Origin of the sequence: Pseudacidovorax sp. 1753, from assembly GCF_040544975.1 — a bacterium.
Classification (GTDB): Bacteria; Pseudomonadota; Gammaproteobacteria; order Burkholderiales; family Burkholderiaceae_C; genus Xenophilus.
The window spans coordinates 1-112,261 of the sequence record NZ_JBEPKY010000021.1 but is presented as its reverse complement, the minus strand read 5'-3'; the positions used below and the strand labels follow the sequence as shown (position 1 = coordinate 112,261).

99 protein-coding genes, 1 pseudogene and 1 riboswitch (1 of these 101 cut by a window edge) are annotated in these 112,261 nt (G+C 68.5%); of the genes and pseudogenes, 68 read left to right on the top strand and 32 right to left on the bottom strand.

Annotated features, from left to right (window positions below; all coding sequences use genetic code 11):
* Positions 1-876: the 3' portion of a gamma-glutamyl-gamma-aminobutyrate hydrolase family protein gene (locus ABIC63_RS23620; protein WP_294378877.1), read on the top strand. Its footprint begins 51 nt before the window's first position; only the last 876 of its 927 coding nucleotides appear in the window; its start codon lies off the left edge, out of view; the stop codon is at positions 874-876.
* A gap of 938 nt (positions 877-1,814) precedes the next feature.
* Here ABIC63_RS23620 and ABIC63_RS23615 read toward each other — a convergent pair.
* Positions 1,815-4,781 (bottom strand): DNA topoisomerase III, encoded by a 2,967-nt coding sequence (locus ABIC63_RS23615; protein ID WP_354321580.1) that lies wholly within the window; start codon positions 4,779-4,781, stop codon positions 1,815-1,817.
* 188 nt (positions 4,782-4,969) lie between these two features.
* Here ABIC63_RS23615 and ABIC63_RS23610 point away from each other — a divergent pair, with 188 nt between their 5' ends.
* The 3 genes from ABIC63_RS23610 to ABIC63_RS23600 are packed head-to-tail and all read left to right on the top strand — an operon-like array spanning position 4,970 to position 6,682.
* Positions 4,970-5,635 (top strand): SET domain-containing protein, encoded by a 666-nt coding sequence (locus tag ABIC63_RS23610; RefSeq protein ID WP_354321579.1) that lies wholly within the window; start codon positions 4,970-4,972, stop codon positions 5,633-5,635.
* Positions 5,635-6,444: a biotin--[acetyl-CoA-carboxylase] ligase gene (locus ABIC63_RS23605; RefSeq protein WP_354321578.1), complete on the top strand. Its 810-nt coding sequence runs from the start codon at positions 5,635-5,637 to the stop codon at positions 6,442-6,444. Before ABIC63_RS23610 ends, ABIC63_RS23605 begins: the two co-directional genes overlap by 1 nt.
* A 7-nt stretch (positions 6,445-6,451) precedes the next feature.
* On the top strand, positions 6,452-6,682 hold the full coding sequence (locus ABIC63_RS23600; RefSeq protein WP_354321577.1) for a sporulation protein: 231 nt from the start codon (positions 6,452-6,454) through the stop codon (positions 6,680-6,682).
* Between the two features lie 11 nt (positions 6,683-6,693).
* Here ABIC63_RS23600 and ABIC63_RS23595 read toward each other — a convergent pair whose 3' ends face one another.
* The 3 genes from ABIC63_RS23595 to ABIC63_RS23585 form a co-directional block, all read right to left on the bottom strand.
* Positions 6,694-8,229, bottom strand: a complete 1,536-nt coding sequence (locus tag ABIC63_RS23595; protein ID WP_354321576.1) for a sensor histidine kinase — start codon at positions 8,227-8,229, stop codon at positions 6,694-6,696.
* Between the two features lie 103 nt (positions 8,230-8,332).
* Positions 8,333-9,007, bottom strand: a complete 675-nt coding sequence (locus ABIC63_RS23590) for a response regulator transcription factor (RefSeq protein ID WP_076507056.1) — start codon at positions 9,005-9,007, stop codon at positions 8,333-8,335.
* 26 nt (positions 9,008-9,033) lie between these two features.
* A complete protein-coding gene (locus ABIC63_RS23585) occupies positions 9,034-9,513 on the bottom strand; it encodes a MarR family winged helix-turn-helix transcriptional regulator (RefSeq protein WP_294378850.1) in 480 nt (159 codons plus the stop codon).
* Positions 9,514-9,640: 127 nt separating this feature from the next.
* Between ABIC63_RS23585 and recA the strand changes: the two genes are divergently transcribed.
* Both recA and recX read left to right on the top strand, forming a co-directional pair.
* A complete protein-coding gene (recA, locus tag ABIC63_RS23580) occupies positions 9,641-10,696 on the top strand; it encodes a recombinase RecA (protein WP_294378852.1) in 1,056 nt (351 codons plus the stop codon).
* Between the two features lie 147 nt (positions 10,697-10,843).
* Positions 10,844-11,299, top strand: a complete 456-nt coding sequence (gene recX / locus ABIC63_RS23575; protein WP_354321584.1) for a recombination regulator RecX — start codon at positions 10,844-10,846, stop codon at positions 11,297-11,299.
* Between the two features lie 96 nt (positions 11,300-11,395).
* Here the strand turns inward: recX and ABIC63_RS23570 are convergent, their stop codons facing one another.
* Positions 11,396-13,507 carry a carboxypeptidase regulatory-like domain-containing protein gene (locus ABIC63_RS23570; RefSeq protein ID WP_354321575.1) on the bottom strand — a complete coding sequence of 704 codons (2,112 nt, stop codon included), beginning with the start codon at positions 13,505-13,507 and terminating at the stop codon, positions 11,396-11,398.
* Between the two features lie 356 nt (positions 13,508-13,863).
* Between ABIC63_RS23570 and ABIC63_RS23565 the strand changes: the two genes are divergently transcribed.
* From ABIC63_RS23565 to ABIC63_RS23530, 8 genes are all read left to right on the top strand, one after another.
* Entirely contained in the window at positions 13,864-14,802 is a 939-nt protein-coding gene (locus ABIC63_RS23565) for a MurR/RpiR family transcriptional regulator (protein ID WP_294378856.1), read from the top strand.
* Positions 14,799-15,773 carry an isoaspartyl peptidase/L-asparaginase family protein gene (locus ABIC63_RS23560; protein WP_354321574.1) on the top strand — a complete coding sequence of 325 codons (975 nt, stop codon included), beginning with the start codon at positions 14,799-14,801 and terminating at the stop codon, positions 15,771-15,773. The genes ABIC63_RS23565 and ABIC63_RS23560 overlap by 4 nt, the downstream gene beginning before the upstream one ends.
* 6 nt (positions 15,774-15,779) lie before the next feature.
* Complete coding sequence (locus tag ABIC63_RS23555; RefSeq protein ID WP_354321573.1) at positions 15,780-17,669, top strand: dipeptide ABC transporter ATP-binding protein; 1,890 nt, start codon at positions 15,780-15,782, stop codon at positions 17,667-17,669.
* 54 nt (positions 17,670-17,723) lie between these two features.
* Positions 17,724-19,271 (top strand): glutathione ABC transporter substrate-binding protein GsiB, encoded by a 1,548-nt coding sequence (gene gsiB / locus ABIC63_RS23550; protein WP_354321572.1) that lies wholly within the window; start codon positions 17,724-17,726, stop codon positions 19,269-19,271.
* Positions 19,272-19,517: 246 nt separating this feature from the next.
* A complete protein-coding gene (gsiC, locus tag ABIC63_RS23545; RefSeq protein WP_354321571.1) occupies positions 19,518-20,441 on the top strand; it encodes a glutathione ABC transporter permease GsiC in 924 nt (307 codons plus the stop codon).
* Positions 20,442-20,479: 38 nt separating this feature from the next.
* Positions 20,480-21,403, top strand: coding sequence for a glutathione ABC transporter permease GsiD (gene gsiD / locus ABIC63_RS23540; RefSeq protein ID WP_295526604.1), 924 nt, complete (start codon positions 20,480-20,482; stop codon positions 21,401-21,403).
* A gap of 62 nt (positions 21,404-21,465) precedes the next feature.
* On the top strand, positions 21,466-22,599 hold the full coding sequence (locus ABIC63_RS23535) for a DmpA family aminopeptidase (protein WP_354321583.1): 1,134 nt from the start codon (positions 21,466-21,468) through the stop codon (positions 22,597-22,599).
* A 76-nt stretch (positions 22,600-22,675) separates the two neighbouring features.
* The gene (locus ABIC63_RS23530; protein ID WP_354321570.1) at positions 22,676-23,509 is read left to right on the top strand and encodes a M55 family metallopeptidase; all 834 of its coding nucleotides are present in this window, start codon (positions 22,676-22,678) and stop codon (positions 23,507-23,509) included.
* A gap of 5 nt (positions 23,510-23,514) precedes the next feature.
* Here the strand turns inward: ABIC63_RS23530 and argC are convergent, their stop codons facing one another.
* Positions 23,515-24,438 (bottom strand): N-acetyl-gamma-glutamyl-phosphate reductase, encoded by a 924-nt coding sequence (argC, locus tag ABIC63_RS23525; RefSeq protein ID WP_354321569.1) that lies wholly within the window; start codon positions 24,436-24,438, stop codon positions 23,515-23,517.
* Positions 24,439-24,629: 191 nt separating this feature from the next.
* Between argC and sucC the strand changes: the two genes are divergently transcribed.
* The 13 genes from sucC (at position 24,630) to ABIC63_RS23460 (ending at position 40,502) form a co-directional block, all read left to right on the top strand.
* A complete protein-coding gene (sucC, locus tag ABIC63_RS23520; protein ID WP_114801612.1) occupies positions 24,630-25,790 on the top strand; it encodes an ADP-forming succinate--CoA ligase subunit beta in 1,161 nt (386 codons plus the stop codon).
* A gap of 13 nt (positions 25,791-25,803) precedes the next feature.
* A complete protein-coding gene (gene sucD / locus ABIC63_RS23515; RefSeq protein WP_076507033.1) occupies positions 25,804-26,697 on the top strand; it encodes a succinate--CoA ligase subunit alpha in 894 nt (297 codons plus the stop codon).
* Positions 26,698-26,881: 184 nt separating this feature from the next.
* Complete coding sequence (locus tag ABIC63_RS23510; RefSeq protein ID WP_294376495.1) at positions 26,882-27,574, top strand: TerC family protein; 693 nt, start codon at positions 26,882-26,884, stop codon at positions 27,572-27,574.
* 5 nt (positions 27,575-27,579) lie between these two features.
* The gene (locus ABIC63_RS23505) at positions 27,580-28,365 is read left to right on the top strand and encodes a Stp1/IreP family PP2C-type Ser/Thr phosphatase (RefSeq protein ID WP_294376497.1); all 786 of its coding nucleotides are present in this window, start codon (positions 27,580-27,582) and stop codon (positions 28,363-28,365) included.
* Positions 28,366-28,462: 97 nt separating this feature from the next.
* Complete coding sequence (locus tag ABIC63_RS23500) at positions 28,463-29,122, top strand: FHA domain-containing protein (RefSeq protein WP_017761549.1); 660 nt, start codon at positions 28,463-28,465, stop codon at positions 29,120-29,122.
* Between the two features lie 31 nt (positions 29,123-29,153).
* Positions 29,154-31,307, top strand: coding sequence for a CHASE2 domain-containing protein (locus ABIC63_RS23495; RefSeq protein WP_354321568.1), 2,154 nt, complete (start codon positions 29,154-29,156; stop codon positions 31,305-31,307).
* A gap of 181 nt (positions 31,308-31,488) precedes the next feature.
* Entirely contained in the window at positions 31,489-32,313 is an 825-nt protein-coding gene (locus ABIC63_RS23490) for an MBL fold metallo-hydrolase (protein ID WP_294376779.1), read from the top strand.
* Positions 32,314-32,549: 236 nt separating this feature from the next.
* Positions 32,550-33,014, top strand: a complete 465-nt coding sequence (locus ABIC63_RS23485; RefSeq protein WP_354321567.1) for a pilin — start codon at positions 32,550-32,552, stop codon at positions 33,012-33,014.
* Positions 33,015-33,066: 52 nt separating this feature from the next.
* Positions 33,067-34,959: a hypothetical protein gene (locus ABIC63_RS23480; protein WP_354321565.1), complete on the top strand. Its 1,893-nt coding sequence runs from the start codon at positions 33,067-33,069 to the stop codon at positions 34,957-34,959.
* A gap of 23 nt (positions 34,960-34,982) precedes the next feature.
* The gene (locus tag ABIC63_RS23475) at positions 34,983-36,632 is read left to right on the top strand and encodes an NAD(P)/FAD-dependent oxidoreductase (RefSeq protein WP_354321564.1); all 1,650 of its coding nucleotides are present in this window, start codon (positions 34,983-34,985) and stop codon (positions 36,630-36,632) included.
* A gap of 510 nt (positions 36,633-37,142) precedes the next feature.
* A complete protein-coding gene (locus ABIC63_RS23470) occupies positions 37,143-38,471 on the top strand; it encodes a PglL family O-oligosaccharyltransferase (RefSeq protein WP_354321563.1) in 1,329 nt (442 codons plus the stop codon).
* A gap of 145 nt (positions 38,472-38,616) precedes the next feature.
* Positions 38,617-39,777 (top strand): tRNA 2-thiouridine(34) synthase MnmA, encoded by a 1,161-nt coding sequence (gene mnmA, locus ABIC63_RS23465; RefSeq protein WP_354321562.1) that lies wholly within the window; start codon positions 38,617-38,619, stop codon positions 39,775-39,777.
* The gene (locus ABIC63_RS23460) at positions 39,777-40,502 is read left to right on the top strand and encodes a 16S rRNA (uracil(1498)-N(3))-methyltransferase (protein WP_354321560.1); all 726 of its coding nucleotides are present in this window, start codon (positions 39,777-39,779) and stop codon (positions 40,500-40,502) included. The genes mnmA and ABIC63_RS23460 overlap by 1 nt, the downstream gene beginning before the upstream one ends.
* A gap of 7 nt (positions 40,503-40,509) precedes the next feature.
* Here the strand turns inward: ABIC63_RS23460 and ABIC63_RS23455 are convergent, their stop codons facing one another.
* A complete protein-coding gene (locus ABIC63_RS23455; protein ID WP_354321559.1) occupies positions 40,510-41,397 on the bottom strand; it encodes a LysR family transcriptional regulator in 888 nt (295 codons plus the stop codon).
* A gap of 209 nt (positions 41,398-41,606) precedes the next feature.
* Here ABIC63_RS23455 and ABIC63_RS23450 point away from each other — a divergent pair, with 209 nt between their 5' ends.
* Positions 41,607-42,962: a M20/M25/M40 family metallo-hydrolase gene (locus ABIC63_RS23450; protein WP_294376521.1), complete on the top strand. Its 1,356-nt coding sequence runs from the start codon at positions 41,607-41,609 to the stop codon at positions 42,960-42,962.
* A gap of 5 nt (positions 42,963-42,967) precedes the next feature.
* On the opposite strand, the gene ABIC63_RS23445 is transcribed toward ABIC63_RS23450, so the two are convergent.
* Positions 42,968-43,093 carry a hypothetical protein gene (locus ABIC63_RS23445; protein ID WP_294376523.1) on the bottom strand — a complete coding sequence of 42 codons (126 nt, stop codon included), beginning with the start codon at positions 43,091-43,093 and terminating at the stop codon, positions 42,968-42,970.
* Here ABIC63_RS23445 and ABIC63_RS23440 point away from each other — a divergent pair.
* Positions 43,092-43,529, top strand: coding sequence for a YidB family protein (locus ABIC63_RS23440; protein ID WP_354321558.1), 438 nt, complete (start codon positions 43,092-43,094; stop codon positions 43,527-43,529). The two genes, ABIC63_RS23445 and ABIC63_RS23440, sit on opposite strands and share 2 nt — an antisense overlap.
* An 81-nt stretch (positions 43,530-43,610) precedes the next feature.
* Here ABIC63_RS23440 and ABIC63_RS23435 read toward each other — a convergent pair whose 3' ends face one another.
* Positions 43,611-45,110 (bottom strand): M20 family metallopeptidase, encoded by a 1,500-nt coding sequence (locus ABIC63_RS23435; protein WP_354321557.1) that lies wholly within the window; start codon positions 45,108-45,110, stop codon positions 43,611-43,613.
* Positions 45,111-45,212: 102 nt separating this feature from the next.
* On the opposite strand from ABIC63_RS23435, the gene ABIC63_RS23430 reads away from it, so the two are divergent.
* Positions 45,213-46,022: a DUF72 domain-containing protein gene (locus ABIC63_RS23430; RefSeq protein ID WP_354321556.1), complete on the top strand. Its 810-nt coding sequence runs from the start codon at positions 45,213-45,215 to the stop codon at positions 46,020-46,022.
* 20 nt (positions 46,023-46,042) lie between these two features.
* On the opposite strand, the gene ABIC63_RS23425 is transcribed toward ABIC63_RS23430, so the two are convergent.
* Entirely contained in the window at positions 46,043-46,573 is a 531-nt protein-coding gene (locus tag ABIC63_RS23425; RefSeq protein ID WP_354321555.1) for a bactofilin family protein, read from the bottom strand.
* A gap of 167 nt (positions 46,574-46,740) precedes the next feature.
* On the opposite strand from ABIC63_RS23425, the gene ABIC63_RS23420 reads away from it, so the two are divergent.
* Positions 46,741-47,688 (top strand): ion transporter, encoded by a 948-nt coding sequence (locus ABIC63_RS23420; RefSeq protein WP_476349473.1) that lies wholly within the window; start codon positions 46,741-46,743, stop codon positions 47,686-47,688.
* Here the strand turns inward: ABIC63_RS23420 and metW are convergent.
* The 3 genes from metW to ABIC63_RS23405 all read right to left on the bottom strand — a co-directional run bounded on the left by metW (position 47,669) and on the right by ABIC63_RS23405 (position 50,171).
* Positions 47,669-48,319 (bottom strand): methionine biosynthesis protein MetW, encoded by a 651-nt coding sequence (gene metW / locus ABIC63_RS23415; protein ID WP_354321554.1) that lies wholly within the window; start codon positions 48,317-48,319, stop codon positions 47,669-47,671. The two genes, ABIC63_RS23420 and metW, sit on opposite strands and share 20 nt — an antisense overlap.
* A complete protein-coding gene (metX, locus tag ABIC63_RS23410) occupies positions 48,316-49,443 on the bottom strand; it encodes a homoserine O-succinyltransferase MetX (RefSeq protein ID WP_234193396.1) in 1,128 nt (375 codons plus the stop codon). The genes metW and metX overlap by 4 nt, the downstream gene beginning before the upstream one ends.
* A 155-nt stretch (positions 49,444-49,598) precedes the next feature.
* Entirely contained in the window at positions 49,599-50,171 is a 573-nt protein-coding gene (locus ABIC63_RS23405) for a TMEM165/GDT1 family protein (protein ID WP_294376543.1), read from the bottom strand.
* A gap of 16 nt (positions 50,172-50,187) precedes the next feature.
* Positions 50,188-50,365, bottom strand: a riboswitch (yybP-ykoY riboswitch).
* Between the two features lie 388 nt (positions 50,366-50,753).
* On the opposite strand from ABIC63_RS23405, the gene rbp reads away from it, so the two are divergent.
* A complete protein-coding gene (gene rbp / locus ABIC63_RS23400) occupies positions 50,754-51,287 on the top strand; it encodes an RNA-binding regulator (RefSeq protein ID WP_354321553.1) in 534 nt (177 codons plus the stop codon).
* A 146-nt stretch (positions 51,288-51,433) separates the two neighbouring features.
* On the opposite strand, the gene ABIC63_RS23395 is transcribed toward rbp, so the two are convergent.
* Genes ABIC63_RS23395 through ABIC63_RS23380 form a run of 4 tightly spaced genes read right to left on the bottom strand, consistent with a single transcriptional unit; the run spans position 51,434 to position 54,455 of the window.
* Positions 51,434-52,237: an SDR family oxidoreductase gene (locus tag ABIC63_RS23395; RefSeq protein WP_294376551.1), complete on the bottom strand. Its 804-nt coding sequence runs from the start codon at positions 52,235-52,237 to the stop codon at positions 51,434-51,436.
* A gap of 21 nt (positions 52,238-52,258) precedes the next feature.
* Entirely contained in the window at positions 52,259-52,894 is a 636-nt protein-coding gene (lptC, locus tag ABIC63_RS23390; RefSeq protein ID WP_354321552.1) for an LPS export ABC transporter periplasmic protein LptC, read from the bottom strand.
* A complete protein-coding gene (locus ABIC63_RS23385; protein ID WP_354321551.1) occupies positions 52,891-53,469 on the bottom strand; it encodes a KdsC family phosphatase in 579 nt (192 codons plus the stop codon). Before ABIC63_RS23385 ends, lptC begins: the two co-directional genes overlap by 4 nt.
* Complete coding sequence (locus ABIC63_RS23380) at positions 53,469-54,455, bottom strand: KpsF/GutQ family sugar-phosphate isomerase (protein WP_294376562.1); 987 nt, start codon at positions 54,453-54,455, stop codon at positions 53,469-53,471. Before ABIC63_RS23380 ends, ABIC63_RS23385 begins: the two co-directional genes overlap by 1 nt.
* A 69-nt stretch (positions 54,456-54,524) precedes the next feature.
* On the opposite strand from ABIC63_RS23380, the gene ABIC63_RS23375 reads away from it, so the two are divergent.
* Complete coding sequence (locus ABIC63_RS23375) at positions 54,525-56,513, top strand: monovalent cation:proton antiporter family protein (RefSeq protein WP_294376785.1); 1,989 nt, start codon at positions 54,525-54,527, stop codon at positions 56,511-56,513.
* Between the two features lie 59 nt (positions 56,514-56,572).
* On the opposite strand, the gene mnmE is transcribed toward ABIC63_RS23375, so the two are convergent.
* The 5 genes from mnmE to rpmH form a co-directional block, all read right to left on the bottom strand.
* The gene (gene mnmE / locus ABIC63_RS23370; RefSeq protein ID WP_354321550.1) at positions 56,573-57,991 is read right to left on the bottom strand and encodes a tRNA uridine-5-carboxymethylaminomethyl(34) synthesis GTPase MnmE; all 1,419 of its coding nucleotides are present in this window, start codon (positions 57,989-57,991) and stop codon (positions 56,573-56,575) included.
* 110 nt (positions 57,992-58,101) lie between these two features.
* Positions 58,102-59,862: a membrane protein insertase YidC gene (gene yidC, locus ABIC63_RS23365; RefSeq protein WP_294376566.1), complete on the bottom strand. Its 1,761-nt coding sequence runs from the start codon at positions 59,860-59,862 to the stop codon at positions 58,102-58,104.
* On the bottom strand, positions 59,859-60,119 hold the full coding sequence (gene yidD / locus ABIC63_RS23360; protein WP_017760450.1) for a membrane protein insertion efficiency factor YidD: 261 nt from the start codon (positions 60,117-60,119) through the stop codon (positions 59,859-59,861). Before yidD ends, yidC begins: the two co-directional genes overlap by 4 nt.
* A 16-nt stretch (positions 60,120-60,135) precedes the next feature.
* A complete protein-coding gene (locus ABIC63_RS23355) occupies positions 60,136-60,543 on the bottom strand; it encodes a ribonuclease P protein component (RefSeq protein ID WP_354321582.1) in 408 nt (135 codons plus the stop codon).
* Positions 60,544-60,758: 215 nt separating this feature from the next.
* Positions 60,759-60,893: a 50S ribosomal protein L34 gene (rpmH, locus tag ABIC63_RS23350; protein ID WP_006299042.1), complete on the bottom strand. Its 135-nt coding sequence runs from the start codon at positions 60,891-60,893 to the stop codon at positions 60,759-60,761.
* 362 nt (positions 60,894-61,255) lie between these two features.
* Between rpmH and dnaA the strand changes: the two genes are divergently transcribed.
* The 10 genes from dnaA to ABIC63_RS23300 all read left to right on the top strand — a co-directional run bounded on the left by dnaA (position 61,256) and on the right by ABIC63_RS23300 (position 71,978).
* On the top strand, positions 61,256-62,677 hold the full coding sequence (gene dnaA, locus ABIC63_RS23345) for a chromosomal replication initiator protein DnaA (protein WP_234193405.1): 1,422 nt from the start codon (positions 61,256-61,258) through the stop codon (positions 62,675-62,677).
* Positions 62,678-62,765: 88 nt separating this feature from the next.
* Positions 62,766-63,884 carry a DNA polymerase III subunit beta gene (dnaN, locus tag ABIC63_RS23340; protein ID WP_234193406.1) on the top strand — a complete coding sequence of 373 codons (1,119 nt, stop codon included), beginning with the start codon at positions 62,766-62,768 and terminating at the stop codon, positions 63,882-63,884.
* A gap of 115 nt (positions 63,885-63,999) precedes the next feature.
* Positions 64,000-66,621, top strand: a complete 2,622-nt coding sequence (gyrB, locus tag ABIC63_RS23335; protein ID WP_354321549.1) for a DNA topoisomerase (ATP-hydrolyzing) subunit B — start codon at positions 64,000-64,002, stop codon at positions 66,619-66,621.
* Positions 66,622-66,951: 330 nt separating this feature from the next.
* On the top strand, positions 66,952-67,380 hold the full coding sequence (locus tag ABIC63_RS23330) for a hypothetical protein (protein WP_354321548.1): 429 nt from the start codon (positions 66,952-66,954) through the stop codon (positions 67,378-67,380).
* A gap of 87 nt (positions 67,381-67,467) precedes the next feature.
* Entirely contained in the window at positions 67,468-68,958 is a 1,491-nt protein-coding gene (locus tag ABIC63_RS23325) for a GNAT family N-acetyltransferase (RefSeq protein ID WP_354321547.1), read from the top strand.
* Positions 68,918-69,385 (top strand): ASCH domain-containing protein, encoded by a 468-nt coding sequence (locus ABIC63_RS23320; protein ID WP_354321546.1) that lies wholly within the window; start codon positions 68,918-68,920, stop codon positions 69,383-69,385. Before ABIC63_RS23325 ends, ABIC63_RS23320 begins: the two co-directional genes overlap by 41 nt.
* The gene (locus tag ABIC63_RS23315; RefSeq protein WP_354321545.1) at positions 69,382-69,906 is read left to right on the top strand and encodes an ATP-binding protein; all 525 of its coding nucleotides are present in this window, start codon (positions 69,382-69,384) and stop codon (positions 69,904-69,906) included. The genes ABIC63_RS23320 and ABIC63_RS23315 overlap by 4 nt, the downstream gene beginning before the upstream one ends.
* A gap of 167 nt (positions 69,907-70,073) precedes the next feature.
* Positions 70,074-70,550 carry a peptidase associated/transthyretin-like domain-containing protein gene (locus ABIC63_RS23310; protein ID WP_354321544.1) on the top strand — a complete coding sequence of 159 codons (477 nt, stop codon included), beginning with the start codon at positions 70,074-70,076 and terminating at the stop codon, positions 70,548-70,550.
* A gap of 201 nt (positions 70,551-70,751) precedes the next feature.
* Positions 70,752-71,258: a hypothetical protein gene (locus tag ABIC63_RS23305; protein WP_354321543.1), complete on the top strand. Its 507-nt coding sequence runs from the start codon at positions 70,752-70,754 to the stop codon at positions 71,256-71,258.
* A 261-nt stretch (positions 71,259-71,519) separates the two neighbouring features.
* On the top strand, positions 71,520-71,978 hold the full coding sequence (locus tag ABIC63_RS23300; RefSeq protein ID WP_354321542.1) for a RidA family protein: 459 nt from the start codon (positions 71,520-71,522) through the stop codon (positions 71,976-71,978).
* Between the two features lie 9 nt (positions 71,979-71,987).
* On the opposite strand, the gene ABIC63_RS23295 is transcribed toward ABIC63_RS23300, so the two are convergent.
* Positions 71,988-73,625 (bottom strand): MFS transporter, encoded by a 1,638-nt coding sequence (locus ABIC63_RS23295; protein ID WP_354321541.1) that lies wholly within the window; start codon positions 73,623-73,625, stop codon positions 71,988-71,990.
* 69 nt (positions 73,626-73,694) lie between these two features.
* Here ABIC63_RS23295 and ABIC63_RS23290 point away from each other — a divergent pair, with 69 nt between their 5' ends.
* On the top strand, positions 73,695-74,531 hold the full coding sequence (locus ABIC63_RS23290) for an alpha/beta hydrolase (protein ID WP_354321540.1): 837 nt from the start codon (positions 73,695-73,697) through the stop codon (positions 74,529-74,531).
* Between the two features lie 81 nt (positions 74,532-74,612).
* Positions 74,613-74,912 (top strand): antibiotic biosynthesis monooxygenase family protein, encoded by a 300-nt coding sequence (locus ABIC63_RS23285; protein WP_294376602.1) that lies wholly within the window; start codon positions 74,613-74,615, stop codon positions 74,910-74,912.
* Positions 74,913-75,012: 100 nt separating this feature from the next.
* Here ABIC63_RS23285 and ABIC63_RS23280 read toward each other — a convergent pair whose 3' ends face one another.
* Positions 75,013-75,489, bottom strand: a complete 477-nt coding sequence (locus ABIC63_RS23280) for an Lrp/AsnC family transcriptional regulator (RefSeq protein ID WP_294376605.1) — start codon at positions 75,487-75,489, stop codon at positions 75,013-75,015.
* A 178-nt stretch (positions 75,490-75,667) separates the two neighbouring features.
* On the opposite strand from ABIC63_RS23280, the gene ABIC63_RS23275 reads away from it, so the two are divergent.
* From ABIC63_RS23275 to ABIC63_RS23255, 5 genes are all read left to right on the top strand, one after another.
* Entirely contained in the window at positions 75,668-79,276 is a 3,609-nt protein-coding gene (locus tag ABIC63_RS23275; RefSeq protein WP_354321539.1) for an indolepyruvate ferredoxin oxidoreductase family protein, read from the top strand.
* 287 nt (positions 79,277-79,563) lie between these two features.
* On the top strand, positions 79,564-79,893 hold the full coding sequence (gene yajC, locus ABIC63_RS23270; protein ID WP_234193418.1) for a preprotein translocase subunit YajC: 330 nt from the start codon (positions 79,564-79,566) through the stop codon (positions 79,891-79,893).
* Between the two features lie 76 nt (positions 79,894-79,969).
* Complete coding sequence (secD, locus tag ABIC63_RS23265) at positions 79,970-81,856, top strand: protein translocase subunit SecD (protein ID WP_354321538.1); 1,887 nt, start codon at positions 79,970-79,972, stop codon at positions 81,854-81,856.
* 24 nt (positions 81,857-81,880) lie between these two features.
* The gene (gene secF / locus ABIC63_RS23260; RefSeq protein ID WP_294376616.1) at positions 81,881-82,837 is read left to right on the top strand and encodes a protein translocase subunit SecF; all 957 of its coding nucleotides are present in this window, start codon (positions 81,881-81,883) and stop codon (positions 82,835-82,837) included.
* A 289-nt stretch (positions 82,838-83,126) separates the two neighbouring features.
* A complete protein-coding gene (locus tag ABIC63_RS23255) occupies positions 83,127-85,559 on the top strand; it encodes a DUF1631 family protein (protein WP_354321537.1) in 2,433 nt (810 codons plus the stop codon).
* 272 nt (positions 85,560-85,831) lie between these two features.
* Here the strand turns inward: ABIC63_RS23255 and dprA are convergent.
* Positions 85,832-87,017 (bottom strand): annotated as a pseudogene (dprA, locus tag ABIC63_RS23250) (DNA-processing protein DprA).
* Positions 87,018-87,033: 16 nt separating this feature from the next.
* Positions 87,034-88,215, bottom strand: coding sequence for a LysM peptidoglycan-binding domain-containing protein (locus tag ABIC63_RS23245; protein ID WP_354321536.1), 1,182 nt, complete (start codon positions 88,213-88,215; stop codon positions 87,034-87,036).
* 161 nt (positions 88,216-88,376) lie between these two features.
* Here ABIC63_RS23245 and def point away from each other — a divergent pair, with 161 nt between their 5' ends.
* The 6 genes from def (at position 88,377) to ABIC63_RS23215 (ending at position 92,770) form a co-directional block, all read left to right on the top strand.
* Complete coding sequence (def, locus tag ABIC63_RS23240; RefSeq protein ID WP_294376627.1) at positions 88,377-88,907, top strand: peptide deformylase; 531 nt, start codon at positions 88,377-88,379, stop codon at positions 88,905-88,907.
* Positions 88,904-89,401, top strand: a complete 498-nt coding sequence (locus tag ABIC63_RS23235) for a hypothetical protein (protein ID WP_354321535.1) — start codon at positions 88,904-88,906, stop codon at positions 89,399-89,401. Before def ends, ABIC63_RS23235 begins: the two co-directional genes overlap by 4 nt.
* A 16-nt stretch (positions 89,402-89,417) precedes the next feature.
* Complete coding sequence (gene fmt, locus ABIC63_RS23230) at positions 89,418-90,416, top strand: methionyl-tRNA formyltransferase (protein ID WP_354321534.1); 999 nt, start codon at positions 89,418-89,420, stop codon at positions 90,414-90,416.
* A complete protein-coding gene (locus tag ABIC63_RS23225; protein ID WP_354321533.1) occupies positions 90,416-91,162 on the top strand; it encodes an AzlC family ABC transporter permease in 747 nt (248 codons plus the stop codon). The genes fmt and ABIC63_RS23225 overlap by 1 nt, the downstream gene beginning before the upstream one ends.
* Positions 91,159-91,494: an AzlD domain-containing protein gene (locus ABIC63_RS23220; RefSeq protein WP_354321581.1), complete on the top strand. Its 336-nt coding sequence runs from the start codon at positions 91,159-91,161 to the stop codon at positions 91,492-91,494. The genes ABIC63_RS23225 and ABIC63_RS23220 overlap by 4 nt, the downstream gene beginning before the upstream one ends.
* Positions 91,495-91,576: 82 nt before the next feature.
* On the top strand, positions 91,577-92,770 hold the full coding sequence (locus ABIC63_RS23215; protein WP_354321532.1) for a phosphoglycerate kinase: 1,194 nt from the start codon (positions 91,577-91,579) through the stop codon (positions 92,768-92,770).
* A gap of 163 nt (positions 92,771-92,933) precedes the next feature.
* Here the strand turns inward: ABIC63_RS23215 and ABIC63_RS23210 are convergent, their stop codons facing one another.
* Positions 92,934-94,070 carry a fatty acid desaturase gene (locus tag ABIC63_RS23210; RefSeq protein WP_294376644.1) on the bottom strand — a complete coding sequence of 379 codons (1,137 nt, stop codon included), beginning with the start codon at positions 94,068-94,070 and terminating at the stop codon, positions 92,934-92,936.
* A gap of 213 nt (positions 94,071-94,283) precedes the next feature.
* Here ABIC63_RS23210 and pyk point away from each other — a divergent pair, with 213 nt between their 5' ends.
* The 4 genes from pyk to ABIC63_RS23190 all read left to right on the top strand — a co-directional run bounded on the left by pyk (position 94,284) and on the right by ABIC63_RS23190 (position 98,923).
* A complete protein-coding gene (gene pyk, locus ABIC63_RS23205) occupies positions 94,284-95,729 on the top strand; it encodes a pyruvate kinase (protein WP_294376647.1) in 1,446 nt (481 codons plus the stop codon).
* Between the two features lie 88 nt (positions 95,730-95,817).
* Positions 95,818-96,738, top strand: coding sequence for an alpha/beta hydrolase (locus tag ABIC63_RS23200; RefSeq protein WP_354321531.1), 921 nt, complete (start codon positions 95,818-95,820; stop codon positions 96,736-96,738).
* Positions 96,739-96,791: 53 nt separating this feature from the next.
* On the top strand, positions 96,792-97,856 hold the full coding sequence (fba, locus tag ABIC63_RS23195) for a class II fructose-bisphosphate aldolase (RefSeq protein WP_043114233.1): 1,065 nt from the start codon (positions 96,792-96,794) through the stop codon (positions 97,854-97,856).
* A gap of 158 nt (positions 97,857-98,014) precedes the next feature.
* Positions 98,015-98,923: a phosphoribosylaminoimidazolesuccinocarboxamide synthase gene (locus tag ABIC63_RS23190; RefSeq protein ID WP_294376655.1), complete on the top strand. Its 909-nt coding sequence runs from the start codon at positions 98,015-98,017 to the stop codon at positions 98,921-98,923.
* 39 nt (positions 98,924-98,962) lie between these two features.
* Here ABIC63_RS23190 and ABIC63_RS23185 read toward each other — a convergent pair whose 3' ends face one another.
* The 3 genes from ABIC63_RS23185 to ABIC63_RS23175 form a co-directional block, all read right to left on the bottom strand.
* Complete coding sequence (locus ABIC63_RS23185; protein WP_294376657.1) at positions 98,963-99,406, bottom strand: META domain-containing protein; 444 nt, start codon at positions 99,404-99,406, stop codon at positions 98,963-98,965.
* Between the two features lie 128 nt (positions 99,407-99,534).
* The gene (gene trhA / locus ABIC63_RS23180; RefSeq protein WP_294376660.1) at positions 99,535-100,206 is read right to left on the bottom strand and encodes a PAQR family membrane homeostasis protein TrhA; all 672 of its coding nucleotides are present in this window, start codon (positions 100,204-100,206) and stop codon (positions 99,535-99,537) included.
* A gap of 38 nt (positions 100,207-100,244) precedes the next feature.
* On the bottom strand, positions 100,245-101,126 hold the full coding sequence (locus tag ABIC63_RS23175; RefSeq protein ID WP_294376665.1) for a M48 family metallopeptidase: 882 nt from the start codon (positions 101,124-101,126) through the stop codon (positions 100,245-100,247).
* A gap of 37 nt (positions 101,127-101,163) precedes the next feature.
* Between ABIC63_RS23175 and ABIC63_RS23170 the strand changes: the two genes are divergently transcribed.
* The 7 genes from ABIC63_RS23170 to ABIC63_RS23140 all read left to right on the top strand — a co-directional run bounded on the left by ABIC63_RS23170 (position 101,164) and on the right by ABIC63_RS23140 (position 109,713).
* Positions 101,164-102,498: an AmpG family muropeptide MFS transporter gene (locus ABIC63_RS23170; protein WP_294376667.1), complete on the top strand. Its 1,335-nt coding sequence runs from the start codon at positions 101,164-101,166 to the stop codon at positions 102,496-102,498.
* A 74-nt stretch (positions 102,499-102,572) separates the two neighbouring features.
* Entirely contained in the window at positions 102,573-103,772 is a 1,200-nt protein-coding gene (locus ABIC63_RS23165) for a beta-ketoacyl-[acyl-carrier-protein] synthase family protein (protein WP_354321530.1), read from the top strand.
* Positions 103,769-104,575 carry a beta-ketoacyl synthase chain length factor gene (locus ABIC63_RS23160; RefSeq protein WP_294376673.1) on the top strand — a complete coding sequence of 269 codons (807 nt, stop codon included), beginning with the start codon at positions 103,769-103,771 and terminating at the stop codon, positions 104,573-104,575. Before ABIC63_RS23165 ends, ABIC63_RS23160 begins: the two co-directional genes overlap by 4 nt.
* A gap of 21 nt (positions 104,576-104,596) precedes the next feature.
* Entirely contained in the window at positions 104,597-106,252 is a 1,656-nt protein-coding gene (locus ABIC63_RS23155) for an NAD(P)/FAD-dependent oxidoreductase (protein ID WP_354321529.1), read from the top strand.
* Positions 106,253-106,404: 152 nt separating this feature from the next.
* Positions 106,405-107,124, top strand: a complete 720-nt coding sequence (locus ABIC63_RS23150; protein WP_354321528.1) for a response regulator — start codon at positions 106,405-106,407, stop codon at positions 107,122-107,124.
* A gap of 9 nt (positions 107,125-107,133) precedes the next feature.
* Entirely contained in the window at positions 107,134-108,318 is a 1,185-nt protein-coding gene (locus tag ABIC63_RS23145; RefSeq protein WP_294376679.1) for an ATP-binding protein, read from the top strand.
* A 144-nt stretch (positions 108,319-108,462) separates the two neighbouring features.
* The gene (locus ABIC63_RS23140) at positions 108,463-109,713 is read left to right on the top strand and encodes an O-antigen ligase family protein (RefSeq protein ID WP_354321527.1); all 1,251 of its coding nucleotides are present in this window, start codon (positions 108,463-108,465) and stop codon (positions 109,711-109,713) included.
* A gap of 100 nt (positions 109,714-109,813) precedes the next feature.
* On the opposite strand, the gene ABIC63_RS23135 is transcribed toward ABIC63_RS23140, so the two are convergent.
* On the bottom strand, positions 109,814-110,023 hold the full coding sequence (locus ABIC63_RS23135) for a zinc-finger domain-containing protein (RefSeq protein WP_017758891.1): 210 nt from the start codon (positions 110,021-110,023) through the stop codon (positions 109,814-109,816).
* A 5-nt stretch (positions 110,024-110,028) separates the two neighbouring features.
* The gene (locus ABIC63_RS23130; RefSeq protein WP_354321526.1) at positions 110,029-110,964 is read right to left on the bottom strand and encodes a branched-chain amino acid transaminase; all 936 of its coding nucleotides are present in this window, start codon (positions 110,962-110,964) and stop codon (positions 110,029-110,031) included.
* Between the two features lie 156 nt (positions 110,965-111,120).
* Here ABIC63_RS23130 and ABIC63_RS23125 point away from each other — a divergent pair, with 156 nt between their 5' ends.
* Positions 111,121-112,146 (top strand): recombination-associated protein RdgC, encoded by a 1,026-nt coding sequence (locus ABIC63_RS23125; RefSeq protein ID WP_354321525.1) that lies wholly within the window; start codon positions 111,121-111,123, stop codon positions 112,144-112,146.
* Positions 112,147-112,261: the final 115 nt, after the last annotated feature.

Sequence of the window (112,261 nt, the reverse complement as noted above, 5' to 3'; positions counted from 1 at the left end):
TCCCGCCTCAAGATCGGTCTGTCGGCCTGCTTTTCGCATGCCGACCCCAAGCGTTCGCTGTTCACCAACAAGACGCTGCAGTATGTGGAGCAGTCGATCTGCCACTGGCTGATGTCGGCCGGCGCGATGGTGGTGATGGTGCCCTGCCCCACCGGCGACACGGCCCGCGGCGACACCAGCCTGGCGCACTATGCCGAATGGCTGGACGGCGTGGTGATGCATGGCGGCGCCGACGTGTGGCCCGGCAGCTACGGCGAGGAGCCCCTGAAGGAAGCCTGGATCGGCGACCGAATCCGCGACCTGTACGACCTGGCGCTGGTGGAGGCCTTCGAGCAGGCGGGCAAGCCGATCTTCGGCGTCTGCCGAGGGCTGCAGCTGATCAACGTGGCCTTCGGCGGTTCGCTCTACCAGGACATCGAGGAGCAGCACGGCCATCCGCAGACGCTGCGTCACCGTGACCCGGTGACCTACGACCAGAACTTCCACGGCATCGAGATCGTGCCGGGCACGCGCCTGGCGCAGATGTACCCGGGCGTGGCGCAGGCGCGGGTCAACAGCATCCACCACCAGGGCATCAAGAACCTGGCCCCGGGCTTCGAGGTGGAGGCCTGGAGCCTGCCCGACCAGGTGCCCGAGGCGATCCGCCGCCGGCCGGACCAGGGCAGCCACAGCTACATCGCAGCGACGCAGTGGCATCCGGAGTTCCACAAGTACGGCGGCACGGACACGATCAACGACACGCCGATCCTGCACGACTTCCTGTGGGCCTGCGCCACCGCGCGGGTACACCCGCACCGGCCGCTGCGGCAGATGCCGGGGCGCATCCGCGACCGCGCTTCGCGGCTGCTGCGGCAGGCGTTGTTGCGGCGGGACTGAGGGGCTGGGCATCGGCCGCATGTACGGTGCGGTGCGGTGCGGTGCGGTGCGGTTGATGCGGGTGGATGCGGGTTGGTGCGAGTGGTGCGAGTGGCGCGGGCGCTAACCCGGCAGAGGACGCCGGCATGCGCGCTCCCGGTGCACGCTCGCGCTGACCGACTTGCTGCACAGGACGGGTGCTCGCTCTCCACCGACGCGCCTTCCGCACTGCACGGCGCCGCGAATGGCACCTCCGCACGCACACCGGCATCCTCCGCCTCGACGCTGCGCTCGAGCCCTCCCCTTTTCAGGCCGCACGACCGTGGGACCGTGGGACCGTGGGACCGTGGGACCGTGGGACCGTGGGACCGTGGGACCGTGCGACCGTGCGACCGTGCGACCGTAAGGCCGCGGAGTCCTCGCGGGTCGTAATGGAGGGCCAGTCGACCCCAGACCGTTCGGGCTGAGCCTGTCGAAGCCTCGAGCGTCAGGGTTGTGATGACGCTGGCCAGGACGACTCGGCCTTTGCATCGCGCGCCGCTTTGCCCTTCGACAGGCTCAGGACGAACGGATTCGGGGCGGGGCGCAATCGCGGCCGTTCAGGCGCAGCGTCGAGGCGGAGTATGCCGGTGTGCGTGCGGAGGTGCCATTCGCGGCGCCGTGCAGTGCCCCAAGCACGTCGGTGGAGAGCGAGCACCCGTCCCGTGCAGCAAGTCGGTCAGCGCGAGCGTGCACCGGGAGCGCGCATGCCGGCGTCCTCTGCCGGGTTAGCGCCCCTCCCACTCGCGCCTCCCGCCCGGCCACGCAACGCAGGACACGCACGCCCACGCACGCAACGCACGCCGCGCCGCACTGCGCTACGCGAACCACGAACTGCGAACCCCGATCCAAAGCTCAAGACTTGCGCCGTCGAGAACCCGCCCCGGGCAGACCGGGATGCGAGCCCCGCAACACGAACCTCAGCCTTCCAGGTTCTTGCCCACGATCCCCGCCAGGTCGAACATCGACACCTGGTCGCGACCGAACAGCGGACGCAGCTTGTCGTCGGCGTTGATGGCGCGCTTGTCCTTGGCGTCCTGCAGGCCGTTGGCCTTGATGTAGTCCCACAGCTTCTTGATGACCTCGGGCCGGGCCACCGGCTCCGGACCGATCACCGCCGCGAGCGCCGCACTGGGCTGACGGCCCGCGGCGGCGCTGGTCTTGCGCGGGGCCTTGGGGGCAGCCGCCTTCTTGGCGGCCGGCGCCTTGGCCGCGGTCTTTGTCGCACTCTTTGCAGCCGCCTTTTTGGTAGCCGGCGCGCGGGCCGGCGCGGCCGAAGCCGTCTTGCGCGGCGGGAACTTGGAGGTGCGCGGCTCGAACTCGAAAGTGACCTTGCCCTCTTCCGCATTCCAGGCCAGGAAGGCCTTGAACGACCGGCGCGTGCGCATGCTCACGAACTTGTCGAGCAGGTCCGTCTTGCCGGTGGCCAGCAGCTTGCGCATCTGCTCCTCTTCCACCGGCTGCTGCAGGATCACCTTGCCGGTCTTGAAGTCGCAGCTGGGCGTGGGATGGTCGGCCGTGGGCACCGAGCGCTCGCACACATAGTTGGCGCCCAGCTCGTGCACACCCGCACCGCACTTGGGGCAAGGGCCCAGCGAAGGCGCGGCGCCGAAGTCGATGATCTCGCCGGTCTCGGCCGGGTCCTTGCCGTCGTCGCCGAAGTCGAACTCCAGCTTCCAGTTGTTGTCCTCGTCGCTGTGCTTGAGCACGATCTCGGCCACGAAAGGCCAGCCGGCCTTGGAGCGGAAGCCTTCCAGCGGGCCGATGTGCTTGTTGGCCACCAACTGCTCGGCCTCGGCCAGTTCGAAGGTGCGGCCGGCGGGCGATTTGGTGAAGGAGAAGCCGCAGGCGTCCTGCCCGCTGCCCGACTTGCCGGTGCAGGCGAAGCGCCGGTAGTTCTCGCGCACGATGCCACCGCAGTTGGGGCAGGGTGCCGACAGCGTGGCGTAGTCGCCGGGCACAGTGTCGCGGTCGTATTCCTTGGCCTTGCGCACGATGTGCTCGGTCATGCGGGCGATCTCGCGCATGAACTCGTCGCGGCTCAGGTGGCCCTGCTCCATCTGCGCGAGCTTGTATTCCCACTCGCCGGTGAGCTCCGGCTTGGAAAGCTCTTCGACGCCCAGGCCGCGCAGCAGCGTCGTCAGCTGGAAGGCCTTGGCGGTGGGGATCAGCTCGCGGCCCTCGCGCAGCATGTACTTTTCGTTGAGCAGGCCTTCGATGATGGCGGCGCGGGTGGCCGGCGTGCCCAGGCCCTTCTCCTGCATGGCCTCGCGCAGCTCGTCGTCGTCCACCAGCTTGCCGGCGCCTTCCATGGCGCCCAGCAGCGTGGCTTCGCTGTAGCGCGCGGGCGGACGGGTCTTGAGGGCCTTGACGTCGGCGCTCTCGGTGTTCACCTGCTCGCCGGGCTTGACCGGCACCAGCGTCTTGCCGTCCTTGTCGTCGTCGTCCGTGGCGGCTTCCTTGCCGTAGATGGCCAGCCAGCCCGGCTTGACCAGCACCTTGCCGTCGGAGCGGAAGCTGTGCTTCCTGCCCGCGGCCTCCACCGTGCTGATGCGGGTCGTGACCTGGAATTCGGCGCTGGGGAAGAACACCGACAGAAAGCGCCGCACCACGAAGTCGTAGAGCTTCTGCTCAGCCTCCGACAGCCCGCTGGGCGCCTGCAGCGTGGGGATGATGGCGAAGTGGTCCGACACCTTGGCGTTGTCGAACACGCGCTTGGTGGGCTTGACGTAGTTCTGGTCGATGGCCTGCTGCGCGAAGGGCGCCAGGTGACGCATGCCGCTGTTGGCGAGCATGCCCATGGTGTCCTTCACCACGGGCAGGTAGTCCTCGGGCAGGGCGCGCGAGTCGGTCCGCGGATAGGTCAGCGCCTTGTGCCGCTCGTACAGCGACTGGGCCAGCGCCAGCGTGGTCTTGGCCGAGAAGCCGAAGCGGCTGTTGGCCTCCCGCTGCAGCGAGGTCAGGTCGAACAGCAGCGGGCTGGCCTGGGTGGTGGGCTTGCTCTCTTCGGTGACGGTGGCAGGCCGGCCGCGCACGGCCTCGGCGATGGCGCGGGCCTCGGCCGCGGTCCACAGGCGGTCGGCGCGCTGCTCGGGGTCGGGCTCACCATTGGGAAGCAGCGGCGCGTTGGCCTTCTTCCAGGCCGGGTCGAAGTACTTGCCCGGGTACTGGCCGGCCTGCGCCTGGAAGACGGCATGGATCTCCCAGTAGTCGCGGCTGACGAACTTGCGGATCTGTTCCTCGCGCTCGACCACGATGGACAGCGTGGGCGTCTGCACCCGGCCCACGGTGGTCAGGAAGAAGCCGCCGTCGCGCGAGTTGAAGGCCGTCATGGCCCGCGTGCCGTTGATGCCCACCAGCCAGTCGGCCTCGGAGCGCGAGCGGGCGGCGTCCGCCAGACCCTGCATCTCGCGCTCGGAGCGCAGGCGGTCGAAGCCGTCGCGGATGGCCTGCGGCGTCATCGACTGCAGCCAGAGCCGTCGGATCGGCTTGCCCAGCGGCTTGGCGCCGCCGGCGTACTGCTCGATCAGGCGGAAGATCAGCTCGCCCTCGCGGCCCGCGTCGCAGGCGTTGACCAGCTGCGTCACGTCCTTGCGGCGCGCGAGGCGCACCACGGCATTGAGACGGCCCTTGGTCTTGTCCACGGGCTTGAGGTCGAAGTGCGGCGGGATCACCGGCAGGTGGGCGAAGCTCCACTTGCCGCGCTTGACGTCGTACTGCTCGGGGGCCTGGATTTCCACCAGGTGGCCCACGGCGCTGGTCACGACGTAGTTGTCGTTCTCGAAATGCTCGTCGTGCTTGTCGAACTTGCCGGACACGGGCGTGAGCGCGCGCACGATGTCCTGCGCCACCGACGGCTTTTCCGCTATCACCAAGGTCTTCGTCATCTGGAAATCTCTCATGGGCAAGAGCCGCCAGGGGCCCGGACGGACCGGCACCTTCGGGGACAAAACACCGGCGCCCACGATGGGCGGCGGCGGCCGGCGACGCGCCGGACGGCTCTCTATACTCTGCGCCTCTCGCGCACGTGCGCATGCGCGCACATGTGCACATCTCAAGCTATCAGAACTCGGCGATGCCCTCCAAAACCCCTTCTTCGCCCGCACCCACTGCCGGCCGCCGCATTCAGACCCGGCGCTCCGGCGTGCATGGCAAGGGGGTGTTCGCGACGCAGGACATCGCCGCCGGCGAGCTGGTGATCGAGTACACCGGCGAGGTCATCAGCTGGAAGGAGGCGCTGCGGCGCCATCCGCACGATCCGGCCCAGCCCAACCACACCTTCTACTTCCACATCGATGACAAGCATGTGATCGATGGCAAGGTGCACGGCAACTCGGCCAAGTGGATCAACCACTCCTGCGGGCCCAACTGCGAGACCGAGGTCGAGGACGGCCGCGTGTTCATCCGTGCCCTGCGCGACATCGCCGCGGGCGAGGAACTCAACTACGACTACGGCCTGGTGATCGACTCGCCGTACACGCCCGAGCTGCTGGCCGACTTCCCCTGCTGGTGCGGCTCGCCCGACTGCCGCGGCACGCTGCTTGCACCGCCGGAGGACGCCGAGGCCGTGCCCGGCAAGGGCGCCAGGAAGAAGGACAAGAAGGCGAAGAAGGCCAAGTCCGGCAAAAAGGCCGTCAAGGCCGAAAAGTCCGCAAAGACGGCGAAGTCGAGCAAGAAGGCCACCAAGAAGGCGGATGCCGACGGCAAGGCCCGCAAGAAGAAGGCGAAGGACAAGGCCTGATGGCCGCCACGGCATCGGTCTGGCCCGTCGACGCGCTGCAGCAGGCCCTGGCCGCGCAGCTACCCAGCCTGAGCGTCGAGGTGGTGGACGAGATAGCCTCCACCAACACCGAGCTCATGCGCCGCGCCCGTGCCGGCGACACCCGCGCCGTGCTGCTGGTGGCCGAGCGCCAGACGGCTGGCCGCGGGCGCCTGGGCCGGCAATGGGAAAGCGGTGAGCCGCAGGCGCCTGCCGCCTCGCTCACCTTCTCGCTGTCCCTGCCGCTGACGCCGCGCAGCTGGTCGGGCCTGTCGCTGGCCGTGGGCGTGAGCGCCGCCGAGTCGCTCGATCCGCTCGGCACGGCCGGCGTACAGATCAAGTGGCCCAACGACCTGTGGGTGCAGGACCGCAAGCTGGCCGGCATCCTGATCGAGACCGCCTCCACCGGCCATGCCGCGGCGGGACCGCGGCAGGTGGTGATCGGCATCGGCATCAACATCGGCCCGCGGCCCGCCGACGCCATGCGCACGCCGCCGGCCTGGGTGCGCCAGTGGGCGCCGCAGGCCGAACCGGCCAGCGTGCTGCTGGCTCTGGCTCCGGCGCTGCTCGCCGAGGTGCTGCGCTTCGCCGACGAGGGGTTTGCGCCCGTCGCGCCGCGCTTTGCGGCGCGCGACGCCCTGCTGGGCCGCGACGTGCACCTGAGCGACGGCACCGCCGGCCATTGCGAAGGCGTGGCGCCGGGCGGCGAGCTGCGCATCGCCACCACTGCCGGCCTGCGGCTGGTCGATAGCGCCGAGGTCAGCGTGCGGCCCTTGGGCCAGGCCTTCTGAGCGGCCCATGGCCCTGCGCCTGATCGTCCTTGTCCTGCTGCTGGCCAACGCCGGCTACTTCCTGTGGGCCCGCGGCGACCTGGCAGGCTTTGGCCTGGTGCCCGCCAGCCTTCACGAGCGCGAACCGCAGCGCCTCAACACGCAGATCCGGCCCGAGCTGCTGGAGGTGCGACCCGCGCCGGCCGACGCGCCGGCGGCCCCGGCACCCGAACCCGCCAGCTCCTCACCGGCCCGCTGAGCGGCCCTGTGTCAGCCCTCCGGGGGCTCTGTGTCGAAGCGCACGGTGAAGCGCGTGCCCGGCGGATGCTGCCCCGGATGCGCCTCCTGCAGCAGCACCTGCGCCCGGTGCTGCCCGGCGATCTCGCGCACGATCGGCAGGCCCAGGCCCGAGCCGTCGGCCTCGTTGCCCAGCACGCGGTAGAAGGGCTCGAACACCAGCTCGCGCTCGGCCTCGGGGATGCCGGGGCCGTTGTCCTCCACCTGCAGCAGCAGCACATGGCCGAAAGGGTCGGCCAGCACGCGCGCCGTGATCACGCCGGGGCGCGCCGGCGTGGAGCTCGTGTAGTTGATGGCGTTGTCCAGCAGGTTGCGGATCAGCTCGCGCAGCAGGGTGGGATTGCCCGGCAGCGTCACGCCGGCCGCGCCCGGCTGCGCGCCGTCGTAGCCCAGGTCCAACGACTTGTCCATGGCGCGCGGCAGCAGCTCGCGCACGGCGTCGATGGTCAGTCGTGCCAGGTCGCAGGGTTGGCGCGCCAGCACGCCGGCACCGCCCTCGGCCCGCGCCAGCGCCAGCAGCTGGTTGACGGTGTGTGTGGCGCGCATGCTGGCGCGGCCGATCTGCTTGAGCGACTGCTTCAGCTCGTCGGCGTTGGCGCCCTCACGCTGGGCCAGGTCGGCCTGCATGCGCAGGCCGGCCAGCGGCGTCTTGAGCTGATGGGCCGCGTCGGCCAGGAAGCGCTTCTGCGTGCCGATGGAGTCGTGCAGCTTGGTCAGCAGCTCGTTGAGCGAGGACACCAACGGGGCCACCTCCAGCGGGATGGAAGTGGCGTCGATGGGCCGCAGGTCGTCGGGCTCGCGCTCACGGATGCGGTCTTCCACCACCGACAGCGGCTTGATGCCGCGGGCCAGCGCGATCCACAGCAGCATCACGCCCAGCGGCACCAGCGCGAACTGCGGCAGCAGCACGCCGGTGATGATCTCGCGCGCATGCGCGGCCTGGCGCGCGCGCGTCTCGGCCAGTTGCACCAGCAGCAGGCCGGCGCCGTCCGCGTCCTCGGGTTCGGTGATGGTCTCCGGCAAGTCCGACGCCCCTTCGGTGGCCAGCGCGATGCGGCCGGAGGGGGCCAGGCCCGCATTGCCCGGACGCACCCACAGGTGGGCGATGCGCACCTCGCGCCCCTGCATCTGGCCGTCGTCGATGTAGACCACGCCGGGCACGGGCGTCTGGGCCAGGTGCGGCCCGGGCAGCCCCCCGGTGCCGGCCAGCCGCCGGCCCTGGGCATCCAGCACCTGGAACCAGACGCGATCGTCCTCGCTGCCGCGCAGCACCTCGGTGACCAGGGGCGGCACGTCGGGCGCGCGGCCCTGGGCGGCGGCGCGCGCGGCTTCGGCGGCGATCAGCCGCACGCCGTGGGCCAGGGCCCGGTCGTAGGGCGCGTTGGCGATGCCCTGCGCCACCAGCCAGGTCAGGCCGATGCTCAGCAGGATGAGCACGATGGCCGGCGCCAGCAGCGAATCGAGGATCTCGCCGAAGAGGGAGTTCTGGGCGCGCTGGAAGAGCTTCATGCCGGGGTGTCGAAGGATGGCGCTCCCGCCGGTCGGGCCGCGGGCGGCGCGGTGGTCGACGGCATGCGACGCAGGCGGCAGACGCCTGTCGGTGCAGCCCGCATCAGCCGTCGATCTTTTCCAGGCAATAGCCCAGGCCGCGCACGGTGGCGATGCGGATCGGACCCTTCTCGATCTTCTTGCGCAGCCGGTGCACGTAGACCTCGATGGCGTTGAAGCTCACCTCCTCGCCCCATTCGCACAGGTGCTCCACCAGCTGGTCCTTGCTGACCAGGCGGCCGGCGCGCTGCAGCAGCACCTCCAGCAGGCCGAGTTCGCGCGCAGACAGCTCGACCATCTTGCCGTCGATGGTGGCCACGCGGCCGGCCTGGTCGTAGACCAGCGGCCCGTGCCTGATGGCGTTGCTGGTGGCGCCCATGCCGCGGCGCGTGAGGGCGCGCACCCGCGCCTCCAGCTCCTGCAGCGAGAAGGGCTTGGCCATGTAGTCGTCGGCGCCATGGTCCAGGCCCTTGACGCGTTCCTCCACCGAATCGGCGGCGGTGAGCACCAGCACCGGCACCTGCGAACCGCGCGCCCGCAGGCGCTTGAGCACCTCCAGCCCGTGCAGCTTGGGCAGGCCGAGGTCGAGGATCAGCAGGTCGAACTCGTTGTTGGTCATGAGCGCCGCATCGGCCTGCGGCCCGGTGGCCACATGGTCGACGGCCGCGCCCGAGGTGCGCAGGCTGCGCAGCAGGGCATCGGCAAGCACCTGGTCGTCTTCGGCGATGAGGATGCGCATGGGGGCTCTCTGGAGGGTGGCGGATTCTAGGAGCCGCAATACGCTTCGAGCCCCAGGGCAACCACGGTCGCGACCTCCTCGCCCACGCTGGCGCGGAACTCGGCTTCTGCCCGCGCCACGCAGCGGCGGAAGGCCTCCAGCCAGGCCAGGCCGTCGGCGGTGAAGACGATGCGGCGGGCCCGCGCGTCCAGCGGATCGGCCTCGCGCCGCACCAGGCCCCAGGCCTCGCACTGGTCCACCAGCGCGCCCATGGCCTGCTTGGTCATGCCGGCCGACTCGGCCAGCTCGCCCAGCCGGGAGCCGCCGCGCGCCAGGTGGCGGGTGATGTGGATGTGCGCCGCCGTCACCTGCTGGCGTGCCGCCAGGTTGGACAGCGCCAGCGGCACGTCCACGTCATGGGCCATCAGCTCGTAGACGCGCGCGTCGAAGCGCCGCATGGCATGGCCCAGCAGGCGGCCCAGGTGGGTCTGGCGCCAGTCGTCGTCCGTTCGCTCTGGAAGGTCCATGATCGATAGTAAGCCAAACTGACGAAAAAATGGCTTGGCAGAAAAATACCCGCCCCTACACTACTGTTCAAGCATCCAGCCTGTAGTTCAAGACAGGCACCCATCCACACACCTCAAGGAGTCACCCATGGACGCACCCGTCAAGGCCGCCAACAGCGAAAAGGCCAAAGCCCTGCAGGCCGCACTGGCCCAGATCGAGAAGCAGTTCGGCAAGGGCACCATCATGCGCCTGGGCGAGGGCGAGAAGATCGAGGACATCCAGGTTGTCTCCACCGGCTCGCTGGGCCTGGACATCGCGCTGGGCGTCGGTGGCCTGCCCCGCGGCCGCGTGATCGAGATCTACGGCCCGGAATCGTCCGGCAAGACCACGCTCACGCTGCAGGTCATCGCCGAGATGCAGAAGCAGGGCGGCCAGTGCGCCTTCGTGGATGCGGAGCATGCGCTGGACATCCAATATGCCCAGAAGCTGGGCGTGACCGTGTCGGACCTGCTGATCAGCCAGCCCGACACGGGCGAGCAGGCGCTCGAAATCGTCGACAGCCTGGTGCGCTCGGGCGCCGTGGACCTGATCGTGGTCGACTCGGTGGCCGCACTCACGCCCAAGGCCGAAATCGAGGGCGAGATGGGCGACAGCCTCCCCGGCCTGCAGGCCCGCCTGATGAGCCAGGCGCTGCGCAAGCTGACCGCCACGATCAAGAAGACCAACTGCATGGTCATCTTCATCAACCAGATCCGCATGAAGATCGGCGTGATGTTCGGCAGCCCCGAGACCACCACCGGCGGCAATGCGCTGAAGTTCTACGCCTCGGTGCGCCTGGACATCCGCCGCACCGGCACCATCAAGAAGGGCGACGAGGCCATCGGCAACGAGACCAAGGTCAAGGTGGTCAAGAACAAGGTGAGCCCGCCCTTCAAGACGGCCGAGTTCGACATCCTGTTCGGCGAAGGCATCAGCCGCGAGGGCGAGATCATCGACATGGGCGTCACGGCGCGCATCGTCGAGAAGTCGGGCGCCTGGTATGCCTACAACGGCGAGAAGATCGGCCAGGGCCGCGACAACGCCCGCGAGTTCCTGCGCGAGAACCCGGCCCTGGCCGTGGAGATCGAGAACAAGGTGCGCGAGAGCCTGGGCATCAGCCTGCTGCCCACCGACGGCGTGGTGGACGCGCCCGACGCGGAGTAAGCCGGCATGTGGAGGGCGGACGGGCGCGCCCCGCAGGACGACACGCCGCCCGACCGCACCGCCGGCCTGCGCCAGGCCCGCGGCCCGCGGGCACCGGCCACGGACGGCGCGGCCGACGCGGAGGCTGCGCCTGCGCGCCGGCGGCCCGTGCTGTCACTCAAGGGCCGCGCCCTGCAGCTGCTCAGTCGCCGCGAGCATTCACGGCTGGAACTGGAGCGCAAGCTGGCCGCGCACGAGGCCGAGCCGGGCGAACTGGCCCGGGTGCTTGACGAACTGCAGGCGCGCGGCTTCATCGACGAGCAGCGGGTGATCGATTCGCTGTTGCACCAGCGCGCCGGGCGGCTGGGCGCCAGCCGCCTGCGCCAGGAACTCGCCGCCAAGGGAGTGGACGCCGAGGCCGCCGCCCACGCGCTGGCCGGGCTGAAGGAATCCGAGCCCGAACGCGCCCGCGCCCTGTGGCTGCGGCGCTTCGGCGCGCCCCCGGCCAACGCCCGCGAGCGGGGCCGGCAGATGCGCTTCCTGATGGCGCGGGGCTTCTCGGCGGAGGTGGCGGCGCGCGCCATGCGCGCACCGCCCGACGAGGACGAGGCCGACGGGCGCTGAAGCCCCGGCACGGCGGCTGCTTCGGCGCCGCGCATCGGGACGCGGACGCGCCGCCAGACCGGCGCGCCCCGCCGCCCGCTCGGCGGGCAACCCGCCTCACTGCAGCTTGTAAAGCCCAATCAGCTTGCTCACACCGACCTGCCGCGCGTTGCGCGCGTAGAACTGCAGGCTGTTGATGGTGGTGCCCTGCGCATATTGCGTGGGATCGCCCGCATCGCAGTGCTTGTCGCCGACCGACTGGGACGAGCAGCCGATCACCACCGTGCGCTGGGTGCTTCGCACCGTGGCACTGTCGTTGAAGCGGTTGCCCTGCTGGCCGGCGACGGTGCTGCCGAAGGGCGCATAGCCGTAGACGGTGATCGAGGTCGGCGCCAGCGCGCCGGCAGGCACGATCCAGCCATCGGTGCCGCCGGTGGCACTGATGTCCACCACGTTGCGCTCGTTCTGCGAGGGCGCGCCGAACAGGACGTAGCCGGTCGCGGCCGTCTCGGCGACCAGCTCCGCGCGGCTGCTGTCGGGCAGCGAAGGCATCGGCAGCTGGCGCAACTCGCCGATGGTCAGGGCACGCGACAGGGTGCGGTAGCTCTGCTCCACCGAGGGCTTGCTGGTGTCGGCATGGAAGAAGGTCATCGTCCAGCGACCCTGGTTGCCATAGGCGCGGATGTCGTCCTCGCTGGCCTGCGGATCGACGAAATACAGGCTCGCCTCGCGGTCGGCAGGATTGCCGGCCGTCGTGCTGGAGGCGTACTCGCCGCGCACGCGCAGCACCGAGGTGCCGGTCGGCGTGCCGTCGCCGCGCTGGATGACCAGGAAGGACAGCCCCGCCTGCGGCACATAGGTGAGCGTCTTGCCGCTGGGCGTGAGCACCTCGACCCGGCTGAAGACGGGATTGCCGCTGCCGTCGGTGCGGTTGTTGATGTTGATGTCGTAGCCCGTGCCGTAGGAGCTGTAGGCCGGCGAATTGAGCAGGTCGCGGTGCTGCGCGTAGGGCGTGACGCTGGCCGCGTAGTCGTAGCCGTTGCCCACCAGCTTGAGCGCGCCATCCACCTGGCGGACCGCCAGCGTGTCGAAATCGCTGTTGCCCTGGGCGGCTTCCCAGCGGTAGCTCAGCACCAGATCGCCATTGCCCCGCACGAAGGCCACGTTGCCCCGACCGAAGGTCATGCCGGTGGCGCCGCTGCGGAACAGGCTGGCCCAGGCGCCGTTGTTGTTCGCGTTGCGGCCCACGCGCTGGCCGCTCTGGTAATAGGTGGCCGGGTCGTCGCTCAGGAACAGCTGCCGGCAGGCCGGCGCCACCACGTCGGCCGCCCCGCCCACGGCCGCCCCGCTGTCGCTGGAGGCAGTGCCCACGCGCTGGGTCAGCGGCAGGGCATAGCAGGCCGTGATGCGCTGCATCAGCGCAGCCACCACATCGGGCGACGGCAGCTGCGCCACCTGCACGTTGGCGGGCAGCGCGGGAATCTCCGTGTCGCTGCTGCGGAAGCTGATCGCCACCGGCACGCCATCGGCCGTCTTGACCGTGATCTCGATGTTCGCCGCCGTGCCGTCGGCACGGCTGCTGACGCTGAGCGCGTCCAGCAGCTTGTCCTGACCGGTGCCATCGGCCACCAGCGTGTCGGTCAGCGGATTGGCGGCGCTCACGCCCAGCGCGGCCAGCACGGGCTGCAGCGCCGCGTTGAGCTGGGCGACCTGGAGGGCCAGGGCCTCGGCGGTGATCGGCGCGGGACTGGCCGTCAGGCTGTCCGGGTTGCCGTCGGGCGCCAGGCGCGAGACCACGACCGTGGTCAGCGGCGTGACGTTGGCCGTGCCTTCGACCTTCACCGCCGCGCTGTAGAGCACCTCGTCGTCGCGCGAGACGCGCACCAGCAGCGGCGCCTGCGTGCCCGCCGGCAGGACGCAGCTGTAGCCGCCCTGGGCCTGGGTCTCGGTCGAACAGACCACTTGGCCGCCCGCATCGGTCACCCGGACGACGGCACCCGCGAAGGGGGCGCCGGTGGCCGCCACACCCGTGAGGACGGTGGCGGCCGGGACGGGCGCAGGGGCCGGGGCCGGCGCAGCGCCATTGCCCGAGCTGGTGGGCAGCAGCGCGAAGCCACCCCCGCCTCCGCCGCCACCCCCGCAGGCGGACAGCGCGCAGACCAGGACGGTCGAGGCCAGCCACACGGGCCGGCGGGAAAAGGAAGGGAATTCGGACAGGGACACACCCATGGATCGGCTCCTCATTGAATGAACGATTGGTGATGGCGCGCGGCCGCGGAGGCGGCGCGCCGGCGGGCTCGGCCTTTGTAGGGATTCGGTCCGCAGGGGGCATCGCCAGAATTGGTGACGCGGGCGGGCGCTCCCATGAACGAGGGAGCCGGCGTCCACACATCGGCAAACAACGACACACAGCGAGGGGAAAGCGCAACGATCGCTGAAGTGCACCCGCACGCTGGCAACCCAAGCGGCGTGCTCCGGCTCTGCAACCGCTGGTCCGAAGCTTGCTGCAGCGACAGCAAAACGATCAAAAGTTTTCTTCGGATGCACCAAGCGTGTAAATTCGCTTTCAAATCCGCCCCATTTCCGTGCTCACCCGTTCTGTCCCCGCCTCGTCAGCGCCCCATGGCACCCATTCCGTCGCCCAGCGCATCGCGCAGGCGCGGCCGCAGCTGTCGCGCCTGCATCGGCAGGTGGCGGATGTGGTGCTGGCCCAGCCGCTGCAGGTGGCCACGCTCTCCATCGACGAGCTGGCGGCGCGCGCGGGCGTGTCGGTGGCCACGGCCAACCGCTTCGCGCGGGCGCTGGGTTTCGACGGCTACCCGGCCTTCCGGGCCGAGCTGGTGCACGGCTTCGAGGCGCTGCTGGCGCCGGTCGAACAGTTGCGCAGCCAGGTCGAGTCCGGCCCGGCCAGCGCGGCGGACGCGTTCGCCAGCGCGCTGGAGGAATGCCGCCAGAACATCGAGGGCACCCGCCAGGCACTCACGCCCCAGGCCTGCGAGGCCGCCGTGGCGCTGCTGCGCGAGGCACGCACCATCTACATCGCCGGCTACGGCGCCAGCGCGTGGCTGGGTGGGCTGCTCCAGCACGGGCTGGAAACCCATTGCGGCGACGTGCGCCTGCTGGCCAGCGCCGCGGGTGCCACCCACGCCGCCCGCGCACTGGCCCGCAGCACGCCGCAGGACCTGGTGGTGGCCATCAGTTTTCCCCGTTACCTGGCCGACACGGTCGCGCTGGCCGAACAGGCGCGCGCCCGCGGCACGCCGGTGCTCGCCATTACCGACCATGCGGCATCGCCCCTGGCGCCGCTGGCCGACGTGGCTCTCTTCGCCCAGGCCCGTAGCCGCTTCCGTGCCAACTGCGAGAGCAGCGCCCTGGCGCTGATCGAGGCGCTGATCATTGCCCTGTCGCTGCAGAGCCGCGAAGCGCTGCAGGCCGTTCGCGGCACGGCCGAGGCCATCGCGCCGTGGATCTGGAACACCCGCACCGGCCGCCGCGGCGTCGACCCCAAGGACCTTTCCGCATGACCCTTCCCGCCCTCGCGCTGCACGGCGGCGCCGGCACCATCACGGCCGCCAGCCTGAGTGCCCAGGACGCCCGCGGCTACCACCAGGCGCTGCACGACATCGCCACCGCCGCCCAGGCGTTGCTGCTGGACGGCGGCAGCGCGCTCGACGCCGTCTGCCTGGCCGTGCAGATGCTGGAGGACTGCCCGCTGTTCAACGCCGGCCACGGCGCCGTGTTCACGCATGCCGCCACGCACGAGCTGGATGCCGCCGTGATGGACGGCCGCGACCTGCGCGCGGGCGCCATCGCCGGCGTGAGCCGGCTGCGCAATCCGGTGCACACGGCGCGCGCCGTGATGGAGGACGGCGCCCATGTGCTGCTGGCCGGCGCCGGTGCCGAGGCCTTCGCGCAGGAGCGCGGGCTGGCCTTCGTCGACCCCAGCTACTTCTCCACGCCCATGCGACGCGAGCAGCTGGCGCGCGTGCGCGACGCCGGCCGCGTGGTGCTGGACCACGACGGCGCCTCAGCCGTGGCCGAGGCTTCCGGGAAGCCGCGCACGCCGCTGGACGAGGACCGAAAGATGGGCACGGTCGGCGCCGTCGCTGTCGACCGGCACGGCCACCTGGCCGCCGCCACCTCCACCGGTGGCATGACCAACAAGCGCGTCGGCCGAATCGGCGACTCGCCGCTGATCGGCGCCGGCACCTATGCCGACGACCGCTATGCAGCGATCTCCTGCACCGGCAGTGGCGAGATGTTCATCCGCACCGCCGCCGCCTACGACGTCTGCGCGCGCATGCGCTATGCCGGCCAGTCGCTGGCCGACGCGGCTGACGCGGTGGTCCACCAGAGCCTGCCTGCCCTGGGCGGCACCGGCGGGCTGATCGCCGTGGACCGTCATGGAAACCTCGCCCTGCCCTTCAACACCGAGGGCATGTACCGTGCCCACGTGCGCGGCGCCGACGCGCCCGTCACCGCCATCCACCGCTGAATCCCCATGAGCACTGCCATTGCCGAGGCGCCCGCCGCCACCCGCGCGGGCGTCGCCCTTCCCGAAGGCCGCGTGCTGCAGGTCGACGACCTGAGCGTGCGCTTCGCCACGCGCGAGCGCACCGTCGATGCGGTCAAGCACCTGGGCTTCCACGTGGACCGCGGCGAGACGCTGGCCATCGTGGGCGAATCGGGCTCGGGCAAGTCCGTCACCTCGCTGGCGCTGATGCGGCTGGTCGACTACGGCGGCGGCTGCATCCTGAACGGCCGCATGGCCCTGCGCCGGCGCAATGGCGAGGTGCTGGACCTGGCCCGGGCCTCGCAGGCCACGATGCGCGGCATCCGCGGCGCGGACATCGCCATGATCTTCCAGGAGCCGATGACCTCGCTCAACCCCGTCTTCACCGCCGGGGACCAGATCGCCGAGGCCATCGCCATCCACCAGGGCAAGAGCCAGACGGCCGCTCGCGCCGAGGCGCTGCGCATGCTGGAGCTGGTGCGCATCCCCGAAGCGCGCGAGGTGCTGCGCCGCTATCCGCACCAGCTGTCGGGCGGCATGCGCCAGCGCGTGATGATCGCCATGGCGCTGTCGTGCAAGCCGCAGCTGCTGATCGCCGACGAGCCGACGACGGCGCTGGACGTGACCATCCAGGCGCAGATCCTGGCCCTCATCGCCGAGCTGCAGCGCGAGATGCAGATGGGCGTGGTCTTCATCACGCACGACATGGGTGTGGTGGCCGAGGTGGCCGACCGCGTGCTGGTGATGTACCGCGGCGACAAGGTCGAGGAAGGCCCGTCGGCGCCGCTCTTCGCGGCGCCCGCCCATCCCTACACCCGCGCCCTGCTGTCGGCCGTGCCGCGGCTGGGCGCCATGCAGGGCACCGACCGGCCGGCGCCTTTCGAGCTGCTGCGCGTGGATGCGGCGGACGAGGCTGCTTCGCCCCGCCCCGAGCACGACACCGTGCGCCACGACGCCGAGCCCCTCCTGCAGGTGCGCGACCTGGTCACGCGCTTTCCGCTGCGCGGCGGCTGGCTGCAGCGCGTGACGCGCGAGGTGCATGCGGTGGAGAAGGTGAGCTTCGACCTGCGCGCCGGCGAGACGCTGGCGCTGGTGGGCGAATCGGGTTGCGGCAAGAGCACCACCGGCCGCTCGCTGCTGCGCCTGGTGGAGAGCCAGCGCGGCAGCATCCGCTTCGACGGCCGCGACGTGCTGGCGCTCAAGCCGGCCGAGGTGCAGGCGCTTCGGCGCGACATCCAGTTCATCTTCCAGGACCCGTATGCCTCGCTCGATCCGCGGCTGACCGTGGGCTTCTCGATCATGGAGCCGCTGCTGGTGCACGGCCTGGCCACGCGCGACGAGGCCCGCGCCCGCGTGGAGGCGCTGCTCACCCGCGTGGGCCTGGCGCCCGAGCATGCGCAGCGCTATCCGCACGAGTTCTCCGGCGGCCAGCGTCAGCGCATCGCCATCGCGCGGGCCCTGGCGCTGCAGCCCAAGGTGGTGGTGGCGGACGAGGCCGTGTCGGCGCTGGACGTGTCGATCCAGGCGCAGATCGTCAACCTGATGCTCGAGCTGCAGCGCGAGATGGGCATGGCCTACCTCTTCATCTCGCACGACATGGCGGTCGTGGAGCGCATCGCCCACCGCGTGGCCGTGATGTACCTGGGCCGCATCGTGGAGATCGGCCCGCGCCGCGCGGTCTTCGAGAACCCGCAGCACCCCTACACCCGCAAGCTGATGAGCGCGGTGCCGGTGGCCGACCCGTCGCGCCGCCACCAGCCGCGGGCGCTGCTGCAGGGCGAGATCCCGAGCCCCATCTTCCCGGCCGGCCATGAGCCCGACGTGCCGCCGCTGGTGCAGGTCGGCCCCGATCATTTCGTGGCGCCGCCGCAGGGCTGACGCCCGGTGCGCCTTTCCCTTTTCCGTCCCCCTCGTCTTCTGAAGGAGCTTCGCATGCAACAACAGCGTCCCCACCGCATCGCCGCCGCCCTGGCCCTGGCCGGGCTGGCGGGCTTCGCCGCCTCGGCCCACGCCGCCAAGGACATCGTCGTGGCCGTGCAGTCCAACTTCACCACCACCGACCCCTACGATGCCAACGACACGCTGTCGCAGGCGGTGGCCAAGTCCTTCTACCAGGGCCTGTTCGGCTTCGACAAGGACATGAAGATGCAGCCGGTGCTGGCCACCGGCTACACCGTCAGCAAGGACGGCCTGGTCTACACGGTCAAGCTCAAGACCGGCATCAAGTTCCACGACGGCACCGACTTCAACGCCGAGGCGGTGAAGGCCACCTTCGACCGCGTGACCAACCCGGACAACAAGCTCAAGCGCTACAACCTCTACAAGAACATCGCCAAGACCGAGGCGGTGGACCCGACCACGGTGCGCTTCACCCTGAAGGAAGCCTTCTCGCCCTTCATCAACTCGCTGGCCCATCCCTCGGCGGTGATCATCTCGCCGGCCGCGCTGGCCAAGTACGGCAGCAAGGGCATCGCGCAGAACCCGGTGGGCACGGGCCCGTTCAAGTTCGTGGAGTGGAAGTCCACCGACTACCTGAAGGTCGCCAAGTTCGACGGCTACTGGCGCAAGGGCTACCCCAAGGTGGACTCGATCACCTGGCGCCCGGTGGTGGACAACAACACCCGCGCCGCGATGATGCAGACCAACGAAGCGCACTTTGCCTTCCCGATGCCGCCCGAGGCGGCCGCGACGCTGCAGGCCAAGCCCAGCCTGGAGGTGACGAGCGCGCCCTCGATCATCCAGCGCTACATCTCGATGAACACGCAGCAGAAGCCCTTCGACAACCCGAAGGTGCGCGAGGCGATCAACTACGCCATCAACAAGGAGGCCCTGGCCAAGGTGGCCTTCTCGGGCTACGCGATCCCGGCCGAGGGCGTGCTGCCGAAGGGCGTGCAGTACAACACCAAGCTCGGCCCCTGGCCCTATGACCCGAAGAAGGCTCGCGAGCTGCTGAAGGAGGCGGGTTACCCCAACGGCTTCGAGAGCACGCTGTGGAGCGCCTACAACTACAGCACCGCGCAGAAGGTGATCCAGTTCGTGCAGCAGCAGCTGGCGCAGGTGGGCATCAAGGTGCAGGTGCAGGCCCTGGAGGCCGGCCAGCGTGTAGAGCGCGTGGAGAGCGCGCAGGACCCGGCCACGGCGCCGGTGCGCATGTACTACGTGGGCTGGTCCTCCTCGACCGGCGAGGCCGACTGGGCGCTGCGCCCGCTGCTGGCCTCGGAGTCCTTCCCGCCCAAGCTGTTCAACACGGCCTACTACAAGAACGAGCAGGTCGATGCGGACATCCAGAAGGCGCTGGTGACCACCGACAACACCGAGAAGGCCAAGATCTACGCCGATGCGCAGCAACGCATCTGGAAGGACGCACCCTGGGCCTTCCTGGTGACCGAGCAGCTGCTGTCGGTGCGTGCGCGCAACCTGGCGGGCTTCTATGTGATTCCGGACGGCAGCTTCAACTTCGACGAAGTGGAACTCAAGTAACACCCCCGTTGCTTGAGCACAAGGCCCTCCCCGTTGCTTGCTCACTTCGTGTAGCTGCCTACCCCTCAAGGGGCGCACCCGGCAGCCCGGCAAAGCCGGTTCCGCGGGTGCACTGGCGGGGCCTGCTCCGCGGCCGCTTGATCTTTGAAAGTGCGCTTCAAGTGCCGCGGCGCGGTCCGCCGCCACCCGCGCCTTTCATCTGCCTGAGCCCGTACCGCGCTTCCTGCCTGAGCCACCTGTATCTCCATGCTCCACTACGTCGTCCGCCGCCTGTTCGGCCTTGCTCCCACGCTGCTGATCGTGGCCGTGCTGGTCTTTCTGTTCGTGCACCTGTTGCCCGGCGATCCGGCGCGGCTGGCCGCGGGCGTGGACGCAAGCCCGGAAACGGTGGAACTGGTGCGCCAGGATCTGGGTCTGGACAAGCCCCTGCCCCAGCAGTTCGTCGCCTTCTTCAACCGCCTGCTGCATGGCGATCTGGGCACGTCGCTGCGCACCAAGCGACCGGTGTCGGAAGAGATCGGAGACCGCTTCATGCCCACCTTCTGGCTGACGGTCACGAGCATGGTGTGGGCCACGCTGTTCGGCATGGCCATCGGCATTGCCTCCGCCGTGTGGCGCAACCAGTGGCCCGACCGGCTGGGCATGGCGCTGGCCGTCTCGGGCATCTCCTTTCCAGCCTTCGCGCTGGGCATGCTGCTGATGCAGCTCTTCTCGGTGCAGCTCGGCTGGCTGCCCACCGTGGGCGCCGATTCGTGGCGCCACTACATCCTGCCCTCGCTGACGCTGGGCGCCGCGGTGGCCGCCGTGATGGCGCGCTTCACCCGCGCCTCCTTCATCGAGGTCATCGGCGAGGACTTCGTACGCACTGCGCGGGCCAAGGGCGTGCCCGAGTCGTGGATCCTCTTCAAGCACTGCCTGCGCAATGCGCTGATCCCGGTCGTGACCATGATGGGCCTGCAGTTCGGCTTCCTGCTGGGCGGCTCCATCGTGGTGGAGGCCGTCTTCAACTGGCCCGGCCTGGGCCGGCTGCTGGTGGACGCGGTGGACATGCGCGACTACCCGGTGATCCAGGCGCTGGTGCTGCTGTTCTCGCTGGAGTTCATCCTCATCAACCTGGTGGTGGACGTGCTCTACGGCCTCATCAACCCGGCCATCCGCTTCGGCAAGTGATGCAACCGGCCGACCGCACGCAGGCACCCCCTCCCACCATGTCTTCCCCTTCCTCCCTTCCCGCTTCCGACACCTCGGCCGCCGCCGCGGCGGCCAGCGGCGCGCCGCTGGCGGTGCGCTCGCCCTGGTCCGAGTTCTGGCGCAAGTTCAAGCGCCAGCCCATGGCGCTGGCCGCCCTCGCCTTCATCGTGCTGCTGGTGGTGGTGGCTGTGCTGGCGCCGTGGATCTCGCCCTACGACGCCGAGAACTTCTTCGACTACGACCGGCTCAACACGCCACCCTCGGCCGCGCACTGGTTCGGCGTCGATCCGCTGGGTCGCGACATCTTCAGCCGCATCCTGATGGGCGCGCGCATCTCGCTGGCCACGGGCTTCGTCTCCGTCGCGCTGGGCGCGGTGGTGGGCACCGCCCTCGGCCTGGTGGCCGGCTTCTATGGCGGCTGGTGGGACCGGCTGATCATGCGCATGTGCGACGTGCTGTTTGCCTTCCCCGGCATCCTGCTGGCCATCGCGGTGGTGGCCATCCTGGGCAGCAGCATGACGAACGTGGTGGTCGCGGTGTCGGTGTTCAGCGTGCCGGCCTTCGCGCGGCTGGTGCGCGGCAACACGCTGGCGCTGAAGAACCTGACCTATATCGAGGCCACGCGCAGCATCGGCGCGGGCGATCTGACGATCCTGCTGCGCCACATCCTGCCCGGCACGCTCTCCGCCATCGTCGTGTACTTCACCATGCGCATGGGCACGTCGATCATCACGGCGGCCAGCCTGTCCTTCCTGGGCATGGGCGCGCAGCCGCCCACGCCCGAGTGGGGCGCGATGCTCAACGAGGCGCGGGCCGACATGGTCAACGCGCCGCATGTGGCGCTGTTCCCGTCGCTGGCCATCTTCTTCACGGTGCTGGCCTTCAACATGCTCGGCGACGGCCTGCGCGACGCGCTGGATCCGAAGATCGACCGGCTGTGAGCAAGCTCCCGGCCGCGACCAAAGGCGCCGGCGCCGTCGATCACCCGGCGCGCGGCCCGGCCCTGGCGCACATCGGCGCCCTGTCCGCCGGTGCGCGCAATGCCATCACCGACGTGGCTGGCGTCACCGTCGGCCATGCCACGCTGGATCGGCCCGATGAAGACGTGCACACCGGCGTCACGGTCGTACGCCCGCATGCCGGCAGTGCCTACCTGCAGCGGGTGCCGGCCGGCGTGGCAGTGCTCAACGGCTTCGGCAAGAGCCTGGGGCTGATGCAGGTGGAAGAGCTCGGCGTGCTGGAGTCGCCGATCGCGCTGACCAACACCTTCGCCGTGCCGGCGGTGGCGCAGGCACAGATGCGCCAATGCATCGCGGCGCATCCGGAATGCGGCCGGAGCTGGCCCACGGTCAATCCGCTCGTGCTGGAGTGCAACGACGGCTTCCTGAGCGACCAGCAGCGCTTTGCGGTGCGCGAGGCGGACTACCTGGCCGCCTGGCAGGCGGCCGATGCCGACTTCGCGCTGGGCGCGGTCGGCGCGGGGCGGGGCATGTCCTGCCACGGGCTCAAGGGCGGCATCGGCACCGCCTCGCGACGCATCGCGGTCGACGGCGGCGGTGATGCTGCTCGGCCCCAAGGCGACGATGCGCGCGCCAGGCCCGACGGCGGCGCTGCGCCAGGCTGGACCGTCGGCGCCCTGGTACTGACCAACCAGGGCCGGCCCGAGCAGCTGCAGGTGGCCGGTCAGCCCGTCGGCGCCTGGCTGCAGCAGACTGGCCGCATTGCGGCGGCCACAGCGCCCGAGCGCGGCTCGATCATCATGGTGCTGGCCACGGACGCGCCGCTGGATGCGCGCCAACTGCGCCGCCTGGCACTGCGCGCCGGCGCCGGACTGGCGCGCACCGGCTCGGTGTTCGGCCATGGCAGCGGCGACATCGCACTGGCCTTCTCGACCGCCTACACGCTGCCACAGCTTCCCTCCGAGCCCATTCCCGCCGTGGCGCTGCTGCACGATGCGCGGCTCGACCCCTTCTTCCAGGCCGCGGCCGACAGCGTGGAGCAGGCGATCCTCTCCGCGTTGTGGCATGCGTCCACCTTGCACGGCCGCGCGGGCCATGTGCGGCGCGGCCTGAGCGAGCTGCTGGCCGACTGGCCGGCGGATGCGTTCACCCGCTCGCTGCTGCCGGTCGCGGCATGACGCACGCCTGCACGCTTTCCTCGTCCCGCCACGGCCTCGCACAGTCGCCCACCCGTCGCGCGAAGCGCCCGAATCCATGACCCAGACCATCCTCATTTCCGTCGACATCGAAGGCGTTGCCGGCGTCTTCCACTCCGAACAGACACGGCCCGGCAATGGCGAGTACGAACGCGCCCGGCTGTGGATGACCGACGAGGCCAATGCCGCCATCGCTGGCGCCTTCGACGGCGGAGCCGAGGCCGTGGTGGTCAACGACTCGCACGGCAGCTTCCGCAACATGCCGGCGGCGCGGCTGGACCCGCGCGCCCGCATCGTGCAGGGCAAGCCGCGCTACCTGAGCATGGTAGCCGGCGTGGAGCGGCCCGGCACCACGGGCGTGTGCATGGTGGGCTACCACGCCCGGGCGCATGCGCCCGGCATCCTGGCCCACACCATCAACAGCGGCGCCTTCGCCGGCGTCCGCGTCAACGGCGAATGGCAGAGCGAGGCCACGCTCTACGGCGCGCTGGCCGGCGAGTACGGCGTTCCCGTGCTCATGGCCAGCGGGGACGACGCCTTCATCGCGGAGACGGCACCGCGCCTGCCGGGCACGGTCTTCGTGCAGACCAAGGAGGCCACCGGCATGAACAGCGGCGTCTCGTTGTCGTCCGAGGCGGCCTGCGCGGCCATCCGCGAAGCCGTGGCGCGCGCGGTGGCGCAGGCGGCCGACAGTCGCCCCACGCCGCTGCGCATTGCAGGCTCGCTCCAGGTGGAACTGCACACCCAGACGCCGGCCCATGCCGACCTGTTCTGCCAATGGCCCAGCTTCGAACGCGTGGACAGCACCGTGCTGCGCTTCGACGCCCCGACCATGGAGGCGGCGGTGCGCATGCTCAACTGCTGCTCGGCGATGGCGATGATGCTGCGCTGAGGGGCTCAGACGCCCAGCATCAGCCGCATGTTCTGGACCGCGGCTCCGCTCGCCCCCTTGCCCAGGTTGTCCAGGCGGGCGATGACGACGGCATGCCGGTGGTCTTCGTTGGGGAACACGCGGATCTCCAGGTCGTTGGTGTCGTTCAGCGCCTGCGGCTCCAGCTTGCCGTCTTCCGTCGGCGGCAGCACCTTCACGTACTGCTCGGGCGTGTTGCTCTTCGCGTAGTGGGCCGCCAGCGCGTCGTGCAGGTCGGCCGCCGTGGGCTTGCCGGGGAGCGCGTCCAGGTGCAGCGGCAGATTGACCAGCATGCCCTGGCGGAAGTTGCCCACCGAGGGGATGAACACCGGCCGCGCCGTGAGGCCGGTGCAGGCCATGATCTCAGGGATGTGCTTGTGCTTGAGGCCCAGCGCGTAGGTCTCGAAGGCCGGCGCGGTGCCCGCCTCGTAGGCCTCGATCATGGTGCGACCGCCGCCCGAATAGCCGCTGACCGCGGGCAGCGCGATGGGATGGTCCCTGGGCAGCAGGCCGGCATCGACCAGCGGGCGCACGATGGCGATGGCGCCGGTGGCGTAGCAGCCGGGGTTGGCCACGCGCTCGGCGGCCTTCACGGCGGCGGCGTGGCCTTCGGCCAGTTCGGGGAAACCGTAGACCCAGCCCGGCGCCACGCGGTGCGCGGTGGAGGCGTCGATGATGCGGGGCTTGCGGCCGCCCAGGCCGTCGATCAGCGCCACGGATTCGCGCGCCGCGTCGTCGTGCAGGCAGAGGATGACGAGATCGACACCGGCCATAAGGTCACGCTTGGCGGCGGCGTCCTTGCGCAGTTCGGGGGCGATGCTGACGAGCTCGATGCCGGGCATGCCGGTGAGCCGTTCGCGGATCTGGAGGCCGGTGGTGCCGGCCTCGCCGTCGATGAAAACCTGGGTCATGGCGGGATCCTCGATGGGGTGTTCTCCCCATGGACAGTGGGAAGACTACGTGATCGCCACAACGGCGCGAGGCCGCCATGACGCGGCGCACCATGATACATTCGCGGGCTGCTCCGCCGCTCCCGGCCGGCCGGCTGGCGTGGCCTGCGGACAACAGCACCTCCCATCCTCCGTTCCGAGAGACTCTTTCCATGAAGATTCACGAGTACCAAGGCAAGGAACTCCTTGCCAAGTTCGGCGTGCCTGTGCCGCGCGGCATTCCGGCGTTCACCGTGCAAGAAGCGGTCGAGGCCGCACAGAAGCTGGGCGGCCCCGTGTGGGTGGTGAAGGCCCAGATCCACGCCGGCGGGCGCGGCAAGGGCGGCGGCGTGAAGGTCGCCAAGTCGATCGAGGACGTGAAGGCCCGCGCCACCGACATCCTCGGCATGCAGCTGGTCACGCACCAGACGGGCCCCGAAGGCCAGAAGGTCCGCCGCCTGTACATCGAAGACGGCGCCGACATCCAGAAGGAGTACTACCTCTCCGCCGTGACCGACCGCGGCACGCAGAAGGTGGCCTTCATCGCCTCCAGCGAAGGCGGCATGGACATCGAGGAAGTGGCGCACAGCACGCCCGAGAAGATCGTCAAGGTCTTCGTCGATCCGCTCACCGGCATGACCGACGAGCTCGCCAAGGAACTGGCCAAGGGCATCCAGCTCCCCGCCGACTCCGAAGCCCAGTTCATCGACGTCTGCAAGAAGCTCTACACCTGCTACATGGAGACGGACGCCTCGCTGGTCGAGATCAACCCGCTCAACCGTGACAGCAAGGGCAACATCATCGCCCTGGACGCCAAGTTCAACTTCGACGCCAACGCGCTGTTCCGCCATCCCGAGATCGTCGCCCTGCGCGACCTCGACGAGGAAGATCCCGCGGAAATCGAAGCCTCCAAGTTCGACCTGGCCTACATCAGCCTGGACGGCAACATCGGCTGCCTGGTCAACGGCGCCGGCCTGGCCATGGCCACCATGGACACCATCAAGCTGTTCGGCGGCGAGCCGGCCAACTTCCTGGACGTGGGCGGCGGCGCCACCCCCGAGAAGGTCACCGAGGCCTTCAAGATCATGCTGAAGAACAAGAACGTGAAGGCCATCCTGGTCAACATCTTCGGCGGCATCATGAAGTGCGACACCATCGCCACCGGCGTGATCACCGCCTGCAAGGCCGTGAACCTGTCCGTGCCGCTGGTCGTGCGCATGAAGGGCACGAACGAAGAGCTGGGCAAGAAGATGCTGGCCGAATCCGGCCTGCCCATCATCAGCGCAGACACCATGGCAGAAGCGGCCCAGAAGGTCGTGGCGGCCGTCAAGTAAGGAATCACCAGCCATGTCGATCTACATCAACAAGGACACCAAGGTCATCACCCAGGGCATCACGGGCAAGACCGGTCAGTTCCACACCGAGAAGTGCCAGGAATACGCGAACGGCAAGAACGCCTTCGTGGCCGGCGTGAACCCGAAGAAGGCCGGCGAGTCGATCTTCAACATCCCGATCTACGCCTCGGTCAAGGAAGCGGCCCAGCAGACGGGCGCGACCGTGTCGGTGATCTACGTGCCGCCGGCGGGCGCTGCCGCCGCCATCTGGGAAGCCGTCGAAGCCGACCTGGACCTGGCGATCTGCATCACGGAAGGCATCCCCGTCCGCGACATGCTCGAAGTGCGCAACAAGATGAAGGCCAAGGAAGCCAAGGGCGGCAAGAAGACGCTGCTGCTGGGCCCCAACTGCCCCGGCCTGATCACGCCCGACGAGATCAAGATCGGCATCATGCCCGGCCACATCCACAAGAAGGGCCGCATCGGCGTGGTCTCGCGCTCCGGCACGCTGACCTATGAAGCCGTGGCGCAGCTGTCCGAGCTGGGCATCGGCCAGTCCTCGGCCGTGGGCATCGGCGGCGACCCGATCAACGGCCTCAAGCACATCGACGTGATGCAGGCCTTCAACGACGATCCGGACACCGACGCGGTCATCATGATCGGCGAGATCGGCGGCCCGGACGAGGCCGAAGCGGCCCAATGGTGCAAGGCCAACATGAAGAAGCCGGTGGTCGGTTTCATCGCCGGCGTCACCGCCCCTCCCGGCAAGCGCATGGGCCATGCCGGCGCGCTGATCTCGGGCGGCGCCGACACGGCCGATGCCAAGCTCGCCATCATGGAAGAGTGCGGTTTCAAGGTCACGCGCAACCCGTCGGAGATGGGTCGCATCCTGAAGTCGCTGATCTGAACGGGTGACGGCGCGCCCAGCCGGTCGATCGATCCGGCGGGCGCCCGCATCCCAGGCGAAGCCGAAGGCGTCGAATGAACGCCGTGCTTTCAGCCACTCCATAAAAAAAGCCGGAGGGCGCCCGTGGTTGTCGGAGACCGCAGGCGCCCTTCATCAATTCACTACACCGTGGAGGTAGCAAGCCGTGGAGATTCTTTCCAACCCTGATCTGTGGATCGGTCTGCTCAAGATCATCTGGATCAACATCATTCTTTCGGGCGACAACGCCGTGGTGATCGCCCTGGCGGCGCGTGCCCTGCCGCCCGACCAGCAGAAGAAGGCCGTCATGCTCGGCTCGGCCGCGGCCGTCGTGCTGCGTATCGTGCTGACCATCGTGGCGGTCAAGCTCCTGTCCCTGCCCTACCTGCAGATCATCGGCGGCCTGCTGCTGCTGTGGATCGGCGTGCAGCTGCTAGGCGGCGAGGACGAAGGCGAGGAAGGTGGCGGCAAGCAGCATTCGACCCTGGCCAGCGCCGTGCGCACCATCCTGATCGCCGACCTCGTGATGAGCCTGGACAACGTGATCGCCGTGGCCGCGGCCGCCAACGGCAGCATGGTGCTGCTGGTGCTGGGCCTGGCCATCAGCATCCCCTTGGTGATCTTCGGCAGTTCGCTCATGATCAAGCTCATGAACCGCTTCCCGATCATCATCCTGCTGGGTGCGGCCCTGATCGGCTGGGTTGGCGGCGAGACGATGGCGAGCGACGTGTCGCTGCACGACGCCATGGCCGCCAATCCTGCGCTGCACTACGTGGCGGCCGCTGTCGGCGCCGTGCTCGTGGTGGCGATCGGCAAGCTGCTGGCCAGCCGCGGCCGGCAGCAGGCCGCGCAGCACTGAGCCCCATGGCGCGCCCGGCTGCCATCCTCCAGGACCTCGCCGGGCCGCCCTGGGAGTTCGCCGCGCAGACCGACACCGGCCGGCTGCGTCGCAACAACGAGGATTCCATCGCCTTCGACCCACGCCTGGGTCTGGCGGTGCTGGCCGACGGCATGGGCGGCTATGCCGGCGGCGAGGTGGCCAGCGAGATGGCCGTGGCCTTGCTGCAGGCCTCCATGGGCCGGTGGCTGGCCCAGGCCGGCCACGCGCCCGGCAGCCGGGCGGTCATGAAGGCCTTGCATCAAGGCATCGCTCAGGCCAACCGTGCCGTCTTCAACGCCAGCACAGTCAACCCCGCCCTGCGCGGCATGGGCACCACGCTGGTGAGCGCCGTATTCGGGCCGTGCGGCGCGGTAGTCGGACACATCGGCGACTCGCGCTGCTACCGGCTGCGGGGCGGCCGCCTGACCGCGCTGACGCGCGACCATTCCTTCCTGCAGGCCCAGATCGACGCCGGCCTCATGACGGCCCAGGAGGCCCTCGCCTCGCCGCATCGCAACCTGGTGACGCGCGCACTGGGCATCGGCGCCGAGGTGGAGGTGGATCTGCTGCACGAGCCCGCGCAGCGCGGCGACCTGTACCTGCTGTGCTCGGACGGCCTGACCGACATGGTCACCGACGAGCAGCTCGTGTCGCTGCTGACCCCCGACATCCCGCTGGCCGACAAGGTCGCCCTGCTGATCACGGTGGCCAACGACAACGGCGGCAAGGACAACGTGTCGGTCATCCTGGCACGCTTCGGCGGCCATTGACCGCCCATGTCATCCGAAAGGTTGCGGGCCTGCCCGCTCGCGGTTACAAATTGATGTCCTGCGCCTGCGCGCCCGTCCGGTCTGAGGAGTGTCGGCCATGCCGAAATTGGTAGTTGCCATCGATGGCGTCGTGCTGAAGGAAGTGCCCCTGCTCAAGGAACGCACCACGCTCGGTCGGCGCCCCTACAACGACATCGTCATCGACAACCTCGCCATCAGCGGCGAGCACGCGGTGCTGCACAAGATCGGCAGCAGCGTGTACCTCGAGGACCTGGACAGCACCAACGGCACCTACGTCAACTCGCGGGCCATCCGCAAGCAGGTGCTGGAGCACAACGACCTGATCGAGGTCGGCAAGTACAAGATCCGCTACCTGCAGACGGCGGAGATCGACGAAGGCGCACACCTGCGCATGACCGCCACCGCACCGCTGCACGACTCGCGACCCATGCCATTGACCGAGGGCGAGACGGTGCCGGCGGCGCTGGAAGGCGGCAGCGGGGCGCAGGCCTGCATCCGCATCCTCAGCGGATCGGCGGCGGGCCACGAGATCGTGCTGCGCAAGGTAGTGACCACCATCGGCAAGCCCGGCGTGGCGGTGGCGGCCGTCACCCGTCGCCTGCAGGGCTATGTGGTGGCACCCGTGGACGGCAGCGCCACGCTCAATGGCGAGACACTCCAGCCGCGCGCGGCGGCCCTGCAGGACGGCGACATCCTGGAGCTGGGCGGCACCCGCATGCAGTTCGTGCTGGGCTGAGGGCCCGGACGTCAGGGCACCGAGCCACGGCATGGGACCGGGAAGGCTGTTGCGCGGCCTTCGGGGCCATGGCTGGCGCATCGCGATCACCCTGCTGCCCCTCCTCGCCGGGCTGGCCCACACGGCAGGGTTGCTGCATCTGCCTGGCGTGGATCGGCTCGATGCCCAGCTGCAGGACGCCCGGCTGCGCTGGCACGCCCCGCGCGGCATCGACCCCCGCATCGTCATCGTCGACATCGACGAGCCCAGCCTGAAGGCCTTCGGCCAGTGGCCCTGGAGCCGCGAGCGGCTGGCCCGCCTGACGCAGGAACTGACGCAGCGCCAGCAGGTGCGCGTTCTGGCCTTCGACATGGTGTTCGCGGAAGCGGATCGCACCAGCGGACCGGCGCTGGTGCAGGCGCTGGGCGGCCGCTGGCCGGCCGAGCCCGGCTTCGATGCCGAACTCGCCCGCCGCGCATCGGCCCTCGACCCTGATGGCGAATTCGCGCGGGCGCTGGCCGCGGCGCCCGGCCGCGTGGTGCTGGGCGTCCATTTCGACGGCGAGGCTGGCGCCCCGGACCACCCGTCCGCCGCACCCAACGTGCAACCGCCAGCGCCGCTTCTGCCCGCCGACGCACTGGGGCCGGATGCCGCCCGGATTCCGGCCTGGCCCACGCTGGTCGCGAGCCTGCCCGGCCGGACGACGGGCGCCCGACCGGGCTTCATCAACGTCGTCTTCCAACCCGGCCAGGACGGGGTGGTGCGCACCGTACCGCTGCTGGCCCGGCTGGACACCGCGCCCGGCGGCTATTACGAGTCGCTGGCCCTGGCGACCTTCCGGGCCGCCACCGGCAGCGCGCCACCGGTGCTGCGGCTCGCCACGGCGCCGGGGGCGTCCCCGCGGCTCGTCGCCCTGGGGCTGCAGACCGCCAGCGGCCGCCTGGACGTGCCGGTGGGCACCGACGGCGGCCTCGTCGTCCCCTACCGGCGCCCTGGCGAGGACGCGGGGCCGCGGTTTCGCTATGTCTCGGCCCGCGACGTGCTGGAAGGCCGCCTGCCGCCTGCGGCCTTGCGGGACCGCATCGTCCTGGTCGGCGCCAGCGCCGCCGGCCTGCAGGACCTGCGCGCCACACCCATCGCCGCGGCCCTGCCGGGGGTGGAAGTGCATGCCCATGTGCTCTCCGGCCTGCTCGACCGGCGCCTGCCGCATGTGCCCGACTACGCGCCGGGCTATGCCTGGGCCAGCCTGGTCGTGATCGGCCTGCTGCTGGTTCTGGGCGTGACCCGGCGCTCGGCCGCCGCCGGCTTCGCCATCGGGCTGGGGGCCTGCGGCGGGCTGCTGCTGCTCAATGACCTGCTCTACCGCCATGGCGGTCTGGTGCTGCCCCAGGCCGCCGCGCTGCTGGCCGGCGCCGCGGGCCTGCTGCTCAGCATGAGCTGGGGCTACTTCGTGGAAAGCCGCAAGCGCCGGGGACTGATGCGCCTGTTCGGCGCCTATGTCCCGCCGCAGCTGGTGGACGACATGGCCCGCGAGCCGCACCGCTACAGCATGCGGGCCGAAAGCCGGGTGCTCACCATCATGTTCTGCGACATGCGGGGCTTCACCCACCTGGCCGAGCACATGGCGCCCACGACCTTGCAGGCCCTGCTGCACGAGGTCTTCACCCGCTTCACCGAGATCGTCAACCGGCATGGCGGCACCGTCGACAAATACATGGGCGACTGCCTCATGGCCTTCTGGGGCGCACCGGTCGCGCAGGCCGACCATGCCGCGCGGGCGGTGCATGCCGCGCAGGACATCGTCGCCGCGCTGCCCGCGCTCAATGCGCAGCACGAGGCGGCTGGCCTGCCCGCGGTGGCCATCGGCATCGGCGTCAACACCGGCCCGGTGGTGGTCGGCAACATGGGCTCGGCGCTGCGCCGCAGCTACACCGTGATCGGCGACGCCGTGAACCTCGCCGCGCGGCTGGAAGGCCTGTGCACGCCCCATGGCGTGCCCATCGTCGTCGGCGAGAACACCCGCGCGCTGATGCCGGATGCGCCCTGGCGCGAACTGGGCGAGGTGCAGGTGCGCGGGCGCCAGCGGGGCGTGCGCATCTACACGCCCGAAGGGCCCGCGCCGGCCAGGCCGCCTGCCGCCGCTCCGGTGCACCGGGGGCACGCTGGGGGCTCTCGCCCACCGGCGCCGGCCAGAACTGCAAATTAGTGACAACCAATCCTGTGCGGCCCCGACGAACAGGCATACTCGCGCCCCGGCGCGGCGTGACGGAAGTCCTTTGCGCCGCAGCAACCGACGCCTTAGCCTGCACTGTCCGCGGGCGAGCCGGCCTGCCGCGGTGCCCGCCCGGCTCCATCGCCTCCTTTATTCAGAGCTCTTCATGAACAGCCTGCAGGTGCGTGTTCTGGGCTGCTCCGGCGCCATCGCCCGGGGCGCACGGACCACCTCCTTCCTGATCGACGACGACCTCCTGGTCGATGCCGGCACCGGCGTCGGCGACCTGTCCCTGGAAGAGATGGCGCAGATCGACGACGTGGTGCTGACCCACTCGCACCTGGACCACATCGCGGCCCTTCCCCTGATGGTGGACGCGGTCGCCAGCCTGCGCCGCCGGCCGCTGCGGGTGCACGGGCTGCGCGCCACGTTGCAGGTGCTGCGGGCGCATGTGTTCAACAACCTGGTCTGGCCGGACTTCACCGCCCTGCCCAGCAGCGATGCGCCGCTGGTCCACTTCGTCGAGTTCGACGTCGGCCAGAGCCTGATGCTCGGCCGCCGCGCGCCCAAGGTGGTGGAGGTGCTGCCCGCCGTGCACACCGTGCCCGCCTGCGGCTTCGCCGTGCGGCGCGCGGACGGCCATTCGCACTGGGTCTACAGCGGCGACACCGAGCGCAACAAGCCCTTCTGGCGCCGGATCAACCAGATGGACGTGGGCGCCCTCGTGATCGAGACCGCCTTCAGCACGCGCGAGCGCCAGCTGGCCGAACGCAGCCTGCACCTGTCGCCCCCCACCTTGGTGGAAGAGCTGGCGCAGATGTCCCCCATGGCCCGCTACCCCGTCTACGTGACGCACACCAAGCCGGCCGCCGCCGCCGAGATCATGGCCGAGGTCAACGCCCTGGTGGGCCAGTTGCGGCTGTGGGACCGGATCGAACTGCGCTGGCTGGAGGCGGGGCAGACGATCGAGGTGCACGGCGCGGGGCATCCGCGCAGCTGAGGCCTGCAGGCCCGGCCTCCGCGGAGGCGCAAGGGGCGACCAAAGCTGTCACCGCCAGCGACTCTGACTTTTTTGTCACTCGGAAACAGTTGTTTACAAACAAGAAGTGTCAGACTGTGTGGCCTGAGTGTGAACTTTTAGGCGCATTCAAGGCAGGCGGCCGCATGGCACGCGGTCTGCGAAGAGAAGGCACGACCGGGGCAGTACCCGGACCGCTTTCAACCTGGAGTCTGACCATGAACCGTCGCACCATCGCCCGCACCGCCCAGAAGGGCTTCACCCTTATCGAACTGATGATCGTCGTGGCGATCATCGGCATCCTGGCCGCCGTCGCGCTGCCCGCCTACCAGGACTACACCGTGCGTGCACGGGTGTCGGAAGCGATGGTGCTTGGCTCGGCAGCCAAGACGCTGGTCGGCGAGAACGCCGCCAATGCTGCGTCTAGCCTGAGCCTTGGGTTTAACTCTGCTTCTGTAGCCTCGACCAAGAATGTTGCATCCATGACTGTCGACGGTACAAGCGGCGTTATCGCCATCACCACTACCGCTGCTGCTGGCAGCGTTGTTCTTACTCTGACTCCTAAATCGGGCGGCCAAGCCATTTCGGCGAACACCCCACCGACCTCTCAGATCACCTGGACCTGCTCCACCACCTCGGACAAGTTCAAGTACGTTCCTAGCGAATGCCGCAACGCCACGTAATTTAAAACTCTCTCCCAACAAGCCCACGCCAGTGGGCTTTTTTTATTAAGCCATGAAACAAAAGCTTGATTTTCCGCTTTTGCTTATAGCATTTACCATATTATTACTTAACAATCCTTATTCTGGAATTCGCCATGATGGTCTTCTTTACGCAGCGCAGGCGCTAAAAAATATCGATCCCAAAATATTTTCATATGATCTTTTCTTCAAATATGGATCGCAAGATTCATTTTCCATATTTGGAAAAATATACGGATTTATTGTGGCCCATGTGGGATTTTATGCAGCCTCTGCAATGGGTGTGCTGCTCGCACAAGCCCTCTTCTTTTTATGCTGCTTTCAATTGGCCCGGTCTTCCGTTCCGGAGCATGCCCGCGCACCAGCGCTATTGCTTGTTTTTGGCACATCAACCGCTTATGGTCACTCGACCATCATTCACTACGCAGAACCCTTTCTGACAGCTCGAACCTATGCAGAGGTTCTGGTCTTGCTCGGGATCGTATTTTTGATACGGCGCCATGTATGGCTCTCAATTCTGTCTCTCGCCATCGCCGCGATTATCCATCCCGTAATGGCTCTGCCCGGAGCAATCCTTTTCTTTTTGTGGCAATCGCTTGAAGATAGACGGTGGCTTTGGCTTCTTAGTGCCGTGCCTCTCGCACTACTGGCTGGACTAGTTCCCTTGCAACCATTTGATCGTTTGCATGTCTATTTGGATGCTGAATGGCTTCAGCTCGTCCATTCATACAACTATGTTTTCATGAGCGACTGGCCACTTCAAAGTTGGCTTGCCCTGGGCTGCGACTTTGCAATTCTGGGCTTTTGCAGCTGCTTCGGAAAAAATAATACGCGTAGATTGGCTGCTATCACCCTCAGCACCCTCGCACTTTGCTCCGCCGCCTCACTTATTGGCGCCGATTTTCTCTCTAACGCGTTCTTCGCGAGCCTTCAGCTTTGGCGAGGTCAGTGGCTTTGCCACGTTATCGCCTTAGTCCTGCTATCGCCATATTTAATAAATTCTCTTAATCAGGGCTCTTTGGGTCGCCTGTCCGTCAGCGTACTAGTTTATGGTTTAATTTTTAAAGATTTGACAACTGGAACCCTGGCAGTTTACCTCGGCATTGTTCTGCTCACATTATCGGAAACAAAAAGAGAACCTGACATTTCGAAGAGCGTTTTGCTGGGCTGTTGTGTATTGTTGGTATTTGCCGCTTTCTATAACTGGAAGAGCGATTTTTCTCAGGCATTAAAATTTCAAAATTATTTTCTGGACGGATCCGAACTTACTTCGGCTAGTAAAGCCATTATTTTTCTCAAGCAACCCTATCTGGCAGCTAGCTTACTAGCCTTTTTTTCCTTCTTTTTATTGAGTCTTGGATCGCGCGGTCGACGCATCTTAATGATATCGATGCTCTTCATCACTCCGCTCAGCATAGCCGCGTGGGATCGTCGACCGGAAATATCTAGAATCATCGAAGAAACCCCAATCAATGGGCCATATGTGTTCGGCGATTTTGTTCCGCCCTCCGCAGAAGTTTATTGGCAGGGTGAGGCTCTGGCACCCTGGTTGCTCATGCACCGCAAAAGCTACGTGAGCGGCATACAGGCGGCCGGGATTGTATTCAATAGAGGCACAGCCATGGAACTTGAGCGTCGCAGAGAAGTTACGGCACCATTCGATGCACAAAAAGAAATGTGTGGACTGCTGGACGCGCTACGTAATCAGAACGGTCACTGTACGCTGGATATATTGTCGCTGGTTCCTACGTGCCAAGCAGACCAGACACTTGACTTCATCGTTACGTCCTCACGAATAGAACCGCTTTACATAAGCTCTTGGACGCCCCCCCTCCAAAATAGAAGCAAAGCAAAAACGTACTACCTCTACAAATGTGCTCATGTTTTGCAGCAATATGAATCAATGAGTACCGCGGCAAAATCATGAAAATTTATTAGTGAAAGACAAGCATGAAGAATCTTGAATTTGACGTTGTCATTATTGGCGCAGGCCCCGCAGGCCTGACAGCGGCTTACGAACTACAAAAAGCCGGATTAAGAAATATCTGTATTCTCGAAGCCGACAATCAGGTCGGAGGAATCTCTCGTACTGTAGAACACCATGGGAATCGCATAGATATTGGAGGACATCGATTCTTCTCCAAGTCTGACTGGGTAATGGACTGGTGGAACAGCATTCTTCCGATTGAAAAAATCCAGAACCCGAATATGCGGTTCGCGTACCAGGGTCAGGAACGCCAAGGGCTACCCGGCGCATTAAGTGCCAGCCAAGCCGACCCTGTCCACGCGTCCATGCTCATCCGTCAGCGTCAGTCCAGGATTTATTTTAATGGAAAGTTCTTCGACTACCCTCTGAAAATCAATTTCTCGACCTTCCAAAAATTAGGATTGAAGAAAACATTTTCTTTTGGCATCAGCTATATCCGCGCGCATCTACGCCCGATCAAGCCCGAGGCATCGCTCGAAGATTTTTTCATCAATCGATTTGGCAAACTTCTTTATCTGCAGTTTTTCAAAGAATATACAGAAAAAGTGTGGGGTGTTTCTTGCAGAGACATCAGCGCAGATTGGGGGGCCCAAAGAGTTAAAAGCCTCTCCGTGGGGAGGGCATTGATTCACGGAATCAAGTCGCTCTTAAGGATTGATTCGGAACAGGCAAAACAAACCTCGCTGATCGAATCATTTATTTATCCCAAGTATGGGCCAGGACAGATGTGGGAAGAAGTTGCCAAGCGATTTGTTGAGAGAGGGGGAACCTTACTTCTCCGTCATACGGCAAATTGCATCGATATCGAAAGCGGCGCAGTTAGGTCCGTAACCGTCCAAGATAGCGACGGCTCGACAAAAAAAATAAATTGCGCTCATTTGATTTCTACTATGCCTGTCAAGGACCTTGTAAGCGCATCATCGAATTATTGGAGTCCAGATGCGCAGGAAATCGCCAAGAACCTAGAGTATCGGGATTTTATAACGGTTGGCCTGCTCTATAAGAAGACCGATCTTTGCACGGAGTTGACCGATAACTGGATATATATCCAAGAGCCTGGATATAAGGTAGGGCGAATTCAGGTCTTCAATAATTGGAGTCCATATCTGGTTGCAGATGATTCCTGCGTCTGGCTCGGTCTTGAGTTTTTCTGTCGAGAAGACGACGACTTTTGGCCGATGACCGACGATCAGATTAACATGATCGCGCAATCAGAAGTAAAAAAATTGCAGATCGCAAAATCGACCCGTGCACTTGACTTCATCGTACTCAGAGTCCCGAAGGCTTATCCCGGATATTTCGGCGACTCGTACAAAAAATTCGATGTACTGCGCAGTGAAGTCGATGAGGTCTCTAATTTATTCTTGATAGGCCGCAACGGCATGCATCGCTACAACAATCAAGATCACTCGATGCTTACGGCGCGAGAAGCGGCGCATCAAATCATTAGCGGAGAGATCAACAAGGAAAAAATCTGGTCTATCAACATAGATGACGAATACCACGAGGAAAAGGAATCGTCCACGAAATCCAAAGCGTCACCGGACGACGCAGATTCTTCAAAAGCCGGCGCGACGATAGAGCAGGCAGGAACTATCTCCCTGGCTCGTTGAGCATTAACAAGATTGCTTAGAGGATTCGGCTGCTTTCGACGATGAGACGGGAAAAGATATTTTTTGATTAGACGGCTAAAAAGGACATTGAGGGGATTTTTTCGTTTCAACTCCGCGGGCGGGGCGTTGATTCTCTACCCCGTCTTCCTTTTGCCTTTTTGGGGAGGTTTTTCTTTCGCCACGTGGCAAGGCTTGGCGACAGATTTCTTTTTCGTGTGCGCGTTGCTACTAATGGCGCGAAATCCAGCCTTCGTCAGTGAATGGGGGTGCCTGCGTAAAATCAATGCAGCCTGTTTCGTAGCTCTTGCTGTTAGCACGAAATATGCACTTTTGATCGGCGCGATTTCACTGATGCTTGGGGCCTCGCGTCTCGCGCCTGCATCCTCCCGGGACGTATGGCGCTCCCATGCACTGGGCGCACTTGTCGGAGTAGGGGCATTAAGCGCCGCCACAGGCCTCCTCCAGTACCACGGCCTCGCCACCCCCCTGCGCCCCTGGGTCGCCGTCCCCATGGAACCCATCGGCATGGCCTACGGCAACCTGCGCCAGCGCAACCAGTTCGCCACACTGCTGAGCATGGGGCTCGTGGCCCTGCTCTGGACGCATGGCCAGGCAGGCCCCCGCGGACGTCGCGTCCTGATGGCTGCCGGTGCCTTGCTCGTCGCGGGCCTGGCCGCCTCCACGTCCCGCACCGGATTGCTGCAGTTGGGAGTCATCGCCGCCGCGGGCGGGTGGATGGCTTGGCGCGAACGCGCGCCGGTCGAACCCGGCGCCGTGACGCAAGGAGCCGCCCGGCAGCCGCTGCTGCCGCGTCCGGGCTGGTTCCTGGGCGCGCTGGCGCTCTACGCCCTGCTGTCCTGGGCGCTGCCCTGGTCGGCCGTCATGGTCGCGTCGTTCTTGGCAGGCGGCGGGAGCGCCGGGGCCGACGTTCAGGGCATGCTCACCCGGCTGCGCGAAGGCGCGCCGCCCGGCCACAGCCGCTGGCTGCTGTGGAGCAACGTGCTGTGGCTGATCGCCCAGCGGCCCTGGACGGGCTGGGGCTGGGGCCAGCTCAGCCTCGTGCACTACCTGGCCGAATACCCGGGCCCGCGCTTCGTCGAGATCCTGGACAACGCCCACAACCTGCCGCTGCATCTGGCGGTGGAGCTCGGCATTCCGGCCGCGGTGCTGATCTGCGGCGGCTTCCTGTGGATGGTGGCGGCGGCCCGGCCCTGGCAGGAGCGCGATCCCGCCCGGCTGATGGCCTGGGGCGTGCTGGCCATGATCGTGCTGCACAGTCTGGTCGAATATCCGCTGTGGTACGGGCCCTTCCAGCTCGTGTTCGGGCTGTGCCTGGGCATGCTCTGGCCCGGCCGCAGGCAGACCAGTGCCATGTGGGATGCCGAGGCCGCGTCGACCACGATCCTGCAGCGCCAGGCCGCCCGCGCGCGGTGGGCCGCCCGCCTGACGGCGGCGGCCCTGCTCGCCGTCGTCGCCTACGCGGGCTGGAGCTACGTGCGCGTCAGCCAGCCCTTCCTTCCGGCGGCAGAGCGGCTCGCCGGCTGGCGTGACAATCCGCTCGCGCAGCTGGATCCGGACGGCCGGGACTGGCTCTTCGCCCGCCAGGCGCGCTTTGCGGAACTGGCGCTGACGCCCCTGACGCCCCAGACGGCTGCGCGCGTGCATGCACTCGCCCAGGCCACGCTGGCCTTCTCGCCGGAGCCGCGCGTGGTGGTCAAGCTGATCGACAGCGCGCGCCTGCTGGGGCTGGAGCAGGAGGCGCAGTTCCACCTGGAGCGCCTGCGCGTGGTCTATCCCGAGGCCTACGCGCGCTGGCTGGCCGGAAAGCCGCCCGCCTAACCGGGCGCGGCGCGGCACGCCGAGCCGACAGACCCTACCCAAGCCAGAACGTCGATCAGCCTGGGCGCGTCCACGCCCCGAGGCCACCGATCCGCCCGTGCCCCCGCCCAGGCAACGCCCACCGTGGCCAAGGGACAATCGCCGGATGACCAAACATCGGATCGTCGTCGGGCTCTCCGGCGGCGTGGACTCGGCCGTGACGGCGCACCTGCTCAAGCAGCAGGGCCACGAGGTCATCGGCATCTTCATGAAGAACTGGGAAGACGACGACGACAGCGAATACTGCTCGTCCAACGTCGATTTCGTGGACGCGGCCAGCGTGGCCGACGTGCTGGGCATCGAGATCGAGCACGTCAACTTCGCCGCCGACTACAAGGACCGCGTCTTCGCCGAATTCCTGCGCGAATACCAGGCCGGCCGCACGCCCAACCCCGACGTGCTGTGCAACGCCGAGATCAAGTTCAAGGCCTTCCTCGACCACGCCATGCGCCTGGGCGCCGAGAAGATCGCCACCGGCCACTATGCCCGCGTGCGCGCTGTCTACGCCGCCACCGGGCTGGCCTTCGCCGCCGGAGAGCCGGTGCCGGCCTCCGCGCGCTACGAGTTGCTCAAGGGCCTGGACCCCGCCAAGGACCAGAGCTACTTCCTGCACCGACTCAACCAGGCGCAGCTGTCGAAGGCGCTGTTCCCGGTGGGCGAACTGCACAAGACCCAGGTGCGCCAGATCGCCACCGACATCGGCCTGCCCGTGGCCACCAAGAAGGATTCGACCGGCATCTGCTTCATCGGCGAGCGGCCTTTCCGGGAGTTCCTCAACCGCTACATCAGCAAGGCACCGGGCCCGATCAAGGACGAGCGCGGCCGCAAGCTGGGCGAGCACCACGGGCTGTCCTTCTACACGCTGGGCCAGCGCCAGGGCCTGGGCATCGGCGGCATCAAGGAAAAAGGCGCACAGCGCGGCGGCGGCGAGCACGCACCGTGGTTCGTCGCCCGCAAGGACGTCGAGGCCAACACGCTGTGGGTGGTGCAGGGCCATGACCATCCCTGGCTGCAGTCGCGCGCGCTGCTGGCGGCCGACGCGAGCTGGGTGGCCGGCGCGCCGCCCGCCGCAGGCACCTACGGCAGCAAGACGCGCTACCGCCAGACCGATTCGCCCGCGCTGCTGCAGGCCCTGCCCGAAGCCCGCTTCCAGCTGGTGTTTCCGCAGCCGCAATGGGCGGTCACGCCCGGCCAGTCGGCCGTGCTGTACGACGGCGAGGTCTGCCTGGGCGGCGGCGTGATCGACGCGGCAGAGGGCGCACGCTGATGCCGCGCATCCATTGCGCCACGCCCCTGGCCAGCGGCCAGTCGCTGGGCCTGCCGCCCGGCGCCGCCCGCCACGTGCAGGTGCTGCGGCTGCAGCCCGGCGACGGCATCACGCTGTTCGACGGCCGCGGCGGCGAGTTCGAGGCCACGGTCGAGCGCATGGGCCGCAACGATGTCGACGTGCGTGTGGGCGCCCACCACACGGTCGAGCGCGAGGCCGCGCTGGCCGTGCACCTGGCTGTGGGCATGCCCGCCAACGACCGCATGGACTGGCTGGTCGAAAAGGCCACCGAACTCGGCGTGGCCAGCATCCAGCCGCTGCAGACGGCCCACGGCGTGCTGCGCCTGGCCGGTGAGCGGGCACAGAAGAAGCAGGACCACTGGCAGGCCGTGGCCGTGGCCGCCTGCGAGCAGTGCGGCCGCAACCAGGTGCCTGCGGTGCATCCGGTGCGCGACCTGGGCACCTGGCTGGACGGCCTGGTCGCGGACGCGCCCGCCGCCCGCCATGTGCTCGGCTTCGGCGACGAGGCGCAGCCGCTGGGCCGCGGGGCGCCAGCGGGGGGCAGCGCACTGTTCCTCAGTGGCCCCGAGGGCGGACTCAATCCGCAGGAAGAGGCCCGGGCCCGCGCCAGTGGCTTCGTGCTGACCACACTGGGCCCGCGCATCCTGCGTGCCGAGACGGCGCCGCTGGCGGCGCTGGTGCACCTGCTGGCCGTGGCCGGCTGAGCCGGCTTCACCGGCCGCCCGGCGGCGGGATGCCCTGCGACTCCTCGGCCACCTGCGCATCCAGCCAGGCGCCGAAGGCCTGCACGGTCGCGTCTCCCGCCCGGTGCGGTGCCACGAACAGGCTGTAGCCGCGCGGCCCGTCTCCCTCGAAGGGATGGGCCAGGCACAGTTCGGCACTGGCCAGCTCGCGCGCCACGCCGTAGCGCGGCAGCAGGCCGATGCCCAGGTCGGCGCGCACCGCCTCCAGCACCATCGAGAACAGATCGAAGCGGTGGCCCACCATCGCGTTCGCCGGAGGCCGGGCGATGCCAGCCTGCGCGAACCAGGCCTGCCAGGCGCCCAGGCGCGAGCTGAGCTGCAGCAGCGGCACGTCGCGGAAGTCGCCCTGCGCCACCGCGGCACGCCAGCGCGACCGCGGTGCGCACACCACGACCACCCGCTCGGCGCGCAGCGGCCACACGGCCGCACCGGGCCAACTGGCGTCGTCGTACTGCAAGGCGACGTCGAAATGGGGCTCGTCCATGTAGACCTGCGTGGGAAAGACCTGCAGATGCACGCTGCAGGCCGGCTGCTCGGCCAGGAAGCCCGGCAGCCGCGGCAGCAGCCAGCGCTCGGCCAGCATGGGCACGGCGCCCACCAGCAGCCGCTCGCCGTCGGGGCGCTGGGCCATGGCCTCGAGGGTGTGGTTCTCCAGCCGCAGCAGGTCGCCGGCCACCTGCGCGTGATAGCGCCGGCCCGCCTCGGTGAGCGTGGTGCCCCGGGCACTGCGCTGCACGAGGCGTACGCCCAGTTGCAGCTCCAGCAGGCGCAGTTGCTGGCTGACGGCACTGTGCGTCAGGCACAACTCCTCGGCGGCCTTGCCCACGCCGTGACAGCGGGCGACGGCGTCGAACACGAGCAGGGCGCGGGTACTGGGAAGGTGCCGGGGCATGTAAGAAAAACTGACGGTGCGGCGGATTAAATCAGAGCGGGGCCTGGATGCAGCCGCCAGAATTTCCGCCGACCCGCGGCACCCGGTCAGCCTGATGACAGGTGCCGCATCCCCCCGCCCCGATTGCCCTCCAACCGACGCCCATGACTCGCCCCTCTTCGAACCGGCCCCCCATGCCACGCCTGCGGCCGCTCGCCTCGCTGCTCGCCCTGTCCCTTGCCTTTGCCGGCGCCTCGGCGGCCTGGGCCCAGTCCTTCGCCGCCATCGCCCCCACGCCCGCCCAGGTGCGGCCGGCGGTGGACCAGGCCTACACGCAGCTGCTGTCAGCCCCGCAGATCCAGGCGCTGATGGAGGCGGTCAAGGCCGACCATGCGCGCTCCATCGACGACCTGAAGATGCTCACCGAGATCGAGGCGCCGCCCTTCAAGGAACGCCCGCGCGCCGAGGCCTTCCTCGCGCGCATGAAGGCCCTGGGCCTGGCCGACGCCCGCATCGACAGCGAAGGCAACGTGGTCGGCCTGCGCAAGGGCAGCGGCCAGGGGCCCAAGCTGTTGATCTCGGCCCACCTGGACACGGTCTTCCCGGCGGGCACCGACGTCAAGGTCAAGGAGCGCGACGGCCGCCTGTATGCGCCGGGCATCTCCGACGACACGCGCGGCCTGGCGGTGTTGCTGTCCTGGCTCAAGGTTCTGAACGACCAGAAGATCCAGACCGTTGGCGACCTGCTCTTCGTGGGCAACGTGGGCGAGGAAGAACTCGGCAACCTCCGCGGCATGAAGCACATCTTTGCCGAGCACCGCGACATCGACGGCATGGTCGGCCTGGAGCCGGCGCCGGACGGCACCGTGCTGATCCTGGGCACCGCCAGCCACCGCTACGAGGTCAACTTCAAGGGCCCGGGCGGTCACAGCTACGCCGCCTTCGGCCAGGTGCCCAGCGCCATCCACGGCATGGGCCGCGCCATCGCCAAGATCGCCGAGGTGCGCACGCCCACCTTCCCCAAAACCACCTTCACCGTGGGCACCGTCGGTGGCGGCACCTCGGTCAACACCATCGCGCCGGATGCGCGCATGGCCGTGGACATCCGCTCGGACCAGATGGATTCGCTGCTGTCCACCGAGAAGAAGATCCTCGCTGCCATCGACGAAGCCGTGGCCGAGGAAAACAAGCGCTGGAACGTCGAGACCCTCACCGTGCAGACCAAGCTGATCGGCGACCGGCCGGGCGGCCGCACGCCGTCGGACTCGGTGATCGTGGAAGCGGCCACGCGTGCCAACGCCTCCTTCGGCCACAAGACGCTGCTGACGGGCGCCAGCACCGACGCCAACGTGCCGATGGCGCTGGGCATTCCGGCCATCATCGTGGGCGGCGGCGGCAAGACGGGCGGCTTCCACGCGCTGAGCGAATGGATCGACCTGACCGACGGCTGGAAGGGCGCGCAGAACTCCCTGGCCACGGTGCTGGGCCTGGTGGGCGTCCAGGGCGTGACGCCGCCGCTGCTGGAAAAGCGGCCACCGCGCGCGCCGTGATTGCGTCAAATCCAGTGTCCAAAAGGTGAATTACGCACGGCTTCGCTGAAAAAGCGGCGCCGTTCCGCGAAGAACACGAGGCTGCCCTGAACAATGGCGGCCTCGTTTTCATTTCGCAGGGAAGAAGCCATGGGCTTGCTCGATTCCGTCCTCGGCCAGGTGCTCAACAGCGGCGCACCGGCACCGCATTCGCCGGGCAGCGATCCGGTCGCCATCTTCGGCAGCCTGCTGCAGGAAAGCGGCGGTGTGGGTGGCTTGGTGCAGAAGCTGCAGCAGGCCGGCCTGGGGGACGCCGTAGGTTCGTGGATCGGCACCGGCCAGAACCAGCCCGTGTCGCCCGACCAGGTGCAGGGCGCGCTGGGCCAGGACGTGATCGGCGCCGTGGCGCAGAAGCTGGGCCTGAATGTGCAGACGCTGCTGCCGCTGCTGGCGACGCTGCTGCCCGTGCTGATCGATCGTTTGACGCCGCAAGGCCGTCTGCCGGACCAGGAGCCGTCGCTGTCGGCCGGCGCGGGCGGGCTGGGCGATCTGCTCGGAGCGCTGGGCCCGCTGCTCGGCCGACGGTAAACGGCGGTCCGGCCCGATCAGTCGGCCGGCGCACGCCAGCGCCCGGGCTGAACGCCCGGCCACACCGGCGACAACCTCGCTTCAGGCCGCCTGTTCGGCCGCGTGCTTGGCCGGCATCGCGGCCATCACCTGCGCGACGGCGGCCGTCAGCCGCGTGGCATAGGGCACGTGCAGGAACTCGTTGGGCCCGTGGGCATTGCTCTTCGGGCCCAGCACGCCGCACACCATCATCTGCGCCTTCGGAAAGCCGGCGCTCAGCATGTTCATCAGCGGAATCGTCCCGCCCTGGCCGATGTAGCCGCAGGGCGCGCCGAAATGGGCCTGGCTGGCAGCGTCCAGCGCCTGCTGGAACCACGGCACCATGGCCGGCGCGTTCCAGCCGGTGGCGCCGCCACCGGACTCGAAGGTCACCTTGGCCTGGTAGGGCGCGTTGTCCTCCAGCAGCGCCTTCAGCTCCTGCACCACCTGCGCCGCCTCCACCAGCGGCGGCAGGCGCAGCGAGAGCTTGAAGGCCGTGTAGGGCCGCAGCACGTTGCCGGCATCCTTCAGCGCAGGGAAGCCCTCGGCGCCCGTCACCGACAGCGTCGGCCGCCAGGTGCGATTGAGCAGCGCCTCCACCGGATCGGTGGTGGTCGGCAGCGCGAAGGCGGTGGCGCCGCCGCAGTCGTAGTGCGCCCAGGGGAAGCGCTTGTAGACCTCGTCGCCCAGGATGGCCGCCGTGGCCTTGGCCTGGGCCAGACGTTCGGCGGGCACCTCGCAGTGGAAGCTGGCGGGCAGCAGGCGGCCGGTCTTGCTGTCCTCCAGCCGGTCCAGCACCTGCCGCATGATGCGGAAGCTCGACGGCACCAGCCCCGAGGCGTCGCCCGAATGGATGCCCTCGGTGAGGATCTCGACCTTGAGCGTGCCGCCGGCCAGGCCGCGCAGCGAGGTGGTGAGCCAGAGCTGGTCGTAGTTGCCGGCGCCCGAGTCCAGGCAGACCACCAGCGCCACCTCGCCCAGGCGGCTGCGCAGCGTGTCCACGTAGGGCAGCAGGTCGTAGGAGCCCGATTCCTCGCAGGTCTCGATCAGGCCGACGATGCGCGGATGGGCCACGCCCTGCGCCTTCAGCGCCTGGATGGCCGCCACGCTGGCGTAGATGGCGTAGCCGTCGTCCGCGCCGCCACGGCCGTAGAGCAGGCCGTCCTCGTACTTGGGCGTCCAGGGGCCGAGGTCGCGGCGCCAGCCGGTGAACTCGGGCTGCTTGTCCAGGTGGCCGTACATCAGCACGGTCTCGTTCATCGACGTGCCGCTGGCGGGCAGCTCGAAGAACAGCACCGGGGTGCGGCCTTCCAGGCGCACGATCTCCAGCCTGAGGCCCTCGACCTTCTGCGCCTCGACCCAGGTGGCGGCATTGCGCAGCACCGTCTCCAGGTAGCCGTTGGCCGACCAGTCCGGATCGAAGCCCGGCGACTTGGCCGGAATGGCGATGTAGTCGCTGAGCTGGCGGACGATGTCGCCATCCCAGCGGGCGGTGACGTCGGCCAGAGCGCGCTCGGTGTCGAGCAGGCCGGCGGGAATTTCTTTGTGCAGAGGGGCGTTCATCGGCGTTTCTCCGTGGGGGCGCGTGGCCGGGGCAATCGTTCCATTTTGCGCCGGGATGCCCCCCGGCGTAGAGTGCGCCAGCCGCATCACCCCAGCACGCCCATGCCCAAGAAAGCTGCGCCCACCGCCGCCGACCTGCCCGCCCCGCCGCAGACGCCCGTGCGGGTGGGCATCGGCGGCTGGACCTTCGAGCCCTGGCGCGGCAGCTTCTACCCGCCCGGCCTGCCGCATGCGCAGGAGCTGGTCCACGCCAGCCGGCGGCTCACGGCCATCGAGGTCAACGGCACCTTCTACAGCACCTTCAAGCCCGACACCTTCCGCAAGTGGCGCGAAGCCACGCCCGAGGGCTTCGTCTTCTCGCTCAAGGCGCACCGTGTGACCACGCACCGCCGCGAACTGGCCAAGGCCGGCGATGCGGTGCAGCGCTTCATCGGCAGCGGCCTGGCCGAACTGGGCGACCGGCTGGGGCCCATCGTCTGGCAGTTCATGCCCACGCATGCCTTCGACGCCGTGGACTTCGGCGCCTTCCTGGAACTGCTGCCGCCCCAGGTCCATGGCCTGCCGCTGCAGCATGTGATGGAGGTGCGCCATCCCAGCTTCATCGACCCGAACTACCAGGCCCTGGCCAAGCGCCATGGTGCGGCGACTGTCTTCACCGACAGCCCGAAATTCCCGTCCTTCGACGCGCCGCAGGGCCCCATCGTCTATGCGCGGCTGATGGATGCGCAGCCGCGCTTCGCCAACGGCTACGCGCCCAGTGCGCTCGATGCACTGGCGACCCAGGCGCGGGGATGGGTGGCCGAGCGGCCCACCTATGTCTTCTTCATCAACGGCCACAAAGAAAAAGCCCCCGCCGCGGCGGAGGCTCTTCTGAAGCGGCTGGCCGACGCGCCGGCAACGGCGCGCCGCTGAGCGCCGGCGATGCTCGATGCTCAGGCCGCCAGGGCGGGCTTGGCGTCGCTGGAGGTGCTCGTGCCCACGCTGATCTCGCCGGAGAGCTGGCCGCCCTCCTCGATCACGATCTTGCCGTAGCGGATCTTGCCCGACACCTTGCCGGTGGCATGGATCACCAGCTTCTGGCGCACGGTCAGGTTGCCGTCGAACACGCCTCGGATCTCGGCGATGTCGATCTCGGCCGAGCCCTTGAAGGCGCCCTGCTCGGCGATCTGGATGACGCGCGAATCCATGGTCGCTTCGACCGTGCCCTCGACCACCAGCGTGTCGCAGTCGGTGATCTCGACGCCCTTGAGCTTGATGTTGGGACCGACGGTCAGCTTGCTGCCCGTTTCCTGCACCGGAGCCTGTGCGGCGGCTGGCGTTGCGGCAGGTGCCGAGGCCAGCGCCGGCCCACCCACAGGATGGCCCGACAGCGTGCCGGCGCCCATCAGCGGGGCGGGACGCGAAGTCAGGCTGTCGTTGGGGTCACGGTCACGTTTGCCGAAGAAGGGGGATTGCGAAGCCAAAGGGTGATCTCCTTGCGAAAGCGCCAATGGTAGGCAAGTGATTCTGAATGTTGACACTTCTTTGCGAAAGATCGGTAACAACCCGCGGCAAGGCCGATGTCGCCGGCCTCGCCGCCTTGCCGTCAGAATTCGCCGCGTCCGGCTCACGCCGCTGTACCTCGCTCTTCATGGCCCCGCACATCGACCCCGCCCATCACGCCGACGACGACATCCCAGGCATGTTCGATGACCGGGCGGCCGACGCCCGCTTCGGCAAACCCGCTTCCGGCTGGCGCCGCACGCTCTTCACGGTCATCTTCGAATCGGAGACGCGGGCCGGCCGCAGCTTCGACCTGCTGCTGATCGCGGCCATCCTGACGAGCGTCGGCGTGGTCATGCTCGAGAGCATGGCCGGGATGCGGGCCCGCCATGGCGCCTTGCTGCACGGGCTCGAATGGGTGTTCACCGCGCTCTTCACCCTGGAGTACCTGGCCCGCCTGGTGTGCGTCCAGCGCCCGCTGCGCTATGCCCTCAGCTTCTATGGCGTGATCGACCTGCTGGCCCTGCTGCCGACCTACCTGGTGGCCCTGGAGCCATCGCTCGGCGCGCTGATCGACGTGCGCGTGCTGCGGCTGCTGCGGGTGTTCCGCATCTTCAAGCTGTCGCGCTATGCGCACGAATACCGCACGCTCGCCCTCGCGCTGGCGGCCAGCGCGCGCAAGATCACGGTCTTCCTGGGCTTCGTGATGCTGCTGGTGCTGGTATCGGGCACGCTCATGTACGTGGTGGAAGGGCCGCCGCACGGCTTCACCAGCATTCCCACCGCCATGTACTGGGCGGTCTCGACGATGACGACGGTGGGCTTCGGCGATCTGGTGCCCCGCACCGACATGGGCCGGCTCATCGCGTCGGCCATGATGCTGACCGGCTGGGGTGTGCTGGCGGTGCCCACCGGCATCGTCACGGCCGAGATGGGCGCGCAGCGGCGGCTGCAGACGCTGCGCGACCGCGCCGCCGCCGATGCGCATTGCACCGCCTGCGGCGCGGGCGGCCATGCGGACGACGCGCACTACTGCCGGCGGTGCGGCACCGCGCTGCCGCGCGCCGGGGTCGCACTCAGTCCCGCTCGAACTTGAAGACGGCCGTCGCGGCGCGCAGGTTGGGCAACCAGCGCACCTCGCGGCCGTGCTGCACGCCGAACGCATCCAGCACGCGCAGGCGGTTCTTGCGCGCCAGGGCGTCGAAGTCGCGGAAGGTGCCCACGCGGATGTTGGGCGTGTCGTACCACTGGTAGGGCAGCCGCCGCGTCACCGGCATGCGGCCCTGCAGGATGCTCAGCCGGTTGGGCCAGTGCGCGAAGTTGGGAAAGGCGACGATGCCGATGCGACCCACGCGCGCCGTCTCGCGCAGCATGATTTCGGCATTGCGCAGGTGCTGCAGCGTGTCGATCTGCAGCACCACGTCGAAGCTGGCGTCCTCGAACATCGACAGGCCTTCGTCGAGGTTCAGCTGGATCACGTCGACGCCGCGCCGCACGCATTGCAGCACGTTGCCGTCGGCAATCTCCACGCCGTAGCCGGTGCAGCCGCGCTCGCGCTGCAGGCGCTCGAGCAGCGCGCCGTCGCCGCAGCCCAGGTCGAGCACGCGCGCGCCCTCGGGCACGAGGCGGACGATGCGGTCGTTGATGTCGTGGGTCGTGCGCAAGGGCGTGCCTTCGGCGTCGCCTGCGGTGCGAGGGCCCTTGGGAGCAGCCGGGCGGGTGGTCATTGCAGCTCCTTCGCGATGCCGTCGAACCAGGCGCGCACGACGCCCAGGTAGCGGGTGTCGTCCAGCAGAAATGCGTCGTGACCATGCGGCGCGTCGATCTCGGCATAGCTGACGCTGCGGCGGTTGTCGAGCAGCGCCTTGACGATCTCGCGGCTGCGCGCCGGCGAGAAGCGCCAGTCGGTGGTGAAGCTCACGAGCAGGAACTTGGCCATGGCCCGCTCGAAGGCCGCACGCAGGCTGCCGCCATAGGCCGCGGCCGGGTCGAAGTAGTCGAGTGCGCGGGTGATCAGCAGGTAGGTGTTGGCGTCGAAGTACTCGCTGAACTTGTCGCCCTGGTGGCGCAGATAGCTCTCGATCTGGAACTCCACGTCGTGCGTGGTGTAGCGCACCTGCATGCCCTCGCGCAGCTGGCGGCCGAACTTGGCGTTCATCACGTCGTCGCTCAGATAGGTGATGTGGCCGATCATGCGGGCGATGGTCAGCCCGCGCTTGGGCACCACGCCGTGGTCGTAGAAGTGGCCGCCGTGGAAGTCGGGGTCGGTCACGATGGCACGGCGCGCCACCTCGTTGAAGGCGATGTTCTCGGCGTTGAGGTTGGGCGCGCTGGCGATCACCGCGGCGTGGCGCACACGCTCGGGGTACTGCAGCGTCCACGACAGCGCCTGCATGCCGCCCAGGCTGCCGCCCATCACGGCGGCGAGGGTGTCGATGCCCAGCGCATCGAGCAGGCGGGCCTGGGCATCCACCCAGTCCTCCACGGTCACCACCGGAAAGTCCGCGCCCCACGGCCGCCCCGTCGCCGGATTGGTGTGCATCGGCCCGGTCGAGCCGAAGCAGGAGCCCAGGTTGTTGATGCCGATGACGAAGAAGCGGTCGGTGTCCACCGACTTGCCGGGACCGATCATGTTGTCCCACCAACCCTGCGACTTCGGCTGGCCGGCGTACTGGCCGGCCACGTGGTGCGAGGCATTGAGCGCATGGCAGACCAGCACGGCATTGCTGCGGTCGGCATTGAGCGTGCCGTAGGTCTCGTAGGCCAACGCGTAGTCGCCGATGGCGCTGCCGCTGCGCAGCGGCAGCGGCGTCGCGAAGGACATGGACTGGGGTGTGACGTCGAAGGACATGGGAGCAAAAAGAAAACCCGGCCTCGCCAAAAACGAGCCGGGTTGCGGGCATCCGTCTTTAGCTGCATTTATCAAGCGCCCGCAAGCTGGAGCAAATCGGCGCTGTGGAAAGTATAGGCCGGGCGGCGCCGTCGCCGCCCGGCGAGGGGCATGCCTCAGGCGCCCCAGCCGATGAGCGCGGCCACGCCCAGCACCAGGAAGATCACGGCCGAGATGCTGTGCACGAGCTTGATCGGCACCTTGCGAACGATGCGCTCGCCCAGCCATACCACCGGTGCGTTCGCCAGCATCATGCCCAGCGTAGTGCCGATCACCACCCACAGGTAGTCGTGCGTGAAGCGGGCCGCCAGCATGACGGTGGCGATCTGCGTCTTGTCGCCCATCTCGGCCAGGAAGAAGGCCACCAGCGTGGTGCCGAAGACGCCGAACTTGGAGACACCGCGGGGCGCCTCGTCCTCGTCGAGCTTGTCGGGAATCAGCATCCAGACGGCCATGGCGATGAAAGACAGGCCCAGGATCCAGCGCAGGACCGTGGGCCCGAGAAAGCCGGTCACCCAGGCGCCGACGGCGCCCGCCAGCGCATGGTTGACGACCGTGGCCGCAAAGATGCCCAGCACGATGGGCCAGGGCTTGCGGAAACGCGCCGCGAGGACGAGGGAAAGGAGTTGGGTCTTGTCACCCATTTCAGCCAGCGCGACGATGCCGGTGGCTACCAGAAAGGCTTCCATAGAGATGTGGGGTTCCTCGGCCGAAGGACGCAATCGACCACGCAGCGCCTTCGGCCTTGTTCCCGAAGCTACGTGGTCAATGGTCTCGCCAGGTCTTCACTGCATGCGCCATGTTCCGCGTGGGGCGCGGTACAAGTCTGTTGACGCATGCCCTTCTCGAACTCGGAAGGCGGCTACTCCCCAAAGACGGGGCAGATTCTAGCGGCTCTTGCCGCACTGCAGCATGAAACTATGGGTGCGGGCGCAGGAACGCCTGCCGCAGTTGGCGTCAGAAAAAGGAGGCGCAACCGCGCCCGATTAACTCGATGATCTCTTCCGACTACTTAGGAAACCTGTGTTTTCACCGGGCCATCGATGTCAGTGTGCGCAAGCTTCGCAGACTCACGGAGGTTGTTGCAATTCAAGGGAAATTCCTGCCCCCCTCCCAAATAAATCACCCATAATGGGTGGACCTTCGGCCCGGAAAGCCGCAGGCCATTGGGTGATCGGTCAGTTTCGTCAGCCCCGCAGGCCAACATGCTGCGGGTCTTGCGCCCGGGACTCCATCGCTGCTTTTCTTTGTGTTTTACAGGAGTCCCATTCATGGGCAACAAACTCTACGTCGGCAACCTGCCCTATTCGGTGCGCGACGGTGATCTCGAACAGGCTTTCGGCCAGTTCGGCGCAGTGACCAGCGCCAAGGTCATGATGGAGCGCGAAACCGGCCGTTCCAAAGGCTTTGGTTTCGTGGAAATGGGCAGCGACGCCGAGGCGCAGGCTGCCATTCAGGGCATGAACGGCCAGCCGCTGGGCGGCCGCAGTGTCGTGGTCAACGAAGCGCGCCCCATGGAGCCGCGTCCGCCCCGTAGCGGTGGCGGCGGCTACGGTGGTGGTGGCGGTGGTTACGGCGGCGGCGGTGGCGGCGGCTACGGCGGCGGCGGTGGTGGTTACGGCGGCGGCGGCGGTGGCCGCAGCGGTGGCGGCGGCTATGGCGGCCGCGGCGGCGGCGGTGGCGGCGGCAACGACGGCAGCTTCCGCAGCCCCTACGGCACCGGCCCCCGTGGCGGTGGCGGTGGCGGTGGCGGCGGTGGTCGCGGCGGCTACGGCGGCGGCGGTGGCGGCGGCAACAACTACTGATCGCACACGTTGCCGCTCCGCTTTGCGGAACGACTCAGTGAAAGGCTCCCTCGGGAGCCTTTTTCATGCGCGCCTGCTTGTGACGGTCCTGCCACGGCCCTCCGCACGCCAGTCGGTCAAGCAGACAGGCTGCGACGCCGCAGCGCTCAGCGAGGCGTATCGGCTTCGTCCCGGCGGCGCTTTCGGCCGCGGCCTTGCACCGCCCGGTCGTAGATGGCGTTGGGCAGCACCCTCATCAGTTTGGCGACGACCCCCATCTGCCAGGGAATGACGCGGTAGCTGACCCCGGCCTCGATGGCGCGGAATGCTCGGTCGGCAAAGACCTCCGCGGAGATGAGGAAGGGCATGCCATACCGATTGCCCCGGGTGAGCGGCGTGTCCACATAGCCCGGACAGACTGTCACCACCCGGACGCCGCTGTCGCGCAACTCGGTGCGCACGCTTTCGCAATACGCCACGACCGCCGCCTTGCTGGCGCAGTAGGCGCCGTGCCCCGGCAGCCCCCGAATCGCGGCAACGCTGCCGATGCCCACCAGCCGCCCGCTCCCCCGGCGCACCATCGCGGCGATGAAGGGATGGAAGGTGGCGGCCAAGCCCACATTGTTGAGTGCGAAGGTCTCGGCCATCACGTCCAGATCCGCACGCTCGGCCGTGTCCATGCCGACGCTGATGCCCGCATTGGCAATGACCACCTCGGGCAGACCCTGCGCAGCCAGGCAGGCCTCGCCCGCCGCGACGATGCTGTCCACCGCAGCCACATCGGCGCCGTAGATGCCGCAGCGCTCCGGCCCCAGGCCCTGGGACGCCGCCCACTCCTGCATCTGCGCCGTGCGCCGCGCCACGAGCGCCAGCCGCCAGCCCGCCTGGGCATAGCGGGCCGCCATCGCCTGCCCGATACCGCTGGACGCGCCGGTGATGAAGACCAGGGGGGCAAGGGCAGGGGCGGACATGGACGGCTCCCGCAGATACGGCTAGCGCCTGCCCGCCGGGGCCGGCGGCATGATCTGGCCCCGGACGCGCCCACGCAGATTGGCGATGCCGCTCATGTGGTCGTAGTCCATCGCATCGGCCTTGAACGTGTCGCTGCCCCGGATCAGCGTGACCGGCAGATGGGAGCGCACCCGGTCCTCGTTGGTGAACACATGCAGGAAGTCGCCCCGGAATTCCAGCCGGGGCGCCGGCTTGCCATCGGGAAGCTTGCCTTCGTCGCGGATCACCACGGCATTGCCGAAGAGCTGGATCTCGCTGGCATCGCCATTGGAAAGACCGCGGTTGGCCGTGGCCCGCGTGACCAGCCCCTGGGGCGACACCGAGCGCACGCGCACGTCATCGACCTCCATCGTGTCGGTGTCGGGGTAATGACGGCCTTCCCGGCCGCTGATCTCGCTGTGCAGCGAGCCGTCGGGCAGGAAGCTGCGCACGATGAAGTTGCGCATGAAGAAGTCCGGGTCGTGCGAGACCGGGGCCGCGGCGTGCGGCTTGATCAGTTCCGGCGCGTTGCGCACCAGCCAGTAGGTGCCGAGCGCCAGCAGGCCTGTCAGGATGATCGGCAGGTAGAGGCTCAGCCGGTCGAAGGCCAGCCCGAAGACGGAGACGACGCGCTTCATGCGTCGGGCACCCCGATGGCGGCGTCGAGCAGGCCGGCATAGCGCCCGCATGCGCACAGCAGCAGGTCGCAGAACTCGCGGGCCGCGCCCTCGCCGCCCCGCAGGCGGGTGACATGGCGCACGGTGGCCGCCACCTCCGGATGCGCATTGGCAGGTGCGGCCGCGAAGGCCACCCGGCGCAGCACGGGCAGGTCGGGCCAATCGTCGCCGATGGCCGCCGCCTGTGCCCAGTCGAGGCCCAGGGCCGCCAGGATCTCGGTGGACGCAGCGATCTTGTCCATCACCCCGTAGCGCGCATGCCGTACGCCCAATGCCTGCAGCCGGGCGCGCAGCGGCGCCGAGTCGCGGCCGGTGACCACCACGGGCTCGATGTCGGCCTTGCGCAGCATCTGCAGCCCGTAGCCGTCGAGCACGCTGAAGCGCTTGAGCGTCTCGCCGGCGTCGGTGAAGTAGATGCCACCATCGGTCAGCACGCCGTCGACATCGAAAAAGGCGACGCGGACATCCTGCGCGGCCAGCAGCAGTTCGGGGTCGAAGTTGAGCACGGGTCGGGCGCCCTGCGGTTGCGGCGCCATCAGATGACCTTCGCCCGCATCAGGTCGGTGGTGTTGAGTGCCCCGGCCAGCCGGCCTTCGGCATCGACGACGAACAGGCGGGTGATGCCATGCTGCTCCATGAGTTCGGCCGCCTCGACGGCCAGGGCGTCCTGGCGGATGGTGCGCGGGCCGCGGTGCATGACGTCGGCGGCACGGATGCCGCGCAGGTCGGCGCCCGCCTCGATCAGCCGGCGCAGGTCGCCGTCGGTGAAGATGCCTTCGGCACGGCCCTGGGCATTCATCACCGCCGCGGCGCCGAAGCCCTGCACGCTCATGGCGCGCATCAGCTCGGTGATGCCGGCCTGTGGCGAGACCTGCGGCACCGCACTGCCCTGGCGCATAACGTCGGCCACATGGGTGAGCAGCTTTCGCCCCAGCGCGCCGCCCGGATGCGAGCGGGCGAAGTCTTCGGCACCGAAGCCGCGCGCATCGAGCAGCGCGACGGCCAGCGCGTCGCCCAGCGCCATCTGCGCGGTGGTGCTGGCGGTCGGCGCCAGGTTCAGCGGGCAGGCTTCCTTCTCGACGCCGCTGTCCAGCACCAGGTCGGCATGCCGGGCCAGCGACGAGGTCGCGCCGCCGGTCATGGCGATCAGAGGCACGCCCTGGCGCTTGAGCACGGGCAGGATCGCGTCGAGTTCATTGCTTTCGCCGCTGTTGGAGATGGCCAGCACCACGTCCGCGGCCGTGACCATACCCAGATCGCCATGGCTGGCCTCGGCGGGGTGCACGAACATGGCAGGCGTGCCGGTGGAGGCCAGAGTCGCAGCGATCTTGCGGCCCACATGGCCGCTCTTGCCCATGCCCATGACCACCACCCGGCCCTGCAGGGCCAGGATGCGCCGGACCGCCTCGACGAAGCTCTGGCCGACGCGTGCCTTGAGGCCGAGCACGGCGGCGGCCTCGATGTCGAAAGTGGCGCGTGCGCGGGCCAGCAACGCGTCGGGGTCCGGGGCCGGAAAGCTCATCGGGCGATTTTATCGGCGCGCCTTGCCCCCGCCCCGGTGCAGTGCATGGCCCTTGCTAGCATCCAGCGGATGAACACCTTCGAGCTGACGCTGCTCTACCTGCTGGCCGCCGTGCTGGGCGTGGTGGGTTGCCGCTCGCTCAAGCTGCCACCCATGCTCGGCTATCTGGTGGCCGGCGTGCTGATCGGCCCGCACGCCTTCGCGCTGGCGCAGGATTCGGACGGCGTGCGCCACCTGGGCGAGTTCGGCGTGGTGTTCCTGATGTTCGTGATCGGGCTCGAGTTCAGCCTGCCCAAGCTGCGCGCCATGCGCCAGCATGTGTTCGGTCTGGGCCTTCTGCAGGTGGCGCTGACCATGCTGCTGGCCACGGCGGGTGCCCTGGCCCTGGCCCGCCTGCTGCCCGACCCTTGGCGCATGAGCTGGCAGACGGCGCTCGCCCTGTCGGGCGCCCTCGCGATGAGCAGCACCGCCATCGTGGTCAAGCTGATGGCCGAGCGGCTGGAGCTGGAGAGCGAGCATGGCCGCCGCGTGATGGGCGTGCTGCTGTTCCAGGATCTGGCCGTGGTGCCGCTGCTGGTGCTGATCCCCGCCCTGGGTGCGCCGCCCGAGGCGCTGCTGCGCGGCCTGGGCCTGGCCCTGATCAAGGCCACCGCCCTGATCGGCCTGCTGCTCTACGGCGGTCCGCGCGTGATGCGCTGGTGGCTCACGCTGGTGGCGCGCCGCCGCAGCGAGGAGCTGTTCATGCTCAACCTGCTGCTGGTGACGCTGGGCCTGGCCTGGCTGACCGAGATGGCTGGCCTGTCGCTGGCGCTGGGCGCCTTCATCGCCGGCATGCTGGTGTCCGAGACCGAATACAAGCACCAGGTGGAAAGCGACATCCGCGCCTTCCACGACGTGCTGCTGGGCCTGTTCTTCATCACCATCGGAATGTCGCTGGACTGGCATGTGGTGGTCGAGCGCTGGTCGCTGGTGGTCGTGCTGCTGATGGTGCCGCTGGGCTTCAAGCTGCTGCTGGTGACGGTGCTGGCGCGGCTGCTGGGCGCGACGGCCGGCGTCTCGCTGCGCACCGGGCTGTACCTGGCCCAAGCCGGTGAATTCGGCTTCGTGCTGCTGTCGCTGGCCAGTGGCCGGGGGCTGATGCCGCCGTGGCTGGGCGATCCGGTCCTGGCCTCGATGATCGTCTCGATGCTGGCCACCCCCTTCATCGTGATGTACAGCGAGGCCATCGTGCGCAAGCTGGTGGCCAGCGACTGGATGCAGCAGTCGCTGCAGGTGACCAGCCTGGCGCGCAAGATGATCGACACGGCGGAGCACGTGATCATCTGCGGCTACGGCCGCTGCGGCCAGAACCTGGCCCGCATGCTGGAGCGTGAAGGCATTCCCTACATGGCACTGGACCTGGACCCCGACCGCGTGCGCCAGGCCGCCGCCGCGGGCGACTCGGTGGTCTTTGGCGACGCGGCGCGCCCGCAGGCGCTGATGGCGGCCGGCCTGTCGCGGGCCAGCGCCGTGGCCATCACCTACCTCGACGTGCCGGGCGCCCTCAAGGTGCTGGCCGCGGTGCGTGCCCATGCGCCGACGGTGCCCGTGGTGGTGCGCACACAGGACGACCACGAGCTCGAGAAACTGCGGCGCGCCGGCGCCACCGCCGTCGTGCCGGAGACGGTGGAAGGCTCATTGATGCTGGCGAGCCATGCACTGGCGCTGGTCGGCGTGCCGATGCGGCGGGTGATCCGCTTGGCCCAGGAGGCGCGCGATGCCCGCTACCACCTGCTGCGCGGCTACTTCCGCGGCGCGGACGACGATGCCTCGCTGGAAGACCTGGAGCAGGAGCGGCTGGACAGCTTCACCCTGCAGACCGGCAGCCGCTGGGTCGGACAGGCGCTGGCACGCCTGGGCCTGTCCGATGCGGGCGTGCGCGTGGTGGGCCTGCGGCGCAGCCACGGCCGCACGATGGAGCCGGAGGAAGACACGGTGCTGGAGCCCGGCGACACGCTGGTGCTCTCGGGCCTGCCCGGGCCGCTCGCCACGGCCACCGAACGGCTCCAACGCGGCTGAAGTCTTCGTCGCAGCCCGCGGCCGGGAACGCCAGGGCGGCCGGCGCGCTGGCGGCCCGGTTACTTGCCGATGCAGAAGCGCGAGAAGATCACGCCCAGCAGATCGTCCGACCCGAACTCTCCGGTGATCTCGTTGAGCGCGTTCTGGGCCAGGCGCAGTTCTTCGGCCAGCAGATCCAGCGCGGGCATCGGCGCCTCGAGATGGGCCGATGCCATGTCGAGATGGCCGGCCACCCGATGCAGCGCCTGCACATGGCGGGCGCGGGCCAGGTAGACACCCTCGGGCACTGCCTGCCAGCCCGCCAGGGCCAGCAGCTTCTGGCGCAGGGCTTCGATCCCCTCGCCAGCCTTGGCCGACAGGCGCAGGGCCTCTTCAGGCAGCGCCGGCATCGAGGCGGCCTCGACCGCGTCGGACTTGTTCCAGACCTCCAGCAGCGGCACGCGCGGCGGCAAGCGGCCGGCCAGGCCCGCGCGGATCTCGGCGTCGGCGGCCTGGTAGTCATGCTGGGCGGCGCGCGTCAAGTCGTGCAGGAAGAGCACCGCATCCGCATCCTCGATCTGGCCCCAGGCGCGGGCGATGCCGATGCGCTCTACCTCGTCGCCCGATTCGCGCAGGCCGGCCGTGTCCACCACATGCAGCGGCACGCCCTGGATCTGGATGGTCTGCGAGACGATGTCGCGCGTGGTGCCGGCGACCGGGCTCACGATCGCAAGCTCGGCGCCGGCCAGCGCATTCAGCAGCGAGCTCTTGCCGGCATTGGGCTGGCCGGCGATCACCACCTTGATGCCCTCGCGCAGCAGAGCCCCCTGACGGGCCCGCTGCTGCACGGACGCCAGCTGCGCCTGCAGGCGCGCAAGCTGGCCCGCGGCATCGGCCTGCTGCAGGAAGTCGATGTCCTCCTCGGGAAAGTCGAGGGTCGCCTCCACCAGCATGCGCAGGTGGATCAGCGCATCGCGCAGCGCATGGATCTCGCGCGAGAAGGCGCCGCCCAGCGAACGGCCGGCGCTGCGCGCCGCCGCCTCGGTGCTGGCGTCGATCAGGTCGGCGATGGCCTCGGCCTGGGCCAGGTCGATCTTGCCGTTCTGGAAGGCGCGCTGGCTGAACTCGCCCGGCTGCGCCACGCGCAGGCCCGGCAGGCGCGGCAGGCCGGTGGCGGCATCGACCTCTTCGCCGGCCGCAAGACAGCGGGCCAGCAGCAGTTGCAGCAGCACCGGCCCGCCGTGGGCCTGGAGTTCGAGCACGTCCTCGCCGGTGAAGGAATTCGGTCCGGGGAAGAACAGCGCCAGGCCATGGTCCAGCGCGCTGCCATCGGCATCCAGGAAGGGCAGGTATGTCGCCTCGCGCGGCTTGAGGTCGCGCCCGCACAGGCCACGCACCAGCGACACGAGGCCCGCGCCCGACACACGCACGATGCCCACGGCGCCGCGGCCGGGGGCGGTGGCGATGGCAGCGATGGGGTCGTTCAGACGGGCGAGCATGGCGGTGATTCTTTCAGCATTGGCCAGGGTCGGCAGGGGCGATGGCGCGGCCGCCGCAAACGAACAGGCCGCCCGGAGGCGGCCTGTGACGCAAAGCGTGAGCGCCCCGTTTACTTGGTGACGCCCAGACGCTTGTTGATCACGTACTGCTGCGTGATCGACAGGATGTTGTTCGTGATCCAGTACAGCACCAGACCGGCCGGGAAGAAGAAGAACATCACGCTGAAGGCCAGTGGCATGATCCACATCAGCTTGGCCTGCATCGGGTCCGGCGGTGTGGGATTGAGCCAGGTCTGCAGCAGCGTGGTGCCGGTCATGACCAGCGGCAGGATGAACCACGGATCGGGTGCCGACAGGTCGCGGATCCACAGAATCCAGGGCGCATGGCGCATTTCCACCGACGACAGCAGCACCCAGTACAGCGCGATGAACACCGGGATCTGGATCACGATGGGGAAGCAGCCGCCCAGCGGGTTGACCTTCTCCTCGCGGTAGATCCGCATCATCTCCTGCTGCATCTCCTGCGGCTTGTCCTTGAGGCGCTCGCGCATTTCCATGATGCGCGGGTTGATGGCCTTCATCTTGGCCATGCTGCCGTAAGCCTTGGCATTGAGCCAGAAGAAGGCGGCCTTGAGCAGCACCACCAGCGCCACGATGGACCAGCCCCAGTTGCCCAGCAGCTTGTGCAGCTGGTCGAGCAGCCAGTACAGCGGCTTGGAGATGATGGCGAAGATGCCGTAGTCCTTCACCAGGTCCAGGCCGGGGGCCAGGGCTTCGAGCTTCTTCTCTTCCTCGGGGCCGGCGAAGAGCACGGTGTCCACCGTCTGCGTGGCGCCGGGCGCCACCGTCGGCAGGTTGGCCACCATGGCCACGGCATACAGGTTGGGGCCGAGCGCGTCGGGGCCCTGCACGCGGAACTCGCGCTTGAGACCGGCGCTGTGCGTGGGCTCGACCAGCCAGGCCGACGCGAAGTAGTGCTGCACCATCGCCACCCAGCCGGTTTCGGACGCAGGCGGCACCTCGGCCTTGCCCTTGGCGATGTCGGCGAAGGCGATCTTGTGGAACTTCTTCTCTTCGGTGTACGCGGCGGGGCCGGTGAAGGTGCTGGTGCCCAGCATGCTGCCGTGCGCCTCGACGCCGTGGCGCAGCAATTGCAGGTACAGCTGCGGATCGCGCGGCTGGTCGCCCACGTTCACCACCTGGTGGCGCACATGGATGGCGTAGTCGCCGCGCTTGAAGACATAGGTCTTGACGTACTTGAGGCCGCCCGCCGGCTGCGACTCGAAGCTCACCTCCAGCGTGTCCTGGCCGTCGGCCAGCCGGTACGGGCCGGGCTTGGTCGCCATCAGGCTCAGGTGGTTGGGGAACATGGCGCCGCCGCCGGCCGGATTCAGCAGGCCGGTCTGGGCGAGGTAGCGGTTGGCCGGGCCGTCGTCCATGAGCACGACCGGCTCTTCAACGACCGGGAGGGCCGGCATGTTCAGCAGGCGACGCACCATCGGCATCAGGCCGCCGTGCGAGGTTTCCTGCATGTACTGCAGGAGCTCGAGGTGGGCGAGCGTGCCGCCCTGCGGGTCGATGGCCGCCTTGAACACATCGGTCTCGATCTGCACGCGCTCGGCCGGCACGGAGGTGGACGAGGCCGTCGGCGCGGCTGCGGCACTGCCGCCGCCCGCTGCGGGCACCCCGGCGGCGGAGGCCGACGGCGCCGAGGCGCCGGGAGCGGGCGTTGGCGCCTGGGCGGTGACGGCCGGCTTGGTCGAGGGCAGGAAGGTCGGCGCGCGGCCGTTGTGGACCTGCCACTGGTCCCACAGCATCACCAGCGAGAAACCGAAGATCACCCAGAGGATGGTGCGGCGAATGTCGTTCATGAAGAGGACTTCTTGTCGAGAGAGGTGAACAGCCCGGCCCCGGCCGCAGGCGGCACGGGGTCGTGCCCGCCCGCGCACCAGGGATGGCAGCGGGCCAGGCGCCTCAGCGTGAGGTAGCTGCCCTGCGCCGCGCCGTGCGTCTGCAGCGCCTCGATGGCGTAGACGGAGCAGGTGGGCGAAAAGCGGCAGGCGCCACCCAGCCACGGGCTGAGCAGCAGACGGTAGGCGCGGACGATGGCAATCAGAAGACGCTGCATCGGCGACGGTCGGATTTCAGGCAGCCGTGCGGCGCGCGCGGGCGAACAGCTGCTCCAGCTCCGCACGCACGGCGCGGCGCAGGGCTTCGGAGGTGGCGCTGACGAACTGGCGACGGTCGAAGGCCGTGCGCAGGCGCACCACGTACGCGGCGGGCGGCTGGCCTTCGAGACAGAGCCCGACGGTGTAGATCTGGCGGCGGATGGCGTTGCGCGTGACGGCGCGACGGGCCCAGCGCTTGGGCACCATGGCGCCCAGCCACACGCCCGTCGGACGAAACAGCGCCGCGGCAGGCGCCTCCCCATCGGAGACGGACTCGACCGGCCATGGCAACGCACGCCGATGCAAGGCGAAATGCGGCGTGCGTGCAATGGTCGCCCCCGCCATACCCGCCTGGAACTGGTCTCGGTTGCGCAGGCGCAGCAAAGCCGCCGGCACCTGCGCGTGCGCAGCCGGCGAGGGCTCTGAAGGGGGCTGCCCCGAAGCGCGAGGAACGAGGCTCACGCGCTGTGGACAAGCAGTTGGCAACAGCCGGCGGCCGCGGCAAAGACCCGCGACGCCAGTCGGCCAAAACCCACCCCGGCCCGTGCCGGCGGAATCCGCGGCATCGCCAGAGGCGGGCCTGCCCACCACGTCACCGTTCAGACGGCCAGGCGCTTGCGGCCCTTGGCGCGGCGGGCGTTGATGACGGCGCGGCCGCCACGGGTCTTCATGCGGACCAGGAAGCCGTGGGTACGGGCGCGGCGGATCTTGGACGGTTGGTAGGTGCGTTTCATGACGAGGGTTCCTGCAAGAGTGCTGATCGACAGGCCCGTCTGGTGATGTGGAGTCGGACCCTGGATTGCAGCGCGAAGGCACGCGCCTTCGAATTTGCTGCAATCAGGTCCGCGGCCGGGCCCCGGCTGCCCTTGCACCACGCGCGCCGAGGCCGCCCGGTGCAAAAGGGAACCCGAAATTATCGCAGACATCCGAACGCGCAGCAATGCATGCGCTTATCAGCCAGCAATGCCGCCGCCCGTCAAGGGGTGTGGATAAGTTTTTGACAAGTTAGAATCGCGCGTGCTTTCCGTTCGCAACTATCCACAACAGACATACGCGCCGATGAACCCCCAGCGGCCCTTCGGTCAGCGCAGCCGCCATGTCGAGTGAAGGGGTCGGTGCCAGCCTCTGGCAGGCCTGTGTCGACCAGCTCGCGCAAGAGCTGTCCGAGCAGCAATTCAATACCTGGATCAAGCCGCTGACCGCGCAGGTGACCGACGACCTGACGCGGATGACGATCTTTGTCGCCAACCGCTTCAAGCTGGACTGGATCCGCGCGCAATACGCCGCCCGCATCGCCGACATGGCCGAGCGGCTGTCGGGTCAGCCGGTGGCCGTCGAACTGGCCCTGGCGCCGCGCGAGATCCCGGTGCGCCAGCCCGTCACGGTGCAGGCCGTGCCCTCGTCCATCTCCGAGCCCGAACCGCTGCGCCCCGGCGACGGCCCGATGGGCATGTCCGGCATGGGCGGTGCCGCGCCCGACGAACCGGCCGGGGCCTTCAAGAACCGGCTGAATCCGCAGCTCACCTTCGACAGCCTGGTCGAAGGCTCGGCCAACCGCATGGCGCGCGCCGCGGCGATGCACGTGGCCGGCACGCCGGGCCACCTGTACAACCCGCTGTTCATCTATGGCGGCGTCGGCCTGGGCAAGACCCACCTGATGCATGCCGTGGGCAACAAGCTGCTGGCCGACAAGCCCGACGCCAAGATCCTCTACCTGCACGCCGAGCAGTTCGTGTCGGACGTGGTCAAGGCCTACCAACGCAAGACCTTCGACGAGTTCAAGGAACGCTACCACTCGCTCGACCTGCTGCTGATCGACGACGTGCAGTTCTTCGCCAACAAGGACCGCACGCAGGAAGAGTTCTTCAACGCCTTCGAGGCCCTGCTGGCGAAGAAGTCGCACATCGTGATGACGAGCGACACCTATCCCAAGGGCCTGACCGACATCCACGAGCGCCTGGTGTCGCGCTTCGACTCGGGCCTGACGGTCGCCATCGAGCCGCCGGAGCTCGAGATGCGCGTGGCCATCCTGATCAACAAGGCCGCGGCCGAGAGCGCCGAGATGCCCGAAGAGGTGGCCTTCTTCGTCGCCAAGAACGTGCGCTCGAACGTGCGCGAGCTCGAAGGCGCGCTGCGCAAGATCCTGGCCTATTCGCGCTTCAACCAGAAGGAAGTCTCCATCCAGCTCGCGCGCGAGGCGCTGCGCGACTTGCTGTCGATCCAGAACCGGCAGATCAGCGTGGAGAACATCCAGAAGACCGTCGCCGACTACTACAAGATCAAGGTCGCCGACATGTACAGCAAGAAGCGCCCGGCCAGCATCGCGCGGCCGCGCCAGATTGCCATGTACCTGGCCAAGGAACTGACCCAGAAGAGCCTGCCCGAGATCGGCGAGCTTTTCGGTGGCCGCGACCACACCACCGTGCTGCACGCCGTGCGCAAGATTTCCGGCGAACGCCAGCAGCTCACCGAGCTGAACCAGCAGTTGCACGTGCTGGAGCAGACGCTCAAGGGATGAGCATCCCCACCCAAGAAGGGGCGCAGACAATGCGCCGGCATCCGGGCCCGCGCCCGGGAAGATCGAGGACGAAGAGTAGAGGACGTACATGATTGTTCTGAAGGCACCCCAAGACCAGGTTCTGGCAGCCCTGCAGTCGGTGGCAGGCATCGTCGAGCGTCGCCACACGCTGCCGATCCTGGCCAACGTGCTGATCCGCAAGGCAGGCGGCCAGCTCCAGCTGACCACCAGCGACCTGGAAATCCAGATCCGCACCACCGCCGAGCTCGGCGGCGACGACGGCGCCTTCACCACCACCGTGGGCGCGCGCAAGCTGATCGACATCCTGCGCACCATGCCGGCCGACCAGACGGTGAGCCTGGAATCGAGCCAGAACAAGCTGGTGCTCAAGGGCGGCAAGAGCCGCTTCACGCTGCAAACCCTGCCGGCCGAGGACTTTCCGCTGGTGCAGGAAGCCGCCAGCTTCGGCCCGGCCTTCAGCGTGCCGCAGCGCACGCTGAAGGCGCTGCTGTCGCAGGTGTCCTTCGCGATGGCGGTGCACGACATCCGCTATTACCTCAACGGCATCCTGTTCGTGGCCGAGGGCAAGCAGCTCTCGCTGGTGGCCACCGACGGCCACCGCCTGGCGTTCTCCAGCGCCACGCTGGACGTCGAGGTGCCGCGCCAGGAGGTGATCCTGCCGCGCAAGACCGTGCTGGAGCTGCAGCGCCTGCTGTCCGACGCCGACGGCGACACGCCGCCCATGATCGAGCTGCAGTTCGCCAACAACCAGGCCAAATTCAACTTCGGCACGATGGAGTTCGTCACCAAGCTGGTCGAGGGCAAGTTCCCCGACTACAACCGCGTGATCCCCAAGAACCACAAGAACAGCGTGACGCTGGGCCGCGCGCCGCTCTTGGCCAGCCTGCAGCGCACCGCCATCCTGACCAGCGACAAGTTCAAGGGCGTGCGGCTGAACATCGAGCCGGGCCTGCTGCGCATCGCCTCCAACAATGCCGAGCAGGAAGAGGCGGTGGACGAGCTGGACATCGACTACGGCGGCGACAGCATCGAGATCGGCTTCAACGTCACCTACCTGATCGATGCGCTGGCCAACATGGGCCAGGACATGGTGCGCGTCGACCTGCAGGACGGCAACAGCTCGGCGCTGCTGACCATCCCCGAGGACGCGAACTTCAAGTACGTGGTCATGCCGATGCGAATCTGAGGTCGCGACGCGCCCTCAGATTCGCTTCGCGTGCATGTGGCGCACCCCCTGCCCCCGCCAAGCGGGGGTTCCAGCCAGATGACAGTCACAGCCGCTTCGCGGCTTCAAGTTAAAGATGAGCGACAACAAGCAGCCCGACGCGCCTGAAACGCCCAAGACCGAGCCCGTGTACGAAGCCGAGATCGACAAGGCGATCCCGATCGAGGTGACGCCCGACACCGGCTATGGCGAAGGCGCGATCCAGATCCTGGAAGGCCTGGAGGCCGTGCGCAAGCGGCCGGGCATGTACATCGGCGACACCTCCGACGGCACCGGCCTGCACCACCTCGTCTTCGAGGTGGTCGACAACTCCATCGACGAGGCCCTGGCCGGCCACTGCGACGACATCGTCGTCACCATCCACACCGACAACTCGATCTCCGTCACCGACAACGGCCGCGGCATCCCGACCGGCGTGAAGATGGACGACAAGCACGAGCCCAAGCGCTCGGCCGCCGAGATCGCGCTGACCGAGCTGCACGCAGGCGGCAAGTTCAACCAGAACTCGTACAAGGTGTCGGGCGGCCTGCACGGCGTGGGCGTCTCGTGCGTGAACGCGCTCAGCAAGATGCTGCGCCTGACGGTGCGCCGCGACGGCAAGGTGCATGTGCTCGAATTCAGCCAGGGCTTCGTGCAGAACCGCATCCTGGAAACCGTGAACGGGGTCGAAATCTCGCCCATGCGCGTGACCGGCGAGACCGACAAGCGCGGCACCGAGGTCCACTTCCTGCCCGACACCGAGATCTTCAAGGAAAACCACGACTTCCACTACGAGATCCTGGCCAAGCGGCTGCGCGAACTCTCCTTCCTGAACAACGGCGTGCGCATCCGCCTGAAGGACGAGCGCAGCGGCAAGGAGGATGACTTCTCCGGCGCCGGCGGCGTCAAGGGCTTCGTGGAATTCATCAACGGCACGAAGAAGGTGCTGCACCCCAACGCCTTCTACGCCACCGGCGAGCGGCCGGCCGACAGTTACGGCGGCATTCCCGGCACGAGCATCACCGTCGAGGTGGCGATGCAGTGGAACGACGCCTACAACGAGCAGGTGCTGTGCTTCACCAACAACATCCCGCAGCGTGACGGCGGCACCCACCTGACCGGCCTGCGCGCCGCCATGACGCGCGTGGTGGGCAAGTACATCGACCAGAACGACCTGGCCAAGAAGGCCAAGGTCGAGGTCAGCGGCGACGACATGCGCGAAGGCCTGTGCTGCGTGCTGAGCGTGAAGGTGCCCGAGCCCAAGTTCAGCAGCCAGACCAAGGACAAGCTGGTCTCCAGCGAGGTGCGCGCGCCGGTCGAGGACATCGTGGCCCGCGCCCTGACCGAGTACCTGGAAGAACGCCCGCAGGACGCCAAGATCATCTGCGGCAAGATCGTGGAGGCCGCCAAGGCCCGCGAGGCCGCCCGCAAGGCCCGCGAGATGACCCGCCGCAAGGGCGTGCTCGACGGCATGGGCCTGCCCGGCAAGCTGGCCGACTGCCAGGAGAAGGACCCCGCCCTGTGCGAGATCTACCTGGTGGAGGGCGACTCCGCCGGCGGCAGCGCCAAGCAGGGCCGCGACCGGAAGTTCCAGGCCATCCTGCCGCTGCGCGGCAAGATCCTGAACGTGGAGAAGGCGCGCTACGAGAAGCTGCTGACCAGCAACGAGATCGTGACCATGATCACCGCGCTGGGCACGGGCATCGGCAATGCCGGCGCCACCGGTGGCAATGGGGCCGACGACTTCAACGTCGCCAAGCTGCGCTACCACCGCATCATCATCATGACCGACGCGGACGTGGACGGCGCCCACATCCGCACGCTGCTGCTGACCTTCTTCTACCGCCAGATGCCCGAGCTGGTGGAGCGCGGCCACATCTACATCGCGCAGCCGCCGCTGTACAAGGTCAAGGTCGGCAAGGAAGAGCAGTACCTCAAGGACGGCCCCGCGCTGGAGGCCTTCCTGCTGCGCGTGGCGCTGAAGGACGCCGCCGTGCACACCGGCGGCGCCAACCCCACGGTGCTCAGCGGCGAGACGCTGGACGCGCTGGCGCGCAAGCACCAGCTGGCCGAATCGGTCATCGACCGCCTGGGCGTCTTCATGGATGCGGAGGCGCTGCGCGCCATCGCCGACGGCGTGCGCCTGGACCTGGACACCTCCGCCGCCGCCGAAGCCAGCGCCGTCGCGTTGCAGGCCCGCCTGCGCGAGATCAGCAGCAACGGCATCCCGGCCGAAGTGGCGAGCGAGTTCGACGTGCGCACCGACAAGCCGCTGCTGCGCATCAGCCGCCGCCACCACGGCAACATCAAGAGCAGCGTGCTCACGCAGGAGTTCGTGCACGGCGCCGACTATGCGGCGCTGGCCGAAGCCGCCGACACCTTCCGCGGCCTGCTGGGCGAAGGCGCCACCGCGCGCCGCGGCGAGGGCGACAAGGCCAAGGAAGAGCGCGTGAGCGACTTCCGCACCGCCATGCAGTGGCTGCTGTCCGAAGCCGAACGCGTCACCGCCCGCCAGCGCTACAAGGGCCTGGGCGAGATGAACCCCGAGCAGCTGTGGGAAACGACCATGGACCCGGCCGTGCGCCGCCTGCTGCGCGTGCAGATCGACGACGCCATCGAAGCCGACCGCGTGTTCACCATGCTGATGGGCGACGAGGTCGAGCCGCGGCGGGAGTTCATCGAGACGAATGCGCTGCGGGCGGCGAATATCGACGTGTGAGGTGACTGGTGACCTGAGGTCTGCTACAGCGGACAGTAGTGTCACCAGCCTGTGATTGCTACAAGCCCGACCGCGAGCAGCGCAACGCTGCCGGGCAAAATGGCAACGACTATCACACGCGAATCCGGAAACTCAAAAAAATTTCAACTTAATCAAGCACTTGCTATGACATGGCAACCAAGATTCCTTGCCTGTCGACTTGTCATCCAGAGACTCCCCGAGAGGAGCGGGGGCGAGGGCCGTGCGAGACCTCGCAGATGCTTCGGAAGATCTTCGCTGCGCTGCGAATGAAGCTGCGGCGAACGTGTGCATCGCTGGTAACGGTACGCGATGAGCACAGCTGAGCGATGGGCGTATCTCATCGCGCTTGATGAGGAGCTGCTAAAGGGGGGCGTCATTTTGTCTGAGTGGTGCTCTTTCATCGTTCGTGAATCAGACACCGCCTTCGAAGGCGGCGCGCACTTGGCGTCGATCCTTACCGCTGTAGCTGGAATCGAGACCTACCTTCGCGCGGAGTACGCTGTGACGGGCAAGGAGAAGTTGGTGGAGCTGATTGAGGGCGCGCCGATTGGCCAAGACCTTAAGGCAGATCTCCATGCATTAAGAAGATACAGAAATCGATGGGTGCACGTCGACGAACCATGGGATGACCAGAGGTTGATCGATCAGCCAGAGGCGATGAAGCGGGAACTGGAGGACAAAGCGTTCTTCGCTGCTCGTGTACTTCGCCGAACTCTTTATAGCAATCAATGGGTTTAGAGTCGGGTCCGAGTTATGAGTCGGTCTGGCCAAGCAAATAGAGTAAAGCAGACTCTTCAACTCGGTGCAATAGAAGAGGAGGTTTCCGTGCGACAGCGCTTGCGGTTCCTATTGGATACGAACGTCCTGATTCCTCTTCAGGACTCTCTCCAAGTGCTCGAGGGCAATTTGGCGAACTTTGTTCGTCTAGCGAGCGTTGGTGGTCATCAACTGATGTATCACCCCGCGAATATTGCCGACTTCGACCGGGACCACGATGCTGCTCGTCGACACCGTAATCTCCAAAGAATCAGGCAGTACCCAGCGCTCTCCACCCCCGCGCCATGTATCTGGAATACGCCTGAGACTAGCCCTAACGATGCGTGTGACAACGAACTCCTATATGCGCTTCATTGCGATGCGGTTCACGCACTAGTAACTGAAGACAGGGGCGTTCATGCGAAGGCGCGCGCGCATGGTCTGGCGCATCGCGTCTACACAATTCAGACAGCGGAAGACTGGCTGAAACGTCTGCATGAAACGCGGCAGATCACGCTGCCGAATATTATCGATGTACCTCTCTACAGCCTGACCCCTGAATTAGCTGAACCTTTTTTCGATAGCCTTCGCGGCGGATATCCGGCGACGGCCAGCCGCGCTGCTTTCGATGATTGGTTTAGGCGTAAAGCGAGAGAGGATCGTCACGCATGGGTATACCGGGACGACGGCGGTGCTCTGGGCGCAATCTGCATCTACCAAATTCAGACAGACGAGGTCGTGAACGATGCGGGTGAGACGCTCCAAGGCGCAGCCTTAAAGCTCTGCACGTTCAAGGTCGCAGAACTTGTACGAGGAAGAAAGATCGGCGAGCTGTTCCTCAAGGCGGCGTTTCGCTTTGCGACAGAGAACGGATGCGAACACCTTTTCATTACAGCGGGCGCCGACAGCCAGGACTATCTGATTCGCGTCTTGAAGGAGTTTGGATTCGAAGAGCGGGGCACTTACAAAGGAGACGTTGTGCTGATAAAGCAACATCCCGTGCTGCCGCCGTCTGCCACCAACGTCGCTCCGGCAGAGTATGTTCGGCGCTTCTTCCCACACTTTAGATCCGACCCCGCTGTTGGGAAGTTTTTAATTCCCATCCAACCCCTGTATCACGCGATCCTGTTCCCGGATTACGTGCCGATCCAGCCAGGCCTATTCGTTCAGACGGGCAATGTCGGCAACGCCATCAAGCTGGCGTATCTCTGCCATGCCCAGACCAACGCAGTCCGCCCAGGAGACGTGCTTCTCTTTTACAGAACGGACGATGAGAAGGCCGTGACTTCCGTAGGTGTGGTCGAACAGTTCGAAGTTTTCAGTGACGGCGCGCAGATCGCTAGCTTGGTAAGCCGCCGGACCGTATACAGCCTTCGCGAGATTGACGAGTTGGCGAGGAAGCCAACCAAAGTCATTCTCTTTCGCCTCATCGGTCACCTGCGCGCTGCTGTTCCTTACGAGCAGCTAATGCGTGACGGTGTCGTAAGGGGTCCTATCCAATCCATTTGCAAAATTCCTGATGTCGCTTTTTCAAGAGTCCTCGCCGCATCTCGGCGGTAGGGCAGTCCTACTGTCTATTAAACCGAAGTATGCGGACCTGATTCTCGCCGGATCTAAGCGCGTTGAGTTTCGCCGGTCTTGGGCTGCGCAAGAGGTGAGCGTGATCTTTCTATATTCCAGCTCGCCGGTGCAGAAAATCGTCGGGGCGGTTGAGGTGACAGAGGTTGTTTCCGCTTCACCAACAGCACTGTGGAAGACATGTGCAGAGCGTGGCGGCGGCCTGACAAGAGAAGAGCTGCGAGCCTACTTTGTAGGCAAGCCGCAGGGCTTCGCGGTCCTGCTCGGCAAAGTCACTAGGCCAACCGACCACGTCGAACCGTCTGAAGTCATAGGAAACTTCGTACCGCCTCAATCATTTAGGTATCTTGAGGCTGCCGAGTACAAGAAGCTCGAAAAAAAAATGGCGGCGAGGAGGCCCAAGCAATGACTATCTTCGTCGGTGGGGTGCATGCTGTCGGCAAGACTTTTCTTTTGCAACCCGTGTGTCAGGAGCTGGGCATAAGGCATGCAACCGCGAGCCAACTTATAAGGGAACAGCGAGGTTTCCAAAGCTGGACATCATCGAAGCAGGTTGACGATATTGACGAGAACCAGACGGCTCTCGTGGCTGCAGTTGCACGGGTGGAGCAAGACTCTAAATCCATCGTGCTTGATGGCCATTTCGCCCTGCGTCGAGACATTAACGTCCACGAGCCCATCAGCCCACAAACGTTCACCCAACTCAGGATTAGGGGCTCGATCCTCTTTGATGCCGCGAGCGAAGTGATAGTAAATCGACTGCTTCAGCGAGGAGATACGTCTTGGTGTGCCGCCGAGGTCGATGATCTGCGGCGAATGGAGCGACGGCATGCAGAGGCAGTATGCCGAGAACTCAGTGTGCCTATCCTTTACCTCTACATGCCGTCGGCCGGTGAAGTCAGGGATGCCGTGGCACAGCTGCTCACTTAAGGCGTGCCTTCGGCCTCCGAAGAATCTAGCTATGTGCCTGTGCGGAGCTTTAAGCATCCCCTAAGCCTCCAGCCCCAAAGTCCTCCCCAAGCCCCGGCCGCCACGGCGTCCGCTCCGCCGCCGGGGATGCGAATCCAGCGGACGGAAAGCCAAGGAAGGACATTGCCATGACCACCCTCACCTCCTCCATCGCTCGCCATACGGCCCGCCCCCTTGCCGTCGCACTGCTGCTCGGCATGGGCGCACTCATGGGCGTGGCGCACGCCGACACCCTGCCCCCCGTGCGCACCACGCCGACGGGCGTCGAGTACATCAGCGGCGGCGTGGGCAGCGACGAGGCCCATGCCATGCAGCAGGCGGCGACCCGCTGGCCCGCGAGCTTCGAGTTCGCGGTCAAGGATGGCGCCAAGGCCGACTTCGCGGCCAACGTGCTTGTGACGGTGCAGGACGCCCGCACCGGCGCCACGGTGCTGCACAACGTGAAGGCGGACGGCCCCTTCATGGCCGCCAAGCTGGCCCCCGGCGTCTACCGCGTGACGGCCTCGCTGGACGGCAAGGCGCTGCAGCGACAGATCGACGTCGGCGCCAAGGGCCCGGCGCATGCCGTCTTCATGTGGCCGGCCGGAACGGACATGGCTGGTTGAGCAAGACCCCCAGGCTGCGCGCTTCGCGCTCCGCCTCCCCCCTGTAGGGGGCACATCCTGCGGCCCGGCGAAGCCGGTTCCGCGGATGTTGCTGGCGTGGCCTGCTCCGCGGCCTCCTGATCAAACACGAGGTCTGCCGCACCCATCGCCACCGCGCGGTGGTCCTTTCGAGAAAACGAACCTGTCACACCTCCGTCCATCATGAACACCCCCACACTCGACCGCTCTCTCGCCCGCCCCATCTCCAACCCGATGGTCGCCGTGGGCAACCTCATGGCCGCCAGCCTGCTGGCGGTGGTCGCCGGGGCGGCCCATGCCTCGACCACCTACAACCCGCCCATCGAGATGACGAAGGCCGGCATCGAGTACATGAGCGGCGGCACCACGCCCGACGAGGCGAAGCTGATGAAGGTCGTCGAGCCGCGCTGGCCCGCCAGCTTCGAGTTCGATGCCAAGGGCCAGGGCCCCGTGCCCACCGGCGCGCCCGTCAAGGTGACGGTGCGCGACGCGGGCAGCGGCGCGGTGGTGCTCAACGATGTGACCGCCGGCGGCCCCTACATGGTCGCGCGGCTGGACCCGGGCCGCTACCAGGTGACGGCCACGCGCGATGGCCAGACCGTCTCACGCGACATCGAGGTGGGCCGCTACACCACCGCCCATGCAGTGTTCGACTGGAGCGGCGGCACGGGCGTGGCCAGCAGCCGCTGACGAGGCGCTGAGCCAAATCGCGGCCAGTGAGCACCGCCGCGGCCAACGATCACCCCAACGCAGGCGATCGACCCGTTCGCCCTGCGCTGATCGAAGGCTTTGACCCGCAGTGCCCTGGCTTCGACAGGCTCAGCCCGAACGGTCAGTGGTTAACGGAATAGCGTTTCCCGGACTCCCCGGCACGGCCCGTGCGTGCATCGCGGCAGCTTGGCCACAATGGCCGCTGACCGACGCAGCCTGCCGTCGCAAAGGAGTCTTTCCATGAGCATGGGCACCCCCATGGCCCGTTATGCCGCCGCCCGCCGGGTCGGCGATTTCGTCTTCATGAGCGGCGTGGTGGCCGTCGATCCGGCCACGCGTCGCGCGGTCTCGCGCTACGAGGACCTGCCCGAGGCCGCGCAGGCCGAGCTGCGCGGCCTGGGCTATGCCACCGGCCAGATGTCGGTGGACGTGTTCGAGGCGCCCGCGGTGGCGCAGAGCTGGTTCGTGCTGGCCCGCATCCGCGACCTGGCGGCCGAGCATGGCGGCACCATGGAAGACGTGGTCAAGCTGGTGCAGTACTTCCGCCGCCTGCCCGACTACGCCCTGTTCAACCGGGTGCGCGGGCTGTTCTATCCGGGCGAGCCGCCGGTCTCCACCGTGGTCGAGGTCAACCGCTTCCTGCCCGGCGACGAGGTGCTGATCGAGGTCGAGGCGACGATGTACCTGCCGCGCGGCTGAGGCGCCGCGTCAACCTCGCTGGACGATGTAGCGGTTGACCACGGGCATCGTCTCGCCCCGGTGGAAGGCCAGCCGCCGCTCGCGCAGCGCCAGGTCGGCGGCGGTGGCGCGGTGGAAGCGGCGCAGATGCTCCGTCCATGATTCATCCACCACCTGCTCCACATAGCGCTCGGGCGCGGAAAGATCGTGCAGCAGCTCCCACGCGATGGCGCCCTGGCTGAGGCGGGCGCGGCGCGTTTCCTGCATCACGGCATGGAAGGCGGTGGCGCGGGCCGGGTCGATGAGGTACTCGACGGTGATGACCACGCGGCCGTCCTCGCCGGCGCTGGCAGGCGGCGGGTTGAAGGCCCAGTCGGTCCCGGCGGGGCTCATGTCGTCCTCGCCCGGGCCGTCGGGCACCCAGCGCAGCACGGCCAGCATCACCAGCGTGCCGGTCACGGCGGCCACCAGCAGGCTGGCGCGCAGCGTGCTCAATTCGGCGATCTGGCCCCACACCGCCGCGCCCAGCGCGCCGGCGCCCATGATGGCCATCTGGTAGGTGGACATGCCACGCGCCCGCACCCAGTCGGGCAGCGCCAGCTGGGCCGACACCGACAGCGAGTTGGCCACCGTGATCCAGGCCGCGCCACAGAAGAACACGGCGAAGGCGGCCAGCCACAGCGCAGGCGACAGCGCCAGCACGGCGGTGCCCACCGACAGCAGCATCGAGCCGTAGAGCACGCGGTGGTCACGGTCGAACATCTCCCGCAGCCGGGGCAGCAGCAGCACCGCGATGATCGAGCCCGCCCCCATCGAGGCCAGCAGCAGCGTGAAGGTGCCGGCGCCGCCTTTCGGCCCCTCGTGGAAGCCGCGCGCCAGCAGCGGCAGCAGCGCCAGCACCGCGCTGGAATGGAAGAAGGAGACGGCCACCCGCGAGAGCACGGCGCGCATGCGCTGCGACTGCCGCACGAACTGGACGCCCACGCGCATGGCGCTCACCAGCCGCTCGCGGCCCAGCGGATCGACCTTGTGCTCGCGCCGCCAGCGCAGGATGACGAAGCCCGAGGCGATGCTCAGCACCGCATTGAGCACGAAGACCCACACGCTGCCCGCGCTGGCGATCAGCACGCCCGCCACCAGCGGCCCCACGATGCGCGAGGCATTCATCGCGATGCCATTGAGGCCCATCGCCGCCGGCAGCAACGGCCGCGTGACCAGCTCCGGCACGATGGCCGAGAACACCGGCCAGCGCAGCGCCAGGCCGATGCCGTTGGCGAAGGTCAGCGCCAGCAGCAGCGGCGCGTTCATCCTGTCCAGCCCGATGGCCACGCACAGCACGGTGGCCGAGCCCGCCAGCCAGAACTGCGTGGCCACGAGCCACCGGCGGCGGTCCAGGATGTCGGCCAGCGCCCCGCTGGGCAGGCCGAGCAGGAAGACCGGCAGCGTGGAGGCCGTCTGCACCAGCGCCACCCACATGGGCGAGGTGGTGAGCGTGGTCATCAGCCAGGCGGCCGCCACGTCGTTCATCCACATGCATGTGTTGGCGATGAACCAGGTGCCCCACAGCAACCGGAAGACCGGCAGCCGCAACGGCTCCAGGGCCGCGAAGCGCGGCGCGCGGCGGGGTGGCGTGGCGGGGCTTGTCTCTTCGGGGTCGATGGGTGGCATGCCCGCTCGATTGTGAAGCAGCAGGCTTGGCCGTAAGCTCGCGCGCTTCGTTCACCACCGCGTGCTCCCATGAATACGACGGCTTCGGCCCCTTCCGGCCCGGCGCTCTGGCGCGGCATGGACCGCCCCACCCTCGACGCCGCCTACGACAGCTCGGCCGTCGTACCGGACTTCAAGGCCATCACCGGCCGCTGGCCCGAGCGCAGCGCACCCTGGCGCACACGGCCCGACACACGGCTGGACGTTCCCTATGCCGAGCCGCCGCGCTGCCGCATCGACCTGTTCGGACCGGCCGACGCCTCGCCGCTGGTGGTCTTCCTGCACGGTGGCTACTGGCAGATGCGCGGACGGGAGCAGTTCTCCTTTCTGGCCGAAGGGCCGCTGGCGCATGGCCTGGGCTTTGCCGCCGTGGGCTACACGCTGGGGCCGGAGGCCGGCATGGACCGCATCGTCGAGGAATGCCGGCAGGCGCTGGCCTTCCTGCGCCACGAGACGGGACGGCCCATCGTGCTGTCGGGCTGGTCGGCCGGGGGCCACCTGACGGCCTGCCTGCAGAACGAGGCGGGCGTGATCGGCAGCCTGGCGATCAGCGGTCTGTACGAGCTGGAGCCGATCCGCCTGGGCCGGCTGAACGACAAGCTGGGCATGGACGCCGCCACCGCCCGACGCCACTCGCCGCTGCACCACCTGCCCGCCAACTCGCCGCCGATGGTCATCGCCTGGGGCGAGGCCGAGCAGCCGGAGCTGCGCCAGCAGTCGCTGGACTACGCCGCCGCCCGCGAGGCCGCCGGCCTGCCCACGCGCCGGCTGCCGCTGGCCGGGCTGCACCACTTCGACGAACTCGACACCTATGCCGATCCGCAAGGCGCGATGGCGCTGGCGCTGGTCGCACTGGCGCGCGGTTGAATGACGACGCGCCGGGTGCCCTACGTGACACGAGCCGGCGATGCGCCATCCCCCTTCTTTCAACCCTCAGGAGACTCTCCCGTGATCCTCGAAACCGCAGACATCCGCATCCAACCCGGCCGCCAGGCCGACTTCGACGCCGCCATCGTGCGCGGCCTGCAGACCGTCATTGCCAAGGCGAAGGGCTTCCGCGGCTGGCGTGTCGTCAAAGGCATCGAATCGCCCGAGCGCTACCTGCTGCAGATCGAATGGGAGACGCTGGAGAACCACACGGTCGACTTCCGCGAATCGCCGGCCTTCGCCGAATGGCGCGCCATCGTCGGGCCTTTCTTCGCGCATCCACCGGTGGTCGAGCACTTCACGCTGGTCGGCGCTGCCTGAACGGCCGCTACCGTCGGCGTGCGGCGGCCGGGCTGAAAGCCGCCCGCAGGCCGATGCGCTCCCCTAACGCCCCGCGCCGCAGCAGGGCCCCTGCGGGCACTCACCCGCCCAGGTGGCCCAGCGGCAGCGCCGAATTCGCCTTCACCTCGCCCAGCGAGAAGCTGGTGTGCAGGTCCTTCACGTTGGGCAGCGTCATCAGGCTGTTGAGCGCGAAGCGGGAGAAGGCGTCCAGGTCCTGCGCCACCACCTGGAGCTCGAACATGCCGTTGCCGCTGATGTAGTGGCAGGCCACCACCTCGGGCAGGCGGCGGATGGCCTCTTCCAGCACGCGGGTGGCGTCGCTGGTGGCGCGGTCGGTGTCCACCCGCACGAAGGCCAGGACGCCCAAGCCGATCTTGCGGCGGTCCAGCTCGGCGTGGTACCCCTTGATGTAGCCCTGCGCCTCCAGGGCGCGCACCCGGCGCCAGCAGGGGGCGGCCGACAGCCCGACCCGCTGGGCCAGCTCGGCATTGGTGAGCCGGGCGTCGTCCTGCAGCTCGCGCAGGATGGCGAGGTCATATTTGTCAATGCTTTCCAAAGCGGCACCCTTTGCGCAAGATCCTTTCTCGATCATCCATTTTCAGCGCATGGAACGCAAACACCTATCCAGAAGCCGGGCATACACTTTGCGCACATGATGCTTCGGGGGACGTCCACCCGGAGCCAGACCCACCCGCCACGGCCCACAAGGCCCCAGCCGACGGAGAGAGACAACGATGAACGCTCCCTTGCCCGAACACATCCGCAAGGCCCTCGAGACGGTCACGCTCGACGACAAATACAGCCTGGACTACGGCCGCGCCTTCATGAGCGGCGTGCAGGCGCTGGTCAAGCTGCCCATGCTGCAGCGCCTGCGCGACGCGCAGCAGGGCCACAACACCGCCGGCTTCATCAGCGGCTACCGCGGCTCCCCGCTTGGCGGCTACGACCAAGCGCTGTGGAAGGCCAGCAAGTACCTCAAGGCACAGAACATCGTCTTCCAGCCCGGCGTCAACGAAGAGCTGGCGGCCACCGCGCTGTGGGGCACGCAGATGCTGGGCTTCTCGCCGAAGGAGCAGCAGAAGTTCGACGGCGTCTTCGGCATCTGGTACGGCAAGGGGCCGGGCGTGGACCGTTGCTCCGACGTGTTCAAGCACGCCAACATGGCCGGCACCGCGCCGCTGGGCGGCGTGATCGCCATCGCGGGCGACGACCACATCTCCAAGAGCAGCACCGCCGCGCACCAGAGCGACCACATCTTCAAGGCCTGCGGCACGCCGGTGTTCTTCCCGGCCAACGTGCAGGAGATCCTGGACCTGGGCCTGCATGCCTTTGCCATGAGCCGCTTCGCCGGCATCTGGTCGGGCATGAAGACGATCCAGGAGATCGTCGAATCCAGCGCCACCGCCATGATCGACCCGGACCGGGTCGAGATCGTGCTGCCCACCGACTTCGACATGCCGCCCGGCGGCCTGCACATCCGCTGGCCCGACGCGCCGCTGGAGCAGGAGGCGCGCCTCATGCACTACAAGTGGTACGCCGCGCTGGCCTACATCCGCGCCAACCGGCTCAACCACAACGTGATCGAAGGCCCGCACGACCGCTACGGCATCATGGCCAGCGGCAAGGCCTACAACGACACCCGCCAGGCGCTGGCGGACCTGGGCCTGGACGACGCGGCCTGCCGCCAGCTGGGCATCCGGCTGCACAAGGTGGGCGTGGTGTGGCCGCTGGAGGCGCAGCTCACCCGCGACTTCGCCACCGGCCTTCAGGAGATCCTGGTGGTCGAGGAGAAGCGCCAGGTCATCGAATACCAGCTCAAGGAAGAGCTCTACAACTGGCGCCCCGACGTGCGGCCCAACGTGCTGGGCAAGTTCGACGAGCTGGAGGGCGACTTCTCCGGCGGCGAATGGGCCATGCCCAATCCCACGGCCAACACGCTGCTGCGCGCCAATGCCGACCTGAACCCGGCACTGATCGCGCGGGCGCTGGTCAAGCGGCTCAAGAAGACCGGCATCCTGGCCTCGGGCGGCGCCGACATGGTGGCGCGCGTGGAGGCGCAGATGGCGCTGCTGGAGGCCAAGGAGCGTTCGATGCAGGCGATCAACGCCGGCGGCGTGCAGGGCGCGGACCGGGTGCCATGGTTCTGCTCGGGCTGCCCGCACAACACCAGCACGGTGGTGCCCGAAGGCTCTCGCGCCATGGCCGGCATCGGCTGCCACTACATGGCGAACTGGATGGACCGCGCCACCTACGGCTTCACGCAGATGGGCGGCGAGGGCGTGCCCTGGGTGGGCCAGGCACCCTTCACGCACGAGAAGCACCTCTTCGCCAACCTGGGCGACGGCACCTACTTCCACAGCGGGCTGCTGGCCATCCGTCAGAGCATCGCGGCGGGCGTCAACATCACCTACAAGATCCTCTACAACGACGCCGTGGCCATGACCGGCGGCCAGCAGGTGGGCGAACGGCCCGAGGGCCATTCGGTGCTGCAGATCGCCGAGAGCCTGCATGCAGAGGGCGCGACGAAGGTCGTGATCGTCACGGACGAGCCGGCCAAGTACCAGGGCGTGGCCATTCCGGGCAGCTACGCCGGTGAGACGGTGAAGGTGCGCCACCGCGACGAGCTGGACGCGGTGCAGCGCGAGTTCCGTGAGATCGCCGGCACCACGGCCATCATCTACGACCAGACCTGCGCCACCGAGAAGCGCCGCCGCCGCAAGCGCGGCACGATGGTCGATCCGGCCAAGCGCGTGGTCATCAACGACCTGGTGTGCGAAGGCTGCGGCGACTGCAGCGTGCAGAGCAACTGCCTGTCGGTGGAGCCGCTGGAAACCGAGTTCGGCCGCAAGCGCACCATCAACCAGAGCACTTGCAACAAGGACATGAGCTGCCTGAAGGGCTTCTGCCCGAGCTTTGTCACGGTCGAAGGCGGCCAGCTCAAGAAGAAGGCCAAGGGCCAGGCCGGTACGCCGGCCGAGCTGGGTGCCCTGCCCGAGCCCGCGCTGCCGGCGCTGGCGGCCAACCAGGTCTGGGGCATCGTCGTCGCGGGCGTGGGCGGCACGGGCGTCATCACCATCGGCCAGCTGCTGGGCGTCGCAGCACACATCGAGGGCAAGGGCATCGTCACGCAGGACGCCGCCGGCCTGGCCCAGAAGGGCGGCGCCACCTGGAGCCATGTGCTGATCGGGGCGCGGCAGGACGACATCCGCACCACCCGCGTCGGCACCGCCGCCGCCGACCTGGTGCTGGCCTGCGACCCCATCGTCACCGTCAACGGCGAGACCCTGGCCCGCATGCGCGAGGGCCGCACGCACGTGGCCCTCAACACCCACAGCACGCCCACCGCCAGCTTCGTCAAGAACGCGCAGTGGCAGAACCCGCAGGACGCCTGTGCCGTGCAGATCGGCAAGGCCGTGGGCGAGGCCGGCGTGGGCGCCTTCGACGCCGATGCGGCCGCCACGCAGCTGATGGGCGACACGCTCTTCGTCAACCCGATGATGCTGGGCTATGCGTGGCAGAAGGGCTGGATCCCGCTGGCGCACGAATCGCTGATGCGCGCCATCGAGCTCAACAACGTCGCCATCGAGGCCAACAAGGCCGCCTTCGAATGGGGCCGCCAGGCCGCGCACCGGCCGGCCGAGATGGCCCAGCGCCTGAACCCGGGCCAGGTGATCGAGTTCAAGAAGCGCGAGACGCTGGCCTCGCTGGTGGCGCGGCGCGTGGACTTCCTGACCGACTACCAGAATGGCGCCTATGCCGAGGACTACCGCGCCTTCGTCGAACGCGTGCGCGCGGCCGAGGCGCCGCTGGGCAAGACGGCGCTGGCCGAGACGGTGGCCCGCCAGCTCTTCAAGCTGATGGCCTACAAGGACGAGTACGAGGTGGCGCGCCTGCACACGCAGACGGGCTTCCGCGAGCGCATCGACCAGATGTTCGAAGGCGACTACACCGTGCACTACCACCTGGCGCCGCCGGCGATCGCCAAGCGCAACGCCAAGGGCGAGCTGGTCAAGCAACGCTTTGGTCCATGGATGCATCGCGCCTTCGGCGTGCTGGCACGGCTCAAGGGCCTGCGCGGCACCGCTTTAGACCCCTTCGGCCGCACCGAGGAGCGCCGCACCGAACGCGCGCTGATCGGCGAATACCGCGCGGCCATCGAGGAAGTGCTGCAGGGCCTGGACGCCGAACATCATGCGCTGGCGCTGGAGATCGCCGCGCTGCCCGACGGCATCCGCGGCTACGGCCATGTGAAGGAGCGCAACCTGGCTGCCGTGCGCACGCGCTGGCAGTCCCTGATGGCGCGCTGGCGCACGGGCGAGCCGGCCACACGCGCCGCGGCCTGATCAGCGCGCGCGGCCGTCCGCCCCGCGGAATGCCGCGCGCCGCTGTCCGGGGTGCAGGCCGAGGCGCGCGGTGACAGCAGCCTTGGCAGGGCGTGCAATATCCCGCGCCGCGTGCCGGCTTGACGCCGGCCCGTCAAGACCCCCCGCATACAATCCGCCGGTTGTGCGAAGCCCTCCCCTCGTGGGCCTCTTCGCGCACCGGCGGCCCCGCTTCCAGCGATCCGGCCGCCCCGGAACCGCGGGCACCGCCTGCGGTCAGACCCCATCCGCTCTCCTGGAGACCTCCCTTGTTCATTTCCTCCGCTTTCGCCCAGACCGCCCCTGCCGCCGGTGGCGGCGACATGATGTCTTCCCTCACCAGCATGCTGCCGCTGGTGCTGATGTTCGTGGTGCTGTACTTCGTCATGATCCGCCCGCAGATGAAGCGCCAGAAGGAAACGCGCGCCATGCTGGACGCCCTGGCCAAGGGCGACGACGTGGCCACCGCCGGTGGCGTGGTCGGCCGCATCAGCGCCATGGGCGACCAGTTTCTGACGCTGGAAATCTCCAACGGCGTCGAGATCAAGGTGCAGCGCAGCGCCGTGGTCCAGGTGCTCCCCAAGGGCAGCTACAAGTAATTAGGCGCAGAGGCTGCCCCCGGGGCAGCCTCTCTTTTTGAGCGCATCCGCGTCTCGATTCCTTAGGTATCCAGCGATGAACCGCTATCCGGTCTGGAAGTACGCGATCATGGTGATCGTGCTGCTGGTGGGGCTGATCTACACCCTGCCCAATCTCTTCGGCGAAGCGCCGGCCGTGCAGGTCTCGCCCGCCAAGTCCACCGTCAAGGTGGATGCCTCGACGCAGCAGCGCGTGGAAGCGGCGCTCAAGGCCGCCAACCTCGCGCCCGACATGCTGACGCTGGATGCCAACTCCATCCGCGCCCGCTTCGGCACCACCGACGACCAGCTCAAGGCCCGCGACGTGCTGCAGCATGCCCTGGTGCCCGATGCCAATGACGCACCCTACGTGGTGGCGCTGAACCTGGTGTCGCGCTCGCCGACCTGGCTGTCGGCACTGCATGCCTTCCCGATGTACCTGGGCCTGGACCTGCGCGGCGGCGTGCACTTCATGCTGCAGGTGGACATGCAGGGCGCCCTGGACAAGCGCGCCGAGACCTTCGCCAGCGACCTGCGCACCGCGCTGCGCGACAAGAACATCCGCGGCGCCGCCGTCACGCGCAACGGCCAGGCCATCGAGGTGCGCCTGCGCGACGCCGCCGCCCAGCAGGCCACGCAGAACCTGGTCCAGGACCAGTTCACCGACCTCGCGGCCACCGCCAGCCAGGACGGCAACGACTACAAGCTGGCCGTGACCATCAAGCCCGAGGCGGCCCGACGCCTGGAAGACAGCGCCCTCAAGCAGAACATCACCACGCTGCACAACCGGATCAACGAACTGGGCGTGGCCGAGCCGGTGATCCAGCAGCAGGGCCTGGACCGCATCATCGTGCAACTGCCCGGCGTGCAGGACACGGCCAAGGCCAAGGAAATCCTGGGCCGCACCGCCACGCTGGAACTCCGCCTGGTGGACGAAAGCGCCGAAGGCCGCGCCGCCGAACTGGGCACCGGCCCCGTGCCCTTCGGCTCCGAGCGCTTCATGGACCGCGACGGACGTCCGGTGATCGTGAAGAAGCAGGTCGTCATCAGCGGCGAGAACCTGACCGACGCGCAGCCCGGCTTCGATTCGCAGACGCAGCAGCCCAAGGTTGACCTGACCGTTGACGCCAAGGGCGGCCGCATCATGCGCGACGTCAGCCGCGACAACTACCGCAAGCGCCTGGCCATCCTGCTGTTCGAGAAGGGCAAGGGCGAGGTGCTGACGGCGCCGTCGATCAACGGCGAGCTGGGCACGCGCTTCCAGATCTCCGGCTCGATGAACGTGGTCGAGGCCAACGATCTGGCCCTGCTGCTGCGCGCCGGCTCGCTGGCCGCGCCGATGGAGATCATCGAAGAGCGCACCATCGGCCCGAGCCTGGGTGCCGACAACATCGCCATGGGCTTCAAGAGCGTGGCCTACGGCTTCCTGGCGATCATGGTGTTCATGTGCGTGTACTACGCGCTGTTCGGCGTCTTCTCGTCGATCGCGCTGGGCGTGAACCTGCTGCTGCTGGTGGCCATCCTGTCGATGCTGCAGGCCACGCTCACGCTGCCGGGCATCGCGGCCATGGCGCTGGCCATCGGCGTGGCCATCGACTCCAACGTGCTGATCAACGAGCGAGTGCGCGAAGAGCTGCGCAACGGCGCCTCGCCGCAGGCCGCCATCCACGCCGGCTACGACCGCGCCTGGGGCACCATCCTCGACTCCAACGTCACCACGCTGATCGCGGGCCTGGCGCTGCTGGCCTTCGGCTCGGGCCCGGTGCGCGGCTTCGCGGTGGTGCACTGCATCGGCATCGTCACCTCGATGTTCTCGGCCGTGTTCTTCTCGCGCGGGCTGGTCAACCTCTGGTACGGCCGCAAGAAGAAGCTCAAGACCGTGTCCATCGGCACCGTCTGGCGCCCGGGCCAGGCCGAAGAGACCTCCCTGGCCAAGGCCAAGTAAGCCGCGGAACGGAGCACAACGACCATGGAATTCTTCCGCATCCACCGCACCATCCCGTTCATGCGCTATGCGAAGGTGCTGAACGCGATCTCGATCATCACCTTCGTCGCGGCCGTCTTCTTCCTGTTCCATCGCGGGCTGCACCTGTCGGTGGAGTTCACCGGCGGCACGGTGATGGAAGTGAACTACCCGCAGGCGGCCGAGCTCGACAAGGTGCGCAGCGCCGTCAGTGGCCTGGGCTATCAGGACGTGCAGGTGCAGAACTTCGGCAGCTCGCGCGACGTGATGATCCGCCTGCCGGCCCAGAAGGGCGTGAGCTCGCAGGAGCAGAGCAACCGCGTGATGACCGCCCTCAAGACGGTCGACCCGTCGGTGCAGCTGCGCCGCAACGAGTTCGTCGGCCCGCAGGTGGGCGACGAGCTCACCACCAACGGCCTGAAGGCGCTGGGCATGGTGGTGGTGGGCATCATGATCTACCTGGCCTTCCGCTTCGAATGGAAGTTCGCGCTGTCCACCGTGCTGGCCAACCTGCACGACGTGGTGATCATCCTGGGCTTCTTCGCCTTCTTCCAGTGGGAGTTCTCGCTGGCGGTGCTGGCGGCGGTGCTGGCGGTGCTGGGCTACTCGGTGAACGAGTCGGTGGTGATCTTCGACCGGATCCGCGAGAACTTCCGGCGCTATCGCAAGATGGACACGGTCGAGATCATCGACAGCGCCATCACGGGCACCATCAGCCGCACGATCATCACCCACGGCTCCACTCAGCTGGTGGTGCTGTCGATGTTCTTCTTCGGCGGCCCGACGCTGCACTACTTCGCGCTGGCGCTGACCATTGGCATCTGCTTCGGCATCTATTCCTCCTGCTTCGTGGCGGCGTCCATCGCCATGTGGCTGGGGGTGAAGCGCGAGGACCTGATCAAGGGCGGCCCGGCCAAGCGCGACGAGGATCCGAACGATCCCAACGCCGGCGCCACGGTGTAAGCGCGCACCGGCCCCCACGTCCAACCCGGCCCCGGCCGGGTTTCTTCTTTTCTGGACAGGGCATGCCGCATGCGGCGCCGCGCGTATCTGTGCAGCCTGTCGCCTTGTCGACGCTTTTCTGACCCGCGCTTCGGGACTTGGGCGGACCCCGCATACGGTGCAGTGGCGGCCTCCGTTACATTCGAACCAGTTGGAATTAACAACAATTCACTATCTTTCGTTCCGCCTGTCTTGCCCCCTGCGTGAACGCCCTGCCCGCTGCCGGCGCTGATGCGCCCTCCCTGTCGCCATGAGCCCTTCGCTCCCCCGCGAATCTGCCCTGCTGCTCGCGCGCGAGTCGCGCGAGCGCTTCGTGCACGCCATGGAGGCGGCGGTGCTGCGCACCACCCAGGCCGTGCGCGACCGGCTGCTGGCCTTGGCCGGCGAGGTGGGCACGGCCCGCAAGATGCAGGAGAACCGCGATCACCTGCTCGCCTGGGAGGCCGACCACGCGCGCTGGCTGGAGGCGGTGCGCCAGCGCTGGTCGCAGGCCCTGTCTCAGGCTCCGGCCGCGGGCACCTCGACCAGCGGATCGCTGCGGCTGGAGCTGGTGGGCGACGAGGTCGTGGAGAACAGCATCCTGGTCTCGCGACTGGCGATGGCGCTCCAGGACCGCTCACCTTTCGAACTGAATGAACTGAAGCTGCGCATCCAGCATCTGGAGGGCAGCAGCGGGGCCGACTGGGCGAGCGGCGACGTGCTGCGGCCGGAGACGCTGGCCTCCATCCTGGTCGAGGAATGGACATCGACCGGACTGCCGCGCGCCCTGTGGTCGCAGGTGCAGGACGTCCTCGCGGGCCACCTCGGCGATGCCGCCAGCAAGGGCTACGAGGCCCTGAATGCCTTCCTGATCGCGCGCGGGGTGATGCCGGAGATCGAACTGCGCAGCCTGGTGCGACGGGGCGCGGACAGCGCCGCCAGTCCCCTGGGCCCGGCGAGCGGGAGCGCACCGGCCGGCCGCCAGGGGGCCGCGGGCCCCTGGGATCGCACCCGGGCCATGCCCGACGCTGCCCCCTTCGCCGCGAGCCCCGGCGCCATGGCTTCCGCGCGACAGCAGGCCAGCGCCGTGCTCGGGCGGCTGCGGCGCATCATCGGCGGCGTGGTGGCCGGCGGGGGCGAGGGCGGCCCGGCCTCCCTCGGGGGTGGAGGCGCGAGCGGCATCACCACCGCCCCCGGCGGGCACAGCGGCCGCGGGGGCGCTCCCGGCCCGGCCTACGCCTACGGCGCGGGCCCCACGGGCCACACGGACGGCCCGATGCCCATGGGCGTCGAGCGGCGCAGTTGGGCCACCAACACCGGCGCCCAGGCCTTCACCGCCGCCATCGCCGACGTGGAAGCCGCCTATCCCTTCAACGTGGGCGTGTACGTGGACGTGGCCGAGCCCGGCCTCATGCAGCGTGCCGCCAGCGACCTTCGGCGCCAGAGCGGCGAGCTCAAGCGGCGTGCGCCCACGTCGGCCGACAAGGCGACGGTGGAAGTGGTCGCGCTGATGTTCCAGTCCATCCTGGCCGAAGAGCGCATTCCCTTCTCCGTGCGCGTGTGGTTCGCCCGGCTGCAGATGCCCGTGCTGCGGGTGGCGGTGGCCGATGCGGAGTTCTTCGCCTCCCTGCAGCATCCGGCGCGCATGCTGATCGACCGCATGGGCTCGGTCGTGATGGGCTTCGACGCCGCCGCCATCTCCGGCAGCGCGCTGGAGAGCGAAATCCGCCGCGTGGTGCAGGTGATCGAGCAGTACCCGGAAACCGGCCAGCGCGTGTTCAAGCTGGTCTACGACGAGTTCGTGGCCTTCCTCTCCAAGTACCTGACCCAGAACGACGCCACCCAGAAGGTGATGAGCGTCGCGCAGCAGGTGGAGCAGAAGGAGACGCTGGCCATCCAGTACACCATCGAGCTTCGCAAGATGCTCAACGACATGCCGGTGCGCGAGGAGATCCGCGAGTTCCTGTTCAAGGTGTGGGCGGAAGTGCTGGCCATCGGCGCGCTCAAGTACGGCGCACAGGACGAGCAGACGGCGCAGCTGCGCCGGGTGGCCTCGGAGCTGGTCTGGGCGGCCAGCGCCAAGCCGAGCCGCAGCGAGCGCGCCCGCATGATCCAGGCCCTGCCCTCGCTGCTTCAGCGCCTGCGCCAGGGCATGGACCTGATGGGCCTGACCGGGCAGCCGCAGGAGGACCACATCCGCACGCTGGGCCGCACGCTCTCGGACGCCTTCACGGCCAAGACCGAGAGCATTCCCGCCGCGCAGATCGAGAACCTGGCAGGCCGGCTGGCCAATCTGGAGGCGGTGATCGCGGACCAGAGCGCCGAGCCGCTGGCCCTGGACTCGACCCACCTGGAGCTGTTGCTGGGCATCGACGTGTCGTCGATGGAAGTGCTGGCCAACAACGGCGCCGAGGCGCCGCCGGAGGCGCTGGAATGGGCCAACGCGCTGCAGGTGGGCGCCTGGTTCCTCCTCGACCACAACGGACGGCCCAGCCAGGTGCAGTTCGTGTGGCGCAGCAAGCACCGCCAGCTGCACCTGTTCGGCTCGCCCGATGGCCGGCAGTTCCTGATCCAGGCCCAGCGCCTCGCCGCCTACCTGCACGGCGGCCTGCTCGTGCCGGCGGAAGAGGAGACGCTGACCGTCCGCGCCACCCGCGAGGCCCTGGCCAAGATCGACGCCAATCCGGAGCGGCTGCTGAGCTAGGAAAAGGGGCGCCCCCCATGCCGCTTCGCGGCTCCCCCCTCTCTTGCGCCTTCGGCTTGGAGGGGGGCGCACCCGGCGGCCTGGCGGAGCCAGTTCCGCGGGTGCTCTGGCATGGCCTGCTCCGCGGCCGCTCGAGCCCTCCCAGCTTGAGCGATAGGCGAAACCAGAATCCAGAATCGCGGCCCTTCCAACGCGGCATGCGCCGTGTTTGCCCGACAGGCGCAGAAGAAGCGCCGACGAAACGCCCCCAGCCAGCTGCCAACCGGGCGTGCTCAGCCCACTTCGATGCGCTGGAACAGGCCGCCGGGCAGTCGGCCGACGCGGCCGTCCAGTTCCAGCTCCAGAAGCCGGGCCTGCAGGACCGGCGTGGCCAGGCCGGTGCGGGCGCAGAGCGCGTCCAGGGTGGCCGGCGCATGGCCGAGGTGCTTCAGCAGTCCGTCGCCGTCCTCCGGCCCGGGCGTGGCCGCTTCGTCCACCTCGCTCGCGCCTTCGCGCTCGAAGAGCGAGGCAGTGCCTGGGACGGATGCCGCGGCGGGCCGGCGCAGTTCCTCCAGCACGTCTGCCGCGGTTTCCACCAGCTTGGCGCCCTGGCGGATCAAGGCATGGCAGCCCCGCGACTGCGGCGAGTGGATGGAGCCGGGAATGGCGAACACCTCCTTGCCCTGCTCGACCGCGCAGCGCGCCGTGATCAGCGAGCCGGAGGCCAATGCCGCCTCCACCACGAGCGTGCCCTGCGACAGCCCGGAGATCAGCCGGTTGCGGCGAGGGAAGTTGGCCGTGAGCGGTGGCGTGCCCAGCGGCTGTTCGCTCAGGATCACGCCCCGGGCCGCGATGCGGTGGGCGAGCGACCGGTGGCGCGCCGGGTAGACGCGGTCCAACCCCGTGCCCACCACCGCGATGGTGCTCAGCCGGCCATCCGCCGCCGTGGCGGCTTCCAGCGCGCCCTCGTGCGCCGACCCGTCCACGCCCAGCGCGAGACCCGAAACGATGGGCAAGCCGGCCTCGGCCAGCGCGCGGGCGAAGAGGCGTGCATCGACGGCGCCCTGCGGTGTGGGATTGCGGCTGCCCACGATGGCCAGGCCGTCGCCGGGCAGGGGCGCATCCACCAGCCCGGCCGGGCCGAGCAGGTAGAGGATCAGCGGCGGATCGGCGATCTCCAGCAGCCCCGGCGGATAGGCGGCATCGCCCAGGGCGACGATGCGGTGCACGGCGCCCTCGGGGCCGGTCGCATCCAACCATTCGCGCGTGCGGTGGAGCATGGCCGCGAAGCCCTCCTGCTCGTCGAGCAGCGCCCGGGCCTGGGCCGGGCTGCACAGCGCCTCCAGGGCGGCGGCCGGTTGCGCGAACACCGCGTCCGGCCATCCATCCGAAGGCCGTGAGCAGCCTTCTTGCGGTACCGGCCCCTACACCGGGGGCCAGGGCCAGCCGCAGCCAGCCCCGCAGATCCTCCCTCTCCACCCCGCGCCCTTGTTGTTCAGGGATTGGTGAGGCGGTCGCCCGCGCGGGGCGTGTCGGTGATCTCGAGCACCAGGGCGTACGAGACGCGCTCGAAGGGACGGAACACCATCAGCAGGCCGATGCGTTCGTCGGGCAGCTTGAGCGTCTCCTTGTCGCCGCCGGTGCGGTCGACGATGGTCTGGCCGTTCTTGAGGATGGCCAGCACGTTGCCGCTCTCGATGCCGTCGCGCAGCCCCTTGTTGATGGCCACGACCTGATTCTGGCCGGCGTACTGCACGCCATTGCCGTAGATCGAGATGATGCGGCCGCCTTCCACCGGCTGGGCCGGCGCGCGGGGCACGTAGCTGATCAGCTGCTCGGGCGGCTCGGGCAACAGGCGGTCGCCGGCACGCATCTCCTCGCGGGCGGCGATCACGTCGACCGAGGCCGGCACCGCGACGCCCGGCGCCGAGTCGGTGGCCGGCGTCTGCGACTCGCCGCGCACGAGGCGCACGCGGCCCACGTATTGCGCCTCGTAGCCGAGGATCTCGCCCGTGCCCGGATCCTTGAGCGGCGTGGCATTGCGGAAGACGCGGTACTGCGGCAGCGGCCCTGCCGGCTCGACCAGCGGCGCCCCGGGTTGGCCGCGGACATAGGCGCGGTCGCCGCGCGACAGCAGCACCCGCTCGTCGTTGCCGGCCACGATCCGCGGGGCGGCGGCCAGCGTGCCCTCCTCGACCACCAGCGGCTCGGTCAGGAAGGCGTCGATGCGGCTGGGATCGAGGGTGGGCAGTGCGAGGTTGGCCGCCGAGTCGTAGCGCGTGCGCGGCGACAGCTTGACCGTGTCGCCGCTGCCGCCCAGGCCGCGACGCAGACTCAAGCGGGCGCGGCCCCCGGTCTTGTCGAGGTAGAGCACCTGGCCGGGATAGATGCGGTGCGGGTTGGCGATCTCGCCGAGGTTCATGCCCCACAGCTCGGGCCATCGCCAGGGCTTGAGCAGGTACATCTTCGAGATGGCCCAGAGCGTGTCGCCACGCTTGACGGTGTATTCGTCGGGCGCGTTGGGCGCCAGTTCGGACAGGGGCACGCCCTGCTGGGCCGTCTGCTGCGCGACGGCCCGCTGAGCCGGCGTCACCGGGTAGTTCTGCGCGTGGGCGGCGAAATGACCGAGCAGGGCCGCGGCGGCAAGGTGGATGGCAGGCAGTCGAAGGTGGTACATGGTCGGCGCGCCATCCTGCCACGGCGCGGGCGGGAGTAGCGAATACTCACAATTTGCAACGATTTTGCGCGCAAGCCCTGCCGGCAGCAACGTCATCCGGGCGCAGCGGCGTCGGGCGGGGGTCGAAATGGCGAAAATAGCCACAACTTTCCGTAAGAGACATGGCCCTGCGAACCATCCTGAGCTATCCCGACCCGCGCCTGCACACCGTGGCCAAGCCCGTGCAGGCCGTCGACGCGCGCATCCGCACCCTGGTGGCCGACATGCTCGAGACCATGTACGAGGCCAGCGGCATCGGCCTGGCCGCCACGCAGATCGACGTGCACGAGCGCCTGGTGGTGATCGACGTGTCCGAGGAGCGCAACGAGCCGCTGGTGCTGATCAATCCCGAGATCGTCTGGGCCAGCGACGAGAAGGTCATGAACGAAGAGGGCTGTCTGTCGGTGCCGGGCATCTACGACGGCGTGGAGCGTTCCACCGCCGTGCGCGTGCAAGCGCTCGACGCCGACGGCAACCCGCAGACCATCGAGGCGGAGGGCCTGCTGGCGATCTGCATCCAGCACGAGCTCGACCATCTGCTGGGCAAGGTGTTCGTCGAATACCTGTCGCCGCTCAAGCGAAACCGCATCAAGACCAAGCTGCTGAAGGCCCAGCGCGACGTGCAACGCGAGGGCGGGCGGCGCAGCGCATGAGCACCGGCCGTCGCCTCGCCCTCGGGTGCGCACTGGCCGCCGCCGCCTGGCTGGTGGGCTGCGCCAGCGAACCGCAATGGGTGCCACCGGGCACCTCCCGCGGCGAGGTGCTGCAGCGACTCGGCGCGCCCACCGCCACCTATGCGCTGCCCGCGGGCGAACGCCTGCAGTATTCCCGGCAGCCCGCGGGCTTCGAGGTCAACAACGTCGACCTGGACGCCGGTGGCCGCGTCGTGGCCGTGACGCAGGCGCTCGACGAAGGCCGTTTCGGCCAGATCCTCGTCGACCAGTGGCGGGTGGCCGACGTGCTGCGCGCCTTCGGCCGGCCGGAGGAGATCTCGCGCGTATGGTCGTTCCAGGGCGACGTATGGCAGTGGCGCTACCGCCAGCTGAACACACCGCGCCTGCTCTACATCTACATCGACCCCCAGGGCGTGGTGCGCCGCTACCACACGGGCGACGACCTGCGCTTCGTGCCGCCCAACCGTCCTTGAAAGCATTTCCCCACCGATGAGGATCGTCTTCGCGGGCACGCCCGAATTCGCCCGCGTGGCGCTCGAAGCCCTGGATGCCGCCGGCATGGAGATCGCCCTGGTCCTGACTCAGCCCGACCGCCCCGCCGGCCGCGGCATGAAGCTGCAGGCCTCGCCGGTCAAGGCGCATGCCCTGACCCGGGGATGGCCGGTGGCCCAGCCACGCAGCCTGCGCCTGGATGGCAAGTACCCCGAGGACGCCGCCCAGGCGCGCGAGCAGCTGGCGGCCGCCCGGGCCGATGCCATGGTCGTGGCCGCCTACGGCCTGATCCTGCCGCAGTGGGTGCTGGACCTGATGGCCGGCCAGGGCGAAGGGGCGCCGGCCGGCACCCAGGCCTTGGGCTGCCTCAATATCCACGCCAGCCTGCTGCCCCGCTGGCGCGGCGCGGCCCCGATCCACCGCGCCATCGAGGCCGGCGATGCCGAAACGGGCGTGACCATCATGCAGATGGACGCCGGCCTGGACACGGGCGACATGCTGCTGGCCGAATCCCTCGCCATCGGCGCCCAGGAAAGCACCGGCCAGTTGCACGACCGGCTGGCCGCGATGGGCGGTCGGCTGATCGTGCAGGCGCTGCGCCAGGCGGAGACCGGGCCGCTGCCGCGCACGCCCCAGCCGGCCGAGGGTGTGACCTACGCCCACAAGATCGAGAAGGCCGAGGCCCGCATCGACTGGACGCAGGACGCCGCCACCCTGGCCCGCCGGGTGCGCGCCTTCGATCCCTTCCCGGGGGCCGTGGCCGAGCTGGACGGCCAGCCGCTGAAGATCTGGGCGGCACGTGCACAACCCGCGGCTGGCGCCACCGGCCCGGTGCCGGGTACCGTGCTGCGCGCCGATGCCGACGGTGTCGTCATCGCGGCCGGCGGCGGCAGCCTGCTGGTGGCCACGCAATTGCAGCGGGCCGGCGGCAAGCGCCTGGCGGCGGCCGACTTCCTGCGCGGGGCGCCCCTGGCCGCCGGCACGGTGCTGGCCTGATGTTCTGGTCGTCCGCCCTCCGCCGGCGGCTGGCTTTCCGCGAGGGCGCCCGGCTGATGACGCCGGTGGCGCTGGGCATTGGCGCCTGGGGCCTGATGACCGGCGTGGCCATGGTGAAGGCCGGCCTGTCGCCGCTGGAAGCAGTGCTCATGACACTGCTGGTCTATGCCGGCAGTGCCCAGCTGGCCGCCGTGCCGCTGCTGGTCGCGGGTGCACCCGCCTGGGTGATCCTGGCCACCGCCTTCTGCGTGAACCTGCGCTTCGTCGTCTTCAGCCTGCACCTGCGCCATTACCTGATGCACATGCCGCGCTGGCGTCGCCTGGTGCACGGCTACCTGACGGGCGACCTGAGCTATGCCGTCTTCACCCGCCGTTATCCGCAGCCACCCACGACCCAGGCCGAGCGCGACGACCAGGAGGCGTACCTCGTGGGCGGCTACACCGTCAACTGGAGCTGCTGGATCCTGCTGAGCCTCGCCGGCGTCGCGCTTGCTGAACTGATTCCCCGGCGCTGGGGCCTGGGCTTCGCCGGCGTGCTGGCGCTGGTGGGCATCCTGGCGTCGATGGTCACCACCCGTCTGCAGGTGCTGGCGCTGCTCATCGCCAGCGCCACCGCGGTGGCGGCCTACGCCCTGCCCCTGCGGCTGAACATCGTGGTGTCCATCGGCCTGGCGGTGCTGGCCTGCTTCTGGCTCGAACAGCAGTTGGGCCGCCTGGCCCGCGGCCGCACCGGAGAGGCGGGCTGATGCAGACCGATCCGTGGACCGTCGCCATCATTCTGGGCCTGGCCGTGGTGACCGTGGTTACGCGCTGCTTCTTCTTCATCAGCGAGCGCAGCCTGCCGCTGCCGGCCTGGGTGCACCGGGCCCTGCGCTACGCACCGGTGGCCGCGCTGGCCGCCGTGGTGGCGCCCGAGGTGGTGATGAGCGGCGGGCACCTGGTCCCCTCCTGGCAGGATGCGCGCCTTTTCGCCGCCGCCGTGGGCGCGGCGCTGTACTTCTGGCGGCGCAGCACCCTCATCACGATGGCCGGCGGCATGGCGGTGTACCTGCCCCTGCACCTGGGATTGGGCTGGTAGCGGCAAAGCCGCTCCCTACAATGGCCTGTTGCCCGTCCCGCACGCGGACGGCGCCGAGACAACTTCCTCCCAAGCCGCAACCATGAACGTCATCCGCTTCTCCGATCTGTGTGCACAAGGCAAGGCCCAGGGCCGCCGGGTCTTCATCCGCGCCGACCTGAACGTTCCGCAGGACGACGATGGCCGCATTACCGAAGACACGCGCATCCGCGCCTCGGTGCCCTGCATCCAGATGGCGCTGGACGCCGGCGCGGCGGTGATGGTCACCTCCCACCTGGGCCGCCCGACCGAGGGCGCCTTCAAGCCCGAGGATTCTTTGGCCCCTGTCGCCCAGCGCCTGGGCGAGCTGCTGGGCCGCGACGTGCGCCTGGTGGCCGACTGGACCGACGGCGTGCAGGTCGCGCCGGGCGAAGTCGTGCTGCTGGAGAACTGCCGCCTGAACAAGGGCGAGAAGAAGAACGACGAGGCGCTGGCCCGCAAGATGGCCGCCCTGACCGACATCTATGTCAACGACGCCTTCGGCACCGCCCACCGCGCCGAGGCCACCACCTACGGCATCGCCCAGTTCGCGCCCGTGGCCTGCGCCGGCCCGCTGCTGGCGGCCGAGATCGACGCCATCACCAAGGCCCTGGCCGCGCCCAAGCGGCCGCTGGTGGCCATCGTGGCCGGCTCCAAGGTGAGCACCAAGCTGACCATCCTCAAGAGCCTGTCCGCCAACGTGGACCAGCTGATCGTGGGCGGTGGCATCGCCAACACCTTCATGCTGGCCGCCGGCCTGCCCATCGGCAAGTCGCTGGCCGAGGCCGATCTGGTCGACGAGGCCAAGGCCGTGATCGAGGCCATGCGCGCCCGCGGCGCCGCCGTGCCGATCCCGGTGGACGTGGTGACGGCCAAGAGCTTCTCGGCCGACGCGCCCGCCACCGTCAAGCCCGCCACCGAGGTGGCCGAGGACGACCTGATCCTCGACATCGGCCCGCAGACCGCCGAGCAGCTCGCCGCCCAGTTGCGCGAGGCCGGCACCATCGTCTGGAACGGCCCGGTCGGCGTGTTCGAGTTCGACGCCTTCGCCAAGGGCACCGAGGCCATCGCCCGCGCCATCGCGGCGAGCAGCGCCTTCTCCATCGCCGGCGGCGGCGACACGCTGGCGGCCATCGCCAAGTACGGCATCGAGAAGGACGTGGGCTACATCTCCACCGGCGGCGGCGCCTTCCTGGAAGTGCTGGAAGGCAAGAAGCTGCCGGCTTTCGAGATCCTGGAAAAGCGCGCAGCGGGCTGAGCGTCCGGAGGCGGCGCGGCGGCGCCTGGGTACCGCCACCGCCTCACCTGCCAGCCAAGCTGTCCGCCCAACAAAAAACCCGGTCCGCATTGCTGCGGCACCGGGTTTTTTGTTTTGTCGCCGCACGCGGCGGCAGGCCGCTGCGGGGGATCAGGTCGTCACGTCAGGCCGGACGGGCGACGGCTTCGGCCGCCTGCGGCGGCACCAACGAGCGCAGCTCGCTCGTGGCGCGGCCCTTGAAGTCGGTCCAGCACTGGCGCGTGAAGTCATACAGCTTGCAGGCGCGGGCGGTGTCGAAGTACCACTTCCACGAGAAGCGCTGGATGATGATGCGGCCGGGCAGCATCTGCTCGAGCACCTTCTGCGTTTCCTTGAGCTTGTACAGCGGGATGCTCATGTCCACGTGGTGGGCGGTGTGCTCCATGATGTGGTGCATCAGCGCGCCGATCCGGAACGGAAAGGTCAGGTGGACGGTGGTGGAGACGAAGGGCTGGGCGCGCTGCCAGGCGGCCTTCTCGTTGTGCCACTGCACCTTGACGTGGGTGTGGTGGCCATAGATGACGAAGCCCATCATGTTGAACCAGAACACCATCGGCACCACGAAGCCCAGCAGCACCAGCAGCCAGGCCGACTGGCCGCTGGCGAAGGCGGCGCCGACCAGGGCGGCGATCCACACCAGCGCGAAGCCGCTGACCAGCAGGCAGTCGCGGGTGAAGACCGGGCGGTAGGTATTGCCCATGATCTTCTTGCTGGGGAACATCATCTTGGCCCACCAGATCTCGACGGCGTAGTACAGGCCCGGACCCCAGCCGCTGCGGTAGATGCGCTCGGCCACGCGCCGCATCGGCGACATGGCGCGGTACTCATCCTGCGTCATGGGCGCCCAGACGAAATCCACGCCCTTGAGGTTGGTGAAGCCATGGTGCACCACGTTGTGACCCATGTCCCAGAGGCTGTAGGCCGTGAGCGAGGGCAGGAAGGCGATGCGGCCCAGCCACTTGTTGAGGCGGCGGTTCTCGGTCAGGCTCTGGTGGCAGCCGTCGTGCCCAATGATGAACAGGCGGCCGATGACGAAGCCGGCAGCCAGGGCGGCCAGCAGCTTGAGCCAGACGGAATCGACCAGCACCACGGCGGCCATCAGGCCGAAGAAGAGGAGGTAGTCGAGCGTGAGGAGCGCGAAGGCGCGCCAAGTGCTGCGCTGCGCCAGGGGCGTCAGCCAGCTGCGGATGATCTTGCGGTGCGGCAGCGGCGCGCTGGGCTCAAGCGGCTCGGGCAGCGAGAGTTCGGGTCTGTAAGCCATTGAAAAATAGGCGGTTTTCGAATCTGGACAACCGTCGACGATAACCGATGCGGCTTTCCCGAGGATGACGGCCGTCAAATCGGCCCCGCATGTCATGCCGATAAGCCCTATTCCTTGACGGCATGGGAGCAGCGCCAGGCACCTCCGGGCCTTTGGGTGAGAATTCTTCGCCGCCCGGGCTTTTCGGGCGGCGCGACCTGGAGACTCCCGCACATGGCCCCCCGCATTCCCCGCCACGCCACCAAGATCGTCGCCACGCTCGGCCCGGCGTCCAGCACGCCGGCATTGATCGAGCAGATGATCGTCCACAAGGTCAGCGTGGTGCGCCTGAACTTCAGCCACGGCCAGGCCCAGGACCACATCGACCGCGCCGCCATGGTGCGCGAGGCCGCCCGCCGCGCCGGCCGCGAGGTGGCCATCATGGCCGACCTGCAGGGCCCCAAGATCCGCGTGGGCAAGTTCGCCGAGGGCAAGGTCTGGCTGGAGCCCGGTGCCTCCTTCGTGCTGGACGCCGCCCGCCTGGAGCCGGGCGACGTCCAGGCCGTGGGCCTGGATTACAAGGACCTGCCGCGCGACGTGAAGGCCGGCGACCGGCTGCTGCTCAACGACGGCCTGATCGTGCTGCGGGTCGACGGCGTGCGCGGCGATGCGGTGCACACCACCGTGCTGGTGGGCGGCGAGCTCTCCAACAACAAGGGCATCAACAAGGAAGGCGGCGGCCTCACGGCCCCGGCGCTCACGGCCAAGGACATGGAGGACATCAAGACCGCCATGAGCTTCCAGGCCGATTACGTGGCGGTAAGCTTTCCCAAGAACGCCACCGACATGGAGATGGCCCGCCAGCTCTGCAACGTGGCCGGCGCCGAATGGGGCCACAAGCCGGGGCTGATCGCCAAGATCGAGCGCGCCGAAGCCATTCCGCGCCTGGAGGAGATCCTGCGGGCCAGCGACGGCATCATGGTCGCCCGCGGCGACCTGGCGGTCGAGGTGGGCAATGCGGCCGTGCCGGCCCTGCAGAAGAAGATGATCCGCATGGCGCGCGAGATGGACCGCGTGGTCATCACCGCCACGCAGATGATGGAATCGATGATCGCCAACCCCGTGCCCACCCGCGCCGAGGTGAGCGACGTGGCCAACGCCGTGCTGGACGGCACCGACGCCGTGATGCTCTCGGCCGAGACGGCCTCCGGCCGCTACCCGTTGGAGACCGTCAAGGAGATGAGCCGCATCTGCGAGGCGGCCGAGCAGGCCGAGGACACCTCGCGCGACCTGGACTTCAGCGGCCAGCACTACACCCGCATCGACCAGTCCATCGCCATGGGCGCGCTGTTCACGGCGCACCACCTGGGCGCCAAGGCCATCGTGGCGCTGACCGAATCGGGTTCCACCGCGCTGTGGATGAGCCGCCATGCGGCGCACATCCCGGTCTATGCCCTGACCGCGCGGCTGACGACGCAGCGGCGCATGGCGCTCTACCGCAACGTGCGCCCGCTGCTGACGGAGACACAGAACGACCGCGATGCCGCCCTCCACCAGGCGGAGGAACACCTCAAGAAGCGCGGCATCGTCCAGAGCGGCGATGTGTACGCCATCACTTGCGGCGAGCCGATGGGGGCGCCCGGCGGCACCAACATGCTGAGGATCTGCACGGCGTCCTGAACGCCGGCCAGCCGGGCCGCCCCGCCGGCCGCGTAGGACAGCGGCGCGCGCCGGAAACCAAAGCGGCGGCGCCTGCGTATGGGAAGGCATGCCTTCCCACCCTCCCCTGCTGCGCACCGTCGCGGCCGCGCTCGCCGTCGTGGCCGGCGCGCTCTCGCTGGGCGCCTGCTCCCCCATCAAGCTGGTCGACCGGCTCACGCCCACCGACACCTACACCGTCCAGAACGACATCGCCTACGGCAGCGAGCCGCGCCAGCGGCTGGACGTGTACCAGCCGCTGGCGCGCACGGCGCCTGCGGCCGGCCGGCGGCCTCTGGTGGTCTTCTTTTATGGCGGCACCTGGACCACGGGCGACCGGGCCCAATACCGCTTCGTCGGCGAGGCGCTGGCCTCGCGCGGCGCCATCGTGGCCGTGGCCGACTACCGGCTCTCGCACGAAGTGCGCTATCCGGCCTTTGTGCAGGACAGCGCACGGGCCGTGAAATGGGGGCTGGACAACGCCGCCCGCCTGGGCGCGGACCCGGCCCAGGTCTATGTCATGGGACACAGCTCGGGCGCCTACAACGCGGCCATGGTGGCGCTCGATCCGCGCTGGCTCCAGGCGCTCGGGGCGAGTCCCCGGCAACTGGCCGGATGGATCGGCCTGGCCGGGCCCTACGACTTCCTGCCCATCGGCGACCCGGACGTGAAGCGCGCCTTCGACTGGCCGCGCACGATGCCCGAATCGCAGCCGATCAACCATGTCTCGGCCGCCGCGCCGCGCACGCTGCTCATGGCGGCCAGCCGGGACAACCTGGTCGACCCGCATCGCAACACCGCCCAGATGGCGCGCAAGCTGGAGGTGGCAGGCGTGCCGGTGGAGGTCCACACCTTCGACAACCTCAGCCACATCACGCTGATGGGCGCCGTCGCCACCCGCGTGCAGTGGATCGGCGGACCGGTGATGCCGCCGCTTCTGCGCTTCCTCGGACTGGCGCCGTCGGACTCGTCCCACAGGCCCGCTCAGTAGAATCGTTGGAATTTTTTCGCACTTTTCCACGATTAATCTAAGAGGACATCACCATGGCTCTTGTCTCGATGCGCGAGTTGCTGGACCACGCCGCCGCCAACGGCTACGGCATTCCGGCCTTCAACGTGAACAACCTGGAGCAAGTGCAGGCCGTGATGGCCGCTGCCGACGAAGTCGGCGCCCCGGTGATCCTCCAGGCCAGCGCCGGCGCCCGCAAATATGCCGGCGAGCACTTCATCAAGCACCTGATCCAGGCGGCGACCGAGGCCTATCCGCACATCCCGCTGGTGATGCACCAGGACCATGGCACCAGCCCCAAGATCTGCGCTGGCGCCATCGACCTGGGTTTCGGCTCGGTGATGATGGACGGCTCGCTGCGTGAGGACGGCAAGACCCCGGCCGACTTCGCCTACAACGTGGAAGTGACCCGCAAGGTCGTCGAGATGGCCCACAAGGTCGGCGTGACCGTCGAGGGCGAGCTGGGCTGCCTGGGCAACCTGGAAACCGGCGATGCCGGCGAGGAAGACGGCATCGGCGCCGAAGGCAAGCTGGACCACAGCCAGATGTTGACCGACCCCGAGGAGGCCGCCCAGTTCGTCAAGGCCACCCAGCTGGACGCCCTGGCCATCGCCATCGGCACCAGCCACGGCGCCTACAAGTTCAGCCGCCCGCCCACGGGCGACATCCTGGCGATCAGCCGCGTGAAGGAAATCCACGCCCGCATCCCCAACACCCACCTGGTGATGCACGGTTCGTCGTCGGTGCCGCAGGAGCTGCGCGCCATCATCAACCAGTACGGCGGCCAGATGAAGGAAACCTACGGCGTGCCCGTGGCCGAGATTCAGGAAGCCATCAAGTACGGCGTGCGCAAGATCAACATCGACACCGACATCCGCATGGCGATGACCGGTGCCGTGCGCAAGTTCATGGCCGAGAACCCCGAGAAGTTCGACATGCGCGAGTGGATGAAGCCGGCCCGCGAAGCCGCCAAGGCCGTGTGCAAGCAGCGCTACCTGGAATTCGGCTGCGAAGGCCAGGCTGGCAAGATCAAGGGCGCGGGCCTGCAGGTGATGGCCGCCAAGTACGCCCAGGGCGAGCTGGCGCAGGTCGTCCAATAAACCATCGGACAGGCGCCCGGCGCCTTCCGGACCGGCCACCGCCCGCGCGGTGGCTTTTTTTCGCGCGCGACACGCATACAGGCGGTGACACCGGCCTGTCACCACCCGCGGATAATCGCGCGCTGCTTTCCTCCTTCACCCTGCCGCCCGGCACCTCCATGGCCACGACCGTCCATACCTCCTCCATCCAGAGCCTGCCCCTGCTTGCACGCGGCAAGGTGCGCGACAACTACGCCGTCGGCGAGGACCGCATCCTCATGATCGCCAGCGACCGGCTGTCGGCCTTCGACGTCATCATGGGCGAGCCGATCCCGGGCAAGGGCGAGATCCTGACCAAGATGGCGCTGTGGTGGTTCGACCGCCTGGGCGGCATCTGCCCCAACCACCTGACCGGCGAGGCGCCCGAGAGCGTGGTGCGCCCGGAAGAGGTGGCGCAGGTCACGGGCCGCTCGATGCTGGTCAAGCGCCTCAAGCCCATTCCTGTCGAAGCCGTGGTGCGCGGCTACCTGGCCGGCAGCGGCTGGAAGGAATACCAGGAAAACCGGGAGGTCTGCGGCGTGCCGCTGCCCGAGGGACTCGTCAATTCGGCCAAGCTGCCGCGCGCCATCTTCACGCCCGCCGCCAAGGCCGCCGTGGGCGAGCACGACGAGAACATCAGCTACGAGCGCGTGGTCGAAATGATCGGCCCGCAGCTGGCCCAGCAGATCCGCGAGACCAGCATCGCGCTGTACGAGACGGCGGCCGAGATCGCGCTGCAGCGCGGCATGATCATCGCCGACACCAAGTTCGAGTTCGGCCTGGACGAAACCGGCCAGCTGGTGCTGATGGACGAGGTGCTCACACCTGACAGCTCGCGCTACTGGCCGGTGGAAGGCTACGAGGCCGCGCTGGCTGTCGGCACCAACCCCCCGAGCTACGACAAGCAGTTCGTGCGCGACTGGCTGGAGGCCGTGCGCATCAACGGCAAGCCCTGGGACAAGACGCCGCCCGCGCCGCGCCTGCCCAACGACGTGACCGAACGCACCGCGGCGAAGTACCGCGAGGCGCTGGAACGCCTGACCGGCTGAGCAGCCGGCGGCAGGGCGGCAGGGCGACAGGCGCAGCCCTCAGCGCTGCAGCATCGCCACCGTACGCCCGCTGCCGTCGAGCAGCACGAGGCGCGCCGGCGCCTGAAGGCGGTAGCTCGCCGTGGACTGCAGGGCCTGGAAGAACTGCATTTCGCGCTGGCCGCGCTCGGGTGCGACGCAGGCCATGCGGGTGGCTGCCAGCTGGCCGATGCGCAGCTGGCTGGCCGTGCGGCTGTAGGTGCCCGAAAAGCGGTTGCAGCCGCCACTGCCGACGGCCCGGCCGTCGCTGCCGAACTGCACCGAGGGCGTGCCCTGCGGATCGCCACCACCGTCCACCATCTCGCCCTGCAGCTGGACCAGGCGCCACGTCGGCCCCTCGATGGGCTCGTCCAGGCTGACGCCGCTGCCGCAGGCCGCGAGCGACAGGACGGCAGGCAGTGCGAAGGCCAGAAGGAGTCGGTGTCGGCGAGCGATGGCGGGCATGGAGGGTGCGTCCTTTCGGCGGGAAGTGGGGCCGCGGCATCGTACCCGGGGGCACCGTGTCGCCGCGTCGGCGCAGGCCGGCAACCGCGAGGCCCGGCCGTGTTGCGGAGCGGGCCGGAACAGCCCCCTCAGGCCGGCAGCGCCGCCGGCGCGCCCGAATGCCAGAGCACGGCAAAGAAGTGGCACACGCTGCCACCCAGCACGAACAGGTGCCACACGAAGTGCGCATAGCGCAGCTTCGAGTCGAAGAGGAACACGACGGCCCCCGCCGTGTACGAGACGCCGCCGGCCACCAGCCAGGCCAGGCCGGCGCCCGACATGCGCTCGACCAGCGGCACCGCCGCCACGATCGCCACCCAGCCCATGGCCACATACAGCCCGGTGGACCACAGCGGGTGCTTGAGCCGGTCGAAGAGCTTGGCCGCCACCCCCACCGCGGCCGCGGCCCAGACGATGGCGAACAGCGTCCAGCCCCAGGTGCCGCGCAGCACGCCCAGCACGAAGGGCATGTAGCTGCCGGCGATGAAGAGGTAGATGGAGGCATGGTCCAGCCGGTTGAACCACAGCTTGGCCCGGCCCGCCGGCAGCGCGTGGTACAGGGTGGAGACCAGGTACAGCACGATGGCCGTGCCGGCGAACAGGCTGGCCCCCACCACCTCGGCAACGTGGCCGCGCGCAGCAGCGTGGTGCACCAGGATCGGCAGCGAGGCCATGGCCAGCAGGGCGCCCAGGCCGTGGCTCAGGGCGTTGGCGATCTCCTCGCCGAGGGTCTGGTCACGCAGTTCACTGAGAAGGGACATGAGTCGGTTCAAGCAAGGGCCAGGCCGCGCCCGGCGCATCAGCTGCGTCGCGCGGCGCGGTAAAGGCCTTCGACCTTCGGCACGTTCTGCTCCAGCACGCGGATGCGGTCGGGCCCGGTCGGATGGGTGGACAGGAAGCTCAGGCCGCCCTGGCTCTTGGAGACCTGGGCCATCTTGGTCCAGAGGCTGACGGCGGCCTGGGGTTGGAAGCCGCCGCGGGCGGCGAGTTCCAGGCCGACGAGGTCCGCCTCGGTCTCGTCGTCGCGGCTGAACTTGAGGGAGATCAACTGCGTGCCGGCGCGTGCGCCCATGTCGCCCAGCTGGCCCAGCCCCAGCAACTGGGCGCCCAGCTGCAGCGCCATGCCGGTGCCGGCCGTCTTGGCCATGCGCTCGCGCGCATGCTCGCGCAGGGCATGAGCCATCTCGTGGCCCATCACCATCGCCGTCTCGTCGTCGCTGAGCTTGAGCTGGTCCAGGATGCCGGTGAAGAAGGCGATCTTGCCGCCCGGCATGCAGAAGGCGTTGACCTGCTTGCTGCCGATCAGGTTGACCTCCCACTTCCAGCCGGCGGCCCGGTCGTTCCATTGGCGCGTGTAGGGGATGAGGCGCTGTGCGATGCCGCGCAGACGCACCAGCTGCGGATGCTCGGGGCCGGCCAGCGCGCGCTGGCTGCGGGCCTTGGCGATCAGATCGCCGTACTGCTGCACGGCCGCGCCTTCGATCTGATCGGCCGGCACCAGGTTGCGCGCGGCCGACAGCGGCCCCACGTCGACCTGGGCCGCCACCGGCAGCGCGGCGCCGGCGGCTGCAGCGGCGCCCGCCAGCAGGAAGGCCCGGCGGGGTTGCCAGCGGGGCTGCGCCGGGCCCTCGTCGTCGACAGGGGTGGCGGCGGCAGAACGCAGGTCGCAGAGCAGGCACATGGTGGGCGGAATAATAAGGTTGCAACCTTCCTCCTCCATGTCCAATCCCCCAGCCGTCACTCCCGAATTGCCCAGGCAACCCTGGCGCGAAACCCTGCGCGTGTACCTGGAGCCGGCCTCGCTGCGCATGTTCGCCCTCGGCTTCGCGGCCGGCCTGCCGCTGCTGCTGGTGCTGGGCACGCTGAGCTTTCGCCTGCGCGAGGCCGGTGTCGACCGCGCCACCATCGGTTACCTGAGCTGGGTGGGCCTGGCCTACGGCTTCAAGTGGGTGTGGGCGCCGCTGGTCGACCGGCTGCCGCTGCCGCCGCTGACCACGGTGCTGGGTCGACGCCGCGGCTGGCTGCTGCTGTCGCAGGCCATGGTCATCGCGGGCCTGGTGGGCATGGCCCTGAACGATCCGCGCGCCGGACTGGAGCCGCTGGTGCTGTGCGCCGTGCTGGTGGCCTTCGGCTCGGCCACGCAGGACATCGCGCTGGACGCCTTCCGCATCGAATCGGCCGAGGCCCGCAAGCAGGCCGCGCTGGCGGCGGCCTACCAGACAGGCTACCGCCTGGCCATGATCTGGGCCGGTGCCGGCGTGCTGTGGGTGGCGGCCTGGGCCGAGGGCAGCGCCACCGGCGCCTACCAGAACGGCGGCTGGCGCACGGCCTACCTGGTGATGGCCGGCTCCATGGTGGTGGGCGTGCTGACGGTGCTGCTATCGGCCGAGCCCGTGCGCGTGCCGCTGCCGCCCGCCCGCTCGGCCGGCGAATGGCTGCGCAACACGCTGGTGGAGCCCTTTGCCGACTTCCTGCGCCGCTACCGCTGGCAGGCGGTGCTGATCCTGTCGCTGATCGCCATCTACCGCATCAGCGACGTGGTGATGGGCATCATGGCCAACCCCTTCTACGTGGACATGGGCTTCACCAAGGACGAGGTGGCCACGGTGAGCAAGGTCTACGGCGTCATCATGACCCTGGTCGGCGCCTTCGTCGGCGGCGTGCTGGCCATGCGCCTGGGCGTGATGCGGGTGCTGATGCTGGGCGCCGTGCTCAGCGCTGCCAGCAACCTGCTGTTCGCCTGGATGACCACCCGCGGCCATGACGTGACGGCGCTGGTGGCGGTGGTGTCGGCCGACAACCTGGCCGGCGGCATCGCCTCGGCCGCCTTCATCGCCTACCTCTCCAGCCTGACCAACGTGAGCTACTCGGCCACGCAGTACGCGCTGTTCAGCTCGCTGATGCTGCTGCTGCCCAAGTTCGTGGCCGGCTTCTCGGGGGCCTTCGTCGAGGCCTACGGCTACGCCACCTTCTTCACCGGCACGGCGCTGCTGGGCCTGCCGGTGCTGGCGCTGGTGGCGCTGGCCATGCGGGCCGCCCGCCGACCCGTGTAGCGAGAGGTCTTCAGCACCGCGGGCCCGGCGGCTGTTACGCTCCCGCCTCGTTCCTGAAACCTGCCCGCCGCACCGTGCCGCAGAAGATCCCGCCCCTCGTCATCACGGCCTACACGGCCACCACCGCCCTGGGCACCGGCCTGGAGGCGCTGCGCAGCGCGCTGGCCGCCTCGCGCAGCGGCCTGCGTCCCAACGATTTCGGCGAGCCGACCGAACAGCGCCTGCCCACCTGGATCGGCCGCGTGCCCGGCGTCGAGGACGTGGTGCTGCCGCCCGAGCTCGCGCCCTGGGATTGCCGCAACAACCGCCTGGCCTGGATGGGCCTGAATGCCGACGGCTTCATCGGCGCCGCCCTGGCCGCGCGCGAGCGCCACGGCGCGGACCGCGTCGCCGTGATCATCGGCACCTCCACCTCCAGCATCGGCGAGACCGAACAGGCCTACACCCGGCTGGACGCCGAGGGCCGCTTTCCCGAAGCCATGCGCAACGCGCAGGTCCACACGCCGCATGCACCCGGCCTGTTCGTGCAGCGCGCGCTGGGGCTGACGGGGCCGTGCGAGACGATCTCCACCGCCTGCTCCTCCAGCGCCAAGGTCTTCGCCTCGGCCGAGCGGCTGATCCGCCTGGGCCTGGCCGACGCCGCCGTGGTGGGCGGCGCCGATTCGCTGTGCGGCAGCGTGCTGTTCGGCTTCAACTCGCTGGAGCTGGTGTCGCCCGAGCCCTGTCGGCCCTTCGACGCCGAGCGCCGCGGCATCAGCCTGGGCGAGGCGGCCGGCTTTGCGCTGCTGGAGCGCAGCGGCACCGGCCCGCACCTGCTGGGCCATGGCGAGGCGAGCGACGCGCATCACATGTCCACGCCGCATCCCGAAGGCGCCGGCGCCGAGCGGGCGCTGAACGACGCGCTGGCGCGCGCCGGCCTGGCCGCCGACGACATCGACTACATCAACCTGCACGGCACGGCCAGCAGCAAGAACGACGAGGTCGAGGCCGCCCTGGTGGCGCGGCGCTTCCCGGCCCGCACCCATGCCAGCAGCACCAAGGGCTTCACCGGCCACACGCTGGGGGCGGCCGGCATCGTCGAAGCCGCCGTCAGCCTGCTGGCACTGGAGACGGGACTGATGCCCGGCAACATCAACGCGCGGACGTTCGACGCCGTCTGTGGCCCGCAGCTGCGCCGCGAGCCGGCCCAGGGGGAAGTACGGCACGTGCTGTCCAACTCCTTCGGCTTCGGCGGCAACAACTGCGCGCTGATCTTCGGAAGGGCCGTGCAATGAGCCGGCTGCCCACGCTCTACGTCGAAGGCCCGGCCTTCTGGCATCCGCTGCTGCCTGGCTGGGAGGCTGCACGCGCCGCCTTCCGCGGCGAAGCGGGCCTGGCCGAAGCTCCCGCCCGCCGCCCGGCCCCGCAGATCCTGGCACCGGCCGAGCGTCGCCGCGCGCCCGACACCGTGGCGCTGGCGCTCGAAGTGGCGAGCGCGGCCGTGGCCGGCTCCGGCCGCGCGGCGGTCGACCTGCCCTGCGTCTTCACCTCGGCCCAGGGCGACCTGGCCATCAGCGACTACATGTGCGCCACGCTCGCGCAGGCGCCCACCCAGCTGTCGCCGATCAAGTTCCACAACTCGGTGCACAACGCCGCCGTGGGCTACTGGACCATCGGCACCGGCTGCCAGCAGGCCAGCAATGCGATCAGCGCGTCGTCGCACAGCTTCGCCGCCGGCCTGCTGGAAGCCGCCACGCAATGCGCCGCCGACCACCAGGCCGTGCTGCTGGTGGGCTTCGATGCCGAAGCGGCCGGCCCGCTGGCGCAGGTGCACGACACGCACGGCCTGCTGGCCGGCGCCATGGTGCTGGCCCCCGAGGCCAGCGAGCGCACCGTTGCCACGCTGTCCATCGCACTACACAGTGGCGCAGCCATCCCCACGGCATTGCAGTCCGAGGCGGCCCGCGCCCTGCCGCCCAACGCCATGGCCGACTCGCTTCCCTTCTTCGAGGCCCTGGCGCGCGGTCCCGACCCAGGCGGCCAGCCGCTGGTCCTCGCGCTGTCCGACACGCTGGCACTGCACATCACGCTAGGCTGACCGCCCCTTTCAGGAGAGTCCATGCACCCCACGCCCGCCACCCACGACGTCATCATCATGGGGGGCGGCCTGGCAGGACTCACGCTGGCGCTGCAGCTCAAGCGGCGCTTCGGCGACATCGACGTGCTGGTGCTGGAGCGCCGAAGCCACCCGGTCCCACATGCCACGCACAAGGTGGGCGAGTCGTCGGTGGAGATCGGCGCCCACTACTTCGACACCGTGCTCGGACTCAAGCAGCACCTGGATGAAGCACAGCTGCGCAAGTTCGGCTTCCGCTTCTTCTTCTCCGAAGGCCGGCGCGACCTGGATGCCGTGACCGAGGTCGGCGCGAGCCGGCCGCTGTCGATCCCCAGCTACCAGATCGACCGCGGCATCTTCGAGAACCACCTGGCCGAGGTGGCCGCCGCCCAGGGCGTGCGCTTCGTCGACAACGCGATGGTGCGGCGCATGGCGCTGGACCCCGCCCCGCAGGGCCTGCACCGGATCGAATGGACCGAGGCCGGCGAGCCCCGTGCCGCGCAGTGCCGCTGGGTGGTGGATGCCTGCGGCCGCGCTGGCCTGCTCAAGCGCCAGCTCGGCCTGGTGCAGCCCAACGAGCATCAGGCGCATGCCGTGTGGTTCCGCATCGGCAACCGGCTGACGCTGGACGACTGGGCCCAGGATCCGGACTGGCGCGCGCGCTGCACGCCGGCCGCACGCTGGCTGTCGACCAATCACCTGGTGGGCGCCGGCTACTGGGTGTGGCTGATCCCCTTGGCCTCGGGCTCGCACTCGGTGGGCATCGTGGCCGACCCCGCATTCCACCCGCTGGAGCGCATGGACAGCTTCGACAAGGCCATGGACTGGCTGGCCGAGCACCAGCCGGTGCTCTTCGACGTGCTCGACGGCCAGCGGGACAAACTCCAGGACTTCGCCTTCATGCGCAAGTTCTCCTACGGCTGCAAGAAGGTCTTCAGCGGCGAGCGCTGGGCACTCACGGGCGAGGCGGGGCTGTTCCTCGACCCCTTCTACTCGCCCGGCAGCGACTTCATCGCGATGAGCAACACCTTCATCTGCGACCTCATCGCCCACGACCGCGCGGGCCGCTCGGTGCAGGCGCGCGCGCAACTGTACGACCACATCTACCACTCCTTCTACGACAGCACGCTCGCGCTCTACCAGGGGCAATACGGGCTGTTCGGCGACCCCGAGGTGCTGCCGGTCAAGGTGGTCTGGGACTACACCTACTACTGGGGCGTGCTGTCGCAGCTGTTCTTCCACGAGCGGCTGACCGACGTCGCCACGCTGGGCAACCTGCGCGAGGAACTGCAGCACTGCCAGCAGCTGAACATCGCGATGCAGGGCTTCCTGCGTGCCTGGTCGTCGGTGAGCGAGCGCCGCAACGCGGCACGCATGCTCGACCAGGCGGCGCTGCCGTGGTTTGCCGAGCTCAATGCCAGCCTGCGCGAGTCGCCGCTGCCCGACGCGGCGGCCTTCCAGGCCCGGCTGCGCCAGTGCGTGGCACAGCTGCGCACGCTGGCCCACCAGATCCACCGGCAGGCGCTGGACCAGCACCCCGGGCTGGACGATGGCGCACTGGCCGCGCTGCTGGCCCAGCCCATGCCGCGCACGCCCATCGACCGCGACGCGGCACCGATGCTGTTCGAGCACCTGGCCCGATCCCCCGCGGTGGCCTGAGGCCGAACGCGACGAGGCAAGCAGCAGGCCGCGGCAGAGGCGGACGCGGCCGGCAGGCGCTTCGCATGCATCGTCGCGATGCAACCCGGTTTACCCAACTTTACGAAGACTTCAACCGCCTTTGCCGGCGGGCGGCGAGCATTCCCTTCACCATGACGACCCCACAGCTGCTCATGATCGAAGACGACCAGCGCCTGGCGCAGATGGTCGTCGAGTACCTGGCCCAGTCCGGCTTCGCCGTCAGCCATGCTGGCGACGGCGCGCGCGGCATGGCGGCACTGGAGCAGCAACTGCCCGACCTCGTCATCCTCGATCTGATGCTGCCGGATGCCGACGGCCTGGACCTGTGCCGCCGCATCCGTGCCCTGCCCGGCGCGGCCGGCAAGGTGCCGGTGCTGATGCTGACGGCCAAGGGCGACCCCATGGACCGCATCATCGGCCTGGAGCTCGGCGCCGACGACTACCTGCCCAAGCCCTTCGAGCCGCGCGAGCTGCTGGCGCGCATCCGCGCCGTGCTGCGCCGCCGCGGCGAAGGCGGCTTGGCGGCAGGGCCCGAGCCGGCGCGTGGCATGCGCTTCGGCTCTCTGGAGATCGACCGGGATGCGCGCACCGTCACCGTGGCCGGCCAGGCGGCCGAACTCACCTCCTACCAGTTCGACCTGCTGGTGGCGATGGCCGAACGCGCCGGCCGGGTGCTGACGCGCGACCAGATCATGGAGGCTGTCCGAGGCCGTGAACTGGAAGCCTTCGACCGTTCCATCGACGTGCACATGGGCCGCATCCGCGCGGCCATCGAGGCCGACCCCAAGAACCCCAAGCGCATCCTCACCGTGCGCGGCGTCGGCTACGTCTTCGCCAAGCAGCAGGACTAGCAACGGTTCATGGTCGGCCTGTTCACCCGCCATCTCTACGTGCGCATCTGGCTGGCCGTGCTGGCCGGCGTGGCCGTGGTCGTGATGGCGGCGGGCTGGGCCTGGAAGGTGGCGGACGACCAGCGCAGCGCCCCGCTGCCGCGCGACGTGACGCTGCGAGACACGCAGAACAACGCCTTTGCCAACGGCAAGTCGGTGCGCACCAGCCGGCCGGGCGAGCCGCTGGAATTCGCCATCTCGCTGGACAACGGCCAGCAGTTCACCATGGAACTGGGCCCGCGCATCGACCGCCGGCCCACGCCGCCGCCCTGGCTCCATCCGCATACCGGCATCTTCTGGCTGCTGGGCATGGTGGGCCTGGCCACCGGCCTGGGGCTGTACCCCATCGTGCGCCGGCTGACGCTGCGCCTCGAAGGCCTGCAGCGCAGCGTGCAGCGCTTCGGCGAAGGCGACCTCTCGGTGCGCGTCGACGACCGCGGCGAGGACGAGGTGGCCGACCTGGCCCGCCGTTTCAACGATGCCGCCACCCGCGTGGAGCAGCTGGTGCGCTCGCACAAGTCGCTGCTGGCCAATGCCTCGCACGAGCTGCGCTCGCCGCTGGCGCGCATCCGCATGGGGCTGGAGCTGATGGGCCCCCAGGCCAACAGCGCGGCCCGCGCCGAGATCTCGCGCAACATCGCCGAGCTGGACCAGCTGATCGACGAGATCCTGCTGGCCAGCCGCCTCGACGCCCGCGAAGCCGACGTCGGCACCATCGAGACGGTGGACCTGATGGGCCTGGCCGCCGAGGAATGCGCCCGCGTGGATGCCGACCTGGGCCTGGCCGCGGGCACGGCACTGGACGCGGTGACGGTGCATGGGGTGTCGCGCCTGCTGCGCCGGGCCCTGCGCAACCTGCTGGAGAACGCGCGCCGGCATGGCGGCAGCGGCACGGTGGCCGTCGAGCTGGCGGCCGAGCCGGGCTGGGCGATGCTGCATGTGGACGACCAGGGCCCCGGCGTGCCCGAGGCGCTGCGCGAGCGCATCTTCGAGCCCTTCTACCGCCTGCCCGGTGCCAGCGAGCGCGACGGGGGCGTGGGCCTGGGGTTGGCGCTGGTCAAGTCCATCGCCGAACGGCATGGCGGCGGGGTGCGCTGCACGCGCAGCCCGGCGGGCGGCGCCCGCTTCACCATCCGGCTGCCACGGCCCGCCTGACACGCGCCCGACGGGCCGCCCGCAGGGTCTGCACGATCCTGCCACGGTCGCTTCCTAGAATCGGCAGCCTTTCTCCGGCCACCCGCCGCCTTGTGCTGCACACCAGCCCGCGCGTGCCGACGCCGCGACCAACCGACCCATCCGATGCGCCTTCCCCTTCTTCCCCGCGCCGCCGCCTGCCTGTGGGGCGCGGTGGTGTTCATGCCGGTGGGCCTGAACTACATGGCCTTCCTGCTGCTGCTGGCGACGATGCTGGTGGCAGGCGACTGGCGCGAGCGCGTGGAGCGCCTGGCCCACCATCCGCTGCGCTGGCCCCTCGCGGCGCTGGTGCTGTGGCAGCTGGTCGTGCTGGTCATCGGGCCGCACTACGCCGAGACCGGCGTCAACCTGTGGCACGGCATCCGCATCCCGCTGACCATCCTGCTGGCCCTGATGCTCACCCGCGAGGAGGCGGTGTGGGCGATGCGCGGCTTCCTGGGCATCGCCTTCTTCAACATCGCCTACACGGCGGTGTTCTATTTCATCCTGATGAAGTTCGGCGTGATGCCGCCCATGGGCGTGCTCAAGCCGATGATCATGCTGGTGGGCAACAAGTCGATCAACGATGCGCTGCTCTACACCGTGCTGGGCGGCGCCTCGGCCGCCTGGGCGCTGCAGCGGCTGGTGGAGCACCGGCCCTACCGGGCGGTGGCCGGCTTCGCGCTGACGGCTGCGACGGTCTTCATCGTCAACTGGAACCTGCCTTCGCGCACCTCGCTGCTGGCCATGCTGATCGTGCTGCCCCTGCTGTGCGTGCACCAGTGGCGCAGCCACTGGCGCGGCATGGCCGTGGCGCTGGCGGCCGTGGTGGTGGTGCTCGGCTTCGCGCTGCGCGAGGCGCCGCCCGTGGTCGAGCAGAAGCTGGCCCAGGGTGTGTCGGAGATCGAGGCCGCACGCGCTGGCGCGGTCTCCGAGGGCAGCTGGGTGGTGCGCTACCACATGTACACCGTCACCGGCCGCATGATCGCCGACCGGCCGCTGGCGGGCTGGGGCATCGGCGCCTGGAACCAGATCTGGCGCGAGCGCGGCCCGGCCCTGCTGGCCAACTACAACATGCCGCACAACGACTTCCTGTGGATGGGCTCACAGACCGGTCTGCCCGGCGTGGCCGCGCTGCTGGCCGTGATGCTGTGCGCCGTGTGGCAGGCCTGGAAGCGACCGGACCTGTCTGGCCGCGTGGCCTTCGCCGCCACGCTCATCATGCTGCTGGCCAGCTGCGTCAACTCGGCCCTGCGGGACGCGCAGATCGGGTTGTCGCTGCTGTGGGTGGGGATGGTGTTCCTGCGGCTTTCGCGCGAGCCGGTGGGTGTCTGGCTGGAGGTGCTGCCACGGCGCTGGCGAGGCGCCTCGGTCTAGCACTGCCGCCAGAAACGACAAGGCCGCCGGGGATGACCCGGCGGCCTTGTTTCATTCTGGCGTAGGGCCCGCCAATCGAGGCCCCCTGGTGGCGCCGGCCTCAGTGGCCGCCGGCCACCACCTCGCCCGCCTTCAGGCGGTACAGCGTGCCGCAATACGGGCACTTGGCCTCGCCCGTGCGGGCGACGTCCAGGTACACCTTGGGATGGGTGTTCCACAGCTTCATGTCGGCCTTGGGGCTGGGACAGAAGACGCCGCCCTGGTGGTTCAGGTCCTTGGCGGCAAGTTCGACGACGGCGGAAGTGGACATGGCGATCAGACCTTGGTGAGCCAGTGGGCGTACTTGGGATTGCGGCCGTTGACGATGTCGAAGAAGGCGTTCTGCACCTTCTCGGTCACGGGGCCTCGGCTGCCGATGCCGATCTGCACCCGGTCGAGTTCGCGGATGGGCGTGACCTCGGCGGCGGTGCCGGTGAAGAAGGCCTCGTCGGCGATGTAGACCTCGTCGCGCGTGATGCGCTTCTGCACCACCTCGATGCCGAGGTCCTTGGCGATGTGCAGGATGGTGTTGCGCGTGATGCCGTTGAGCGCGCCGGCCGACAGGTCGGGCGTGTAGATCGTGCCGCCCTTGACCACAAAGATGTTCTCGCCCGCGCCTTCGGAGACGAAGCCGGCCGCGTCCAGCAGCAGGGCCTCGTCGTAGCCGTCTTCCGTGGCCTCCATGTTGGCCAGGATGGAGTTGCTGTAGTTGGAGACCGCCTTGGCCTGCGTCATCGTGATGTTCACGTGGTGGCGGGTGTAGCTGCTGGTCTTGACGCGGATGCCGCGCTTGAGGCCCTCTTCGCCCAGGTAGGCGCCCCAGGCCCAGGCCGCGACCATCGCATGGATGGTGTTGCCCTTGGGGCTCACGCCCAGCTTCTCGGAGCCGATCCAGACCAGCGGGCGCAGGTAGCAGCTTTCGAGCTGGTTGGCCCGCACCACTTCCTTCTGCGCCTCGTTGAGCTGCTCCTTGCTGAACGGGATGTTCATGCGCAGGATCTTGGCGCTGTTGTAGAGGCGCTCGGTGTGCTCTTCGAGGCGGAAGATGGCGGTGCCGTCGACGGTGTTGTAGGCCCGCACCCCTTCGAAAGCGCCGCAGCCGTAGTGCAGCGTGTGGGTCAGCACATGGATCTTCGCGTCGCGCCAGTCGACGAGTTCACCGTCCATCCAGATCTTGCCGTCACGGTCGGCCAGCGAGGGGATCGCGCTCATGTCTTGCTTGTCCTTGCAGGGAGAAATGCGGGGAGCCGGCGATTTTAAGGCGCCGGCCTGCCCGGGCTTTTACTCGGGCTTACAGGCCGCGCAGGCGACCCCGGCCACGCGGCGCACGCACAATCGCCCGCTTCGCGTTTTTCCCGCCGACCTGCCGTGCCCCGTTTCAAGAACGTCATCAGCTTCCGCATCGAGCCCGCATGGGCGCCCGACTTCGACGCCGCCCAGCAGCAGCTGGAAAAGGAGCGCTTCGTGCCCTGCGGCGCGACGCAGGAATCGTCCGCCGGCTGGGTCGAGCCCCGCGGCCAGGCCGAGGGCCCGCTGCTGGAGTCCGTCGGCGGCCAGTGGCTGCTGGAGTACATGGTCGAGAGCAAGACGCTGCCCGCCTCGGTGGTGCGCCGCAAGCTCGACGAGCGCTGCGCGCAGATCGAGCAGCAGACCGGCCGCCAGCCCGGCAAGAAGGAGAAGAAGCAGCTCAAGGAAGACATCACGCAGGAGCTGCTGCCCATGGCCTTCACCCGCCATGCGCGCATCGCCGTGTGGATCGACCCGGGCGCAAGGCGACTGACGCTGGACACCTCCAACCAGGCCCGCGCCGACGGCGTGGTGACGGCGCTGGTCAAGGCGCTGGACGGCTTCGGCGTGTCGGCCTTCCACACACAGGTGGAGCCCGGCAGCGCCATGGCCGGCTGGCTGGCCACGCAGGAGCCACCGGCGGGCTTTTCCATCGACCGCGACTGCGAGCTCAAGGCCACGGACGACTCCAAGGCCGTGGTGCGCTATGCCAAGCATCCACTAAACATCGAGGAGGTGCGCGAGCACATCGCCCAGGGCAAGCGGCCGACCCGCCTGGCCCTTACCTGGGAGGACCGCGTCTCCTTCGAGCTGACCGAGGGCATGCAGCTGCGCAAGCTGCAGTTCCTGGAAGGCGTGTTCGACGGCGCCGGCAGCGATGCGCAGGCCAAGGACGAGGGCTTCGACACCGATGCCGCCATCGTGACCGGCGAGCTGGGGCAGTTACTGCCCGCGTTGCTGGAAGCGCTGGGCGGGGAGATGGCGCCGGGCATGGCGGCGGCAGCCGCGCCAGCGCCGGTGGCCGCGCCGCGGGCTGAATCGCAATTGGTGGCAGAGACAACGCCCGGATCGACGTCGGCGACCGACGACGACGGCCCGCCCTTCTGAAGATGAAGCCCCTCACTCCTTGCGGGAGAGCAACTGTGTTCAAAGTCAATGGTTAGTTCATGCAGTGGCGTGCTGTGGATAACCAGGCTGCCAGGGCACGCCCGATTTGATAACC

What these genes read in the sequence shown, in the direction of transcription:
- pyk (WP_294376647.1), top strand. Translation starts at nt 94,284, where the DNA reads ATGGCCCCCCGCATTCCCCGCCACGCCACCAAGATCGTCGCCACGCTC.
- ABIC63_RS23170 (WP_294376667.1), top strand. Translation starts at nt 101,164, where the DNA reads ATGTCCAATCCCCCAGCCGTCACTCCCGAATTGCCCAGGCAACCCTGG.
- ABIC63_RS23315 (WP_354321545.1), top strand. Translation starts at nt 69,382, where the DNA reads ATGACTATCTTCGTCGGTGGGGTGCATGCTGTCGGCAAGACTTTTCTT.
- yidC (WP_294376566.1), bottom strand. Translation starts at nt 59,862, where the DNA reads ATGAACGACATTCGCCGCACCATCCTCTGGGTGATCTTCGGTTTCTCG.
- ABIC63_RS23130 (WP_354321526.1), bottom strand. Translation starts at nt 110,964, where the DNA reads ATGAGCGCGATCCCCTCGCTGGCCGACCGTGACGGCAAGATCTGGATG.
- ABIC63_RS23140 (WP_354321527.1), top strand. Translation starts at nt 108,463, where the DNA reads ATGCGCCTTCCCCTTCTTCCCCGCGCCGCCGCCTGCCTGTGGGGCGCG.
- fmt (WP_354321534.1), top strand. Translation starts at nt 89,418, where the DNA reads ATGAGGATCGTCTTCGCGGGCACGCCCGAATTCGCCCGCGTGGCGCTC.
- metX (WP_234193396.1), bottom strand. Translation starts at nt 49,443, where the DNA reads ATGTCCTTCGACGTCACACCCCAGTCCATGTCCTTCGCGACGCCGCTG.
- ABIC63_RS23210 (WP_294376644.1), bottom strand. Translation starts at nt 94,070, where the DNA reads ATGGCTTACAGACCCGAACTCTCGCTGCCCGAGCCGCTTGAGCCCAGC.
- secF (WP_294376616.1), top strand. Translation starts at nt 81,881, where the DNA reads ATGGAATTCTTCCGCATCCACCGCACCATCCCGTTCATGCGCTATGCG.
- dnaN (WP_234193406.1), top strand. Translation starts at nt 62,766, where the DNA reads ATGATTGTTCTGAAGGCACCCCAAGACCAGGTTCTGGCAGCCCTGCAG.
- dnaA (WP_234193405.1), top strand. Translation starts at nt 61,256, where the DNA reads ATGTCGAGTGAAGGGGTCGGTGCCAGCCTCTGGCAGGCCTGTGTCGAC.
- mnmA (WP_354321562.1), top strand. Translation starts at nt 38,617, where the DNA reads ATGACCAAACATCGGATCGTCGTCGGGCTCTCCGGCGGCGTGGACTCG.
- sucD (WP_076507033.1), top strand. Translation starts at nt 25,804, where the DNA reads ATGTCGATCTACATCAACAAGGACACCAAGGTCATCACCCAGGGCATC.
- ABIC63_RS23385 (WP_354321551.1), bottom strand. Translation starts at nt 53,469, where the DNA reads ATGGCGCCGCAACCGCAGGGCGCCCGACCCGTGCTCAACTTCGACCCC.
- ABIC63_RS23450 (WP_294376521.1), top strand. Translation starts at nt 41,607, where the DNA reads ATGCCACGCCTGCGGCCGCTCGCCTCGCTGCTCGCCCTGTCCCTTGCC.
- rpmH (WP_006299042.1), bottom strand. Translation starts at nt 60,893, where the DNA reads ATGAAACGCACCTACCAACCGTCCAAGATCCGCCGCGCCCGTACCCAC.
- ABIC63_RS23615 (WP_354321580.1), bottom strand. Translation starts at nt 4,781, where the DNA reads ATGACGAAGACCTTGGTGATAGCGGAAAAGCCGTCGGTGGCGCAGGAC.
- ABIC63_RS23380 (WP_294376562.1), bottom strand. Translation starts at nt 54,455, where the DNA reads ATGAGCTTTCCGGCCCCGGACCCCGACGCGTTGCTGGCCCGCGCACGC.
- ABIC63_RS23505 (WP_294376497.1), top strand. Translation starts at nt 27,580, where the DNA reads ATGGCGCGCCCGGCTGCCATCCTCCAGGACCTCGCCGGGCCGCCCTGG.
- ABIC63_RS23245 (WP_354321536.1), bottom strand. Translation starts at nt 88,215, where the DNA reads ATGTACCACCTTCGACTGCCTGCCATCCACCTTGCCGCCGCGGCCCTG.
- ABIC63_RS23570 (WP_354321575.1), bottom strand. Translation starts at nt 13,507, where the DNA reads ATGGGTGTGTCCCTGTCCGAATTCCCTTCCTTTTCCCGCCGGCCCGTG.
- ABIC63_RS23610 (WP_354321579.1), top strand. Translation starts at nt 4,970, where the DNA reads ATGCCCTCCAAAACCCCTTCTTCGCCCGCACCCACTGCCGGCCGCCGC.
- ABIC63_RS23555 (WP_354321573.1), top strand. Translation starts at nt 15,780, where the DNA reads ATGAGCACTGCCATTGCCGAGGCGCCCGCCGCCACCCGCGCGGGCGTC.
- ABIC63_RS23480 (WP_354321565.1), top strand. Translation starts at nt 33,067, where the DNA reads ATGAAACAAAAGCTTGATTTTCCGCTTTTGCTTATAGCATTTACCATA.
- ABIC63_RS23320 (WP_354321546.1), top strand. Translation starts at nt 68,918, where the DNA reads ATGTCGCTTTTTCAAGAGTCCTCGCCGCATCTCGGCGGTAGGGCAGTC.
- gsiB (WP_354321572.1), top strand. Translation starts at nt 17,724, where the DNA reads ATGCAACAACAGCGTCCCCACCGCATCGCCGCCGCCCTGGCCCTGGCC.
- ABIC63_RS23475 (WP_354321564.1), top strand. Translation starts at nt 34,983, where the DNA reads ATGAAGAATCTTGAATTTGACGTTGTCATTATTGGCGCAGGCCCCGCA.
- ABIC63_RS23590 (WP_076507056.1), bottom strand. Translation starts at nt 9,007, where the DNA reads ATGCGCATCCTCATCGCCGAAGACGACCAGGTGCTTGCCGATGCCCTG.
- secD (WP_354321538.1), top strand. Translation starts at nt 79,970, where the DNA reads ATGAACCGCTATCCGGTCTGGAAGTACGCGATCATGGTGATCGTGCTG.
- ABIC63_RS23420 (WP_476349473.1), top strand. Translation starts at nt 46,741, where the DNA reads ATGGCCCCGCACATCGACCCCGCCCATCACGCCGACGACGACATCCCA.
- ABIC63_RS23375 (WP_294376785.1), top strand. Translation starts at nt 54,525, where the DNA reads ATGAACACCTTCGAGCTGACGCTGCTCTACCTGCTGGCCGCCGTGCTG.
- ABIC63_RS23160 (WP_294376673.1), top strand. Translation starts at nt 103,769, where the DNA reads ATGAGCCGGCTGCCCACGCTCTACGTCGAAGGCCCGGCCTTCTGGCAT.
- gyrB (WP_354321549.1), top strand. Translation starts at nt 64,000, where the DNA reads ATGAGCGACAACAAGCAGCCCGACGCGCCTGAAACGCCCAAGACCGAG.
- mnmE (WP_354321550.1), bottom strand. Translation starts at nt 57,991, where the DNA reads ATGCTCGCCCGTCTGAACGACCCCATCGCTGCCATCGCCACCGCCCCC.
- ABIC63_RS23135 (WP_017758891.1), bottom strand. Translation starts at nt 110,023, where the DNA reads ATGTCCACTTCCGCCGTCGTCGAACTTGCCGCCAAGGACCTGAACCAC.
- ABIC63_RS23460 (WP_354321560.1), top strand. Translation starts at nt 39,777, where the DNA reads ATGCCGCGCATCCATTGCGCCACGCCCCTGGCCAGCGGCCAGTCGCTG.
- lptC (WP_354321552.1), bottom strand. Translation starts at nt 52,894, where the DNA reads ATGAAGCGCGTCGTCTCCGTCTTCGGGCTGGCCTTCGACCGGCTGAGC.
- ABIC63_RS23595 (WP_354321576.1), bottom strand. Translation starts at nt 8,229, where the DNA reads ATGAAGCTCTTCCAGCGCGCCCAGAACTCCCTCTTCGGCGAGATCCTC.
- ABIC63_RS23150 (WP_354321528.1), top strand. Translation starts at nt 106,405, where the DNA reads ATGACGACCCCACAGCTGCTCATGATCGAAGACGACCAGCGCCTGGCG.
- sucC (WP_114801612.1), top strand. Translation starts at nt 24,630, where the DNA reads ATGAAGATTCACGAGTACCAAGGCAAGGAACTCCTTGCCAAGTTCGGC.
- ABIC63_RS23145 (WP_294376679.1), top strand. Translation starts at nt 107,134, where the DNA reads ATGGTCGGCCTGTTCACCCGCCATCTCTACGTGCGCATCTGGCTGGCC.
- ABIC63_RS23295 (WP_354321541.1), bottom strand. Translation starts at nt 73,625, where the DNA reads ATGCCACCCATCGACCCCGAAGAGACAAGCCCCGCCACGCCACCCCGC.
- ABIC63_RS23430 (WP_354321556.1), top strand. Translation starts at nt 45,213, where the DNA reads ATGCCCAAGAAAGCTGCGCCCACCGCCGCCGACCTGCCCGCCCCGCCG.
- ABIC63_RS23440 (WP_354321558.1), top strand. Translation starts at nt 43,092, where the DNA reads ATGGGCTTGCTCGATTCCGTCCTCGGCCAGGTGCTCAACAGCGGCGCA.
- ABIC63_RS23190 (WP_294376655.1), top strand. Translation starts at nt 98,015, where the DNA reads ATGGCCACGACCGTCCATACCTCCTCCATCCAGAGCCTGCCCCTGCTT.
- yidD (WP_017760450.1), bottom strand. Translation starts at nt 60,119, where the DNA reads ATGCAGCGTCTTCTGATTGCCATCGTCCGCGCCTACCGTCTGCTGCTC.
- rbp (WP_354321553.1), top strand. Translation starts at nt 50,754, where the DNA reads ATGGGCAACAAACTCTACGTCGGCAACCTGCCCTATTCGGTGCGCGAC.
- ABIC63_RS23585 (WP_294378850.1), bottom strand. Translation starts at nt 9,513, where the DNA reads ATGGACCTTCCAGAGCGAACGGACGACGACTGGCGCCAGACCCACCTG.
- ABIC63_RS23500 (WP_017761549.1), top strand. Translation starts at nt 28,463, where the DNA reads ATGCCGAAATTGGTAGTTGCCATCGATGGCGTCGTGCTGAAGGAAGTG.
- ABIC63_RS23605 (WP_354321578.1), top strand. Translation starts at nt 5,635, where the DNA reads ATGGCCGCCACGGCATCGGTCTGGCCCGTCGACGCGCTGCAGCAGGCC.
- recA (WP_294378852.1), top strand. Translation starts at nt 9,641, where the DNA reads ATGGACGCACCCGTCAAGGCCGCCAACAGCGAAAAGGCCAAAGCCCTG.
- gsiC (WP_354321571.1), top strand. Translation starts at nt 19,518, where the DNA reads ATGCTCCACTACGTCGTCCGCCGCCTGTTCGGCCTTGCTCCCACGCTG.
- ABIC63_RS23255 (WP_354321537.1), top strand. Translation starts at nt 83,127, where the DNA reads ATGAGCCCTTCGCTCCCCCGCGAATCTGCCCTGCTGCTCGCGCGCGAG.
- ABIC63_RS23235 (WP_354321535.1), top strand. Translation starts at nt 88,904, where the DNA reads ATGAGCACCGGCCGTCGCCTCGCCCTCGGGTGCGCACTGGCCGCCGCC.
- ABIC63_RS23305 (WP_354321543.1), top strand. Translation starts at nt 70,752, where the DNA reads ATGAACACCCCCACACTCGACCGCTCTCTCGCCCGCCCCATCTCCAAC.
- ABIC63_RS23445 (WP_294376523.1), bottom strand. Translation starts at nt 43,093, where the DNA reads ATGGCTTCTTCCCTGCGAAATGAAAACGAGGCCGCCATTGTTCAGGGC.
- ABIC63_RS23225 (WP_354321533.1), top strand. Translation starts at nt 90,416, where the DNA reads ATGTTCTGGTCGTCCGCCCTCCGCCGGCGGCTGGCTTTCCGCGAGGGC.
- ABIC63_RS23310 (WP_354321544.1), top strand. Translation starts at nt 70,074, where the DNA reads ATGACCACCCTCACCTCCTCCATCGCTCGCCATACGGCCCGCCCCCTT.
- ABIC63_RS23470 (WP_354321563.1), top strand. Translation starts at nt 37,143, where the DNA reads ATGGAACCCATCGGCATGGCCTACGGCAACCTGCGCCAGCGCAACCAG.
- argC (WP_354321569.1), bottom strand. Translation starts at nt 24,438, where the DNA reads ATGACCCAGGTTTTCATCGACGGCGAGGCCGGCACCACCGGCCTCCAG.
- ABIC63_RS23485 (WP_354321567.1), top strand. Translation starts at nt 32,550, where the DNA reads ATGAACCGTCGCACCATCGCCCGCACCGCCCAGAAGGGCTTCACCCTT.
- ABIC63_RS23300 (WP_354321542.1), top strand. Translation starts at nt 71,520, where the DNA reads ATGAGCATGGGCACCCCCATGGCCCGTTATGCCGCCGCCCGCCGGGTC.
- metW (WP_354321554.1), bottom strand. Translation starts at nt 48,319, where the DNA reads ATGACCACCCGCCCGGCTGCTCCCAAGGGCCCTCGCACCGCAGGCGAC.
- ABIC63_RS23175 (WP_294376665.1), bottom strand. Translation starts at nt 101,126, where the DNA reads ATGTGCCTGCTCTGCGACCTGCGTTCTGCCGCCGCCACCCCTGTCGAC.
- ABIC63_RS23405 (WP_294376543.1), bottom strand. Translation starts at nt 50,171, where the DNA reads ATGGAAGCCTTTCTGGTAGCCACCGGCATCGTCGCGCTGGCTGAAATG.
- ABIC63_RS23275 (WP_354321539.1), top strand. Translation starts at nt 75,668, where the DNA reads ATGAACGCTCCCTTGCCCGAACACATCCGCAAGGCCCTCGAGACGGTC.
- ABIC63_RS23495 (WP_354321568.1), top strand. Translation starts at nt 29,154, where the DNA reads ATGGGACCGGGAAGGCTGTTGCGCGGCCTTCGGGGCCATGGCTGGCGC.
- ABIC63_RS23560 (WP_354321574.1), top strand. Translation starts at nt 14,799, where the DNA reads ATGACCCTTCCCGCCCTCGCGCTGCACGGCGGCGCCGGCACCATCACG.
- ABIC63_RS23215 (WP_354321532.1), top strand. Translation starts at nt 91,577, where the DNA reads ATGAACGTCATCCGCTTCTCCGATCTGTGTGCACAAGGCAAGGCCCAG.
- ABIC63_RS23185 (WP_294376657.1), bottom strand. Translation starts at nt 99,406, where the DNA reads ATGCCCGCCATCGCTCGCCGACACCGACTCCTTCTGGCCTTCGCACTG.
- ABIC63_RS23155 (WP_354321529.1), top strand. Translation starts at nt 104,597, where the DNA reads ATGCACCCCACGCCCGCCACCCACGACGTCATCATCATGGGGGGCGGC.
- ABIC63_RS23200 (WP_354321531.1), top strand. Translation starts at nt 95,818, where the DNA reads ATGCCTTCCCACCCTCCCCTGCTGCGCACCGTCGCGGCCGCGCTCGCC.
- gsiD (WP_295526604.1), top strand. Translation starts at nt 20,480, where the DNA reads ATGTCTTCCCCTTCCTCCCTTCCCGCTTCCGACACCTCGGCCGCCGCC.
- ABIC63_RS23435 (WP_354321557.1), bottom strand. Translation starts at nt 45,110, where the DNA reads ATGAACGCCCCTCTGCACAAAGAAATTCCCGCCGGCCTGCTCGACACC.
- ABIC63_RS23330 (WP_354321548.1), top strand. Translation starts at nt 66,952, where the DNA reads ATGAGCACAGCTGAGCGATGGGCGTATCTCATCGCGCTTGATGAGGAG.
- ABIC63_RS23395 (WP_294376551.1), bottom strand. Translation starts at nt 52,237, where the DNA reads ATGTCCGCCCCTGCCCTTGCCCCCCTGGTCTTCATCACCGGCGCGTCC.
- ABIC63_RS23290 (WP_354321540.1), top strand. Translation starts at nt 73,695, where the DNA reads ATGAATACGACGGCTTCGGCCCCTTCCGGCCCGGCGCTCTGGCGCGGC.
- ABIC63_RS23530 (WP_354321570.1), top strand. Translation starts at nt 22,676, where the DNA reads ATGACCCAGACCATCCTCATTTCCGTCGACATCGAAGGCGTTGCCGGC.
- def (WP_294376627.1), top strand. Translation starts at nt 88,377, where the DNA reads ATGGCCCTGCGAACCATCCTGAGCTATCCCGACCCGCGCCTGCACACC.
- fba (WP_043114233.1), top strand. Translation starts at nt 96,792, where the DNA reads ATGGCTCTTGTCTCGATGCGCGAGTTGCTGGACCACGCCGCCGCCAAC.
- ABIC63_RS23600 (WP_354321577.1), top strand. Translation starts at nt 6,452, where the DNA reads ATGGCCCTGCGCCTGATCGTCCTTGTCCTGCTGCTGGCCAACGCCGGC.
- trhA (WP_294376660.1), bottom strand. Translation starts at nt 100,206, where the DNA reads ATGTCCCTTCTCAGTGAACTGCGTGACCAGACCCTCGGCGAGGAGATC.